Genomic DNA, 115,343 nt, shown 5'->3' on the forward strand with positions numbered 1-115,343 from the left:
TTCGATGCCGAGCCCGCTTGTCGCGTTGCCCTGGGGATCCGCATCGACGAGCAGCACCTTTTTTCCGCAATCCGTTAAAGCGGCGCTTAAATTCACCGCTGTTGTAGTTTTCCCTACGCCGCCCTTCTGGTTGGCAATCGCAAAAGTCTTCATGGGATGTCGCTCCTTATCAAAATCACATATGCACATTATAGCAAGCAGGCCGTCAAAAGTAACACAAAACATGAAAGCACCCAACGGGAGTTGAGTGCATCACTTGTAGATCTTTATCGACACTTCGACATGGTCCTCTTTGTCGGCACTCGCATAGGCGAGCGCATGCCCTTTTTCCTTGAGTTTTTCGATCTGGGCCATTATATCGTTGACGACGAAGGAGGCATCATTGTTGAAGTCGATCTGCTGTATATCCTTATCCGACCGCTTCCTGACCACTTCCTCGGTCTCCTTGACGGTCAGCTTCTTCTCCCTGATATCGCCGAGCACCTCGCCCTGTTCCGCATCTTCCAGGCTGAGGAGGCTCCTTGCATGCCGCTCCGTGATCTCCCCCGAACCGAGCGCTTCGATCACGCTGTCGGACAGCTTCAAAAGGCGCAGTTTATTGGCGATGAAGGACTGGGACTTGCCGAGGTTCTGCGCAAGGTCCTTCTGGGTGATGTCCTCCATCTCCAAAAGCTTACGGTAGGCGCGGGCTTCCTCGATGCTTGATAAGTTCTCACGCTGGATGTTCTCTATCAGGGCGACCGCCGCCGTTTCCTGGTCCGTCAGGTAGCGGATCAATGCATCCGTCTCCTCGATGTGCAGAAGCTTCATCGCCCGAAAACGCCGTTCGCCTGCGATGATCTCGTACATGTTCTCTTCTATCGGACGGACGGTGATCGGCTGCAGGAGGCCGTGTTCCTGAATCGAGTCGGCCAGTTCCTGGATCCGTTCATGATTGAACACGGTCCGCGGCTGATAGCGGTTCGGAACAATATTTTCAAGCGGCAGCTTCTGCAGGCTTTCCGTATCGGGCTTCGCCTCGCTGCTTTTATCAATTAAATTAAATAACTTTGAAAATGGCTTCTTCATTGTCCCACCGCCTCCCTGATTTTATTTTAATGGTGATTTGTTCGGGGTGCCAGGTTTCCTTGGATACTTCTTGGGTGTCTTATGCACCTTTTTGATATCCAGTATATAACGTTCGCTGTCTTCTTCGGGCAGGGTGAAGCGGTGCGTTTCAACCACCTCACCGCCGAGCAGGTCGAGGGCAAAGTCGCTTTCAGCGAGCTCCTCAAGGCCCTTCTTCCCTTTCAGGACAAGGAATCTGCCGCCTGTCCGTGCCAACGGCAGGCACAGCTCGAGCAGTGTGTTCATATTGGCGACCGCCCTTGCCGTCACCATGTCGAACATATGCCTGCCCTTATGCTGCCCGAAAGTCTCCGCCCGGTCATGGACGAGGTGCATGTCTGTAATCGACAGTTCCGCCGTCAGCTCGTTCAAAAAAGTGATCCGTTTATTCAAAGAATCCACAATCGTGACTTTAAGGTCGGGCCGCACGATCTTCATCGGGATGCTCGGGAATCCTGCACCCGCCCCGACGTCACAGAGGCGCGTGCCTTCCGGAATATCCGTATAGAACAGCGGTGTGAGCGAATCATAGAAATGCTTCAAATAAACTTCCTCTTCATCCGTCACAGCCGTCAGGTTGATTTTTTCATTCCAGTCGATCAGCATTTCATAGTACTTTTCGAACTGTGCAATCTGTTCATCATTCAGCTGGATGCCGTGGTTTTTAAGTTCTTCTGTGAATTGCTGCCGGTTCATGCTTCCACTCTTTTCACATTCCCCTGTTCGATGTAGACGAGGAGTATTGAAACGTCCGCCGGGTTCACGCCGGAAATCCTGGATGCCTGGGCGATGTCGAGCGGCTTCACTTTCTTCAGTTTGTCACGGGCTTCGGTCGCAAGTGAATTCACCGCATCATAGTCGATGTCTTCAGGTATCTTCTTCTTCTCCATGCGCTTCATCTTATCGACCTGCACAAGGGATTTTTGTATATAACCTTCGTATTTCGTCTTGATTTCAATCTGCTCATATTCAAGCTGATCCATATTGTTTTCTTCACCGAGTATTTCCAGTATGGACATGTAGTCCATTTCAGGGCGGCGCAGCAGGTCGAGTGCAAGTATCCCGTCTTTCAGCGGCGTGCCGCCGCGGGATTTGATGATGCCCTGCGTGTGCTCATCCGGTTTGATGCGGATCTTGGACAGACGCTCCATCTCCGCTTCTATATTATCGCGTTTCCGGTTGAACCTTGCGTAGCGCTCCTCTGAAATCAGGCCGTTCTTATAACCGATATCTGTAAGCCTCATATCCGCGTTGTCATGCCTTAAGAGCAGACGGTGTTCCGCGCGGGAAGTCAGCAGACGGTACGGTTCATTCGTACCTTTGGTCACAAGGTCGTCGATCAGTACGCCGATGTACGCATCCGAACGGCTCAGGATGAGTGGCTCTTCGCCGAGGATCTTGTTTGCGGCATTGATGCCTGCAATGATGCCCTGGCCTGCCGCTTCTTCATAGCCGCTTGTGCCGTTGATCTGTCCTGCAGTGAAGAGATTTTCGATTTTTTTCGTCTCGAGCGTCGGCCACAGCTGGGTCGGGTCGAGTGCATCATATTCAATCGCGTAACCTGCACGCATCATGCGCGCATTTTCAAGGCCCGGGATGGTTGCGAGCATTTCACGCTGCACATCCTCCGGCAGACTTGTAGACAGTCCCTGTACATAAACTTCCTTTGTATTGCGGCCTTCCGGCTCAAGGAAGATCTGATGGCGCGGCTTATCATTGAAGCGCACGATCTTATCCTCGATGGACGGGCAGTATCTCGGACCTGTGCCCATCTGCATCCCCGAATACATCGGTGACAAATGCAGGTTTTCATTGATCACTTCGTGTGTATCTTCTGAAGTGTATGTCAGCCAGCACGGCAGCTGATCCATGATGAAGTCGGTCGTATCAAAGCTGAAGGCACGTGGAACATCATCCCCCGGCTGTATTTCAGTTTTTGAGTAATCGATCGAGTCGGCGTTCACACGCGGTGGTGTACCCGTCTTGAACCTCACGATATCGAATCCGAGGTCCCGGATCTGGTCTGCGAGTGCAATCGACGGCATCTGATGGTTCGGGCCGCTTGAATATTTCAAAGGTCCGAGGACGATTTCACCGCGCAGGAACGTGCCGGTCGTGATGATGACGGATTTTGCGTTGTAGACCACACCGATATTCGTGCGGACCCCAGTCACCCGACCGTCTTCAATGATCAGTTCATCGACCATGCCCTGTAATATATCAAGATTCTCCTGATTTTCGAGTATGCTCTTCATTTCCTGCTGGTAAAGCACTTTATCGGACTGTGCACGGAGTGCCCTGACAGCCGGTCCTTTACCTGTATTCAACATGCGCATCTGGATATGTGTCTTGTCCGTCACTTTGGCCATGACACCGCCGAGTGCATCGACTTCACGCACCACTATGCCTTTTGCAGGGCCGCCGACGGACGGGTTGCAGGGCATGAATGCGATATTATCCAGATTTATGGTCAGCATCAGCGTCTTCAGGCCTTTACGGCTTGCGGCAAGTCCCGCTTCAACGCCTGCATGGCCTGCGCCGATGACGACGACATCGTAATTCATTTCGTTCATCATTTTCCTCCTAATTACTATTTACCGAGACAGAACTGGCTGAACAGCTGATCGATGAGCTGCTCACTCACATCTTCTCCGATCACTTCACCCAGCAATTCCCAGGTTTTCACTAAATCTATCTGCACGATATCAATCGGCACGTCCATTTGCGCCGAGTCGATTGCATCGTTGATTGCGCTGTTGGCCTGTTCAAGCAGTCCGATATGGCGGTTGTTCGAGAGATATGTCGAATCCGCACTTGTGACGGCACCGCCGAAGAACAGTTCTGCGATTTTATCTTCAAGGTCATCGACGCCGGTGCCTTCGATGATGGATGTTTTGACGATCGGGAACTCATATCTCTCTTCCAGTTCGCCGATATCCAGGTTGTTTTCAAGATCCAGCTTGTTGATAATGAGGATGACATTGTCATCCTTCACGGAATCGAGAATCTCGATGTCGCCTTCGGTCAATTCTTCATTATTATTCAGTACATAAAGGATGAGTTCGGCCTGTTCGAGTGCCTGGCGGCTCCGCTCCACGCCGATTTTCTCCACGATGTCATCCGTATCGCGGATGCCTGCGGTATCGACGAGTTTCAGCGGGATGCCGTTAACGTTGACGTATTCCTCGAGGATATCCCGGGTCGTCCCCGCAACTTCGGTGACGATCGCTTTATTGTCCTGGATGAGGTAGTTCAGCAGTGAACTCTTACCGACGTTCGGCTTGCCGACGATGACCGTCCCGAGCCCCTCCCGCATGATACGGCCCTGGCGGCTCGACTTCAGCAGGCTTTCGATCTCACTCTTCACCTTTTCAGCTTCTTCAAGCAGGAATTCCGTCGTCGCTTCCTCGACGTCGTCATACTCCGGATAGTCGATGTTGACTTCCACCTGTGCGAGTATATTTAAAATCTGCTGCCTGAGGCCCTCTATATAGACTTTCAGGCGGCCCTGCATCTGGTTGCTTGCGACTTTCGACGCTTCGGTCGTCTTCGAACGGATGAAATCCATCACGCCTTCGGCCTGTGACAGGTCGATCCGTCCGTTCAGGAATGCACGTTTTGTGAATTCACCCGGTTCCGCCATGCGTGCGCCGTGCTTCAATGTCAGCTGCAGTATGCGGTTGATCGTGTTGATGCCACCGTGGCAATTGATCTCAACGATATCTTCACGCGTATATGTCTTCGGTGCACGCATCACAGCGGCCATCACTTCCTCCACCACCTCTTCGGTGTCCGGGTCGATGATATGGCCGTAGTTGATGGTGTGGGATTCCACTTCGTCCAGCGTCTGTTTCCCCCGGTACAATTTATCGGCAATGTCCAATGCATCGATGCCCGACAGCCTGACGATGGCGATCGCCCCTTCCCCGACAGGGGTGGAGATACTGGAAATCGTTTCTAATTGCATGATGGCATGACTCCTTTACTTCTTTTCTATCACTAAATAACGGTTCGGTTCGCTGCCTTCCGAATATGTGTTGATGTCATCTCGCCCGCTCAGCACATTATGCATGATCTTCCGCTCAAAGGAAGGCATCGGTTCAAGCCTGACCGGCTGATTCGTCCGGAGCGCCTTCTTCGCCATGTTGACCGCAAGATTCTCAAGTGTCTCACGCCGCTTTTCGCGGTAGTTTTCCACATCGAGGATGATCATGCCGTAGCTTCTGTAAATGGTATTTAAATAATTCTGCGCGATTTCCTGGAGGGCGTTCAAAGTCTGGCCCCGTTTGCCGATCAGTTTGGCGGCAAGGTCCGACTCCAGTTCGATGTATGCACGGTTATTATCTATCTTATATGTGGCTGCGTTATCTATGTTCATATCGCTGATGACATCCTGGATGTACCTGGCCGTACGGGCTGCCGCCTCATCGAATGACAGGCGGTCATCCGCTGCCCCGACGGAAACTTCGTCATCAGACACTTCCGTTTCAGCTTCCGGCTGTGCAGCATCCTGAAGCACTGCATCTTCTTCCTGCACGTCATCTTCTGTTTCAGGGTGAGGTGCGGCTCCGCTGTCCGTTTCTGCCTCTTCGGCCGAGGACGCCGCAGCTCTTTCCGGCTGTCCGCGGTTGATGACTTCTTCGATGCTCCCGTAGGTTTTGAGTTCAGGGTTTATGATGGTGAGCTTCACTTCGGCATCTTTTTTCCCGAAGCCGAGGAAACCTTTGGATCCGCCTTCCAATACGTCGATCCTGACATCCTCTTCAGCAACTTTCAGTTCTTCAAGCCCGAGTGCGATTGCATGGTCGACTGTTCCTGCTCTGTAAATTCTCTCCATTGAAAGTACCTCCGCGTCATTTTATACATTTCGCTATCTTCAACACGTGTAATAATGACTTCTCCATCTGGTGGTAGTCCATATCGCTGACCGGATTCCTCGCTATGACGATATATTCCTTCGGTTTGAGTTCGTCCTTGTGCTGCTGGAAAAACGCCCTGATGCGCCTTTTGATCTTATTTCTTTTGACAGCATTCCCGAGCCGCTTCGAGACACTTATGCCCAGCCTTAAATGAGCGACTTCCGGATGGTCACTTAAATAAACGACAAACTGCCTGTTTGCGTATGATTTCCCTTTTTTGAAGACAAGCTTGAAATCCTGTTCCTTTTTGATCCTGAACCGTTTTTTCATCATTATTACGCTCTTTCACAGTATGATATATTATTATAGCAAAATTTACACCAATCAAAAAATCATCCACTTTAGGCCATAAAAAAAGATCACCTATTCTTGACATAGATGATCTTTGGATGATTATGCGGAAAGTACTTTTCTTCCTCTTCTTCTGCGGCGCGCTAAAATCTTGCGGCCGTTTTTAGTGCTCATTCTCTTACGGAATCCGTGCACTTTGCTGTGTTTACGTTTATTTGGTTGGTAAGTACGTTTTGTCATCTCTAAACACCTCCATAGACCATTTCTCACTTACATACATATTCTTCTCTTTGATTGCAACTATTAAAGGATAACAGAAACAGCTCCCCATTTCAATATTTTTTTCATGATTATCAAGCCTGCTCCTGTGGAACATTTAATAAAGTGTGGATAACTTTTCAGGCCTTTTTAAGTTATCAACATGTGGATAACGGGGTTATTCAGGTTATTCACAGGTGTGGATGCGCAAATTGTGGATAATTGTGGTTTATGTGAATAACTTTAGAGAAATTGCATGGGAATCATTGTTTTTCACCCTGACTTTAGGTAGAATTTGAATATATCTCTGTGGACAACCGTATTTAACAGCACAGTTATCCACAGACTGTGCGTAACTTGTGGATAGTTTTCCAGAGGTGTGGAATTGTCTTATCCACAGGGTGTGATTTTTGTGAAGAGAGAGGATAAATATGAGTTCTATTAATGACATTTGGCAAAAAACACTGGATGCGATCCAGGAGGAAATACCGATCACGAGCTTCAAGACATGGTTCAACGACACGACTTTGATCCATCTGGACAATAAAACCGCCGTCATCAAGGCGGAGACCAATTTCCAGCGGGACTGGCTGGAAAATCACTATACGGACATGATCAAGCAGAAGATTTACGAATCCATCGGCGAACAGCCGTCCATACAGATCACGATCGGCGATGCACCGGGGGATGCGCCTGCTGCTGAAAGTGCTGATAATACCGCCGCATCTCCCGTGGACGTCCCGCTCCCGCCGCAGCTGAACATGAACAATACATTTGAAACTTTCGTCATCGGCAGCGGCAACCGCTTCAGCCATGCCGCTTCCCTTGCGGTCGCGGAAGCCCCGGCAAAAGCCTACAACCCGCTGTTCATATACGGGGGCGTCGGTCTCGGCAAGACCCATCTGATGCATGCGATCGGACATTACGTGCTCGAGCACAAGCCCAACGCAAAAGTCGCTTATTTATCCAGCGAAAAGTTCACGAATGAATTCATCAACTCCATACGGGACAACAAGACTGAGGAATTCCGCAACAGATACCGGAATGTCGATGTCCTTCTGATCGACGACATCCAGTTCCTGGCAGGCAAGGAATCCACACAGGAGGAGTTCTTCCATACATTCAACGCCCTGCATGAGGACAATAAACAGATCGTCATCTCAAGCGACCGCACACCGAAGGAGATCCCGACGCTTGAGGACCGCTTACGCTCGCGCTTCGAATGGGGGCTGATCACAGACATCACCCCGCCGGACCTCGAGACGCGGATCGCCATACTGCGGAAGAAATGCGAAGAGGAGAAAGTTGAGATCCCGAACGAGGCGATGATCTACATCGCAAGCAACATCCAGACGAACATCCGTGAGCTGGAAGGCGCACTGACGCGCGTTGCGGCGTATTCCAAACTGTCCAACCAGCCGCTGACTTCGGATGTCGTCGCTGAGGCGCTGAAGGACATCGTCTCCCAGAAGAAACCCAAGAAAATCACCATCCAGGACATCCAGGACGTCGTCGCTGCCTACTACGGGGTGCAGACCGAGGAATTTCTATCGAAGAAAAGGACCAAATCCATCGCTTTTCCAAGGCATGTTGCAATGTACCTTGCACGCGAGCTGACGGATAATTCACTGCCTAAAATAGGAGAGGTGTTCGGCGGCCGTGACCATACGACCGTCATCCATGCGCATGAAAAAATCTCCAAGCTCGTCAATGAAGATTCGCTCTTCAAAGACGAATTGGATGAAATAGAGAAAAAGCTCAATTAATCGGCCGGGATTTGATAGAATAGGAAGATGTGTACAGTGTGGATAAATGATACACTTGAGCCAACAGTTTATGCACATGTGGATAACTCGGTGTCATTGAGCTCATTGGAGTTATCCACATATTCACAGGCCTTATTACTATTATTACTATCTTTTAATTAATTAATTAATATATAAGGAGTTATGAATCATGAAAATTAACATCAACCGCCAATATTTCATCGAACAATTAAATCATTGCCTGAAAGCAATTTCCCCAAGAACGACCCTGCCGATTCTGACAGGCATTAAAATTGATGTAAAAGATGATCATATGATTCTGACAGGCAGTGATTCCGAAGTATCCATCGAAATCACCGTTCCTTTGGAAGTGGACAATGAAGAAGTCCTGGAAATAGAAAGATCAGGTGCCGTCGTGCTCTCCGGCCGTTTCTTCGTCGATATCATCAAAAAACTTTCAGGGGAATTCGTCCAGCTGGAAACGAATGATGCCTACCAGACGAAGATCACCGCGTCAAAATCGGAATTCAACCTAAGCGGCAACAACCCGGATCAATACCCTTTACTGCCTGAAGTGAGCGATGAGGAAAGCCTCGTCATTTCTGCATCGGTATTGAAGGATGTCATCAACCAGACGAACTTCGCCGTTTCATTATCGGAGACGAGACCGGTGCTCACCGGGGTCCACTGGCAGTTCGACAACGATGAGATCACATTTACCGCGACCGACTCGCACAGGCTCGCCCTGCGCAAATTAAGGGGCGGACAGTTCAACAGCGACCTCGGCAATGCGATCATCCCGGGCAAATCTTTGTCAGAACTGAACAAGATCATCAATGATACGGATGAGGAAGTGGAAATCCACCTTTCCCAAAACCAGGTCCTCTTCAGCTACAGCAACATGCGCTTCATTTCAAGACTGCTTGAGGGCAACTATCCTGACACATCAAGGCTGTTCCCTGAAAACTATGAAACGAAAGTGACCGTGAAGAACGCCGAGTTCTTCCATGCGATCGACCGCGTCTCGCTGCTTGCAAGGGAAGGCGGCAACAATGTCATCCGCATGAACGTCAACAGCAGCAGTGTCGAACTGTCTTCAAACTCGCCTGAAGTCGGCACCGTGAATGAAGACATCAGCACCGGGGAGATCGAAGGCGAAGGCCTGAAGATTTCATTCAACTCGAAATATATGATGGATGCGCTCAGGGCGATCAACAACGAAGATGTCACGATAGAATTCTACGGCACGATGCGCCCGTTCACCCTGAAATCGAGCGAGTCGGATGAAGTCGTCCAGCTCATCCTGCCGATCAGGACTTACTGATCCTTTTTAAAAAACCGAATAACGGCAGACTGTCCTAGATTTTGCAATAAAAACTATGGACGGTCTTTTTTTGTTTATAAGTAGGTTGATACCAATTGGGCCTAAAAACGCTATAAGCGCCAAATTTGGGCTTTTAAAGTGAATTTTGCCTCAAAATGGTGTATAATATAATAGTGTGAAGTTTTAGGAGGCTGCGTATATGGAAACTAAAATTTTCGACGATATCATCACTTTGGGCCAGTTTTTGAAACATGAAGGCATCATCGGAAGCGGTGGAGAAGCGAAGTGGTTTTTGAGTGAGAATGAAGTCCGTTTGAATGAAGAAATTGAAGATCGCCGCGGTAAGAAGCTGCAGCATGGAGATGTACTCGATCTGGGTGAATTCGGCCGGTACAAAATAGAGTATGAACAATGATTTTAACAGACATCAGTTTAAGCAATTTCAGGAATTATGACACCCTGGATCTTGAATTCCACCCCAAGCTCAATATATTCATCGGTGCAAATGCTCAGGGAAAGACGAATCTCCTTGAGTCAATTTATTTTTTGGCCCTCGCCAAAAGCCACCGCACGGCCAAGGACAAAGAGCTCATCCGTTTCGATCAGGAAGAAGCGTTTGTGAATGGCCACATCACCACATCCTACAGTACCCTCCCCTTATCGATCAGCGTCAGCAAAAAGGGAAAAAGAGCGAAAGTCAACCATCTGGAAGTATCCAAACTCAGCCAGTATATCGGTCATTTGAACACCGTCCTGTTTGCGCCGGAAGATTTGAACATCGTCAAAGGCTCACCGCAGGTGAGAAGGCAGTTCATCAACATCGAATGCGGCCAGATATCCAAAATCTACCTGAACGCCCTCAGCAACTACCAGAAAGTGCTGGCGACGAAGAACCAGTATCTGAAGCAGCGCAATCCGGACAGGATGATGATCGAAGTGCTGAATGAGCAGCTTTCGGATTATGCGGCGACGGTCATATTGAAGCGGGCGGAGTTCATAAGGACGATCGGTGAATTCGCCGCAAAGATACACAGGGATATATCGAACGACAGTGAATCATTGAAAGTGGAATACGCACCGAATATAAAATACGAAAGCGATAATGCAGAAGACCTGACACGGGAACTCGGCGGCCTGTTCGCGGAAAATCTGCCCAGGGAACTCGAACGGATGCAGACCCTGATCGGTCCGCACAGGGACGACATCACATTCAGCATCAACGGCTTTGATGTCCAGACCTACGGTTCGCAGGGCCAGCAGAGGACGACTGCACTGAGCGTCAAACTCGCTGAACTTGAACTGATCCGGGAGGAAGTCGGAGAATACCCGGTGCTGCTTCTGGACGATGTCCTGAGTGAACTCGACGAGAACAGGCAGGCGCACCTGCTGACCTCGATCAGGGACCGGGTGCAGACATTCGTCACGACGACGTCGATCAGCGACATCAACCACGCGATAATGAATGATATGAAGACATTCAAAGTGACGGACGGGCAGGTCAAAGCATAATGGAAGGTGAGAACATGGAAGAGAATAATTTGGAACAATACGGCGCGAGCCAGATACAGGTGCTGGAAGGCCTTGAAGCGGTAAGGAAGCGTCCCGGGATGTACATCGGTTCCACAGCCTCGAAGGGCCTCCACCATCTTGTGTGGGAGATCGTCGACAACAGTATCGATGAGGCGCTCGGCGGCCATGCGGATACGATCGACATCACGATAGAGAAGGACAACTGGATCAAAGTGACGGACAACGGGCGCGGGATCCCCGTCGATATCCAGGAGAAGATGGGCAGGCCTGCAGTCGAGGTCATACTCACCGTCCTGCACGCCGGCGGCAAGTTCGGCGGCGGTGGTTATAAAGTCTCGGGCGGCCTCCACGGTGTGGGTTCATCGGTCGTCAACGCCCTCAGTGAGACGCTTGAAGTGTACGTCCACCGGGACGGCAAAATCCATCACCAGAGCTATACGCGCGGGGTGCCTGATTTCGATTTGAAAGTCATCGATGAGACGGACAAGACGGGCACGGTGATCCGTTTCAAGGCGGATCCCGAAATCTTCACTGAAACGACGGAATACGAATATGAAGTGTTCCAGCACCGTGTGAAGGAGCTCGCTTTCCTGAATAAAGGACTCGAACTGAACTTATCCGACGAACGCGGCGAGGAAGTTGTCAGCGACCAGTATTATTTCGAAGGCGGGATCAAATCATACGTCGAGCAGATCAACGAAGCGAAGGAAGTCCTGCATGACGAAGTGATCTACCTCGATAAGGAAAAAGAGAATGTGGAAGTGGAAATCGCGATCCAGTACAACAAAGGCTACGCGACCACCCTCCTCTCCTATGCCAACAACATCCACACCTACGAGGGCGGTACGCATGAGGAAGGCTTCAAGCGTGCACTGACGAAGGTGATCAATAATTATGCAACGAAGAACAACCTCATCAAACCGAATGAGGACCGCCTGAGCGGCGAAGATGTGCGCGAAGGCCTGACCGCCATCGTTTCCATCAAGCATATGGATCCGCAGTTCGAAGGCCAGACGAAGACGAAATTCGGGAACTCCGAAGTCCGTCTGATCACGGACCAGCTGTTCACGGAAGGTTTTGAAAGGTTCCTGCTTGAGAATCCTTCAGTTGCCAGGGTGATCGTCGAAAAAGGCATCACCGCACAGCATGCGCGCATGGCGGCGAAAAAGGCACGTGAGATGACACGCCGGAAATCGGCGCTTGAAGTCTCGAGCCTGCCGGGCAAACTTGCGGACTGTTCCAGCAAAGATCCTGCGGAAAGTGAACTTTTCATAGTCGAGGGTGACTCTGCCGGCGGATCGGCCAAATCCGGCCGCGATTCGACCACACAGGCGATCCTTCCGCTGCGCGGGAAGATTTTGAACGTTGAAAAGGCGCGCCTCGACCGCATACTGAACAACAACGAGATCCGCTCGATGATCACGGCACTCGGTACGGGCATCGGCGAAGAATTCGACCTGTCGAAGGCACGCTACCATAAAATTGTCATCATGACGGATGCGGACGTCGACGGTGCACATATCCGGACACTGCTCCTCACGTTCTTCTACCGTTTCATGAAGCCTTTGATTGAAGCGGGCTATGTCTACATCGCACAGCCGCCCCTCTACAAAGTGGAACAGGGCAAGAAGAAATATTATGTATATGATGAGGCAGCACTTGATGAGCTGAAGAAAACCCTGCCTGCGACGCCGAAGTTTTCACTGGCGAGGTACAAGGGTCTGGGTGAGATGAACGCCGACCAGCTGTGGGACACCACGATGGATCCCGATCACAGGGTCCTTCTGCAGGTGCGCCTCACGGATGCCGTGGAAGCGGACCAGACATTCGAAATGCTGATGGGCGACATCGTCGAACACAGAAGGAACTTTATCGAGGAAAATGCACTGTATGTGCAGAACCTGGATATTTAATGATGGAGGTCAGTATCAATGGCAGATGAAAAACGAGATCAACTGCAGGAAATCAACATAAGCAAGACGATGCGCACATCCTTCTTGGATTACGCGATGAGCGTCATCGTCTCGCGTGCGCTGCCGGATGTCAGGGACGGCATGAAGCCGGTTCACCGCCGCATATTGTACGGCATGTACGACAACGGCATGACTGCAGACAAACCTTATAAGAAATCCGCACGTATCGTCGGTGACGTCATGGGTAAATACCACCCCCACGGCGACTCGTCGATATACGAAGCGATGGTCCGCATGGCCCAGGACTTCAGCTACCGCTACCCACTCGTCGACGGCCAGGGCAACTTCGGCTCGATGGATGGCGACGGTGCTGCGGCGATGCGTTACACGGAAGCGAAGATGAGCAAGATTTCAGCCGAGCTGATGCGTGACATCAACAAAGACACGATCGATTATATGGACAACTATGACGGCAACGAACGGGAACCCGTCGTCCTGCCTGCACGTTTCCCGAACCTGCTCGTCAACGGCACGAGCGGCATCGCCGTCGGCATGGCGACGAACATACCGCCGCATAACCTGACTGAAATCATCAATGCAGTGCTTGAAATCTCAAAGGATCCTGACGTCACGCTGTCTGAACTGATGGAGCACGTCAAGGGTCCGGACTTCCCCACTGCCGGCCTGATCGTCGGCAAGAGCGGCATCCGCCGCGCCTACGAAACCGGACGCGGGTCCGTCCTTATGCGTGCACGTTGTGAAATCGAAGTGATGAAGAACGGCAAGGAGCGCATCGTCGTCTCAGAGATCCCCTACCAGGTGAACAAGGCAAGGCTCGTTGAGAAGATTGCCGAGCTCGCAAGGGAGAAGAAGATCGAAGGCATCACGGATCTGAGGGATGAGACGAGTCTGAAGGAAGGCGTCAAGATCATCATTGAAATCCGCAAGGATAAGAATGCGAACGTCATCCTGAACAACCTGTATAAGCAGACGCCGCTGCAGTCCACATTCGGCGTGAATATGCTTGCGCTGGTCAACGGCGAGCCGGTCATATTAGGACTGAAGGAAGCGCTCGTCCATTATCTCGAGCACCAGAAAGTCGTGGTCAGGCGCCGTACGGAATTCGACCTGAAGCGGGCCCAGGACCGTGCGCATATCCTTGAAGGGCTGCGCACCGCCCTCGACCATCTTGATGCGATCATCTCCCTGATCCGCGGTTCATCCAATGATGAAGAAGCGAAGAACGGCCTGATGTCGGACTTTGATTTATCCGACCGCCAGGCCCAGGCGATCCTCGATATGAGGCTGCGCCGTCTGACGGGACTCGAACGGGATAAGATCCAGGCTGAGTATGATGAGGTCATGAAGACGATCGAAGAGCTGAAATCGATCCTCGCAAGCGAAGAGAAGCTGCTTGAAATCATCCGGGAGGAACTGGTTGAGATCAGGGACCGTTACGGTGATGCACGCCGTACGGAGATCACCCTCGGCAGCCTCTCCGACATCGAGGATGAGGATCTGATACCTGAAGAGCAGATTGTGGTCACATTGAGCCACAACAGCTACATCAAGCGCCTGCCTTCATCGACATATCGTGCACAGCACCGCGGCGGCCGCGGCGTGCAGGGCATGAACACCGTCGATGATGACTTCGTCAGCCAGCTCGTGACGATGAGCACGCACGACTACATTTTATTCTTCACGAATAAAGGCCGCGTATACAGGCTGAAAGGCTACGAAATACCGGAGCTGTCGCGCCAATCGAAGGGCATCCCGATCGTCAACATGCTTGAAATCGACAAGGATGAGAAGATCAGCACGATCATCGGCGTGAAGGATAAGGATACGGAAGGCATGCATCTTGTATTCGCAACGAAAAAAGGACTGGTCAAACGGTCCTCCCTCGACAACTTCGACCGCATCAACAAAAATGGTAAGATTGCGATCACTTTCAGGGAAGATGATGAACTGCTCGCCGTCAGGCTGACGGACGGGGAGAAGGAAATCATCCTCGGCACGAAGAAAGGCGCCCTCATCCGGTTCGATGAGAGACAGATCAGGAACATGGGCCGTACCGCTGCCGGTGTACGCGGCATCAGGCTGCGCGGCGATGATGAGGTCATCGGCCTCGATGTCCTCGCCGAAGGTCAGGAAGTGCTGGTTGTAACATCGAACGGCTACGGCAAACGCACACCGGAAAGAGAATACCGCAGTGCAAACCGCGGCGGCATGGGTGTGAAGACGGCGAACCTGAATGAGCGCATCGGCGACCTCGTCTATATTGCGGCTGTGAACGGCGATGAGGACCTTATGATCGTCACGGACTACGGCGTCATCATCCGGCTTGTGATGGAGGAAATCTCCGTGACCGGCCGGAACACCCAGGGCGTGCGGCTGATACGCCTCGCCGACGAGCATAACGTCGCGACGGTCGCAAAGGTCAAGGAGGAGCTGGAAGAGGAAGAGCTCACCCTTGACGGTGAGGAAAATATTGAAGAACAGATCGAGGAAGAAATGGAAGAGAGACTCGATGAAGAGGATCATGAAATAACGAGTGATGTCGAAGAACCGGTGGAAGAAGATGACGGTTCGAGGGATCGCCCGGAATAATGATTGATGACAGGGCGTCAATGAAATGACGCCCTGCTTTTTTGTGGGAAAGGGATTTTTATTCTGATTGTGAAATAATTATCATTTACAAAATTTGTCTGGTCTGCTATCTTTCAATAGGTTGGACCATTTAACTTCAAGGAGGTTTCTTATGGAATTCAGTATTTGGGATGTCTTGATCGACTTCTCCATCATTTCAGGGTTACTGCTTGTGGGTGTGCTTCTGAGGGCGAAATTCGTCATCATTCAAAAGTCATTCATGCCGGCAAGCATCATCGCAGGGCTTCTCGGTCTGATACTTGGGCCGTTTGCACTTGATGTTCTGCCATTTTCGGAACTGATCGGTACATACCCGGGCATGCTGATCGCCTTCGTCTTTGCGGCACTGCCTTTTGCGACGGGTAAATTCAAAGTCAAGGAAGTCATAAACAAAGTCGGCGGGCTGTGGTCCTATTCGCAGACGATCATGATACTTTTCTACAGTCTCGGGCTGTTGTTTGCACTTGTTGTCCTGTCCCCTTTCTTCACCGATTTACATAACGGCTTCGGTCTCCTGCTTGCAGCAGGTTTTGTCGGCGGCCATGGTACTGCCGCTGCGGTCGGTGAAGCTTTCGCACTGCAGGGCTGGGAGGATGCGACTTCCATCGCGATGACGTCGGCAACGGTCGGGGCGCTGACGGCGATCACCGTCGGCCTGCTGCTGATCAAGCGGGCTGCGTCCAAAGGTCAGACGAATTATATCGAGGATTTCAAAAATCTGCCGAACGGTCTGCGCACCGGCCTGCTGCCTGAGGATGAATGGAAATCGGCGGGTGAAAGCAAAATTTCATCCATCGTGGTCGATCCGCTTGTATATCATCTGATGTTCATCGTCATTGCAACAGGCATCGGATATTACTTGAGTGTGCTCGGTGAACAGCTCCTTCCGGATGTTGCGATACCGGCATTCTCCCTTGCATTCATCGTCGCCCTCCTCATCAGGCTGGCGACGGAGGCGACGGGTGCGGACAAGTATCTGGATAAGGAGATTTTCTCCAAGATCAGCGGCGGAGCGACGGATTACCTGGTCGCTTTCGGTATCGCATCCATCAACTTGACGATCGTTGCACAGAACCTTGTGCCGTTCATCCTTCTGATGGTTTTCGGCATCCTGCTTGCGATCGTTTTCTACCGTTTCCTTTCCGGATACTATTTCCAGGAAAACTGGTTTGAAAAAGGGATCTTCACATTCGGATGGATCACAGGCGCTGTGGCGATGGCCATCGCACTCATCCGGGTGGCGGACCCGAAACAGGAAAGTGAGACGCTTGAGGACTTCGGCCTCGCCTACGTGCCGATCGCACCGGTCGAGATCGCCCTGATCACATTCGGGCCGCTCTTCATCGCGGCCGGACAGCACTGGCTGTTCATAGGCATATCACTCGTCTTTGTACTGATGATTTTATTCTTCTCATATTCCCAAGGATGGGTCAAAAAATCACGGACATGATGAATACTGGAAGGACAGCTGCGGCTGTCCTTCTTTTATTGATAACTTTTCATGAAAGCGCTATAATTAAGACAGTCAATAGTGGATAGAAGAGGTAAGCAGACAATGGGGAATGGACAGATGAATGATATCGGCAGGCTCGCGGCACTTGTGGTGCTGACGGATGAAAAGACGGCCCGGGGCATCGCGCCGCAATTGACGGAGTATGAAGTGGTGACGGGCAGGGTCGGATCGATGGAACTGAAGAAAGTGATCGCGTCTGTTGAAACCGCGGCAAAGCGCGGCAGTCTGATCGACGGGGACATCTACCGGGAGACGCACGCATTGTATCATGCCATCATCGAAGCGGCTGAAGGTGTCACAAGGGGAAAACTCAGTGTGGGCGAAATCATGCGCACGGTGGGACTGTCATTTTCAGTGGTCAGGGGCAGACCCTACGGGGACGAACGTGAAGGCGAATGGCTCGCCGTCTGTTTTTACGGGACAATCGGTGCGCCGATAAAAGGCAAGGAACACGAGACACTCGGTCTCGGCATCAATCATATATAAAATCATTGTCATAGATATCAGTTAACAGGGACATCGTTACCAGGGGGTAACCATGTCTTTTTTTAATGGAGAAAAGGAGGGGAAGACATGACTGTTTTGGAGTTGACGGGTGAAGACCTGACGATTGAAGATATCAAAGATTTCCTGGGAAATAGTGACGCCGTGGTGGAAATCACGGAAGAAGGCTACAGGAAAATAAACGCCTCAAGAAAAATCGTCGAAAACATCATCCGTGAAGGGAAGACGATCTACGGTATCACGACGGGGTTCGGGCTGTTCTGCGATGTCCTGATCTCAAAGGAGAAAGCGACCGACCTGCAGGCGAACCTGATCCGCTCCCACTGCTGCGGTGTGGGCAGGCCGTTTTCTGAGGATGCGGTGCTCGTCATGATGATACTGAGGTTAAATACGCTGGTCAAAGGCCATTCGGGCGTCACGGCGGATCTTGCGGACCAGCTGAAGACCTACATCAACGAAAGGATCATACCGAAGGTGCCGGAGCAGGGGTCGCTCGGCGCATCGGGTGATCTCGCCCCACTCGCCCATATCGCGATCACGCTGATGGGCGAAGGGGAAGTATATTACGAAGGGGAACTGAGGCAGACGGCGGACGTGCTTGAAATGCTTGGGATCACACCGCTCACGCTCCGGGAAAAGGAGGGTCTCGCACTGATCAACGGCACACAGCCGATGACGGCCCAGGGGGTGCTGAACTACATTGAAGCGGAACACCTGATGGAGGCATCGCTCTGGATCGCCGCCCTCACCCACCAGGCACTGAACGGCATCACCGATGCCTATAACGAAAAAATCCACGCATCCCGGGGATATGCAGCACAGATCTACGTGGCGGAGAGGATGCGCAGGTTTTTGGAAGGGTCGCGCCTCACCACACGCCAGGGGGAAGTGCGTGTGCAGGACGCCTACTCCATCCGCTGCATCCCGCAGGTCCACGGGGCTTCATTCCAGACGCTCGAGTATGTGAAGGACAAGCTTGAGACCGAGATGAATGCGGCAAACGACAACCCGCTCATATTCAGCGAGGAGGAAGTGTTCTCTGGCGGGAATTTCCACGGGCAGCCGATTGCGATCGCAATGGACTTGCTTAAGATCGGCGCAGCAGAAATCGCCAACATATCGGAGCGGCGCATTGAGCGGCTGGTCAACCCCGCTTTGAACGGGGATCTGCCGGCGTTTCTGAGCCCGGAGGAAGGGTTCCAGTCGGGTGCGATGATCCTGCAGTATGCGGCGGCGAGCCTGGTGTCTGAGAATAAAACCCTCGCCCACCCTGCAAGCGTCGACTCGATTCCATCGTCGGCGAACCAGGAGGATCATGTGTCGATGGGGACGATCGGTGCGCGGCATGCGCGGGACATCATAGACAATATGCGGAATGTGCTCGCGATTGAACTGCTGATCGCGCTCACCGCCGTCGAATTGAAGGGGAAGGAAAAACTGTCGCCGAAGACAAGGGAGAAATTCGAGGAATACCGACTGGTTGCGGATTTTATTGAAAAAGACCGTGTATACAGCACGGATATTGAAAATTTAAGTCTGGCACTGAGTGCCGTAAAATAAGGGGTGTTGGTATGTCGAGGAAAATAACTGCCAAAAAAGGTCTGAAGATCGAATGCAAGGGATGGGAGCAGGAAGCGGCGCTCAGGATGCTGTACAACAATCTGGATCCGGAAGTCGCAGAAAGGCCTGAGGATCTCGTCGTCTACGGCGGCATCGGCAAGGCCGCGCGCAACTGGGAGGCGTTCGAGGCGATCGAGAATACGCTCCGCGGGCTGGAAGGTGATGAGACGATGCTGATCCAGTCGGGCAAGCCGGTCGCGGTGTTCAAGACCCACGAAGAGGCGCCGAGGGTTTTATTGTCGAACTCGGTACTCGTGCCGAAATGGGCGAACTGGGAACACTTCAACGAGCTCGATAAAAAGGGGCTGATGATGTACGGTCAGATGACGGCGGGCTCGTGGATCTATATCGGTTCGCAGGGGATCGTCCAGGGGACGTATGAAACGTTCGCGGAACTTGCGAACCAGAACTTTGACGGCTCGCTTAAGGGGAAGGTCGTCCTGACAGCCGGCCTCGGGGGCATGGGCGGTGCACAGCCGCTTGCGGTGACGATGAACGGGGGTGTTGCATTGTGCGTCGAGGTGGATGAATCGAGGATCGACAAACGCCTTGAGACGAAATATCTGGATGTGAAGGCCTATACTTTGGAGGAGGCGCTGAAGCTTGCAGGTGATGCACGGGATGAGGGCCGGCCGCTGTCGATCGGCCTGCTCGGCAATGCTGCGGAACTCCTGCCCGAGATTTTGGAGGGGGATTTCAGGATTGACGTGGTGACCGACCAGACTTCGGCGCATGACCCGCTGAACGGCTATATCCCGGAAGGTTTTTCACTTGAGGATGCGGCGGAACTGCGGAAGGAAGATCCGAAGGAATATGTGAGTGCCTCATCTGCATCGATGGCAAAGCATGTCAGGGCCATGCTCGGCTTCAAGGAAAAAGGCGCCGTCGTCTTCGACTACGGCAACAATATCCGACAGGTAGCATTCGATGAGGGTGTTGAAAATGCCTTCGACTTTCCGGGGTTCGTGCCGGCCTATATCCGTCCCCTCTTCTGTGAAGGCAAGGGGCCGTTCCGGTTCGTTGCGCTGAGCGGGGATCCGAGAGACATCAAAGTCGCGGATGATAAGATGCGCGAGCTGTTCCCGGACAATGAAAAACTGCTGCGCTGGCTCGATATGGCACAGGAGAAGATCGCATTCCAGGGACTGCCCGCGAGGATTGCGTGGCTCGGTTATGGAGAGCGTGCAAAGATGGGGCTTGCATTGAATGAACTGGTGGCGTCGGGTGAAATTTCAGCACCGGTCGTCATCGGACGGGATCATTTGGATTCCGGATCCGTTGCGAGCCCGAACCGCGAGACCGAAAGCATGAAGGACGGGAGTGATGCGGTCGGTGACTGGGCGATTTTGAACGCGCTTGTGAACACCGCTGCGGGCGGTTCATGGATCAGCGTCCATCACGGTGGCGGCGTCGGCATGGGCTACTCGCTCCATGCGGGGATGGTCGTCGTTGCGGACGGCACCGAAAATGCGGCCCGCCGGCTTGAACGTGTGCTGACGACGGATCCGGGGATGGGCGTCGTAAGGCACGCGGATGCAGGATATGATATTGCGATTGAGACCGCGAGGATGCGCGGCGTGAATATACCGATGCTGGAGGAGAATGAAAATGAATGATCTGATCATAAAGAACATAAAGTCACTGATACTGCCGAAGAAATCCGATGGGCCATTGAAGGGCGCTGAGATGGATGATCTTGAAATCATTGATGATGCGATGATCGTCGTGGATGACGGCAAAGTCGTCTACGCCGGGGAGGCGTCGGATGAATACGAGTCGTCCGAAGTGGTCGATGCCGGGGGCAGGATCGCCTCCCCCGCCCTCGTCGAACCGCATACGCATGTCGTCCACGGGGGATCGCGCGAACATGAGATGGCACTGAAGCGGCAGGGCGTCGACTACTTGAAGATACTGGAACAGGGCGGCGGCATTTTGAACACCGTCGAACAGACTCGGAAGGCGACGTTCGATGAGCTGCTTGAGAAGGCGTCTGTCAACATCACACGCATGATTCAGCACGGTGTGCTGACGGTCGAAAGCAAGAGCGGCTACGGCCTGGACCGTGAAACTGAACTGAAGCAGCTGAAAGTGTCGAAGGAACTGGAAGAGAAGTTCCCGGTCGTGATGCGACACACTTACCTCGGGCCGCATGCGATACCTAAGGGCCGGGACGCGGATGAATTCATGGATGAGATGATTGCCCTCCTGGATGAAGCAAAGGAATATGCGGATTTTGCGGATGTGTTCACCGAAACCGGCGTGTTCACGGTCGAACAGTCGAGGAAATACATGGAAGCGGCGCGTGAGAAGGGTTTCCGCGTGAAGATCCATGCTGATGAAATCGACCCGCTCGGCGGGCTGGAGCTTGCGATCGAGCAGGATGCGGTGAGCGCAGACCATCTCGTTGCGGCAAGCGAGGCAGGGAAAAAGCAGCTCGCGGAGTCGGACACCGTCGCCGTGCTGCTGCCCGGCACGACATTTTACCTGGGGAAAGAGAAGTACGCCGATGCGCGTGGCATGATCGACGGCGGTGGCGCGGTCAGCCTTGCCACCGACTACAATCCGGGCAGCTGTGTGACCGACAACCTGCAGATGATCATGGCGATCGCCGCCTTGAAGCTCAAGATGACGCCGAACGAGATTTGGAATGCGGTCACCGTCAATGCCGCGCACGCAATCGACGCGCCCGACCGCGGGACGCTCGAGGCCGGGGATGATGCCGACATCGTCATCTGGGATGCGCCGAACCATGAGTACATCCCCTACCACTACGGCGTGAACCATGCCTATCAGGTTTTCGCCGGCGGACGCCTGCTGTATGAGCGACCGGGGCTGAAGTTTTGATAATGAAGATATCTTTTGGGGGGAATCCGCAAGGTTGGCCTGGAAACCCACACAGGGTTGCGAAAACCATGTCCAGATTCGTAAGGTTGGCTTGAAAATCCACACAAGGTTGCGAAAACCATGTCCGGATCCGCAAGGTTGGCCTGAAAACCCACACAGGGTTTCGAAAACCGGGGTCGGATCCGCAAGACTGGTCTGAAAACCCACACAGGGTTGCGAAAACCATGTCCGGATCCGCAAGATTGGCCTGAAAACCCACACAGGGTTGAGAAAACCATGTCCGGATCCGCAAGATTGGCCTGAAAACCCGCGCAGAGTTGCGAAAAGCGGGGCCGGATTCGCAAAGTTGGAACAGAACCTCACCTAGAGTTGCGAAAAATGACCGGCATACAGCCCAAAACCCACCACCCTCCCCTATCAGGCTTGCATTTTCCGGCGCCGCGTTATAAAATGGCACCAAGTCAATCGAATATTCACTGCTTTGAAGGAAACAGTAGCATGATCCAATTTCAGAGAGGCCATGGTCGGTGGGAATGGTCAGCGGACAATGTGAATTTCCATCCTTCGCACAAAAAGCAGTCGGCATTTCCAAGTGCCGTTAAACGAATGAGATGGTGCCGAGACGGCGCTAATTAGGGTGGCAACGCGTAATCCAAACCACGTCCCTTGCATAAGGGATGTGGTTTTTTATTTTACAAATAAAAATCGCAGGAGGCGGATATTATGCTGGATATAAAATTGATCAGACAGGATACCGAAATGGTGAAGGAGAAAGTGACGAAACGGGGCATGGATGCGGGCGTGATCGACGAGATACTGAAGCTCGACGCAGAACGCAGGGATCTCATCCAGAAGACCGAGGAGCTGAAGAGCCGGAGGAATAAAGTATCCGGCGAGATCGCGCAGAAGAAAAAGAACAAGGAAGATGCCGAAGATGTGATCAAGGAGATGCGTGACGTCGGTGAGGAGATCAAGCAGATCGACAACCGGCTGAACGAGGTCGAAGACAAGTTCCATGACCTCATGAGCGGCATCCCGAACCTGATCCACGACGATGTGCCGGAAGGTGCGGACGACTCTGAAAACGTCGAAGTGAGGCGCAGCGGTGAAACGCGGACGTTCGATTTCGAACCGAAGCCGCACTGGGATATACTCGAAGACCTCGAGCTTGCCGATTTCGAGCGTGCGGCGAAGGTGTCCGGGGCACGTTTCGTCTATCAGACCGGTGACGGCGCGAGGCTTGAGCGCGCGTTGATGAACTTCATGCTCGATGTGCACAATAAAAATGATTACCGCGAAATGATGACGCCGCAGATTGTAAGGGCGGGTGCCATGTACTCGACCGGCCAGCTGCCGAAGTTCGCAGAAGACCTGTTCAAACTCGAAGACACGGACATGTATACAATCCCGACATCTGAAGTGACGCTCACGAACTACTACAAGGACGAAACGCTCTCAGACGACATGCTGCCGGTCAAGTTCACGGCCCAGACCGCGTGCTTCAGGAGCGAGGCGGGTTCTGCGGGGCGCGACACACGCGGGCTGATAAGGCTGCACCAGTTCAACAAAGTGGAGATGGTGCGCATGGAACGCCCGGAAGATTCATGGGCGGCGCTTGAGGAAATGACGCGTCATGCGGAAAACATCCTCGACCTGCTTGAAATTCCCTACCGCACGGTCATACTCTGCACAGGTGACATCGGCTTCGGTTCTTCAAAGACATACGACGTCGAAGTCTGGCTGCCGAGCTACAACGATTACAAGGAAATCAGCTCCGTTTCAAACATGACCGATTTCCAGGCGCGCCGGGGCAACATCAAGTTCAAGCGCAGCAGGGATTCGAAGCCGGAACTGCTCCATACGCTGAACGGCAGCGGCCTTGCGGTCGGCAGGACGATGGCGGCGATCCTTGAAAATTACCAGAACGAAGACGGCACCGTCACGATTCCCGAGGTGCTGAGGCCCTATATGGGTGGTCAGGAAGTCCTTAAAAAGGTATAATGAACCATAGTCAATGCTCCTATTCTCTATAGGAGCTTTATTGCGTATTGAAAGGGTGTTTATTTGAAACCAAATGTTTCGCTGGGTCAGACGTTTCTTGCGATTTTAATCAGCTTCGTATTCATTGCCATCACCACCATAAGCGTTTTACTCGGCGCGGTGATCCTGCCGCTCGTGGTCTATTATCTGCTTAATATAAAGCATAAAAGTAATTATCATTTCTGGCTGATATTCATCAGCTTCCTGCTGCCTGCATTTCTGTTCCTCTCCCCCGTGATTTGGATGTGGTTTGTGGTATTATATATACTGACTGCAGTGATCTATCATACTTTGAGCAAAGGTTTTTCACAGGAGCTCACGCTCTTCTACGGCACATTCGCACTGATGCTGAGTGTCGTGGGCGGATTGAACCTGCTTCAGATGACAGGGGTCATCAATCCCCTGGCGGATACATATATGGATGTAAGGAACTGGTATGTCGAACAGGTTGAAGGCATGGGGGCCCTGAACTTTGCAGCACTTGACATCGATGTGTTCCGGATGGCGCTCGACCAGCTGTTCATCCAGCTGCCGGCTTTCATCACGATCATTTCATTTTTTGTCGTGCTCTACACCGTATTGATGTTAAGATTATTGTTACAGAATAAAGAACTCAAACCGTGGCCGTACCTGTCATTCAAAGACTGGGCGTTCCCGAGGTTCATATTATATTTATTTTTCATCTTGTATATAGTCTCACTCTTTACATCTCCTGAAGACACATTCGGGACGATCATCAGCAACGCCTATGTGGTGGTTGAATGGGCAGTGTTCCTGCATGGACTCAGTTTCGCCTATTTCTTCTTCCTTGAGAAGAACATGAATAAAGTCCTCGCCATCCTGCTGCTGATCCCGCTTGCGATACTCAGACCCTTGACAGTCATAATCGGTCTTATGGAAATGGTCTTCAGATTCAGATTATCGATGAAACTAAAAAGGAAGTGAAGCAGATGTTCAACATTATAGATAAAAAGTTGATTTATATCCCGTTTGGAATAGCTGCGTTCCATATACTAGTGTTGAATATCTTTGTGATGGCCAATCACGTGCGTCTCGGCCTTATTGTACTGTTATTCAGCATCATTTTGATGCTTGCCGTGTTCATGTATCTTGCGCGTTCGATCACAAGCAGCGAAGAACGCTCGAGGAAGATCGTCTACGGCATCGCCGGTTCACGGAAATATGCGGTCGATGAGCTGCCGGTCGGCCTGATCCTCCTGAACGATGATGACGAGATCGATTATATGAATCCCCAGATACTGGAAGAACTGACCGAAGAAAAGATCGGTGAACCGATCAACCGGATCTTCTCAAACATCATGACCGCACTCAAGGCGAACAACATGAAAGTGATCGAGTCCTCCCACAACGGGAAGGACTACCGGATCTTCTGGGAAGAGGAGCACAAGGCGCTCCATCTGCTCGACATCAGCAAGCAGCGCCAGCTGGAGAGCCGTGTGGAGGAAAAGACGCCGGTCATCGGCATCCTTTATCTCGATAACTACGATGAAGTCACCCAGAACATGAGTGAGGCTTTGAAAAGTGAGCTGAACAACTCGGTCACGAATACGATCAACGACTGGGCGGACCGCCACCATGTCTATATCAGGCGCTTCTCACAGGATCGTTTCATCATCGTCCTGAACTCCAAAATACTGAAGGATATCGAGGAGACGCGGTTCAACCTGCTGGATGAAGTCCGTGACCGTTCCGACGAGATCGGCGTGCAGATCACGCTCAGCATCGGCCTCGGGGAAGGCACGGATGAGTTCATCGAAATCGGCGAGCTCGCCCAGTCATCTCTTGACCTTGCCCTCGGCCGCGGCGGCGACCAGGTGGCCATCAAGGCCGCCAACGGCAATGCGCGGTTCTACGGCGGCAAGACCGACCCGATGGAGAAACGCACGCGCGTCAAGGCACGTGTCGTCGCCCATGCGCTCCGGGACATACTGCTTGAAGGCGACAACGTGCTCATCATGGGCCATAAGCGCCCGGATATGGATTCGCTCGGTGCTTCCCTCGGGGTGGCACGCCTGGCTTCGATGAACGACATAGAAGCGCGTATCATTTTAAACGAGGAAGATATAGATGATACGATGCAGAGGGTGATGAATGAAGTCATCGAGCGCGAGGAATTGATGGAGAAATTCGTGACCAGCGAAGATGCATGGGACCTGATGAATCCGAAGACGACGGTCGTCGTCGTGGATACACACCGTCCGGCGATGGTCCTTGATGAGGACATACTGAACAAGGCGACCCGTAAAGTGGTCATCGACCATCACAGGCGCGGGGATGACATCATCTCCAATCCCCTCCTCGTCTATATGGAGCCGTACGCGTCCAGTGCAAGCGAACTGGTCGCGGAACTGATCGAATACCAGAACGTCGAGAAGCGGCTGTCGCGGATCGAGGCGACGGTGATGCTGACGGGGATCATCGTCGACACGCGGAACTACACGCTGCGCACGGGTTCAAGGACATTCGACGCCGCAAGCTTCCTGAGGAGCCAAGGTGCGGACCCGGTGCTTGCACAGACATTCTTAAAAGACGACATCGATACGTTCATCGCACGGAGCGATTTGATCAAATCGGCGGAAATCCTCGACAACGGCGTCGCCATCGTCAAATCCGATGCATCGATGAGTTACCATCCGGTGACGGTCGCACAGGCGGCCGACCAGCTGCTTCAGATCGAAGGCGTCAAGGCATCGTTCGTCATGGCATACCGCGAAGATGATTCGGTCGGCATCTCCGCACGCTCATTCGGCGAGATCAACGTCCAGCTCGTCATGGAGGCACTCGGCGGCGGCGGCCATCTGACGAATGCGGCGACCCGCATCCAGGACCGTCCAATCGACCTTGTATATGAAGATTTAGTGAAAGCAATCGACGAAGCTTTAGAAAACAGGAGTGAAGAAGAATGAAAGTAATTTTGTTGAGTGATGTAAAAAACCAGGGTAAAAAAGGCGAAGTCAAAGAAGTCGCAACAGGTTATGCGCAGAACTTCCTGATCAAAAAAGGCCTTGCCGAAGAAGCAACGCCTGCCAACCTCGAAAAGCTCAAAAAGCAGAAAGACCAGATGGCACAGGAAAAGGAACAGGAACTTGTGGATGCACAGCTTCTGAAGACGGAGCTCGAGTCCAAAGAAGTGGAAATAAAGACCAAATCCGGCGAAGACGGCCGCCTGTTCGGCTCCATCAGCTCGAAGCAGGTTGTCGATGCGTTCGAAAAGCAGCACAACCTTAAGATCGACAAGCGGAAACTGAACATGGACCAGCCGCTCAAAAGCCTCGGCTACCATAAACTGAAGGCGAAACTTCATCCGGAAGTCGAAGCTGAGATCAAAGTCCACGTTGTTGAACAGTAATATGCACAGTAAAGGAGGGGATTGATTATGAATGGCAATCACCAGATGCCGCATGATGTTGAAGCGGAACAGTCGGTGCTGGGTGCGATTTTAGTCAATCCCGAAATTTTCATCACGATCCAGGAAAGGCTGGATCCCGAAGATTTCTACCGCAATGAGCATCAGCAGATATACCGCGCAATGGCGCTGTTGAGTGAAGAACGGACACAGATCGACCTCGTGACGCTGACCAACCAGCTGCGTACGATGGACCAGTTGAATGTGGTCGGCGGTCCCCGGTACCTCGGGGAATTGTCCGAATTCGTACCGACCAGTCTGAACTGGTCTTTTTATTCCGATATCGTCAGCAAGTACTCGCTGCGCAGGAAGCTGATCGAAACCGTGAGCCAGATCGCAACCGACGGCTTCTCTGAAGATGTTGAAATCGAGGACATCCTGAATGAGGCGGAATCGAAAATCATGTCGATTTCCGAATCCCGCCGCAACGAAGGGTTCAAATCGATGAAATCCGTCGTCCATGAAGTGTATGAACAGGTCGAGGCGCGGGCCGGCCAGAAGTCGCTGACCACCGGGATCCCGACGGGCTACCGGGACCTCGATTTCATGACATCCGGCTTCAACCGGAATGACCTCATCATCATCGCCGCCCGCCCTTCCATGGGTAAGACGGCGTTCGCACTGAATATCGCTGGCCACGTCGGGACGTCACAGGATAAATACACTGTGGCGATTTTTTCCCTTGAAATGGGTGCCGATCAGCTGGTCACGAGGATGATATCCTCAAAAGGCATGATTGATGCCACCAAGCTCAGGCAGGGCAACCTTGAACATCAGGACTGGGATAACTTCACGACGGCCATCGGCCAGCTTGCGGATTCGAAGATATTCATCGACGACACCCCGGGCATCCGGGTCACCGACATCCGTTCAAAATGCATGCGGCTGAAGCAGGAGCACGGGCTCGACATGGTCATCATCGACTATCTGCAGCTGATCCAGGGCTCCGGTTCACGGGGCAGCGACAACCGCCAGCAGGAAGTCTCGGAGATTTCGAGGATGCTGAAGGCGCTCGCCCGTGAGATGGAATGCCCGGTCATCGCCCTTTCACAGCTGTCGAGAAGTGTGGAATCGCGTCAGGATAAGCGGCCGATGATGAGTGACCTGCGTGAATCCGGTTCGATCGAGCAGGATGCGGATATCGTCGCCTTCCTCTACCGGGAGGATTACTACACGCGCGGTGACGGCGAGGAAGAGGATGCCGGCGCCCAGAAGGAACAGGATGAAATCGAGATCATCCTGGCCAAGCACCGTAACGGTCCGACGGGCACGGTCAATCTGATCTTCAATAAATCGTATAGTACGTTTTTTGACCAGGATACACGGGATTACGGGGATGGATACATCCCGCCAAACTAAAATGCGAATTTTTTTATAGGGTGTCTATAAAAACGTTCGTATTTTTTGTTGCATCTTGCATGCTATATTGGTAGAATGTAACGGTATTCTATTGAATAAATTGGAGGCTCTTAAATGTCTGGTACAGTAGTGGTTGGAACGCAGTGGGGAGACGAAGGTAAAGGGAAGATAACGGATTTCCTGTCGGAGGATGCAAACATCATTGCACGTTTTTCCGGCGGCAACAACGCGGGTCACACGATTCAATTCGGCGGGGAGACTTATAAACTCCATCTCGTGCCGTCAGGTATATTTTATGATGATAAGCTGTCCCTGATCGGCAACGGCGTGGTCGTCGATCCATTATCCCTGATCAAGGAGCTGGACGGTCTGATCGAGCGCGGCATCGATGTCGACAACCTGCGCATCTCCAACAGGGCGCAGGTCATCCTGCCGTATCATCTTGCACAGGATGAACTGGAAGAAGAAGAACGCGGTGCAAACAAGATCGGTACGACAAAGCGCGGCATCGGCCCATGCTATGTGGACAAAGTCCAGCGCATCGGCATTCGCATGGCGGACCTCATAGACGATGAAGTGTTCAAGAAGCGTCTGGATGAGAACCTGCAGATCAAGAATAAAACGCTCAAAGCCCTGTACGGTCATGACGGTTTTGACTTCGAGGACATCTACATCCCTTACCGGGAAGCGGCGAAACGTCTTGCACCTTATGTTGCAGATACTGCGAAAATCCTTGACGATGCCTTCCAAAATGATGAAAAAGTTTTATTTGAAGGTGCACAGGGTGTGATGCTCGATGTCGACCACGGCACGTACCCGTTCGTGACTTCAAGCAACCCGATCGCAGGGAACGTCACAGTCGGCTGCGGCGTCGGCCCGACGAACGTGAAGAATATCGTCGGTGTGTGCAAGGCGTATACATCACGCGTCGGCGACGGCCCCTTCCCGACCGAGCTGTTCGATGACCAGGGAGAGCACATCCGCGAAGTCGGCCGTGAATACGGTACGACGACCGGACGCCCGCGCCGCGTCGGCTGGTTCGACACGGTCGTCGTCCGCCATTCAAGACGCGTGAGCGGCATCACGGACCTGTCCCTGAACTCGATCGACGTACTGAGCGGCCTCGAGACGGTCAAGCTCTGCACCGCCTATGAAATCGACGGCAAGGAGATCACCGAATACCCTGCCACACTCGACGCACTCGAGCGTGCAAAACCGGTATATAAAGAACTGCCGGGCTGGAGCGAAGACATCACAGGCGTCAAACACCTCGATGAGCTCCCTGAGAACGCGCTCAACTACCTGCGCGAAATCGAAAGACTGTGTGATGTGAAAGTGTCGATCTTCAGTGTCGGCCCGGACCGCACACAGACCAACCTTCTGAAGGATTTCTGGAAATAGTATTTTGAATCGGACCCGCTGCTGCGGGTCTTTTTTGTGTCCGGTGAATTCGATTAAGTTGTCGATTCTGTGTGACTTAATCGATTTCGGTTACGTATTTCGATTAAGTTGTTGATTCTGTGTGACTTAATCGATTCCGGCTCCGCATTTCGATTAACTTGGAGATTTCCGGGGACTTAATCGATTTTGCCTCCACATTTCGATTAACTACCTGATTTCCCGCAACTTAATCGATTCCACCCCCCAGCCGAATAAACCCCGTCGCCCCCCTCCTCATTCACCTCCTCCACCCCGCCGCCAAACCGGGAAAATTTCACTCTCAACCCACCAAACTTAAAAAAATCTCATAAATCTGCTATAATCATATTGAAATCAAAACCACCTTCATGTTATAATCAATCTTGTGCCATATGATGATGGCCCGTTGGTCAAGTGGTTAAGACACCGCCCTTTCACGGCGGTAACACGGGTTCGAATCCCGTACGGGTCACTTTTTTACAATTTCATATACTGACATCTTTAAAGATATGGTCCCGTGGTGTAGCGGTTAACATGCCTGCCTGTCACGCAGGAGATCGCGGGTTCAATTCCCGTCGGGACCGTCTTCAGAAAGTCATCAACATACTTGTTGATGACTTTTTTGTAATCTCCAATTTTCAGGAAGATGGATAAATTCATTCAAAAATGATACATTATGATTGGGTAATTTTATAATTTGGCCATTAATGTGAAAGAAATATCAATATAACCGATAATTAAAGTGAGGGAAGATAATGCCAAAAAAAATAGTGGTCGTCGATGATGAACGTCCAATTGCGGACATACTGGAATTCAACCTGGAAAAGGAAGGGTATGAGGTCCACAGTGCATATGACGGCAATGATGCACTTGAGCTTATCCTGGAAGTGGTTCCGGATATAGTGCTCCTGGATATCATGCTGCCGGGCATGGACGGCATGGAAGTCTGCCGTGAAGTCAGGAAGAAACATGATATGCCGATCATCATGCTGACGGCAAAGGACTCCGAAATCGATAAAGTGCTCGGGCTTGAACTTGGTGCGGATGACTATGTCACCAAGCCTTTCTCGACGAGAGAACTGATCGCGAGGGTCAAGGCGAACCTGCGGCGCAACACCGCCCAGGCGAAAGTCGAAGAAGAACCTGAAAACAATAATATACAGATCAAGGACATCACGATCATCCCGGAATCGTATGCGATCAAGAAAAACGGTGAAAGCATCGATCTGACACACCGGGAATTCGAGCTGTTCCATTATCTGACCCAGCACATCTCCCAGGTGATGACACGCGAACACCTGCTTGAGACTGTATGGGGCTATGACTATTTCGGGGATGTGCGGACGGTCGACGTGACTGTACGCCGCCTGCGGGAGAAGATCGAAGATGATCCTTCCCATCCGGAATATCTGATGACACGCAGAGGTGTGGGATACTTCATCCAGGGCACCGAATAAAGGAGCATAATATATGAAGCAGTTCTTAAGAAATCTGCAATCCCTGCATATTAAATTGGTCATTATATATGTGCTCCTGATTGTCATCGGGATGCAGATCATCGGTTTGTATTTTACAAACACCCTTGAACGTGAACTGACCGAAAATTTTCAGGATAACATCGAAACACAAGTGGATCTCATCGATACAAGGATTCAGGAGTTACATACCGAATATGAGGATGATCTGGGCACATTGAGCGAGGAAGTCCAGAGTCTGTTGTCCGAATTCGGGAACCGTCCTGAAATCGATGAGATCCGTTTTATCAACAGCGACAATATTCTGGTCGCCACCACCCGTATTTCAAACGAACCGAATATCGGTTCGCGCATCAACGAGCCTTTGACCCGGGAAGCCATTTCCACGGGTTCAAGGAATGACGAGATATTCGTCAACGTCAACCAGGATAATCAGCGCACATGGCTGCTCAACCACCCGGTCGTAAGCAACGGCCAGGTGCTGGGTGCGGTTTACGTGTCGTCGAATATCGAAACCGTCTACCAGCAGCTCGAGGCGATCAACAACACATTCATCATCGCCACGATCATCTCGCTGATCATCACAAGCATCCTCGGCATCTTCATTGCGAGGACCATCACCAAACCGATCACGGATATGAGGAACCAGGCGCTGATGATGTCCGAGGGGGATTACACCTCCCGGGTCAAGATCTACAGCAACGATGAGATCGGTGAACTCGCCGGCTCCTTCAACATCCTGTCGAAACGCGTCCAGGAAGCCCAGGCCAACACCGAAAGTGAAAGGAAGCGCCTGGATTCGGTCATTACGAACATGTCTGAAGGGATCATTGCGACCGACCGTAAAGGCCGGATCACGGTCATCAACGACATGGCCCTCGATATGCTGAACATACCGAAAGATGAAGATCTTCACGGGAAGAATATGCTGAAAATACTGAGGCTCGACGAGGAGATGACGCTTGAAGACATCCAGGAGATGAATGAAAGCCAGCTGCTCTTTACAGACAGTGATTATGAAGCAGCCATACGGGCAAACTTCTCGACCATATATAAAGATACAGGGTTCATGAACGGTTATATCGCCGTGCTCCACGATGTCACGGAACAGGAACGGATCGACAACGAACGCCGGGAGTTCGTGGCGAACGTGTCACATGAACTCCGTACACCGCTGACTTCGATGCGTTCCTACATCGAGGCACTGCAGGAAGGCGCATGGCAGGATGACCAGCTTGCCCCGCGCTTCCTCAGCGTCACGCGGGATGAGACCGACCGCATGATCCGCCTTGTGGAGGATCTGCTCCAGTTATCCAGGATGGATAATGAAGCCGAGGAGATCAATAAAGAAATCGTCGACTTCAACATGTTCTTGAACCGGATCATCGACCGCTTCGAAATGACGCACAAGGGGGAAGTCGAATTCATCCGTAATATACCGGACACCGCGATGTTCTCAGAGATCGCCATGGATAAGATGAGCCAGGTGCTGGATAACGTCATATCGAATGCGATCAAGTATTCGAACAGGGAAAACAAACGCGTGGAATTTCATGTGAAACAAAACGTCCTGTTCAACCGCATGACCATCCGCATCAAGGATAACGGGATGGGCATACCGGCCAACAAAGTCGACCGCATATTCGAGCGTTTCTACCGGGTGGACAAGGCACGTGCGCGCAAAAAAGGCGGCACAGGCCTCGGCCTCGCCATCTCCAAGGAGATTGTAGAGGCGCACAACGGACGCATCTGGGCCAACAGCCTGGAGGGGGAAGGAACGACGATATTCATCAACCTGCCATGTGAGACACTTGGAGAGGATGGTTGGGATGAATAAGGAGAATGTGAAATCAGTCGTCCTCCTCATCCTCGTCATCTCAAGCCTTGTCCTCACCCTCATGGTATGGAGCTATCAGCCTGAATTCTCCGAAGTGGAGACCGAAATAGAAAGGACCGCCAACCTCGGTCCGGGTGAACCCGTGCCGTTCCAATCAGTAATGCGCGCCTATCAGCTCGTCTGGGTGAATGATGAGAATGTTCAGGGGACGATCGAGGAAGAAGCGGTCGTCGGCATACGCGAATACATCGACGGAACGGAAATCACGGACATCGATGTCTACAACAGCTTAAGCCGGCTGTCGCCGAGCAGGAATGAAGAAGACGATGAAGAGTTCCTCGTCGTGGACTATGCATCCGATATGCCGACCCACTCACTTTTCGAAGTGCTTGATTTCGAGTATGAAGGTGATTATCCGGACTACAGCTACAACCGCATCATCGTGGATCTGGTTGAGCCGGAAGTCAACTTCTATCTGATCAATGAAGACCTGGACAGGGTCGCCATCGCAAAGACCAATCTCGAAAGCGACTATTTGAAATCGCTGCTTGAAGCATACAGCGAATTGTTCGAAGACTATACGGCCGTGATCACCAATCAGCAGACATCCAACAATAAGACGGCGATTTACGGCCCCACCGCCCCCGGCGAGATGCCGGTCGAGACATTCCTCTACAATGTGATCAGTGTGGAGACCGTGAACAGCATGCTGTTTTTGGATGATGATTACACGATGGAAGGCAATGACGGGCCGTACGTATATGAAGGTGAATCGAACATTGCGACATACAACAGCGACACATATGCCTACAGTTATAATAATCTGGAGGAATCCCTGACCGGCGGGAGCGATCCGCATCAGACGATACAGCTCAGTTTTTATTTCCTGAGGTCCCATATCGGGATCGACGAGCGGCACGTACTGTTCGACTACATCGGTGATGAGAACAACTCGGTGTACCGATCTTCGATGAACGGTCATTTCGTCTTCAGCGATGAAATCTCCACGACGATCTCCGTCAAATACGGCGAACACGCCGTCTATGAATACGTAAGGCCTCTGCTCCGGGTGAACGCCCAGGTGCCGGGGTCGGAGAGCAGTGAGCTGCCGCCGATCGAAAATGTCAGGTACGAAATCGCGCTGAATGAAAATTACGATCTGCAGCATGTGACGAAAATAACGATCGGCTATAATATGGCGTTTTCAACAGCCGAAAATGAAATCAACGTCGTTCAATATACACCTTCCTGGTACGTCAAATATGACGGCCAGTGGATGAGGTTCGATGAAGGGAGCCTGAACTGATGGATTGGAAATTGACGAAGTCCCTCTATATCGTCGTCTTCCTTCTTATGAATATTGCCCTGATTTATATATATATGTATGAACACCGGGAGGCCGTGGATGAAATCGAGCAGTCGCCGGATATTTTAAGCCGCACGGACATCAATATGGAAAACGTCGGAGCTTACGAGCCTGTCGAGATGAATATACTGACCGGTACGATCGAGGATTTTTCAAACGCGGATGATCTGCCTCCGGAGGTTGAAGCGGATGATATGACGGGCACGAAGATCACTGTGGAGTTCGATGAAAGCGGCCCGACGATGCTCGAGCAGAATCTTGAAAATTATACGGATGATTATGTTTACAGAGGGCAGGAGTACAAGTATGATGAAGTGATGAGTACACCCGAACAGTTCGTCTTCAACCAGGTGTATGAAGATTTTCCGATCTTCAACCATGAGGCGGCACGTATCGTCTTCCGGGGCGAAGGCCGGCAGGTCAAAGTCATGGAACAGACCCGGCTCACGAACCTCGTAGAGAACGAATACACCCTGGATCTCCCGGCCAAATCCCCGACGGAAGTGGTCGAGGAGCTGTATGAACTGGAGAAGATATCCGATGAGGCCGTGATCAATAAAGCCCGCCTCGGCTATTACATCATCCTCGCAGATGACGGCAACGTGATGCTGAGACCCAAATGGGAACTCGCCATCACGGATCAGGAACTGGACAAGACGATGTATGTGGATGCGACGACGGATTCAGGTGAAATAATTGAAAGTGAGTGAGTGACATGAGAATGAGCGTGTTAGCCAGCGGATCATCAGGCAACAGCACTTATGTGGAAACAGAAAAAGGCAGCCTGCTCATCGACGTGGGACTGACGTGCAAAAGGATAGAAGAAGGGTTGAACCATATCGGCACCTCCCTTAATAATATAGATGCGATACTGATCACCCATGAACATTCCGATCATATAAAAGGTCTGAAGGTCATCGCAAAACGATATGATATACCGGTCTTTGCGAATGCACAGACATGGCAGCAGCTTGACCGGAAGAACATAGAAGTGCCTTCGGAGCAGAAGTTCCATTTCAACCCGCTTGAAACGCGGGAAATCATCGGTATGGACGTCGAATCGTTCCACGTGTCCCACGATGCGATCGACCCGCAGTTTTATACATTCATGAAGGACGGCAAGAAACTTTCCGTTCTCACCGATACGGGTTATGTATCCGACCAGATGAAAGGCATCATCAAAGAAAGCGACTGCTTCATATTCGAAAGCAATCACGATGTGGACATGCTCAGGATGGGGAGATATCCCTGGGTGACGAAACAGCGCATCCTTTCGGACGTGGGCCACGTTTCAAATGAGGATGCGGCACATGCGATGAAGGACGTCATAACGGACCGGACGAAGCGGATCTATCTGAGTCACTTAAGCCTCGACAATAACATCAAAGAGCTCGCCAAAATGAGTGTGGAGCAGATATTGAACCAGTATGACATCGATACGGATAACGATATCCAGCTGCATCATACGGACAAAAACACTCCGACGGAGATTTATACCATCTGACTTACCCACAGGCTGTGGATAAGTCCTGTTGATAACTGTGGATAAAAATATGCAGAAACGCCGCATCTTAATTAGAGGATGCGGCGTTTTTTATTTGTAAACCCTGTCATATCAGGCTTCCGGTGTATCTTTTACAGAGTTATAAAATGAATATGCACCATCACCCGTATCGTTATCCACAGAATGTCACAACATCTGTGGGTAAAGTGTATTTTTTGTGAATAGTTTGATAAGATTGTGGATAAGTGAATGATTGATCAAAAACTTATTGGAGGAATTGAAATGGCGACTTTACCGAACTGTCCGAGCTGTGATTCGGAATATACGTATGAAGACAGCGGATTGCTCGTATGCCCGATGTGCGGCCATGAATGGACGAAAGCATCCGAACTGGAAGCTGAGGAAGAGGCTCTTGTGAAGGATGCGAACGGGAACGTGCTGAATGACGGCGACAATGTGTCTGTCATCAAAGATCTGAAGGTGAAAGGTTCTTCAAATGTCATCAAGCAGGGGACGAAAATCAAGGGGATCCGCCTTGTCGACCCGGATGACGGGCATGACCTCGACTGCAAAGTGCCCGGCTTCGGCAAGATGGCGTTGAAATCTGCCTTCGTCAAAAAGATAGACTGAGGATAGTTTGATGAATTTATCCACAGAATATTGTGTGTAACCTGTGCATAACTGTGGATAACTGTGAAAAAATCGTGGATAAGGCGAGTGGAACCCGCATGAATAGGGTTTTCATTCGCTTTTATGTTTTAATGTAAGTAATAAATATAAGTGGTGATGTATATGACGGACTTGCTTGAAAATGAAGAGAAAATCAAAGACGTGGTGATGCTTGCGGCCCGGATTCTGCTCGAAGCAGGCGCCGAAGGCACCCGTGTGGAGGATACGATGACGTACATATCCTCAGCGTGCGGCTATAAGTCATCCAACAGTTTTGTCACGAACACGGTCATCACTTACCTGCTCCATAACGGTACGCACCCGAGGATATACAGGATCCAGACGAGGGACACGAACCTCATCCGCATCTCGGAGACGAACCGCGTCTCCCGCCATATCGTTGAAGGGAAGATCACGCTGGATGAGGCATGGGATAAGCTGATATACATCAATGAAAAGATCGATGACCATCCCCTGCCCTTCAAGGCATTCGCAGGCGGCATGGTCGGGCTGAGCTTCCTATATCTCCAGGGCGGCCTGCTGATTGATGTACCGACCGCAATACTTGCCGGGGGAATCGGTTATTTCATCACGGAGTATTTATCGCAGAAGATCGAAGCCCAGTTCATTCCAGAATTCATCGGCTCATTCATCATTGCACTGCTCGCGGCCTTCGGCCATATGCTGGTGCCCGGCGGCGAGCTCTCCATCATCATCATCTCGGCGGTCATGCCGATCGTGCCCGGGGTGCTCATCACCAATGCGATCCAGGATATGTTCGGCGGGCATATGCTGATGTCGATCACCAAACTGCTGGAGGCGCTCGTCACCGCCTTCGGCATCGGTGCAGGCGTCGCGACGGTATTGATATTCTTATAAAGGAGGGACGGCCATGACATGGCTTTTGCATTTGATATTCAGCTTCACTTCATCCTACTTCTTCGCCGTGCTCTTTGATGCACCGAGGCGCTTATTCTTCTACGCGGGCGTCACCGGTGCGACCGGCTGGATGTTCAGCCGCATACTCCTTGAGGCGTTCAGCATGCACGAAGTCTATGCGACGGCGTTCGGCAGCCTTGTGCTCGGCATCATGTGCCATCTGATGGCGCGCATGCTGAAGGAGCCGGCGACGATGTTCATGGTGCCCGGCATCATCCCCTTCGTGCCGGGGGGCCTGGCCTATGAGGCAACGAGCCTCCTCGTCCAGTTCGAATACAGTGCATCACTCAACACCATGCTTGAAGTGATACTGATCGCAGGCGGTGTCGCAGTGGGTCTCCTGTTTGCGGACTTTCTCTCGAAGATGTTCATCCACAGGAATAAAAACTATGCGGACGCGCGTTCAAGGAAGGTCGGCTGACCTTTCATAACCTTTCTTTAATATTTTTGATTAATTTTCCATATTAAGGGGAAGAAGATTGGAAATCGAGAAGAAAAGGAGATATGGATATTATGAGTGCGGATCAGATAGGGTTTGCATTACTTTACTTAGGATTGTTTTTACTGCTTGGGAAATGGATCAGAATGCATTCGACGCTGATGCAGAACCTCTTTCTCCCGGCTTCCGTCATCGGGGGATTCCTCGCACTGATAGTGGGCCCGGAAATCCTCGGCCGGATCATGCGGAACTTCACCGGGGAGGACTCATTTTGGGCGACGGGCCTGGTGACGCCTGAAATCATGGAAGTGTGGTCGGCCCTCCCCGGGCTGATGATCAACATCGTCTTTGCCACGCTCTTCATAGGCACGGTGCTCCCGAACCTGCAGAGGGTCTGGGATGTCGGTGGGCCGCAGCTCGCCTTCGGCTGGACGCTCGGCTGGGGTCAGTATGTCGTCGGCATACTGCTTGCGATGCTTGTACTCGTGCCATTCTATGATATGCCGCCATTCATCGGTGCGCTCATCGAGATCGGCTTTGAGGGCGGACACGGTACGGCAGCCGGATTGCAGGATACATTTGCGGACCTGGGATTCCCGGAAGCGTATGATATCGCCGTCGGTCTAGCCACCGTCGGTATCTTGACAGGTGTCGTCGTCGGTATTGCACTGGTCAACTGGGGCGTCAGGAGAGGCAAGACTAAAATCATCACTGATGTGAAAGGCTTGTCACCGACGCAGAAAGCAGGCATCGTTGAGCCTGAAGACCGCGGAAAAGGTGCTCAGAAGACGGTAAGACCCGAGTCGATTGATACATTCACTTTCCATTTTGCGATTGTGGGACTTGCGATCCTCGTCGGTTACATCATCCTCCAGGGCATTACATGGCTGGAAGTGACATTGTTCGGTTCGGATTTCATGACATATGTGCCTTTATTCCCGCTCGCGATGGTCGGCGGTTTCGTTGTACAGCTCTTCGTGAGCAAATTTGATACATCCAAGCTTGTGAACAGGGAGACCATAACCAGCATACAAGGCTTCTCGCTCGACATATTAATCACGAGTGCGATCGCGACCGTCTCCATTGCGGTCATCGGTGATTACCTCATGCCGTTCCTGCTGCTCGCAGCGGTCGGTATCGCCTGGAACGTATTCGGATTCTTCGTCTTCGGTCCAAGGATGATGCCGGACTACTGGCTTGAAAGAGCCATCGGTGACTTTGGCCAGTCCACGGGTGTCACGGCGACCGGTCTGATGCTGATACGCGTCGCCGACCCGGAGATCAAATCCCCGGCGACTGAAGGTTTCGGTTATAAACAGCTTGTGTTTGAACCATTCCTCGGCGGCGGTCTCGTCACCGCACTATCCGCCCCGCTCATATTCATGTGGGGGCCGTGGCCGTTCCTCCTCCTCTCGGTCGTCATGACCGCGATCGGCCTCGTCGTAGGACTATTCTACTTCGGGAAGAGGAAACTCAATTAAATGAAAGAATAAAAGGACGCTCCCCTGCTTCAGGGGGAAGCGTCCATTTTAATTTGCAGCGGACATGGTAAAATAAGACCAAAGACATGGATGACGAACAGCCACTAGGGAGGAAGAAGAATGAAAATCACTTTGATCACGGTGGGCAAGCTGAAGGAGAAATACTGGGTCCAGGCGGTGGATGAGTATAAGAAGCGGATCAGCAAGTACGCAAAAATCGAGCTCATTGGAGTCGCCGATGAAAAAGAGCCGAACAATGCCGGCGAGAAAGATATCGAACAGATCAAAAACAAGGAAGCGGACAGAATACTATCTAAAATAAAAGACAACCAGCACGTCGTAACGCTCGAGATACACGGAAGGACATATACAAGTGAAGAACTCGCAGCCGAATACCAGAGATGGATGAATACCGGCAAAAGCGACGTCGTCTTCATCATCGGCGGCAGCAACGGCCTCGGCGAAGCGGTGAAGAAGCGGAGCGACCAGGAAATCAGCTTCGGCACCCTCACCTATCCCCACCAGATGATGAAAGTCATGCTGATGGAGCAGTTATTCAGGGTGAATAAGATATTGAGGAATGAGAGTTATCATAAGTGATGAAGTTTTCCAAATATTACACAGTAAAATAAAAATAGAATTAATTTATGGATTAGTTTGTAATGAAAATTCGGCAGTTATAGAACCAATTCTAAATTTCATTATTCTATGATTCAGGATTTCAAGCAGTTCGGCTCCTTTGTGTTGTTTAAAGGAGCCAATCCTTTGCTTGCTGCACAGAACAAGCACGCTGAGTGACTTGTCAACCCTAAATCACTGACTCTTCCTGGAAAGAATGATAGTAATTTAGTTCATCTTATATACAGTGGATTTCTTCTCCATTACATCTCAGAAAAGTCCGGCGTTTTATATCTCGCTGTCACGACTTTCCTTCTGGTATAGAAATCCACGCCATCTTTTCCGTTCGCATGGAGGGAGCCATAGAAGGAATGCTTCCAGCCAGAGAACGGGAACACTGCCATCGGAGCCGGCACGCCAAGATTGATGCCGAGCATGCCTGCATCAATGTTTTCCCTGAAGTAACGGACACTGGAGGCACTATCTGTAAACAAGCATGCTCCATTGGCAAATTCGGACTGGTTGGCAATCCAGACTCCTTCTTTAAGGTCCTTCACTTTAATAACGCAAAGTACAGGAGCAAATATTTCATTTTTCCATATTTCCATGTCCGTGGTGACTCCCTCGAAGATGGTCGGTCCGATAAAGTATCCTTCATCGGATGTTCTTTCACGCCCATCCATCAGCAGTTTCGCCCCTTCTTTTTCTCCTGATTCGATATAATCGACAGTACGTTTCTTATTTTCTTCCCTGATGACCGGTCCGAGGAAGACGTCATCATCCAAACCGTTCCCCATCTTGATGTTTTTCGCTTCATTTTTCAGCCTGTCGATGAAATCGTTATAGATCCCTTCCTCTACAGTGATGACGGCAGCGGCCATGCAGCGCTCGCCTGCTGAACCGAATGCTGCACTGATGATATCCTTGACTGCCTGATCAAGATTGGCATCATTCAGGACCACTGTATGGTTTTTGGCCCCGGTCAGGGCCTGGACACGTTTAAGATTGTCTGTTCCTTTTTTATAAACGTATTCTCCAACTGGCTTGGAGCCGACGAAAGATACAGCTTTAATATGTTCATTTTCCAGAATGCCGTTGACTACATCATGTGCACCGTTGACTACATTGAATACTCCATCGGGCAGACCGGCTTCTTCCAGATATTCGACCAGCTTTTCAACGAGCAGTGGCGTCTTTTCTGACGGCTTCAGTACAAATGTATTTCCCATGGCAATGGCCATCGGGAACATCCAGCAAGGCACCATCATCGGAAAGTTGAATGGCGTGATTCCGCCGACAACACCGACAGGATAGCGGTAGCTTGTCCCTTCGATATCCGTTGCGATGGATGAGAGAGAATCCCCCATCATCAGAGACGGAGCACCTGCTGCAAATTCTACATTTTCAATGCCTCTTTGCACTTCGCCCAATGCTTCGTTGAAACTTTTGCCATTTTCCCTGGTGATGATCTCCGCAAGCACTTCTTTATTTTCCATAAGTATCTGCTGGTATTTGAAAAGAATGCGCGCTCTTTTTGGTACAGCAGTATTACTCCAGTCATGAAACGCATCCTGGGCGGCTCGAGCGGCACGATCCAGCTCTTCCTTTGTGGACTGCGGCACGTGGATCAGCACTTCTCTGGTCGCAGGATTCACCACATCAACCATTTCTGTACTCCTGCTCTCAATCCATTTTCCATTGATATAATTTTTTAGCACTTTTACTTCTGACACTCTGCATCCTCCTAAATTATTGTTTAATATGCATTTCACAACTGCTCTCCCACTTTAACAGTAAGACCTATTTGAAGTACCATTTCCATAGGGAAAAACCAATGATGATCAAAGCGATGATGAAACCGTACAACCATATGGAAAGCATTTCATTAATGAACATCAGGACCCTCCTTCCTCTGCAGCCCCCATCTCAGAAGACGAAGCCGACCTGAGAATCCATGAGGCGATATTGATCGTTGCGATTCCTATGAATACGGACACGGCACCCGCCGACATTGTACTCGGTATGATACCGGTGAAGTATAGAAACAGATAGGAACCCAAACCGACAAACATTGAAAGCTCCGCTGCTCTTGCCGGTGCTTTCCTTTTCGCATAGACCGCCTGGAGGATCGGCCCCATCGTTCCTGCCGCAATTCCTGAAATACCGATCCACATCACATCTCCCATATATTCCGGCGGACGGATGACGATGAGCAGGGCCAACAAGCCGATGAATGGTACAGTCAGCCTGCTGATCTGGAATGCTATTTTCTCAGCCTTTTCATCACTGACTTTCACGATATTCCGCTTGACCAGGAACTTCAGGAAGATATCATTCGCAAAAACGGTGGAGATTGATACGAATATCCCGTCTGTCGTGGACATCGCTGCTGCAAGTATCACGACACCGAACAGAGCAACGACGATGGCTGGGAATGCCCAGATGATATAGTCCATAAGTGCCAGGTCCGCTGCACTGGCTGTATCACCCAATGCCGCTCTGCTGTAAAGTCCGCCAAACAGTACGAGTACGGATAGTGCAGCAACCACTACATAGGTTGCAATCATCTTGCCCAGGTCCTGCTCATTCTTCAGCCCCAGTACTTTATTGAACAGATGGGGGGCTGATGCGAATGCCCATTGTATTACGATGGCACCAATCACTGCTCCAATGGAATAGAAATGCAGGGATTCCGGATTAAATACCGCAACCAGATTCTCGTTCTGTGCAGCCAATTCATGGGAAATTCCTGCAAATGTATCGGAGATTCCACCTTTCCAGAAAATTACTATGCCTGAAATAAAAATCCCTATACCTGCAATCGCCATGATGAAAGCCTGTACTGCATCGGTATAGATGTCCGCAAGCGCACCGCCGGCATAGACATATATGACTACAATCAGGGCGATGAGTAGGAGTCCGCTTGTATAGGACATTCCAAGCAGATATTCGAATATCTTTGCACCAGCGACGAATTGGGCAGCAATGTAGAATATGTTGAAAAGAAGAATCAGTCCCGTTCCGACGCGGAGGATGTCGCTCTTATAGAAATCACCCAGCCAGTCCGGAAGGGATAGGGACTTCTGTCCATTGTTCAGCTTTCTCACCTTTTTAGCCACCATCAGTACGCCGATCGGGCCGCCGGCGATTATCGCCAGGAACAGCCAGAGATTCGACAGGCCCCATTCATATGACCAGCCGGGGTAACCCAGAAATGTCGCAGCGCTTAAATAGGTTGCGGCAAACGAGAATCCAAGGACATATGGTCCAAGGGTCCCGCCGCCTGTAGCAAAATCCCTGATCGACTTCATCTTTTTCGAACTCAAATATCCTACAACGAGCATCAGCACTAGAAATACGGAAAAACCGATCCATGTATAGAGTGTAATCTGATCCATAAATACCTCCTTGGGTTAATATCTTTCACTTAATGTCTTCGTCCTTTTGGCAGGGTGGTTCCCGGCAAGATATCTTCTGCCTTTTCCGAACATGTTCTCCCTAAGCGTCTCACCTTCATATTCCGTTCTGTAGATGCCCCGTTTCTGCAGTTCCGGTACCACATGATCCACAAACTCTTTAAATGTCCCGGGCGAATAGGTCTGGGCGATGTTGAAACCGTCTGCACCGCCGACTTCGGACCACTCTTCGATCCTATCTGCAATCTGTTCCGGTGTACCGATAAACTTCACAGTACCATTCCCCAGCCCATGATTCTTCACCGCTTCGCGCAGTGTCCATCTGCGGTCGGGGTCCTTCGTATACATGTCCAGGTTGCCCTGCACCGCCTCTGTCTCGATATCCTCGATGTACTGGTCAGGATCATATTGTGAGAAATCGATGCCGGTATGCCCGGACAGGAGGGAGGCCGTACCTTCATAACTCACATTGTTCTGAAGGTCCTCATATTTCTGCCAGGCCTCTGCCTCGGTGGCACCGATGATCGGTAGAATCATCGGGAAAATCAATACATCATCTGCATTCCTCCCTTGGGCTATGGTGCGCTCCCTGATATCGTTCGTATAGGCTGTCAGTGCATCCAGCGAATGGTTCTTCGTGAAGACCGCCTCCGCATGCTTTGCTGCAAAATCGCGCCCCTTTGGTGATGCTCCCGCCTGGAAAAGGACTGGTGTCCGCTGAGGGGAGGGCTCCACGAGGTGTGGTCCGGGAACATTGAAGAACTCTCCCTGATGATTGATCATATGTACTTTATCAGCATCAGCGAAAATATCTTTCTCCCTGTCGTGCAGAACCGCTCCCTCCTCCCAGCTGTCTTCCCAAAGTTTATAGACCACTTCCAGAAACTCATCTGCACGATCATATCTCAGCGCCTTCGGAAGACGCCCATCGAGACCCAGATTCACCGCTTCGCTTTCCAGGTAGGAAGTGACCACATTCCAGGCCACTCTGCCTTCCGTCAGATGGTCCAACGTGGACAGCTGACGCGCCAGGGAATAGGGTTGGGCGTAAGTGGTAGAAATCGTCGGTGCAAACCCGAGATGCTCCGTTGCAGCAGCCATCGCCGGAATCACAAGCGTTGGATCATGTGCCGGCAGCTGGACAGCATGCCGGACCGCTGCGTCATGACTGTTTCCATAAACACTGTATGTCCCCAGGACATCTGCAATGAACATCGCATCAAACTTGCCACGCTCTAGTGTCTTCGCTGTATCAATCCAGTATTTCAGCCTGTTATGTCTGGTCCCCCTGTCATTCTCATGCTTCCAGAGCCCTGTTGAATGGGGAGATGGCGAATTCTGAATAAAACCGTTCAAGTGAATTTGTTTCTTTTTCATATACATACCTCCAGTTTGATTGAATACTAAAAAGCCCCTTCTTCTTAAAAGATAAGAAGAAGGGGCTGAATATATAGATCAAGGGTTCTTCTCTTATCTTCTAGCAAAATGCTACTGGAATTGGCACAGTACCGTTACGGTCTGTTGCCGAGGCTTCAAAGGGCCAGTCCCTCCACCTCTCTGGATAAGAAAATTCTGAATTTATTAAGTTGTAATGCCTAATATATATCAAAAGAAATTATATGTCAACAAAATTTATAGTTTTTTAGTAGGAATAGAGAGGCGGGAAAACTCGAAACACTAGACAGTTTCTTGATTGCGCCCTTAAATTTAAAGAATTATGAAGTGGTTAACCAAAAAAGAATCTCCAAGAAAAAACATAATAAATTTCTTGATTTGATTAAAGAGAATGATATTAGATAAAATCATATTATTCATTGATACACCGAAAGTTATCATAAGCAGCGCCAGCATCCATGACTGGAGATTTAAAAGCATCTGCGACCATGGTATAATATTACTATAAGGACAATGAAGATTGATATTGAAAGCAATTAATTCAAACAAAGAAATCACTTTTGAGTTAAGGCATGCTACAGCCTTAAAATGATAAAATATATAAGAATAGGAGCAACTCGAAAGAGTTGCTTTTTTATCTATCATCTTCAAAATGAGGAAATGATGGAATTGATTTTAATGCCGATTAATTTAGGAGAAATTACAATGAAGTTTAGTATTATGCTCAGAAAATTTGAAGAGTCAAACGAATATAAAACATGGTTTAAACCCAAGATGAAAGAGGGAAATTTATGAGTTCGGGCGAAGATCGCAATAAGATATTTTCCATAAATTCAATAGTATCACTGGCTACTCTGGTTGTGATTGTTGCCGGGCTGTTATGGGTGAGCTTCAACCTGAACCCACCACCGCCGGAGGAAATGCGCGAGATCATACTCGGCTACGGCTGGGCCGGGTGGCTGGTGTTCCTCGGGATCATTGCAGCGATCGCCGTCACCCCCATCCCCATATCAGTGACTGCCTTGGTGGCGGGCTCCCTCTACGGTGTAATCGGCGGGACGCTGCTCTCCCTGACCGGGGTGATGATTGGCTCCTGGATCGGTTATTGGCTGGCCCGTGTTTTGGGCAAGCGCCTGACCTTCCGGCTCCTGGGACGCCACAGTTCCCTCGTGGAGGATTACCTCAGCAATGCAGGGTTCTGGGCTTTGTGCACTGTGAGGCTGATGCCCGCCCTGCCGTACTGGCCGGTGAATTACGGTGCCGGGGCCTTGGGTATAGGGCAGTACACATTCATCTCCGCGACTTTTTTGGCCTCCCTCCCCGGCCAGATCTCCCTGGTGGCTCTGGGGGCCTTTGTAGTGAACACTTCGGTATTCAATGGAGTCGTACTAGTCATTGCGTGGCTCGCAGTATTGGCTTTGACGTGGGTTTCCTACCGCTACTGGCGCAGTACAGAATCTGATAAAAACGATTCAGAAGCAGCAGAGGAATAGATGCAAAATATATTACCGGTCAATCTATTTTGACCGATGGCGGTATAGTCTACAGATAATTAATAAAAGAAGTTATATAGAAAGTGGAACACCCTTGATCAGTAGTCCTGAATCAAGGGTGTTTTAAATAATATGGCATTCTAAGAAATATCCCATCTACTGAGCCGGTGAAAATCATTATAAAGAAGCTGAGGGCGTCTCCCCTGTTTTCAATGTAGAGGGTTTTTTTGGTTCCAGTCGTGGTTTGAATTGATAAATGATAGGACGGTTGCTCCAACGACACTCGGCAGTAAGATGAATGCAATAAATTGAAGTGTGAAAGTGCCAGTGACATCAAAGTGTCCGTGAACCGGTCCTAAAATCTGCATGGCAGTCATAATCGCAACATGAAATCCGATCGATGTCCAGACACTGCCTGATATCGCCCTGAACACACCTAAAATAATTGCGAAGCCGGGAATAAATTGCAGCTGTTCCACAGAGTAGATTGCTCCTATGAAATAGGCAAATAACGTGAACAACAACGCTTGTAAAATGATTGTACCCCAGTGGGGTAGCACCGTATTCAAGTAACGATATACATATCCCCTGAAAATAAGCTCTTCCGGCAAAGCTTCTATAAAAAATACAGTGATGAATAAAATCAAAATACTCAAGAGAAGATAATTAAAATCGGTATACGCCGTTATTTCAACCCACCCAAGCATCAAACAAGCAAATAAGCCGAGAGTTGCAGGGATTGTCCAGAGGAAGAAACCAAGAAGAAATGAAGAGACGTTTGTTTTAAAAGTGGTCTGGCCCAAATCTTTCCATGAAATTTTGTCGATTTTTACCAGTAACTGCAAAAGAATAATAGTTAAAATGGTTGTGATAAGCGCAATTATGAAGTGATTCAGAGAATTGTATCTCTCTCCCATAAACGTTTCACTCAGGTATGCAATAAAGTTCCAGATGATGATAGCCGATCCCAAGACGGCAATCATTCTTATAATTACATTTTTCATTTTAATTTTTCCTCCTTAATACTTTTATTTTCTTATGGGTCAGAAAAAGTGAGCGGAACATGAACGTTATGTAAATAAAAATATGATTATCGAAGAAGAGGCCACACTTTCCAGATGACCTCTTCACTTGTCTAAGGAAGGAGGTATATGCCGAAGTGAGTGGATAACCGACTGAACCTCAATTAATCTTTTAAAAAAGAATGGAGTTTGTATATCCAGCCTCTTCATATTACTATATTGGATTTTGGACTATCATGATTAAAAGGCATATAATGTACCAAATATATAATCATGAAAGGAATAAATGGAATGATTGATCATACAGACCAGGAAATACTGGCTATACTGTCGGAGAACAGCCGCATTTCCATGAAGGAACTCGGAGAGAGGGTGCACCTGACCGGGGCTGCGGCGGCTGCATGCGTGATGAAGCTTCTCGATAATGGTGTGATTACAAGCTGCAGCATCGAAGTGAATCAAATGAAAATCGGTTATCCGGTCCATGCGTTCATCAATATAATGATACCCGGCATCACTCATCAGAACTACCTTGAATTTTTGGATGAGTATCCTCAATTTGTCATCAATAACTATAAAGTGAGCGGAGAGGGCTGTTACTTGCTGGAGTCACGCTTTCCTTCAAACGAAGTGATGGATCAATTTTTGACGGACTTAAACAAATACGCAAATTACAAACTTTCCATCGTCATCGGCAAGTAATCTGGAACACTTTAAAAAATAAACTAAAACCTTATAATCTCTTTAATTGTTCTATGTAATATTCCACTTCAAATCTCTATCATTATGAATACAGATTAATTCAGAGGTGGAATTTATGAAAAAATATGATTTATCTATGTTATCCGTGGCGCCTTTAAGGCAGGGCGAGACGATGAAGCAGGGTATCAACAATGCACTGAATCTTGCGCAGGCTGCAGAAAAGCAAGGTTATAAGCGCATCTGGTTTGCAGAGCATCATAATCACGATGCTTATGCGAGCTCGGCGACCGTGAACATCGTTCAGCATATATTGAATAATACAGAAAGCGTCCGTGTCGGTGCAGGCGGGATTATGCTGCCAAACCACTCTCCCTTAGTTGTGGCTGAACAGTTTGGAACGCTTGAGACCATCTATCCGGATCGTGTGGATCTGGCATTGGGACGTGCACCGGGCACGGATTCACAGACAGCGGATGTCATCCGCCGTTCGAATCATAACGGTGTGTTTTTATTCGAAAAAGAGGTCGGCCACACTTTACGTTACCTCGGTAATGAAGATGATCAGGGGCAGGTGCGTGCCTATCCCGGCCTTGATACAAACGTGCCTCTATATATTCTTGGCTCTTCGTCCGCATCCGCATCAATCGCTGCAAATCTCGGACTGCCGTATGCATTCGGCGCCCAGTTCTCCCCGGAGTCCATGGCCGAATCACTGAGCATTTACAGGAGGAACTTCAAACCGTCCAAATATTTAAAAGAACCGTATGTGATGGCATGCATCAACGTGGTTGCTGCGGATTCAGAAGAAGAAGCTGAATTTATTTCATCGACGCTTCTCCAGGTATACATTGATATTTACACAAATAACTTAAGCAAGCTGATTCCGCCCGTTGAGAATTTCATTGATACATTATCGCCGTCGGAACTGAACATCATCCGTCACCGTCTCGGCTACACCATTATGGGTGACAAGGACCGGATCAAACGTGAAGTGTTGGAGTTCCAGGAAATGTTCCAGGCTGATGAAATCATTGCTCTCACCAATATTTACGACCCCGACAGTGAAATCAGATCCTATGAAATCATGAAAGAAGTTTCTGATGAACTGAATCAGTAGCAGAAATACAAAAGTCTTCAGTCCTTTAAAGGGATTGAAGACTTTTTGATTATTTAATTTTCTACATATCCTGCATTGCATCCAGGAACTGCATGATTGCGGGGCTGAGCAGCACGATGAAAAGTGCCGGGAATATGAAGAGAACCATTGGAAACAACATCTTCACCGGTGCTTTCATCGCTTTCTCCTCGGCCCGCTGTTTCCTCAGTTCGCGTATCTCCTCGGTCTGCACACGCAGCACCGTGACCATGCCGATGCCGAGCTTTTCTGCCTGGATGATGCTGAAGACCAGACTTTTCAGCTCTTCGACCGGCAGACGCTCAATCATCGCTGCAAGCCCCTGTCTTCTTGTTCTGCCGAGTCTCACCTCTTCAAGCACGAACTTGAATTCTTCCGACAGCACGCCTGGTTTTTTCGCGACCACTTTGCTGAGCGCCGCATCAAAACCAAGGCCGGCTTCAAGACTGATCGTCAACAGGTCCAGAAAATCGGGCAGTTCCTTCAGTGCCTGTGCCTGGCGCTTTTTCGCCTTCATGTTCATATTCATCTTGGGAAGGGTGATGCCTGCACCGATGCCTGTCAATATGAGCAGGATGCCATGAAAGACGCTGATATTCATGAATACCATCACCAGAACCGACAGTACGACCAGGCCGCCTGAGAGTATCCACTGCACCATCTTGAACTCGATCGGGCTGAGCTTCATACCGGCCTGCAGCAGGCGGACTTCCATCTTATCCACCTTGTCCTTGGCCAGTTTCCTCTGAAATTTCTTCTTGATGCTCTTCCAGCCCGGTTTGATCATCCGGTCCTTGAACGAAGCGCCTTCCATATCGATATTTATATCCTCCGACACATCTTCATCAGGGAAGTAGAGGGCGATACGTCCGGGAACCATCCGGTTTTTATAAGCGGGGATGGAAAAAACTGCGTAAATCATCAAAGTGATGGACAAAAAGAAACTGAGCGTCAGAAACAGCATATCTACACCTCTATCATAGTCATTTTACGGATGAATATAAAACCGATCACTTCAGAGACGAGCGCTCCGGCGAGCAGCATGCGTCCGATCGGTTCAGTGACAAGCAGGCTCATGTAATCAGGGTTGATGATGTAGAGCAGAATGCCCACAACCAGAGGAAGCAACCCGATGATCAATCCTGAAAGTTTTCCCTGGGCGGTCAGTGTACGGAGCTGGTTTTCTATCCTTGTCCGTTCACGGATCGTTTCCAGTATCTTATCAAGCAGGTAGACGAGGTTACCCCCGACCTGCCGCTGGATCATGATGGATTCGACCAGCATGTCGAGTTCCGCGCTCGGCATCCGCCGTTTCCAGTCCTGAAGCGCATCTTCAAGCCTTGTGCCGTACTGGAGCGTCTTCAGCACATGCTGCACCTCTTCCTTCATGGGGGAATAGGATTCCTCCTCGACCATCTGCAGTGCCTGAAGCAGACTGAAGCCCGCCCGCAGAGAGCCGCTGATCGAAGTGATCATTCCGGGAAGCGCCTCGTTGAATTGCTTGATGCGGTTGCGTTTCTTCCTTTCAAGGAGAATACGCGGCACGAAGTAGCCGAAAAGGGCCCCCAGAAGGGACAGGATGAAGTCGTTTGAAATCATGTATATTATGCCCCCGGCTATGATGAAGGCCATCACCCTGAAAGCGGTGAACTCCTCCACCTTCATCAAGACACCGGCCGCAGTCAGCTCACTTTCCAGTCTTTCACGCTTCCGGCTCTTCTTTCCCCTTTTGACAAGGAGGTTTTTAAGGGCAGTGTTGCCCTTCCTAAGGCCGCCTTTCAAAGAGAAAGGTTCTTCCGATTGCACGCCTTCCGGTGTCCTTGCGGCAGAGACGGCCATGAAAATAAGAAAGAACGTCATGAATGTACCTGTAATCAGGATGACTTCCATTCAATCACTCCTTTTCCATGAACAGGGCAGCAGGCAGATCGATGCCTTCCTGTTCCAGCTGTTCGTAGAACTGGGGACGGATGCCTGTAGGCACCAGTTTGCCGATGATTTTTCCATCCCCACCGACACCGTCCTGTTTGAAGACGAATATGTCCTGGAGGACGATGACGTCCCCTTCCATTCCCTGCACTTCCGTGATGCTGGTGATCCGCCTCGTACCATCGTTGAGCCGGCTCTGCTGGATGATCAGATGCAGCGCACCTGCAATCTGTTCGCGGATGGCTTTGATCGGCAGATCCATGCCTGCCATCAGCACCATCGTTTCAAGCCGGGAGACCATGTCACGCGGACTGTTCGAGTGCCCTGTTGCGAGTGAGCCATCATGTCCGGTGTTCATCGCCTGAAGCATGTCGAGGGCCTCACCGCTCCGCACCTCACCGATGACGATGCGGTCCGGACGCATACGGAGGGAGTTCCTCACGAGGTCCCTGATCGTCACAGCACCCGTCCCCTCGATGTTCGCAGGTCGTGTTTCGAGCGACACCACATGTTCCTGGCCAAGCTGAAGTTCGGCCGCATCTTCAATGGTGACGATGCGGTCTTTATTGGAAATAAAGGAAGACAATACGTTCAATGTCGTCGTCTTGCCGGAGCCTGTACCGCCGCTTACGAAAATGTTCAGTTTGCCTTCGACACATGCCTGGATGAATGCCGCCATCTCTTCGGTCAATGTACCGAAACGGATGAGGTCATGTATGGTGAATGGATCTTTCGCAAATTTCCGGATGGTAATCGTCGGTCCGCCGAGCGCAAGCGGGGGAATGATCGCATTGACACGCGAGCCGTCCTTCAGGCGGGCATCCACCATCGGGCTGCTTTCATCCACCCGCCGTCCAAGCGGGGAGAGGATCTTCTCAAGCACTGCCATGACATGGTCATCATCCCTGAAAGTGACATCCGTCAGGGACAATTTCCCTTTGCGTTCCGCATAGACGTGCTTCGGGCCGTTGACCATCACTTCCGACACATCTTCATCCAGAAGCAGCGGGTTGATCGGACCGTAACCCGTCAGATCGTTCTTCAGTTCGACCTTCAGCTTCTCGATGTTTCCGATATTTTGAAGATGGTTGTTTTCCTGGAGGATGTCCTGGATGATTTCATCCATGTCCATGACGATGTCCTCAATATCTTCGTCCTTGCGTTCTTTCATGATGAACTTCAGTGTCAGATCCTTCAGCTCAAAATACTCGGCATCCGGTTCATCGATGGGTTTCGGTACCGGCTTCAACGCTTTCTCCTGCCTGACCGGCGGCAGTTGGTCTTCTGCTTCTCCTACAGGCGCAATATCCACCGGTGTTTCTTTTTTACCGGCACTGCTGTCGCCCTTGTCTTTTGTCTGTAACCTGGCTAATAGGCTCATACTTCAATCACCTGCTTTTTGTCGATTGTTTCAATGATATGATTGGCAATCTTCCTGATTTTTTTTGAGAAACGGTGTTTCGGGCTGCTCGTAACAAAAGGGACGCCCCGATCCAGTGAATAGGATATTTCTTTCAGTGCATAAGGCAAATAAAATAACTTGTCCTGTGCCACCTTCAGATGCTCATGCAGCTTCTTCGTTTCCATCAATGTCGGTATGGTGTTTTTATTGACGATAAGGCGCACCTTTTCCTCATGGTCAAGTGCATCAAGCGTCTCCACCATGAGGCGCGTATTCTTCAGGGCTGCGATGCCCGGTGTTGTAACGACCATGATGGAATCCGCCAGATCCATCAGCACCATATTCTGTTCGGTCAGACCATGGTGCGTCTCCACGATGATTAAATCAGCCTGGGATTTCAGATTTCCAATTGCCAGGGAGAGGTCCTCTGCATCGACAAGGTCGGCATACTCCGGGCGCATCGGCGCAGGCAGCAGCCTCACACCTGAAGCGTGCATCGTACAGAATGCATGGATATTCGTAAAATCATTGCGTTCAACTGCTTCCTTGATGCTGATGCCGGGTGTCAGATCGAGTGCCAGTGCCATATCACCGAATTGCAGATCGCCATCCACCAGTATCGTACGCTTCCCCCGATCCTGCATCGTCAGGGCGAGATTCGTCGCAATGACGGTCTTACCCGCACCTCCCACTGCACTTGCCACCAATATGATTTCAGCGGTCATCGCCACCACACCTTTCTTCTATCATTCATTCTCAAGCTTGATTATACGGCTGCTGATCCAGCCCTGATGTCCGGATTTCGTTTCCACATGCATCCAGACACGGCCGTCGACATCAGTCTCTTCTTCGTTCTTCGTAATGAGAGAATCCCCCGCTTCCACCACTGTAAGCACATCCGCTTCAAGGGAAGGACCGCTTCTGACATGTGCCCGCTCAGGGAGCACGAGCATGTCCGGTGAATCTACTGCTTCTTCGCTCTGGGACTCTTCTTCATCAACTTCATCTGCCGGCATTTCCGATGCTTCAGCTTTTCCTTCAACGATATCTCCAGCCGTCTTCAATCTGCTGCTCAAAATCAGCTGCAGACTGCCCCGTCCACTTGCATCGACGACACCGACTGCATCTTCCTGTGTCATCTCCAGCGTTACAGCGACATATTCCGCTGCGGCTTCACCTTCCGCCTTTTCACTCATGCGCTGGCCGACTGCCAGCACATTCACATCCGAAAATATTATTTCTGCAGGCGGTCCTGCTTCCGAACTTTCTTCCGATGCTGAAAGTACGACGTCCACCCGATCTCCGGGTTCGATCATGTTCGATACGGATTTTACATAGTCCACACTGACTGATACGGCCCTGTAGCCCTCAGCCACTTTCTTGGATACCATATCCGCCTGCTCTTCCTGTTCGATACGCTGAGTGAGCAATACTTCACCCGAAGCAAGTGATGCGTTCGTGTATTCCCCGACCGCTTTACTTTTGTCCCTGATTGCGGACGGATGCATTTCCGACTCCCGCACTTCAATCATTTTAAGGTTTTCTTCCGTAAGCTGTGTGTTCTCTTCGATATCCATGGCTGCAGCAACCACTTGGGTCATCACAGGCTGTTCCGTCTCGGCCGCACCGGTCTGCTGTATGAATATGTAGAAGGCACCTGTCGTAAGCAGCCCCGACAGTACCGCCAGCATCAATATTTTTTTCGGTTTCATTACATTCCACCTACCGTGTCAATTTAATCGTATATGCACCACGGTCCAGTGGTGCGTCTGAATCTGATTCTCCCGCGCCGACCCTCTTAATGAAAATGCCGCTGATGGAGTCATCCTTCGAATCCATCGGCTTGGCGAGATAAAAATAAGCAAACCCTGTTATTTCTACACTTTTCACCTGTTTACCGTCCCCGCCGAGCGGCTTGTAGACCGGAATCAGCATAATCCTTGAACAATCCCGCTGTTGATAGTCCCCATCCGGATAAGGGCAGTTATTTATCCTGTAGTTGACACCCTCTCTGGTTGCCCCTGCGATGTTGCCGGTCTGGGTATTGACGACATCGCCCACTTTGAGTTTTTCATCAAAGCCATGCTTGAGAGATTCTCCGTATGATTTCGCCCCGGGCCCTTCCAATGCCAGTATGCCGAAGTTTCCCATCTCGGAATCTCCTGCGTCCACCTTTAAGGTGTAGGTCTGCCCATACACCAGTGCCATCGATTCGTTCAACCCAAGCGGCACAGTACCGAAACCTGCGGTCATCGCATGCAGTCCGGCTTTTGCATCTGCACCGATCATTACACTGTCGACGCCGAATAATGATGAAAAGAAGAGTGGAACGTCCCTTCCGACCCCGACGTGAAGCTGGGACTCACCCTCTATATTGGAAAACAGGAGACTGTCCGATTCACCGTGGTGAGTGAGGATTTCACCGACCACCTGATTGACCTTCTCACCTGAGTTGGGCAGTTCCTGTGCACCTGACAGTGCTGCTGCGTTGGCAGTCTTCTGCATATGACTCTTCGTCATATAAAGATGGCCTGCATCAACGACAAGGCCAAGCATTCCAAGTGCGAGCATCATGCCGAGGGCCATGAGGAGGAAGGCATTTCCATCTTCTTTTTTCAGAAAAATTCTCATGACATCACTCCACTCTCGTCGTCGAACTCGTCTTCACTGTAAAGGGGAGGGCATAATCTCCAAGAGGATTGAAAATCTGCTCGGGGTAGGTAATTTCCACTGTGACATAAGTCCCTGGATCCTTTTCTCCTGATGGAGACACACTCACACTGAGTTGTGAGGCATCACCCGCGTTAAAATTGTCGATTGCATATGACGTCACCATCGCATCCGACTCCCCGAGCCCCGCCATGCGTGCTGCATCCTGTGTCACGAGCTCCAACTGCAACTGTGAATGGATGACACGTCCAAAATCGACGACGCCGATGAGCAGAAAAAAGATGAGCGGCACAAGAATCGCAAATTCTACAGTCGATTGACCATTCTCCCGCCTTATCATAGGAGTTCCACATCCATCAATAGTGCCAGAACAGCCCCGCCCGCAATCGCCACACCATACGGCATGCCGACACCAAGTGACTTCTTGAAACCGCCCCGCATGATAATGACGATAATCGCAAGCATCGCTCCGATCACTGCCGTATATATGAATGTCTCCAGTACAAAACCACTGCCTTTGAGCGCACCGATGAGACCGAGCAATTTAACATCCCCTGCACCCATTCCTCCCAGAATATAAGGGATGAGCAGCAGTGCCAGACCGGCAGCAAAGCCGAGTAAGGCATCACCGAGCCCGCTGAAGCCGGCGGATGCGATATTCAAGCTGAGAGCAACCAGTAATGAGGGAAATATTACTTTGTTATATATTTTTCTTTTGCGGAGGTCCGTGACCACGCAGACTGCAAGTACGACAATTAAAAAGACATTAATCAGCATATATCCTCTTCCTTCCGGTCTTCTTATAAAAAAACAGACCCATCAACGAGTGTGGGTCTGCAGGTGAAGTGCTTAAAGTGACTTAAACGCCGCCGCCGACTGCACCGTTTATCGCATTCACGATATTCTGGAAGATGTTCTCGAACTGATCTGTAAGCAGTGCAAAAGCGACTACGATTACGACAACGAGCATTCCCAAAATCAGACCGTATTCCGTCATGCCCTGTCCTTCTTCTTCTAAAAATAAACCGTTAATGAAATTCATCATATGTACTTCCTCCTAATTTTTAATGGCGTGCTTCCGGGTTACATTGTGGTATTTTTTCAGCAAATCCGAGGGTGTCACCGGTTGAGACTTTGTTTCCGAGTGTCCCTGCAGGCAGTTCGATGACGGAGCGGGCTTTTTTGAACCTTCCGCCAATCTTCCCGGGTGTGAGGTGCCTTTCAATCCCGACGACCTCGTTCTCTCTATTGATGTAGATGACATCGATGCCGAACTTCATGAAGAAGGTATGGATTGAACTGCAGGGACTGAGATGAAGTGCTGCGTGCCGGTTCATATCTCGCTTGAACATCAAACCTTTGAATCGGGTCCAGAAATTATGCGCCTGTCTGACGTCATCTGCGATCACGGTGCCGGTCGTGCAGTTGATCAGTTTCATCCGGATGGAGCCTCCTTTGGTGGGGTGGTCGTTTTGCTGTGTGATCTACAAGTCATATTATGCACTCATAACTCCTGAACAGATATCCCCCATCGCTCTCATTGTGGGAAGTGTGCTTCCAATAAGAGCAGGCTCCCATAAGGGGAGGAGCGGGCTCCTATTCCTGGGACCGCCGGTCGTTTCAGGGATTGCATACAAAAAGACAGGGAGTGAATGGTCACTCCCTGTCTTTTTGTGTCAACTATGCACTTCATTCGTCACGGGCCGATTTCAAACTCCGGAGAAATCTCCGGTTCCCGGTATCGGTAAACCTTGTGTTCCGCTTCCTGGATCTGTTTAATGATTCCCTGTTTGACAAGCAGGGAGATGACAGATTCCAGACATTCCGCCTTTTCGCCCAGACAGGCTGAGAGGTCTTCGAGTGAATGGGTGGATTGCGGGTCGGATTGAAACAACATCAGGCATTCCATCTGCAAAGGAAGGATCATCCTGTTATTCATCCCTTCCCCTCCTCTTCTGATCCGGCGATCTTGACCCTGAGGGGCCCCGATCACCTTTTCTGTTCTTTATAATATAATTTGAATCCGGGTCTGTCTTTATCATACCCATATTGTGCTGCCAGGTATATCCACTTCTGCTCCCATTTCAAGAACCTTTCTTTGCTAACGATTATAAATATTCCTATATACTTTTGAAATGGCATTCACCCTGTCGGATACATCAAGTTTATTAAAAATCTTTGTGATATGGTTTTTGACTGTATGTGTACTAATGTACAGTGTTTCGGCGATTTCCTGATTATTTTTTCCCTCGGAGATGAGAAGGAGCACCTCCTGTTCTCTCGGAGAAAGGTTTTCCATGGCTTTGACCGCGCTTTTGATATCCTGTGCATCCCCCTGGGCGGAATCAAGTTCAAGGTCGATTTCCGCTTCACTGACATGTGTCGTCCTTATCAACGATAAGAAAATATCGAGCACTTCCGGATTCATCGTTTCCAGCTGCATGGCTTCATCAATATTGTGGCTTCTGGTGTAGACCAGGCAGAGAGCATAAATGTAACCCGCCGTGCCAGCCGATTCCATCTCAGGCTCACTATTTTTCTCAAGTATCGCATTCCCTGTTCTCATCACTGCTGCCACTTTACCATCAGGCAGCATTTTAAGTATGAAGGCCGGGGAATAATAGGAAAGCCGGCAGGCCTGAACTACAGATTGTGCGGTATCTGAAGGAAGTTCCAGCTGAGTCGCCATAAGGGCTGCCAACTCGGCACTTTCTTTTGAACATCTGTAAATGTCCTCATCAAATTCGGCAACCGCAAGCTGCAGCGCTTCAATCTTTTCCTCCTCGGCACCCGTCTCGCTCCGTCCGGCCAGCTGCAGTGACACGCTCCCGATGATGGAGAGCGTTTGAAGAAATGCCAGGTTTTCCTGCTTCTCGCGTTCGCCTGTCTCTGTCACACCGACGGAGAGGATGCCCATCATTTCACTGCCGTATGAAAGTGGAGCCTCTATCACTTTCCCTCCATTCGGCATCACCCGGATTTTCGGCTCACTGAACTCCCCTTCGGGAAAGCGGGACAGATGGCCGGTCCGTTCCATGACATCCTTTACGTACTGATTGATATCACCGTCGTAAGTTCCCCGGGTGATCAAACGGCCTTTATCCACCCGCTTGTCTTTAATGATGACCGAGGAGAAAGAACCTTCCACAAGGTTGATACTGATATCAAGCAGGATGAGGACCATCCGTCTTGGATCCGGTGTGGAAGCCATAAGGCTGCATATATCAATGAATGATGAAAGACGGCTCAGCTGCTGGGAATTCTCCCGGCGCAGTCCGCTGACCAGACGGCTCGATTCCACAAGTGTCGCCGTCATTTGTGCTGTATTTTTCATGGAGGCAGTCACTTTCCCTTTGAAGCAGCTGCCGCCGAACAGCACGGAAATCGAGCCGTCATGCCTTTCGATCGGATCTGTGAACAGACACTTCGGCTTTTTATCCAGGGAAGATAAAATCCTGGACCGCCTGTCCCCGTCGATATCTTCCCAGTATGACCGTTCTCCGCTCAATGCAGTTCTTCCCAAAAAACCTTCGCCGGCAAGGAACCTGGCATCCTGCAGAGTATCCGTTCCCTCTCCTTTAATTTTTGTAATGGTATATGCGTCTTCCCCGGTCTGTTCAGCCAAACCCATGAAATCGATGTCTCCCCCGCCATCTATCACCCGGGAGAACAGCTCAGTGACCGGGTCCTTGCTGCCTTTAATGCTGTCCCTCCATCCATCGGTGAAGATTTCCATCATTGGATTCCGCTCTTCATGACGGAGGCATACGGAAGCCAGCTGTGCCAATCTATCGACAACCCGCAGCCAATCCTTTTTATTTTCCGCCTCCAGTATGGGGATGGAATAATCCTCATCATACCCGCACTGATTCAGGAGTTTCTCTGTATGGTTGCCCTGTTCCACCAGGATGCCTGCCCATAAGTAATGGTATGTACCTTTACCGGTCGAGACGGGAGAGGCCATCATATGCAGACCAGATTGAATTTCATAAGTGAGCGTCTTATGGAGGCGTTTATTATGTTTCAGCATCATCCGGATTTCAGGCAGGAGCCCGTCCTCTTGTTGCAATAGAGTTTTACTCAATAAATTGTCATCCTCTGCTGAAGCAATCACCTCTCCTTTTTCGTCTGTCAGGAAAAATGTCAGACCGTACTGGGTTGCAAAGGTCATCTGTACTTTCTCAATCAATTCAATCGCTGAAACCATAGTCTCCCTGCCTTTCATGTTGATTATCCTGAAATGCCCCAACATTAAGTAATTTCACTCAATTTCCTTCTATTTTAGATAAGCCTTATAAGGAGTGCAAGGAGAGAGAGTTAATTTAAGTTTTTATAAAAAGTTATCAGAATATTTTTTGTGAGAGGTATCTGGATAGGCTGGAACCGTGAGAGGGTTCTTGATGGATAAAGCAAAATTGAAATCACTTTGGAATTGGAGAAGAATCCCATCGCATTTTAGAGGATATTTATTTTACAGACATTGATTAAGGGTTCTGTCCGGTAAATTTGATTACATGCGATAATCCATTGTGAAAATCACCTTCATGACGGGCGACCTTGCCGATGAAGAAATGAAAACGGATAATCCTGACCCGGGTCAGGATTATCCGTTTACTCTGCCGCATATTGTTTACGGCATGATTTTTCCCTGCAATAAATTCAGCAGATCATCTACACCGATTTGTTGATGCAGCCGATCAATCGCTCTTCGATATCCACGGCAGTTTTTTTCACGGAATCGTTCTGCACCATCTCAATCAGTGCACTTGGTTTTGGCATGCCGATTTTTGTCGTGTCATCTTCTTCATATACTACAATCTTGCAGGGAAGGAGGTAGCCGACCAGCAGATCTTCCGACAGGACCTGGTTCGCTTCCTCGGGGTTGCAGACTTCAAGCACTGTAAATGGTGTGTTGAAATCGGTGCCTTTCTCCTGAAGTTTGGCGGTCAAATCGAAGTTCCAGAGTACACCAAACTTTTCTTCCTTTAAATTTTCTTCAAGTGTACGGACGGCTTCTTCCCTGCCTTTCGATGTCTCCACTGTATAATGGAACATGCTTATTACTCCTCTCCTCGAATACTTGTACTATTGGTGAAATACCCTTTTTAAGAGTTGAAAAACGTCCGGATCCGGCATAGAAGACCCATTTGATCCACCCTCATAAGGGTATCTTTTTACAATTTTCTCCTAAACTCTCTTCTTCAACATATCGGACTGTATTGAAAAAGGCGGTCGAGTCAGATCCATCAGGGTAAATTCCATATGAAATATAAGGACTTATGATAAAATCGAACCAACCCATCTGCCCTGAAAACTGTTGTTCATTCAATGATGGGGCCATCACACAAAAAAGGAAGCGATAGAGAAATGAAACTGCAATTGTTTTTAACACCAATCGTTCTTTTCGGTTTAATCGCAGGTATTCTGAATGCCGACACTACGATGGAAGCTATCATCTGGCCGATGATCGGAATCGCCGGTCTGCTCGGTGTCGCGACGCTCGGGATGAGCAGCAGCCAGGTTGCCGAAAAAATAAAGAGCGCTTTTTAGAAAATCAGAGATGGAGCTGGGACAGAACTTGATATGAAAATTAAATCCGTACGCTTGCTTTCCTGGGGCATCACGCAAGCCTGTAGTCTTGCGCAGATGCTGTTCCCCTAGGAGTCAAACGTACGGATTTTTCGTCTCTTTCATTCAATTTACACTTTCTTAAGGACTTATGTCCCAGCCCCATCTTATGGCTATATCCTTATTCTTTTAAGACCAGCTGCTCATTCCGCCCCTGACATTGGAAATCTTCTTAAAGCCCATCTTCCTGAGCATCTTGGAAGCTCTCGTGCTCCTCATGCCGCTCTGGCAGATGACGACGACTTCCTTGTCCTTATCCAGCTTATCCACTTTGCCGGAAAGGCTCTGAAGGGGGATATTCCTGAAGGGTTTCCGGTGGTTCACCTTATATTCCCCCGGCGTACGGACGTCGATGAATTGTACATCCTTGTCATTGAACTTGTCCTTCGCATCATGCACGCTTATATTGTTGATGCCCTTGGCGGGCATGAAACGGCTTGCGATCAATACGACGATTGCTGCGATTAAGATCCATGTGATCAAATCCATTCTGAATCACTCCTGAACATTCATATTTTTTATTGAAGGCTTGCAAGGAAAGGGAATTACTCCGTCTTACCTTCCCAACTGGACATGCCGCCTTCCATATTCGTCACATCATAGCCGTAATGGGAAAGGAATCCACATGCTCTGCTGCTTCTGCCGCCTGCGTGGCATGTCACATAATGATGCTTGTCCTTGTCGATCTCATCCAGGCGCTCTTCAAGCTCGCCAAGCGGAATATGCTTTGCACTCGGAATCTTCCCTTCTGCGACTTCGTCGTCCTCCCTGACATCAATGATGTTCAGATCTTCTCCCACCGCCAACTTCTGTTCAAGTTCCTTCGCAGAAATTTGTTTCACTAAAGATACCTCCATAATTTTTAGTATTGATATTCAGATTTAAAGGAAGGTTCAGCGATCTCCATTGTTGTATAGTAACCGCCTAACTTTCCCGCTTGCCTTGATTATATACCCTACAGGGTATATAATCAAGGATATTATACTCTTTCATTTCTCCTGGGACATCAAAGGAGGGCTGGTCATGGAGCCCCGTCGTTTACATTAATGGGTAAGGATGGTAATATTTTTTGTCATGAATATCACGTAGAATTCCGAAGGTGGAGGTGAGGTCGATATGAGTCAACCCAAAATAGGTATACACAACAACCTGCCGCAGTTCGTGCTCCTCGTGGTAGCGAATCTGTTCGTCGGTTCCATGGTCGGGATAGAACGGACGGTCCTGCCCCTGCTCGGTGAGGAGCAGTTCGGACTCGCCTCCACGAGTGCCGCGCTGAGTTTCATCATCAGCTTCGGTTTCTCCAAGGCGATCATCAACTATTTTGCAGGGGGCATTGCTGATAAGTACGGCCGGAAGAAAGTGCTGGTGGTAGGATGGGTGGTCGGTTTGTTTGTTCCGGTGCTGATCATATTCGCCCACGCCTGGTGGGTGATCGTGCTCGCCAATGTGCTGCTCGGAATCAACCAGGGTCTCGCCTGGTCGATGACCGTGAATATGAAAATCGATCTCTCGAAGGCGAACCAAAGGGGTACGGCAGTCGGTCTGAATGAATTTGCAGGATACTCCGGGGTCGCCATCATGGCCGCTGTCTCAGGCTATGTGGCTTCCACTTATTCCTTACGTCCGGAACCTTTCTATATAGGTCTCGCAATCGGAGTGATCGGCCTGCTCCTCGCTTTGATCGTGAAGGACACCGAAGGACACCTGAAAGTGCAGATGGCGGAGTCCCGGGAGGAGAAGAACAGCCTGTCGGCAAAACGTGTCTTCTTCAAGACGACATGGCAGGACCGGAACCTTTCGACGGCAAGCTTTGCAGGTATGGCGACCAACCTGAAGGATGGTATGGCCTGGGGGCTCTTCCCCCTCTATTTCACCACTGTCGGTCTGAGCGTCACCCAGATCGGTACGGTGGTTGCTATATATCCTGCAGCTTGGGGTATTTTCCAGCTCTTCACCGGTGCTTTCAGTGATAAGGTCGGCCGGAAGAAACTGATTATTTACGGCATGTGGCTGCAGGCAGCCGCATTATGGTTCATTCTCGCTGTAGAGAGCTATCCGTTGTGGATTGCAGGCGCCGTCCTGCTTGGCATCGGTACGGCAATGGTCTACCCGACCCTGCAGGCGGCGATCAGTGATGTTGCCGCTCCGGGATGGCGGGCCTCATCGATGGGTGTATACCGATTCTGGAGAGACGCCGGGTATGCTTTCGGGGCGATACTGGCGGGGGTCATTGCGGATTTCATGGGCGTGGCGTGGGCCATTGGACTGGTGGCACTGATGCCATTCATCGCAGGACTGCTCGCCCGGTTCCGTCTCGAGGAGACATTGAAGAATGAAGATGAAAAATGACCGATCCCCGTGGATTGGTTTTTTATTTTCTCCGTGTCACTGTTTATTCAAAGTTGATCATATCCCCCGGCGCAAAGCCGATCATGCCACCGAGCATCGGCGGTATCGATAAGCCCCATGTATTCTCCTTGCGCAATGTTGCAGACATAAGAAAGATAGATGAGTATATCGATGAGAATGATATAGGGTACGTGTCAATCACCACGGAATATAACTTCAAATAGAGCAGTAACCAATCTGTATCAAAGATGAATCAGTGACCACACTCTCCGCTTATCAGAAACTGAGGACGTGTAAAAACCGGTTTAGGGATTTTTCAAAAATTCCCAGACCGGTTTGATTATTTCCTATGATTTTTTGCACCTGCTCTTGGAGACCGCCAAAGCATACAAGAACTTCTAATCCCCGGCCTCCGCCAGAGTCATCGATTCCGCCGCTGTTTCTTCCTCACTGCCCTGGCGCAGCAGACGCAGGCCGTTCAGTATGACGAGTATGGTGGATCCTTCGTGGAAGAGCACAGCAAGCGGCAGGTTCAGCAGTCCGAATATATTCAGGGTGACAAGGGAGAGGATCACACTGATTGAGAATATGACATTGCCCATGATGATCCGATTCAATCTATGGCTCAGCTTGAAACTGTAGAAAAGCTTTTGAAGGTTATTTTTTACGATCACCACTTCAGAAGATTCCATTGCAATCGAAGATCCGCTGCCCATCGCAATGCCGATATCTGCATTCGCCAGAGCCGGGGCATCATTGATGCCATCACCAATCATGCCGGCGACTTTTCCTTTCTTCTGGCTTTCATTCACATACCTGATCTTGTCTTCGGGGAGGCAGCCTGCAGCATAGTCTGTGATCCCAACTTCTTCTGCGACCCTTTCGGCAACGGCTTCGTTGTCGCCGGTCAGAAGAGAGACCTGGATACCTTCCGACTGGAAGTTCCGGACAGCGTGAACGGCTTCTTTCCGTACGCGGTCGGCAAGTGAAAAGTAGCCGACGACCTGGTTATTCTTCCCTACGATGATATTCGTGTTGCCGGATATACCTTTGGCCATGTAGTCCATCGGGTCATCATAATCATTGAAAGCTGAAGGCTTTCCGACTTTGATGTCCCCTTTCTTCATACCGGAACCCGGGATTTCCTCGACGGGCTGTGTTTTATCGAGACCCTCGAGGTCCAGGTTTTTGAACCGGTTGACGATGGCTTCTGCAATGGGGTGTCCCGATTGCTGCTCGATATATATGACTTCTTTCAATATTTCTTCATCCGCAGCATGATCGACTACTTGGAAGTCACCATGAGTGAGGGTCCCTGTCTTATCACTGTACAGGATATCCATGGTGCTCAGTGCTTCCATCGCGGCACCGCCTTTGAACAGCACCCCGTTCCTCGCACCGTTACTGATGGCACTGAGTGTTGCCGGGGTGGCTGATGCCACGAGAGCACATGGGCTCGCCACCGTCAGCATGACCATCCCCCTGTAGAAAGATTCGCGGAAGGAAAGGTCGTTGAAGGTATAGAGTATGAATATGAAAATCGGCACGCCGACCAGCACACCGATGACATATCTTGATTCGATGCGGTCGATGAACTTGGAGATTTTGGAAGGTCTATTCTGCGCCTCCTCCACCATCCGGATGATGTTTGAAAACACTGTGTCATCACTTGATTTGTTCACTTTAAGATAGAAAGAATTACCTTCATTGATCGTTCCGGCAAATACTTCCTTCCCTTTCACCTTCGTCACAGGTACGGACTCCCCCGTCAGGGCAGATTCGTTGACGAACGTATCCCTGTCGGCATAACCGTCTATTGGAATCTGTGAACCCCTTGAGACGACCACCGTGTCCCCTGCAGTGAGCTCTACTGTGGGCACTTCCACGACATCCCCGTTCTCTTTGAGCAACTGGGCAGTCGAGGGCACTTGCGACATCAACTCCGAAATGGCCCTGGTGGATTTACTTGATGCATAATCTTCCAGCACTTCAGATCCGGCAAAGATGAACAGAAGAAGCGCACCTTCCGATTCAAAGCCGATGATCACTGCGCCGATCGCAGCCAAAATCATCAACAGATCCACATTCGGGGATTTTGATCTGATGGTTTCCACCATGGCGTTTTTCGCTGCAAAGAATCCCAAAAAGAATATGGCTGCATAAAATGAGAGAGTGCTTCCAATGTCGGTGAAGAGCATGAGGATGAAGCCTGTAACTATGAAAATCATCCCCAGAAGGAGAAACTGACCGGCACGATTCTTGATCAGATAATTCATCATTTGACTGGATCCTTCCCTTCCTGTACTTTAATTCCATTATAGCCGAAATCATCATCGCCTTTTATAAAGCTGCCTTATTTTTCCTGCCAAAATATAAATATTCATCTTTCGGTGATAATTTTATATACCCGATAGGGTATTTGACAAAGTAAAAATGATGATTTATAATACAGTATATAATAAATTTTGGAAGGTGATCGTATTGACCGGGCTTGAGGAAAAAACAGTATATGATAAAGCCGTGATTAACAGGATCAGCCGTCTCCAGGGACAGATAAATGGAGCGTTGAAGATGATGGAAGAAGGAAAGAACTGTAAAGACGTGGTCACCCAATTGAGTGCAGCTAAGAATGCCCTCAACCGTACGATGAACATCATTGTCAGTGAAAACCTGGTTCAGTGCGTCAAAGAAACGATGAACAATCCAGATGAAGATACAGATGAACTTGTTAAAGAAGCAGTAGAATTGTTGAATAAGAGCAGATGATTCCATCTGTTTTTATTTTTTCGATAAAAAATACCCCCGCAGGTATTTGACAAATTAAACGAGCGCTGTTATTATACCCCTATAGGTATTAAAAGCAGGAGGATGATTCAAAAATATGAGTAACGCTAAAATAAAGTACCACATTAATGATGCCGACCGCCTGGTCGAAGCAAATGAATATCTGTTGGATGTAAGAGAACCTTTCGAATATGAAATGGGACACATCGCTGAGGCGGACAATGTATCCGTGAATGAAATTGAAGATCGCCTCGATGAACTGCCGAAGGACAGAAAGATCCATGTATACTGCCAGCGCGGAAAACGCGGAGCAAATGCAGTGGAAATACTGAAGACCAATGGTTTTGATGCAGTGAACCTTGAAGAAGGCTACTCTGCATACACAGGTAAATATGACAGCGCACAGGAAACTGCAGCGACTGCTGAAGATGTTTCAGCCGATAATGTTGAAATTGATCCGAACCGGGTAAAGGTGGAAGCAAGCGGTCTCCAATGTCCGGGTCCCCTTCTTAAGGTTAACGAAGTGATGGGAGAACTCGAACCGGGACAGCAGATGGAAATCACGGTCACAGACTTCGGTTTCTGTACAGACGTTGAAGCATGGGCCCGCAAGACAGGGCATTCCGTCCTTAAAAATGAAAAAATGGAAAACAAAGTTGAGGTCGTATTGAGAAAGAACGCACCTCAGGCCAAAACAGCCGGCGAAGGCCATCAGATGGTCGAAACGAAAGACGGCGCGACGATGGTCGTATTCAGCGGGGATATGGATAAGGCACTGGCTTCATTCATCATCGCGACCGGTGCGAAAAGCATGGGCAAAGATGTCACGATGTTCTTCACTTTCTGGGGACTCAATGTCATCAAGGACCCGAAAGCACCGAAAAAGAACAAAACCGGCCTCGACAAGGCATTCAGCATGATGATGCCGAAGTCCGCCTCCAGACTTCCGATCTCCAACATGAACATGTTCGGCCTGGGATCCAAAATGATCCAATATGTAATGAAGAAGAAGAAAGTTGACGCGCTTACTGAAATGATAGAGAAAGCTGATAAACTCGGCGTCAAAATGGTCGCCTGCACGATGAGCATGGATATCATGGCGATCGACGAAGATGAGCTTCTCCCCAACGTCAATTTCGGCGGCGTAGGCACCTATCTCGGTGATGCGGAAAACGGCAACCTGAACCTGTTCATATAATTGAACGGGGTTCAGCAGATCAGCTTCGGAAAAAACAAATAAAATCAATCAAAATTTCAAGGAGTGTATTTAAATGTTCTTTAAACAATTCTTCGATAAAAAACTTGCACAGACTTCCTACATGGTTGCCTGCCAGAAGACACAGGAGGCAATCATCATCGACCCGAAACGTGTCATTGATGAGTATGAGGAAGTGGCTAAATCAGAAGGCTTCAACATCACCCAGGTGACGGAGACACACATCCACGCAGACTTCGCTTCCGGTCTTCGCGATGCGGCAAAGCGCTTCAATGCGACAGCATATGTATCCGATGAAGGCGGCGAGAACTGGAAATATGAAAATATGCCGGAAGATACCGTCTACCTCAAAGACGGTGATATCATCAATGTCGGTAATGTAGAGCTTAAAGTCGTCCATACGCCGGGGCACACCCCTGAGAGCATTTCATTCGTATTGACCGACCGCGGCGGCGGAAGTGATGAGCCTATGGGCATCTTCACCGGAGACTTCCTCTTCGTCGGGGACATCGGTCGTCCAGATCTGCTCGAAGAAGCGGCAAAAATGGAAGGTACGACCGAAGAGGGCGCGAATGCGATGTTCGATTCCCTCAAAAAATTGAATGATTATCCAGACTTCATGCAGGTATGGCCTGGCCACGGTGCAGGCAGCGCGTGCGGCAAATCCCTCGGTGCAGTGCCATTGTCCACTCTTGGATATGAGCGCAAAAACAACTGGGTGTTCGAATATGAAAATAAAGATGCCTTCATCAAGGAGCTGACAAGTGATCAGCCTGAGCCGCCAAGCTACTTTGCACAGATGAAGAAGGTCAATAAGGCAGGCCTGCCTGAATTCAAGGTGAAGGAAGTCGAAGTCGGTACACCTGATAAGCTTCCAGGCCAGCTGTTCGACCTCAGAAGCAAGGAAGAATTCAAAAAGGGATTCAAGAAAGGCGCCATCAACATCCCATACAATGACAAATTCCTTCAATTTGCAGGATGGTATGTAGATTATGAGCAGCCGATGACAGTAATCGCCAATCCTGAATACAGCAAGACTCTCCAGGAAGATCTTGCATCCATCGGTTTCGACAACCTTAAGCTGATCGTCCCTGAAGATAAAGCGGACAAGTACTTCGATGATTCCTACGAAAATGTAACGCCTGAAGAGTTGGTTGAAAACCATGAAGATAAGCATATCCTGGACGTTCGTTCCACTTCCGAGTACAAGGAAGGCAACCTCGATAATGCACATCATATCCACTTTGGTCATCTCGATGAGAAAGAAGTGCCATTCAACACAGACGACACAATATATGTCCACTGTCAATCCGGTGTACGTTCAGCCATCGCGATGAGTGCACTTAAAGCACGCGGCTTCGATAATGTCGTCAATATAGAAAAAGGCTATGCTGGCATTAAAGAAGCGATGAACTGATGGACATCACTTTTATAATCGTTATATTCCTGATCGGATTCATCGGTTCCTTCATCTCCGGGATGGTGGGAATCGGTGGCTCCATCATAAAGTATCCAATGTTGCTTTATATTCCATCCATGCTTGGAATCGCTGCATTCACTTCCCATGAGGTGGCGGGCATCAGTGCCGTACAGGTTTTCTTTGCAACGATTGCCGGCGTATGGGCATATAAAAGCAGCGGTTATTTGAACATGAGATTGATTGCCTATATGGGTGGGGCCATCCTCATCGGCAGCCTGCTCGGTGGATACGGGTCGGAATTCCTCACTGAGACTCAGATAGACATCGTATATGCAATACTTGCAACAATTGCGGTAGTCATGATGTTCCTTCCAAAAAAGGAAGTGCCATTCAATCCAGGTGATGATCTCGATTTCAATGGTCCTCTGGCAGCTGCACTTGCATTCATCACCGGTGCTGCAGCAGGTATCGTTGGTGCTGCGGGTGCATTCATACTCGTACCGATTATGCTTGTAGTGCTTAAGATACCTACCAGGGTAACCATTGCCACAAGCCTTGCCGTCACGTTCATTTCTTCCATTGGTACCACAATCGGTAAGGTTGTGACGGATCAGGTACTCTATGGGCCCGCAGTCATCATGATCATAGCCAGTCTCATTGCTGCACCTCTGGGTGCCAAGGCAGGCCAGAACATGAATACGAAGATTCTTCAATGGATACTTGCCCTGCTCATTTTGGGAACTTCTTTGAAAATATGGGGGGAGATTCTTTTCTAGTTGTTTCCTGCCGACTGTAAAATTCCATATTAAATGCATCCATATAGCTGGATGGGCCATTTATGGTCACTCAAGGTGCTCTTCGATGAAGATATTTTGAGTGGTTCATAAGTGGCCTTTTACATAAGTTTTAATTCTTAGTTCCGGCGGGACTTTAACGGCCTGCTCATGAGATGATATATTTAAATCATTACAAATGATAAAAAAGGCGGCTGTTTAATAATGAAAATTTTAACTTTAGGCGCAACCGGACGGACCGGCAGCCATATATTGAAGTCTGCACTTGGTGATGGCCACCATGTGACGGCCCTCGTGCGGGATGCAGAAAAAATCCAGGTGGAAAACAGCAATTTAACGGTGATGGAGGGCAATGCACTGAGTAAATCAGACATAGAGAATGCGGCAGCGGGCATGGATGTTGTAATCAGTGCGCTGGGTACAGACGGGACGACGACACTCTCAGAGAGCATGCCCTTTGTTATCAAAGCAATGGAAGAAGCGGGGATAAGACGGATCATCACCATCGGAACTGCGGGCATTCTGGACAGCAGGACCGAGCCCGGGAAATTACGCTACCAATCCAATGAATCAAGAAGAAGGACGACGCGGGCGGCAAAGGAACATCATAAAGTCTATGAGCTGCTTGAAAGGTCGAATTTGGATTGGACGATCGTCTGCCCGACCTACCTGCCGGATGGTGAGTATACGGGTGAATATCGTGTGGAGCGGGATTTCCTGCCCGAAGAAGGGAAAATGATCTCCGTCCCTGACACGGCAGAATTTGCATACAGTCAGATCGAAGACGACAGATTTATTAAATCACGTGTAGGTATTGCTTATTGAGACTCCACAAAAAATAGGGACTTTTGAAAGTCCCTCCTTGTCAATTTAGACGCTATTTTGCACCTGTTTTAAGCGCTATTTTGCCTTTAAGAATGTAACTAGCATAACCAGTTGAAGAACGCTATTTTATCGTCTTTGAGGAGTATTCAAAATTGTATGTATACGAGGAGAAAATATTATTATGTTGAATTTCATTTAACTACCTATATTTAGTTTAAAACAAATAGAACGAAACTCCTTTTGAAGATTCAGGATAAATACACACAATATCACCTCAAATTAAAATTGAGAGTGTTAAATATGTTGGTCAAATGATCAGATAATAAAGAGAGCACTTTTTTAAGCTCAATATATCAGTTGACGATGTAGTTTTTAGTTGAATATTACTTAATTACTCAACAATGTAAACCCTATTTTTTAGCTAACTAGATGGCATTAGTAGTGTTTATCAAAACTATTCTATTCTCTTAAAACAAAGTGGAATATTGCTCTTCTATATTGATGTTCATAGTTGTACTTATGCAACTGCTAAACTAGACTCAAAAGTTGAGTTCTACTCGACGGTTACACACGTGAGCTCTAATACAGATTTAAGCATTGAAGTCTGTACTGGCCATAGTGGCTGTGAAAGTGATAGTTAATGTGATTTCACTTTTATAAATAAGTATAATTACTCATTCTCTGGAATGATTCAGATAGTGTGAAATAAAAAGTAGTAGACCAACTGGAATAATGGTTGGTCTACTACTTTATTGAATTTATTTAAGTTGCAAATCTGTTAAGCAGGTGCTGTCTCCTTCAAAAGTAGAGAAGTCATGGCTCACAGCTTTATCATGGTAACTGATTTCCATCGTATAATTTTTATCTCTTGGTAACCAGAAATCCAAAAATCCATTTTCAAGGGTGGTCAATGTCTCGTCAACATAAATCTCGCCTTCATCGTCTGTGATCTTTACATTCATCTTTTCGTTTGCCAGTTCACCTTGACAGCCTGTCAAGCTATGAAATTCGCACGGATGAGTGTATGTAAGATAAGGAGCCACCGAAACGAAAAACTCATCTTCAGGAAGAGTGTAAGTATCTTCATTGCTATCATCCTGTACAACAAGGGTCTTATCGTTAATAGAAGCCGACTCTACTGTATTACTGGCACTTAATTCTGAAACAAGCTCTTTGATGTCTATTTCATTAGAAGTTGATTCATTTCCGCACCCAGCTATAATTAACGTTAATCCTAAAAAAATTGGCATTAAGTATTTCTTCATTAAAAAAACCTCCTTATATTTTATTGTATCAATTCGTGTCACTTGCTTTATAAGAGAATATAACGAATATATGAAATATTGATTTAAGAAAAGACAGACTATGACATTTACTTTCTTTTCTTAAATATTTTAAACGGGTTTTCCGGTTTTTGTATTTATAGCTAGAATCCTTGGAAATCCCCGAAGAAGGGCTGCAACCAAATGATGATCTGTGTTAAGCCATCGAAATACAACAGTACACCCATCAGAATCATGATCACGCCACCAACCTGCATAATTCTGTTTGAGTATTTCAACATCCAGCGTGTTCGGGATACAAAGAAACTCAAAATGAAGAATGGAACTGCACAACGGCAGGATGGAAGTCGAAAGTGAACCCGGTGAAGGAACAGTATTCAACATATCTTTGCCAAAGGAGAAGACGTATGAAAAAGGTATTATTGATTGATGATGAAAACAGAATGCTGGAATTGTTGACTTTATATTTGCAACCTTACCATTACGAATGCAGAAGCGCCCTGGGGGCGAAGAAAGGACTTGAATACATCGAAGAAGAAAGATTCGACATCGTACTGCTCGACATCATGATGCCTGACATGAATGGGTGGGCCGTATGCAAAGAAATCCGCCAGCATTCGGATGTGCCCATCATCATGGTGACTGCACGGGAGCAGAAGGCGGATATCGTCAAAGGCCTCAAATTGGGTGCAGATGACTATGTCACAAAACCTTTTGATGAAACAGAATTGATCGCACGAATTGAGGCACTGTTACGGAGAACACAGTCTGGCAATCAGATTGAAATGGACGGATTGGTATGGAATAAGAATCAATTTGAATTGTCCTTTAAGAGTCAGTATATCAAGTTGACACCAAAAGAATTTGCTCTCATTGGATTGTTTATGAAAAATTCGGGAAGAGTATTTACTAGAAATCAATTAATTGATTTGATATGGGGGATGGAATCTGAGACTGAGGGCCGAACAGTAGATTCACATATCAGAAATATTCGTGAAAAAATAAGAGTAACCGGTTTTCCCATTGACGAATATCTCCAGACAGTATGGGGATTTGGTTATAAATGGATGAAGAAATAGAATAAGAAGCATACTGATCAGTTTTCAGTATGCTTCTTATTGATGGATACTTTTGATTAGGCGATTTCTTTACAAGCCTCTGCACATTTGAAGCAAGCTTCTGCACATTTTTGACAATGATCATGGTCATGTTTTTTACATTCATTTCCACATGCCTCACATATTTTAGCGCATACTGCCGCCAGATCAGAAGCAAATGGTGAATTTCTTGTTAACGCTTGTTCTAAAAATGCGCATATATCCGCACATTCACGGTCCAGGCGGATGCACTCTGCCATCATTTTTACGTCTTCTTCCTTTAAACAGGCATCGTAACAATGGTTACACGCTTGCATACATTCATGTAACGTTTGAATCAACTGTTGATGTTGTTCATGAGCCATTTAAAATCCCTCCTATGATTTTTAAAACGCTTACATTATTGTCATTTCCCGTTCATTTCGCACGTTGTCATTTTCGATGTTATTTTGCACTGATTTAGGCGATAATTTGCACTATAGTTAAGAAATCCTGCTAATTTTTCATAAAGACAGCTGGATTTTTAAAGTTGGTTATGCAAAATAACACTTAAAATATATGCAATTTACCGTCAAAAATGACACCCAGGCTTACTCACGGTCTTCACGGTCCGTATGACGGTATAGTCAAACCGGCTGTTCTCAATCCATTCCTCAGGTTTCTCCTTGGCGCCCGTCTCTTTTGATGCTTCAGACTCATCCAGCCGGACCGGGCTCAAATAGACGATGCGCCCGATATTTTGCTGCTGTGCCGCTTCAAGCGACTCGATCACGGCACCATGGTCCACCAGCGCATCCTGCTCCCCGCCCGCACCGAAAGTCGCCGCCCCGATATAAATGATGGCCTGGACATCCATAATCGCTTTTGTGAAGTCCCCATCATCCGCAAGCATCACGTGCGCTGCGCCGAACATCTTCAGCTCTTCCGCCCTGTTTGTATTCTCCGCAACGGTCACAGCTTCATGCCCTTTTTCAGCCAGCTGCTTTAAAACGTATTCACCCAACGCCTCACTGCCGCCAAACAGAAACACCTTCATCCGACCCCTTCTTTCCGCTTGTATATTTACACTTTCTACTTCCCCCTCCAGCCCTGCCGTAACCCTCTATGGTTTAAAAATAAAAACCCCCACCCTCGAGTGAACATGACTCGAGGATGGGGGATGCTTTGCCGGTGGGGCTGTTTATTCCTGTATCGGGATGCCTTCTGTAGTCACTTCTTCTGAGATGATGTATTCAAGTTCTTCGAATTGATAATGCACATGCTCAATTTCGCCTGTGAACTCGAAGTCCCCTTCATCTTCATAGGCCGGACTGACCGGATACAGGAGATCTCTGCCGACATCCAGCCCTTCAAATGCAATCTTGAACGGCAGCGTCTCGACATCAGCTTCACCGACAGGTTCGTCATTTATATATAACGTGCCTGTACCCTGATTGTCGCCGGTGTTTTCAAAGTTGTACCTGATTTCATTTGCCCCTGCCTCGATGCCGGATGAAATGGTGTAACGTTCTGCACCGTTGTTGTATTCATAATGCAGCTCGCCGTCTTGGACATAGAACGTGTAGCCGCTGTTCCTGTTTCCGAGCGCAAGCAGCACACCTTCATCGCCTTCATCCAATTCAATCGGAATCGTGATTTCATAATTACGGTCCAGGGTGAGAGGTGAGGCGGATTCGCTCAAATGTGACATGCCTGGATAAAGCGTGAAGGACTCCCTCGCTCTTAAGTTATCTGCCGGTAAATTCCCGAGTCCGTCCAGGAAATTTTCGGAGAGCGGCAGGGCGCCGTTCTTCTCTGCCTCGACATGCCATATATCAATCAGATTATTCAACACTTCCGGATACTCATCCGAAATGTCATTGAGCTCTGAGAAATCACTGGTCTGGTCAAAGAGCTTCCACTCATCTTCTGAAAAGTCCGTTCCCGGCTCATGGACGGATACCGCTTTCCAGCCGTCATGGTAGATCGTCCTATGGCCGCTGTGTTCAAAGTACTGGGTGTCTTTTCCTGTGAATGCCTCAGGATCATCGAAACTTGCACTGAAGCTGACGCCCGTGATCTCCATCTGTTCAGTATCGTTCATATATGCAGGCGGTTCAATGCCGAGGACATCATAAACCGTCGCCGTCAGGTCGCTGACATGTGTGAACTGGTCCCTGACCTCGCCCTTTGATTCGATGCCTTCAGGCCAGTGGACGATCAAAGGCAGTCGTATGCCTCCGGCGTGGGTGGTGCCTTTAAATTCCTCGAATGGCGTGTTGCTGACCTGTGCCCAGCCGGCCGGATAATCACTGCCGCCCCGCTCGCCGCCGATTTCATCCATATTTTCATACATATGGTCGAAATCCTGGAGCACTTTGTTGTAGGCCATGGCCTGGTTCATCGTGCCCTGTTCCCCGCCTGAGAAGCTGGCGCCGTTATCGGAGATCAGCATGATGAGTGTGTTGTCCAGTTCACCCATATCCTCCAGGTGATTCATCAGCTTCCCGATCTGCTCATCGGTGTGGGTCAGGAACCCTGCGTAAGTCTCCATGAATCTTGCGTATAATTCCTGTTGTTCCTCATTCAGTTCATCCCATGCAGCGATGCCGTCTGCGCGGGGCGCCAGTTCTGCGTCTTCAGGGATCACACCCAGCTCTTTCTGCCTTTCAAACCTTTCTTCCCTGATGACATCCCAGCCTTTATCGTACTCACCTTCGTACATCTCGATATACTCTTCCGGCACCTGATGCGGCATATGCTGCGCGCCGAAACCGAGGTACATGAAGAATGGATCATCGGGACGCAGTGAGGCATGGTCGGTTATGTACTGGATGCCGTTTTCGACGATGTCTTCTGAGTAATGATAGTCTTCTACATCGGGCACCGGAGCAGGGCTGTTGTCCCTGAACAGTTCCGGACGGTACTGGTCTGAAGAATCTTCGAGGTTGCCGTAGTACCTGTGGAAGCCCCTGCCGAGCGGCCATCTGTCATACGGGCCGGCCGGTGAAAGTTCAACGGTCGGTGTGATGTGCCACTTGCCGAGGCCGAAGTTGGTGTAGCCGTTCTCACCGAGCACTTCAGTGACGAACCCCGCTTCTTCAGGTATTTTGGCCCGGCTGTTCGGCTGACCTTCACCGAAGTCGAAGTTTGCCACATTCCCCATCCCGACAGCATGGTTGTTCCTGCCGGTCAATAACGAAGCGCGGGTGGGTGAACATACCGGCGATGTATGGAAGTTGTTGTATTTCAATCCGTTCTCGGCAATCGCATCAATGTTCTCTGTATCAATCTCGGAGCCGAAACTCCCAAGGTCGGAAAACCCGGCATCATCAAGGATGATGTACATGACGTTCGTCTTGTCTTCCGTGCCTTCCGTACCCTGATGGCCGGCACCGCCGCCTCCGGCAGCCCCTGCCGTTTCCCCTCCGAGCAGCAGAGCGGCTGAAAGTGCGAGTGTGCTGAGTTTTGCGAACTTACCGACATACTTTTTCCAAGGCTTGTCTTCTCTTTTAACGTTCAAATGTATTTCCCCCTGTTTTATGATTGAGCTCTGAAAGTCTTCCTAAACATCCGACACACAACGGAATCCTATGTTCCCCGAAGCGCTGTCCGGTGTGTTCTGTGATCTTGCGGCCACCCTGTAGCGGTTGCAGTAGGACTCGTGGCAAAGGTATGATCCCCCTTTCATCACACGGAATTCACCGGATTTCGGACCCTTGGGGTCCTTTCTTCCTCCCCTTTTATGCACGCTTTTGGAAAACCGGTCCGAGCACCACTCCCAGACGTTGCCTGTGATGTTGTACAGGCCGTAGCCGTTGGGAGGGAACGAGACGGCAGGCGCAGTCCCCTTATAGCCGTCTTCAGCCGTATTGTTTTTCGGGAATTCCCCCTGCCATATATTGCATAAATGTTCGCCTTCAGGCGTGAGTTCATCGCCCCACGGAAATTTTTTGCGCTCGAGACCGCCGCGCGCGGCGAATTCCCATTCAGCCTCCGTCGGCAGCCTTTTCCCGGCCCATTTTGTGTAGGCATTGGCATCATTCCAGGATACGTGCACGACCGGGTGGTCCATCCTGTTTTCGATATTGGAATCCGGGCCTTCCGGATGTTTCCAGTATGCCCCCTGAACGACGAGCCACCACGGCGTCTGCTGAATCATCCTTTTGATCTTCCTCTTCGTCCGTTCACTGACGAACTGATAAAAGACGAAGGACCATCCGAATGCCTCCGCCTCCGTCACATAACCCGTCTCCTCCACAAACGCCTGAAACTCCCGGTTGGTGACGGTATGTACATCCATATAAAACGGGCTGACTTCAATTTTCTTCGAAGGCCCTTCCCCGTCCTGCGGATAGCCCTCCTTGCCGTTGGTGCCCATGAAGAAGCGCCCGCCGGGGATGTAAATCTGATCATTACTTTTTGTTCTTGGTGAAGCGGGCTTTATTTCCTCCACGGGTGTCTGGGTCATTGTACCTCTCACACCCGAAATATCTTTTCTGTTCACGCTGCAGCATGCTGATCGCTCTATCGCTTCCACTTCCTTTCGAATAACTTATTGAAAACGCTATCAATTCAGATAATTCAAATAAAAGCATACTCATCATCAGTTGGCATATCTACGTATGTTTAGTACTAAAACATTAATAATATTAGTACTTTTAATTCTAATATGTAAAAAGAGTACAAATTAAAAAAGCTTCCCGAAGGAAGCTTTTCTCTCTATATTTACTTTTCATCATCATAAATGGCGACCAGCCTGCCCTGGACTTCGCCGCGGGCGAGTCTCTCGATCCCTTCCGGGATTTCGTCAGGGGTGATCTCCGACAGTGTCGGTGACAAATCTCCTGAAGCCATCAAGTCATAGATTGCTGCGATGTCTTCCTTGTTGCCGCCGACTGAAGCCAGCAGCTGTTTTTTATTGACGATGAAATCCGTCACGTTGATCGTCGTCTGCAGTTTACCCATGCCGACCAGCACGACCGTGCCTCCTGGTCTCACTGTCTCGAGGGCTTTGGAAGTCGTGACGTCAAATCCTGCATAGTCGACGACAAGGTCCAGCTCTTTATCGGCGAGTTCCGAAATATCGGATACAACCTCTTTGGCACCGATTTTTTTCGCCAGTTCCTGGGCCCTCTCAGAAGTATCGACTGCATAGATGTCTTCGATACCCTGGGCGACTGCTGCCTGCAGTGCGAACTGACCGAGGCCGCCGATGCCGATCAATGCAATCTTCATGCCCTTTTCGGCTTTACCTCTTGTGAACAGTGCGTGGTAGGATGTCATACCGGCATCCGTCGCTGAAGCAGCCTGTTCGATGGATAATTCATCCGGCACCGGAACGAGGTCGGATGCAGGCGCATGGATGTGCGTACCGAATCCGCCGTCGTAGGCATAGCCCGGTGCAAGACCAGACGGCCCGGTCGGACATATGGCCACGCGGTCGCCTTCCTTGAAGTCCGTCACACCTTCACCGACTTCGATGATGGTGCCTGCGTTCTCATGTCCCATGATGACCGGGGCATTCATTAAAGCCATCCAGCCTTCGTCTTCCATCGTACCAACGTCAGAGTGGCATAAGCCCACCGCCCCTGTCTTGATGACGACGTGGTCCTTCTCCGCTTTCGGAGTCTCTTTTTCGACCATTTCGAGTGGTTCGTGTGTTTTAGTGAATTGCCAACCTTTAATTTCAAACACTTCCTTTCTGATGATGAATTTTATAAGATTCAACACTTTAATGATTCCCTTAATCTGTTTTTTAAAACATACAGGCGGGTGACCTACGGGGCTTGATTGTCCGGGAAAAGGGAATAACAAATTAAAGCCTATCATTTTAAGGAGGATATTATGCATATATTGAGAAATGACCAGTACTTCCGCTACGGGGATGAAGACTTTCAGGTGCACACGAAGCGGCCGGGCCTGATATTCCAGGATTTCGACCGTGAAGATTATGCCTTCGGTCCTTTGAGCCGGATCGATCATGTCCATCTGTCGCAGGATTATCTCATAAAGATGCACCTGCATCATAATGATGAAATAATGAGCTACATTTACAAAGGTGAAATGCGCCATCGCGACACGGAGGATAATGAAGTGGTGCTGACACCGGAGCGGCTGATGGTGATGAACGCCGGCCGTGAGTTTTATCATGAGGAATCCACACCGGATGCGGGCAATGAAATGCTGCAGATACTGATTCGTCCGGAAAAGGAGGACCTCGAGCCCGATGTGCAGTTCTGGGAGCGTGAAATCAGGGATGATGCGGAATGGAATCTGATTGCGGGGCCTGCCTCCATGGATCCGCCAATGCGCATAAGGAATGAAGTGGCAGTGTTCGACGTGCATGGGAAGGCGGGTGACGAACCCGCCCTGCCCCGGGAAGAAGCCATGACACCATGGCTCTATGTAATGGACGGCAGTGTTGAGATCCCGGGAGACGCGCTTAATAAAGGTGATGCAGTCACCGGCAGCCGTGAAGAATTGACATCGATCAAACTGAAGGAAGACTCGACGCTTGTGCTGTTCCTCGTCGACCTGGATGCACCGATGACATTGAAAGGCAATTTCAGTGGCCATAAGAGGAATAATATGAAAAGATATGGGAAATAGGATCACACTGCCCAATCAAAAAATCCAAGGAGTGCATTCAAATGTTCTTTAAACAATTCTTTGATAAGAAACTCGCACAGAATTCCTATATGGTCGCGTGTCAGATGACGAAGGAAGCAATCATCATCGACCCGAAACGCGTCCTCGACGAGTACAGTGAAACGGCGGAAGCGGAAGGTTTCGATATCACCCATGTCACCGAGACGCATATCCATGCCGACTTCGCATCGGGGCTCCGTGATGCGGCAAAACGCTTCGGCGCGACGGCTTATGTATCCGGTGAAGGCGGTGATGACTGGCAGTAAGAGAACATGCCGGAAGATGCCGTCTACCTGAAAGACGGGGATATCATCAATGTCGGTAACGTCGAACTCAAAGTCATCCATACGCCCGGTCATACGCCTGAAAGCATCTCTTTCATGCTGACCGACCGCGGCGCCGGGAGTGATGAGCCGATGGGCATCTTCACAGGAGATTTCCTCTTCGTCGGCGACATCGGCCGGCCGGATCTGCTCGAGGAAGCCGCCAAAATGGAAGGCACGACTGAAGAAGGCGCCAATGCGATGTTCGATTCCCTGCAGAAAATAAAAGACCATCCTGAATTTCTGCAGGTATGGCCGGGACACGGGGCAGGCAGCGCATGCGGTAAGTCACTCGGTGCCGTCCCGTTATCCACCCTTGGATATGAATTCAGGAACAACTGGGTCTTTGAATATGAGGATAAAGATGCATTCATCAAGGAATTGACGAGTGATCAGCCCGAACCGCCCAGCTACTTTGCGCAGATGAAGAAGGTCAACAAGGAAGGCCTGCCTGAATTCAAAGTGAAGGAAGTTGAAGTGGGCACACCGGATGAACTGCCCGGCCAGCTGTTTGATTTGAGAAGTAAGGAAGCATTCAAAAAAGGATTTAAAAAAGGCGCCATCAATATTCCATACAATGACAAATTCCTTCAGTTTGCAGGATGGTACGTGGATTATGATCAGCCGATGACGGTCATTGCCAAGCCTGAAGACAGTAAAAGGCTTCAGAAAGACCTCGCATCCATCGGCTTCGACAACCTCAGGCTGATTGTGCCTGAAGACGAGGCAGACAGATATTTCGATGATTCATATGAAAACGTGTCAGTTGAGGACTTTATTCATAATCATGAGGAAAAGAAGATTCTTGACGTCCGGGCGAGGTCCGAATATGAGGCAGGCAATGTGGAGAACGCCCATCATATCCATTTCGGCCATCTCGATGAAAAAGAAGTGCCGTTCGATAAAGACGATACGATCCATGTCCACTGCCAGTCCGGCATACGGTCGGCCATCGCAATGAGTGCACTCAAAGCCCGCGGTTATAACAATGTCGTGAATATAGATAAAGGCTACGCAGGCATTAAAAAAGCGATGAACTGATGGGCATCACCGTTACACATCGAATGAAAAAGAGGAACTTTTTTAAAGTTCCTCTTTAATGTGTTTAGAATAACACCATGGATATATATAATGTCAGGACCATGAAAAACATCGAAGAAGCGATCCCCGTGACCACTCCGGGAACAAGGATCGATCTTTTTGAAACGGAATTCCTGATCAAAAAGACTGCAGCAATCAGGCTGCTGATGAGCCAGAGGACCATGAATTGAAAAGTGACATCTTCAATGTTTGAGATGGATGACAAAAAGTCGCTGTAAGCGATATAAATATAAAATGCGATCGCCAGCACCAGGATGATGGTACTGTATAAGTAATGGAAAAATGGCTCTTCCTTATTGATTGACTTCCTGACCCCGGCTGCGAGCAGATAAAGTCCGGCAGATGTGATTATGAATAATAATATGGCTAACAACAAAACACCTCTTATATGCTAAAAGTTCCTTACTTTAAATGATATCTTATCCGGAGATAAACTTCAGGGAGGATATCCATTCTTTTATGAACGATATATGACGTTTCATCTCTGGACACCGGTGCATTAAAGAAGCATCCATACAATTCTATGGATGCTTCTTTAATGATTATTTGACGATCATGACAGGGGCGTTTACGCGTTTGGCGACTTTGTGGCTGACACCCCCCATGACCATTTCCTGAAGGGTGTTCAGTCCCCTGCTGCCGAGGACGACGACACCATAACTGCCTGCATTTGCGAAATCGACGACCGTCTGTGCCGGCGTACCATGCTCGAACTTTATCTTGTACGTGACATCATTTTCATCATAAAGGGCGATGATATCGGAGAGTTTCGCCTTCCTGTTGAAGGTGCTGCCTTCCCCGTGAAGCACTTCATCTTTTGAATCCTCCGCGTCGATGACATTGAGGATCGTCACCGTGGTGCCCTCCCCGATGAAGTTCAGCGTCTGCTGTGCTGCCCTGTAACTGTTGTCCGAACCGTCTGCTGCAAGTAAAATTGACTGATACATTTTCATCTTCCTCCTTTATGTGAGGTGCTGTTCATTGAGCTGGCTGAGTTCTTTGACGATTTTCCGGCTGTCTTTATTCATTTGGCTGACATAAACGGTATTCCCTTTTTCTTCGAACTTCCTGACGATGGTGTCGACTGCATCGACTGCCGAATCATCCCATAGATGGGCGCCTCCAAAATCGAGATGTATATCTTTATCATACTTTTGGAACTCGATTTGTTCAATCGTCGTATCGATGGAAGCGAAAAAGATCTGGCCGACGAAGCGGAGTGTGATTGCATCGGCCGTCTCTTCAAGATGCACATCCACTTTTGAAATTTTCGTCGCGAAGAACAATGCACTGAATATGACACCGGCGACGACTCCAATGGCAAGGTTGTCCGTCACGAGGACGATGAGCACCGTGATCACCATAACGAAGGCGTCCGTCCTTGGGGCTTTTGCCATGAACCGGAAAGAACCCCAGTCGAATGTGCCGATGGAGACCATGACCATGATGCCTGCTAAGATCGGCATCGGGATCTGCACGACCCATTCCCCAAGGACGATGATCATGAACATCAATACGACACCGGCTGTGAATGTCGACAGCCTGGTCGTTGCACCGGATCTCACGTTGATGACCGACTGGCCGATCATTGCACAGCCCCCCATGCCGCCGAAGAAACCTGTGACGAAGTTCGCGATGCCCTGTCCGCGGGATTCCCTGTTTTTACTGCTGTATGTGTCTGTCGCATTATCGACGATGCGTGCAGTCAATAAAGTCTCGACAAGCCCCACGACCGCCATGGACAATGAAAAAGGCAGTATGATCATGAGTGTTTCCATGGTGAACGGCACATCCGGGATGAAGAAGCTCGGAAGCGACCGTTCGATCGTACCGAGGTCGCCGACCGTACCCACATTGGCACCGAAGGCGATATAGATGCCGGTCAGCACCACAAGCGCAATCAGCGGTGCCGGAATCTTCTTGAAGAAACGCGGCAATATATATAAAATCAACAATGTAGCGATCAGGTAGATATATGTATCTATCGAGATGCCGAAAATATGTTCAAGCTGCGACATGAAGATCATGATGGCCAGTGCATTGACGAAACCGATCATGACAGAGTTCGGGATGAATTTCATCAGCTTCCCGACTTTGAGTATGCCGAGTATAATCTGTATGACACCCATCAGAATCGTGGCGGCAAGCAGATAATCGACGCCGTATTCACTGACCAGCGGCACGACCAGGAGTGCGATCGCCCCTGTCGCTGCGGAAATCATCGCAGGGCGTCCGCCGACGAACGAGATGATCACTGCAATAAGGAATGACGCATACAGTCCGACCATTGGATCGACCCCTGCAATGATCGAGAAGGCGATGGCTTCCGGAATCAGGGCGAGTGCAACGACGATTCCGGCCATTATATTGGTGCCCGGATCGGTCAGCCACTCCCTTTTAAACTTTTCTACCATAATTTAATACACTTCCTACTCTATAAATTGACTAAAGTCATTATAGCAGAAAAGTTTCATATGTATACCCCTTTTTGAGAAAAGCATGATGCAGTCATGTTATAATATTGTAAAGACTGGAGGCCTTCCGATGAAATACGGATACATAAGACCTGTTGAATTATATGACGATGTTGAAGGTCAGAAGAAAAAAATCCTTGAATATACCGGGCATCTGTTCATTGAAGCACATGCCGACAATAAAAAGAGGACGGCACTTGAAGAGCTGCTGGAGACACTGGAGGACGGCGATGAATTATTTGTCACCGATTTTTGCGTCCTTGCGGATTCAACGAAACAGCTTGTCGATATCATCGACTCATGTATGGATAAATCCGTGAAGATACGCATACTCAACCCCGATATTCTGGTGGATGCCGGGACTCAGTACAGTTTCCAGAAAATCCTGAACGAAATCTCCAACTTCCAGAGCGATGCCGTGAAGTTCAGGACACAGTTGGGTGTGAGCAAGGCAATCAAAGACGGCAAAAAGATGGGACGGCCGAGACGGAGCGATGACAATATAAAGAAAGCCGTCGAAATGTACATGTCGAAGCAGTATACGCTTGATGAAATCAAGGAGAAAACGAACATCAGCAGAGCGACACTATACAGGCACCTGGAAAGCTGAACACCATATCAAGACTATCGGAAGTGATCGGATGAGCATTAAGAGAAAGAAGATATACGAGGAAATCGTCGATATCATACTGGAAGATATAAAATCAGGTGAGTTGGAACCGGGTGACCGGCTGCCCTCCATCACCGACATGGCCAAGGCGCATCAAGTATCTTCAGCTTCTGTCAGGGAAGCCTTGAACAGTCTCCGGGTGATGGATGTCATCGAGGTAAAGCATGGCCAGGGCTCGTTCATCAAACAGAAGATGCCGCTCGGTTTTGAACAGAATTTTGAAATCATCACACGTGCGGATATAGAAAATCTGCTGGAACTGAGAAAAATCATAGAAGTGGGATGCGCGAGGACTGCAGCCCGGAAAGTGGATGAGTCAGGACTCGGGAAAATCAAAGCGGCCCTTGATAAAATGCCGACGGCCCTTGAGAATAATGAACTCGGCGAGCAGGCGGATTATGAATTCCATATCAGCATAGCGGAAGCAACAGGTAATCCCCTCCTGGTCAGCCTGCTTGAAGATGTCTCGGAAACGATGCTCCGCACGATGAAGGAAACACGGCGGATCTGGCTCTATGAAGGCCATAAATCCATTGAAAAAATTCATAATGAGCATAAGCTGATCTATGAAGCGATCAGAGCCGGCAGTGATGAAGCGGCTGCCGGCCATATGTACGACCACCTCCAAGGGGTGGAGGAATTATTATTGAAGCATTATTGAAGAGGCCGGGGCCTCTTCTTTCTTATATTTGACTGAAGATTCGTAAAACCTTCCAAAAGCCCTTGACAATCAGAAAGCGGTTACATATACTGTCGTTATATCTCTAGTCATCAGATGACTAGATGTCATGTGGAACAAAGGGGGAATTTTCATGCTGGTGCTTTTAAGTCTTTTGCCGATCCTATCGATCTTCTTCTTCCTGGTCATCCTGAGATGGCCGGCTAAGAAAGGGATGCTTTACAGTTTCATCATTACAATCCTGATCGCCTTCTTCGGCTGGCAGATGGGCGTCATTGAAATCGCGGCGGCCTCTTTCAAAGGGGTGATGACTGCCCTTGAAGTCGGCGTCATAGTATTCGGTGCAGTGCTGCTGCTCAATATGATGAAAGTGAGCGGTGCCGTCGACACCATCCGGTCTTCATTCACGAGCATCTCACCTGACCGGCGGGTCCAGGCGATCATCGTTGCATGGCTGTTCGGAACGTTTCTGGAAGGTGCGGCAGGATGGGGTGCACCTGCGACCATCGTCGGGCCGCTTCTGATCGCACTTGGTTTCCCGGCGCTTGCAGCCGTCATCATCGCGCTCATGCTGCAGTCCACTCCGGTATCCTACGGTGCAGTGGGCACACCGATACTGGTCGGCGTCAACACGAGCCTTGAAAACCAGCCGGTGGTGAATGAACATCTGAGCAGCGGAGGGATTGAACTGTCCACTTTCATCTTTGATGTCGGTGCCCAGGTATCCATATTCCATGCGATGGTCGGCCTGTTCATTCCGCTCTTCATGTCAGCCATGCTGACGCGGTTCTTTGGGAAGAACAAGAGCTTCATGGAAGGTCTGGCAGTGTGGCCGTTTGCGATTTTTGCAGGTCTCGCGTTCGTGGTGCCCTACTCGCTTACGGCAAATTTCCTCGGACCGGAATTCCCTTCATTGATAGGCGGGCTCGTCGGCATGCTGATCGTCATCCCGCTTGCCAGAAAAGGGTTCCTGATGCCGAAGGAGACGTTCGAGTTTCAATCGCAGGACAAATGGCCCAAGTCCTGGTTGAGTGACATTACAAGTGAAGCGGCGGCGTCCCGCAACATTTCAATGATGAAAGCATGGCTGCCCTACGTCCTGGTGGCACTGCTCCTCGTCGTTACAAGGATCGAAGCACTCGGCCTGAGGGCAATCGTTTCTGCGTGGCAGGTGACGTTTGATGACATATTGGGGACCGGGATTACACACAGCTTATCACCGTTGATGATTCCGGGGGTGGTGTTCATCCTGGTCGCCGTTGCAACCGGATTCCTGCATAAAGTGGACTACAAAGGGATGGGCAGTGCATTCAAAGTATCGTGGAAGACGATCCTTTCAGCCATGGCCGCCCTCATCGTGTCGGTGCCGCTCGTCCAGGTCTTCATCAATTCAGGGATCAACGAAGCCGGCTATGAATCAATGCCATTGGTTCTCGCCCATGCAGCCGCAACATTATTCGGTGACGGCTGGCCGCTGGTCGCTCCTGCCATCGGCGCGCTCGGCGCATTTGCAGCAGGGAGCAACACGGTCAGCAACATGATGTTCGGACTGTTCCAGTTCGGCGTGGCGGACCAGATCAATGTCAGCCCGCTCGTCATCGTCTCGCTTCAGGCGGTCGGCGGCGCAGCAGGCAATATGATCTGTGTGCATAACGTGGTGGCGGCGAGTGCGGCGGTCGGTCTGATCGGCAAGGAGGGCTCCATCATCGCCAAGCTGCTGATACCGACGGCATTCTATATCATTTTCGCCGGGGCGATCGGCTATGTGTGGATCAACGGCATCAGCTTCAACGCCGGTTCCCTCATCATTGCAGCGATCCTCCTAACAATCATCAGCGGGATACTTTATTCTTATAAAAGCTTAAGGGAAAATAAAGAAATGCTTTAAATGGAAGGAAGACTGGTTATGAATAATACGGATTCGAAAAAAGTCATATTGATCGGTGCAGGCATCATGAGTGCGACATTCGGCTCATTCCTGAAGGAAATCGAGCCCGGCTGGAATATTAAGCTCTTTGAACGGCTGGATGCACCGGCCATGGAAAGCTCGCACGGCCAGAACAATGCCGGCACCGGCCATGCGGCGTTATGTGAACTGAACTATACGGTCGAGCAGCCGGACGGCTCTGTGGATATCGAGAAGGCGAAGGAAATCAATGAGCAATTTGAGGTGTCACTCCAATTCTGGTCGTACCTGGTGAGGAACGGACGCATCGATGATCCGGAGTCGTTCATCCGTCCCCTTCCCCATATCAGTTTCGTATACGGGGAGGATAATGTGAATTTCCTGAAGAAGCGTTATGAGGCACTCTCCCCCCTGTCTATGTTTGCAGGCATGGAATATTCGGAGGACCACTCACGGCTGGCTGAATGGATGCCTTTGATGATGGAAGGGCGTGATCCGGGCGAACGCGTTGCTGCAAGCAGAATGGACGGGGGCACCGATGTGAACTTCGGTGAACTGACCCGGAAGATGATTCAGGATTTAAGCGGGCATAAGAATGCCGAAGTCCATTACAGACAAGAAGTGGTTGATTTCAGGCAGCGGGATAATTCACAGTGGGAAGTGAAAGTGCGTAATCTTGAAGATGGCAGCATCGAGTACCATGTGGCGGATCATATTTTCATCGGTGCGGGCGGCCATGCAATCCCCCTTCTGCAGAAGACGGGCATCCCGGAAAGCAGGCAGCTCGGCGGGTTCCCGATCAGCGGGACGTTCCTGGTATGCAACAATCCTGATGTCGTCGAGCGGCATGACGCGAAAGTGTACGGAAAAGAACCGAAGGGCACGCCGCCGATGACCGTCCCCCACCTGGACAGACGGTATCTTGAGGATAAGACGAGCCTGTTGTTCGGCCCTTTTGCAGCGATCGGACCGAAGTTCCTGAAGGCAGGTTCGAATACGGACCTGTTCAAATCAATCAAGTCCAATAACGTATTGACGCTGTTGTCCGCCGGGGCGAAAAACCTGCCGCTGGTCAAATATTCCATCCAGCAGGTCATGATGGATAAGGAAGACCGTATGAAAGAGCTCCGTAAATTCGTGCCCGATGCAAAAGATGAAGACTGGGATCTCCATGTGGCCGGGAAACGGGTGCAGGTCATCAAGGATACGGAAGAGCATGGCCGCGGCTACATCCAGTTCGGCACGGAAGTCGTCCATTCGGAAGACAACACCGTCATCGCACTGCTCGGTGAGTCCCCGGGCGCCTCAGTATCGGTATCAACGGCGCTTGAAGTTTTTGAAAGGAGCTTCCCGGACCATATTGGAAAATGGACGCCAAGGATACAGGAGATCATCCCCTCCTACGGCCATTCTTTAATAGAGGACAGCACTTTATTGAAACAAATCCGGAAATCGACCGCCGGGGATCTGAACCTCGATCAATGAATCTATAAGACATAAGAAAACCCGTATCATCCGGAAAAGTCCGGCCGATACGGGTTTATTTCATGTGGATCTTACCACCAGTTGTTTGCGTTGCGGAATTCCATTGCTGCTTCAACAGAACCGTAGCGTTCTTCAGCATAATTGATCATGCCGGATGTCTGTTCTGCAACAGAGCCGGTGCCCCATGATTCTTTCGTCTGTCCAAGGCCTCTGTAGCCAAGTTCGTTGACTGCATCCGGATTGCCGCTGGATTCAGGCATGACGATGTTTTCCCACATTGCTTCAGTGCCGCCCGCTTCAAGGAACTGCGCCTTGGTGGAGCCGCTCTCTGCCGGTGCTGCAGACTGGCTGTCCTGTGCAGGCTGCTGTACAGTTTGTGCCGGTGCTTCCTGTGCCTCTTCCACCTGTGGCGCTTCCTGCGTCACTTCAACAGTTTCCTGTGCAGGCTGTTCCTGCTGGACAGGCGTCTCATTCACCTGAGGTGCAGGCTGTTCTGCAGCTTCAGGTTGTGCTGCGCCGTTGCCGTATGCCCAAGTGTAATTGACACCGTCGGATTTGAAGTCATAGTCGACATTGTTCAAGTTGAAATTGTAGTGGTACTCGCCTTCATGAAGCGGTGCATCGTCAAGTTCGCTTGAATGAGACTGCGCCATTTCAGCAAGTTCCTGTTTATTTATATTGTGCTCTGAAGCTTCTGCATCATCCGCTGCCGTAAAGCCGCCGATGCCCAGGCCAAGAGCTAAAGTTGTAGTCAGTATTGTTTTTTTCATAATTAAATTCCTCCAAAACATGATTTATCTCAAAGCTTATGGTTCAAACTTTTGAGATAGATGTTTTCTTCCGGTCCTGCATTTCCAGGACATGACCCAATGTAACATGTAATGAGGCCCGGCAGGTTACAGTCCGGTGATAACGAGGTTACAATGACGTCATGTACTGTAATGCGGATGTAATGTGGAAAGTGTGGAACTTTAAAAAGCCGCCGCACGTTGATCTGTCTCTAAATGTACACCGTCCCTTCTTTTGAATAAAATCCTTAAAAATTATGTTGTAACTTCATATGCGCATCCAGTATAATCATATGTAAGCGCATTCAAAAATAGAGCGCGGGATTTTTATTTGCATCTGGCTGTAAATGCTCTGTTGTCTTCATGTCCATGTCATCAGAAGCTAAAAATATAAGGACAACAAATTTGCAGAGTATTGACAATTTTTTGAAACAGGGATAAAATTTCAATTAAGAACAAAAAAGGGGGATATAATTATGAAGTTGAACAAGTTTTGGTTGTTGTCTGCTTTCCTGGTATTCGTACTCGTGCTTGCTGCCTGCGGCAACGGCGGGGACACCGGCGATGAAGGCGCCGAAGAAGATACCGGCACCGAAGAGGAGACGACTGAAGAGAGCGGAACTGAGGAAGACGGCGCAGAGGAAACGACGGATGACGGAGGGGAAGCTGAAGGGGAAACACCTGACTTCCTGACATTGCTCACCGGTGGTACAAGTGGTACTTACTATCCGTTAGGCGGCGAAATGGCGTCGAATATTTCTGATGAAACAGGTATTCAGACGGATGCATTATCTTCAAACGCTTCTGCTGACAACATAATCGATCTGCAGAACGGCGAAGCGGAACTGGGCATGGTACAGACAGATACAATTGCTCAAGCTGTTGAAGGCGAAGGTGCATTTGAGGGCGACCCGGTCGATAACGTATTGGCATTGGGTGCACTTTATCCGGAAACTGTCCAGATCGTCACGACGGCCGACTCCGGCATAGAATCGGTTGAAGACCTTGAAGGCATGACTGTTTCAGTTGGTGCACCGGGTTCAGGTACATTCTATAATGCAGAGCAGATCCTCGAAATCCACGGCCTTTCACTGGACGACATCGATGCTCAAAACCTCGACTTCGGTGAATCCACCGGTGGTATCCAGGATGGGAACATCGATGCTGCAATCATTACAGGTGGTACACCGACAGGTGCCGTTGAAGAATTGACAGCCACAGTCGATGTAAGAATTCTGCCGGTCGAACAGGATATGATCGATCAGTTGATCGAGCAGTATCCATTCTATACGGAAGATACGGTTGAGGCTGGAACTTACGGTATCGAAGAGGATGTCACTACAGTTGCAGTCGGTGCAATGATTGCCGTTACAGACAGCCTGTCCGAAGATGTGGTATATGACATCACCGCTGCGATTTATGAAAATGCGGAATCCATGGCGCACGCCAGGGCTGCAGATATCACAGTGGACACTGCACTGGATGGCATCGGCATCGATATCCACCCGGGCGCACAGAGATACTTTGATGAGCAGGGTGTAGAGTCAGAATAAGGTTCATAAACATTACGGATATATGACCGGCAGTCAATCTTGCTTTAAATGGATGACTTCCGGTCAATCCGTTTGTTAAGAGGTATTTTTATGAAAAAAGTCTTAATCTTAATAGTGGTTCTGACATTTGCCGCCCTATTGGTGTTGTTTATTCCTGTGAAACAGTCTCTTGTTTTTTATAAGGAGAACACCAGTGAAATAGAGGCTTATCTCCCATTGGAGAATCAGGAAACTTTTCAAATCATCTTCACCCACTCCATCCACTTGACCGATGTGGTGGAAAAATACGTCGTTTTGGAAAATCAGCATATAAAACAGTATGAAATGATTTATGAAGAGTTTGGGATCGGCATGCCGGCCAATGCTCAAGGGGAAGAAGAATTTCATTCTGAAGACGGTAAATATCATATTACGAACATGAACAATGTCTTCCCGGAAATCAAATTGAGGAACGGTAAGGCCGTCTCTGAGCACAGGCTTGTCTGGGGACCGGATCATGAGCATATTACAGAGTTCAATAACTACTTCGAACCCGGAGCATGGTTCACTATACAAATAGATAATTTATCATTATGGCAAATGATACAAGGGGTGAGAATCCATGAGTGATTCAAAGAAACAGCAGGAAGAACAGAAAAACCTGGAACGGGAAAATGAGAGAATAGAAGAAAAAATGGCCGGGGGAGAAGAACTTTCCCAGGAAGAACAGGCTAAACTGATGGAAAAATATGATGCGGAATCCAACACGAGGAATCTCACCGGTATCATTGGAAAAATTGTCTTTATCATACTTATCGCATTTTCAGTATTCCAGATCTATACGGGAATGTTCGGACAATATACAGCTTATGTACAGCGTACAGTCCACCTGGGCTTCGCCCTTGTCCTGATATTCATGCTGTTCCCGGCAAGAAGGGGCGGCCCTAAGGGGAAGGTTGCCTGGTACGATTACATCCTTGTAATATTATCGATAATAGTTTGTGGATACTGGCCGGTATATTACGATACCATCGTGCAGCAGCTTGGAGGCGCGACCGAAGCCCAACTCGTCATCGGAAGCATAGCCATCCTGCTTGTACTGGAAGGTTCGAGAAGGGCTGTCGGCCTGCCTATCGTCATCGTGGCAGCCGCGTTCCTCATTTATGCATATTTCGGACCGTATATGCCGGGGGCTCTAGCCCACAGAGGGCTCAGCCTGAACCAGCTGGTCACGTCGATGTTCTTCACCACAGAAGGTATCCTCGGTACGCCGCTTGCGGTATCTTCAACTTATATTTTCCTGTTCCTTCTGTTTGGTGCCTTCCTCGTCCAGACGGGGGTCGGGTCATATTTCAACGATCTTGCTCTGGCCATTGCCGGAAAAAGGACCGGCGGGCCGGCAAAAGTGGCGATTTTCTCCAGTGCCCTGAATGGTACGATTTCAGGAAGCTCTGTTGCCAACACGGTGACCACAGGCTCTTACACGATTCCAATGATGAAGAGGCTAGGCTACCATAAAAACTTTGCCGGGGCCGTAGAGGCAGCTTCCTCCACCGGGGGCCAGCTTATGCCGCCGATCATGGGAGCAGCAGCGTTCCTGATGATCGAGTTTGCCGGTGAGAGCTACTGGGACATCGCGAAAGCTGCAACCATCCCTGCCCTTCTATACTTCACCGGTATATGGATAGTGACCCATTTCGAAGCCAAACGGATCGGCCTCCTCGGCCTGCCGGAGGATCAGCTTCCGCCTAAAAAGGAAGTATTGAAGAAGATACATCTGCTTCTGCCGATTGTAGCCATCGTCTGGCTGCTCTTCCAGGGGTTCAGTATTGAAAGGACGGCACTCTACGGTATCGCGATCACGATACTCGTCAGTCTCTTCCGTAAAGATACAAGAATCACTCCCGGCAGATTCATCATCGCCCTTACATCAGGTGCGCGTACAGCACTAGGAGTGGCCGCAGCCACTGCCTGTGCAGGCATCATCGTCGGTGTTGTGACGAGGACCGGACTCGGATTGAAATTCGGGAATATGCTGGTCGATATCGCGGGTACACTTGCGTTCAATGTTGAGATGCAATTGATCTTGACACTTGTGTTCACGATGATCGCATCCATCATCCTTGGTATGGGATCACCGACGACGGCCAACTACATCATCACTTCGACGATTGCACTGCCTGCGATTCTGGCACTGAATGACCAGTTGGATGTCGCAGTGCCGGTGCTTGCAGCGCATATGTTCGTATTCTACTTCGGTATCGTTGCAGACATCACCCCGCCGGTGGCCCTTGCCGCTTTCGCCGCAACGGGTATTTCCGGAGGGGAACCGATGCGGACTGGAGGGAATGCGGTCAAGCTTGCAATAGCCGCATTCATCATACCTTACATGTTCGTACTCCAGCCGCAGATATTAATGATTGATACCACCTTTGGCGAAGTGGCTTTCATTACCCTTACGGCATTGATGGGGATGAATGCAATAGGTGCCAGTATGGTCGGCTACTGGTACAGGAAGATTCCTTGGTATGTCAGGATCATCGCTTTCCTGACGGGAATTTTCCTTATGTATCCGGGACTGCCTTCCGATGTCATCGGCATTCCTATATTCGTCCTGTTGATCGTTCTGCAGTTCGTCATCAAAGGCGGGCCGACGTTCGGTAAAAATAAAAAAGAACAGGCTGCCAGCCAGTCATGACAAGAAACTTTTAAAATCTCCCATGTTCAAGCGGGTCCATGCTTGAGCATGGGATTTTTAATGGAGAAATTGATAAGAGAAAACCCATATGATACACTTATCCATAAGGTGTAATATTTCATAATCAAGGGAAGGATTTTGATGAATAAGAATATGAAAGGAGCCGTGTATGATGGAAAAGTCATTGTATGAACGTTTAGGCGGCATTTACAACATTGCAGCAGTGGTGGAACATTTTGCGGAGGGACTGGCGAAAGACCCCGTTGCGGGGGAACAGTCCGATAACCCTTTCCTCAAAGACTGGTACAGTAACAGAAGGTGGCGTGAGCCCGGCTTTAAAGTGCTGACGACCTTGTGGGTCTGTGAAAAAGCGGGCGGCCCGTATCATTACGTGAGCACAGAACCGAACGATGATTCCCTTGATCTGGAACCGACACACTATGATATGAAACTGACTGAAGAAGAATTTGACGCAGCAGGCAAAGTCCTCGCCGATACGCTCGATCACTTCAATGTGCCTGAAACAGAAAAAAATGAAGTGCTGGAGGCTTTTGCGGCACATAAAGAAGAAGTCATCAGCGGTACGATCAAATGATGCAAAACATAAAGGAACACTTCCCCTGTCGGTCTGAATCCGGGAAGTGTTTCTTTTATGATAGCCCAGTAAATTTTTGGTGATTTTCACCCATTATTCATGAAAATTTAATCATGGCGAAGTATAATGCAGTGATACATAAATTATGACAGCAGGTGAAGAAATGGCTGAAATTACACTCAATAAAAATAAATTGATGATAGATGAACTGATAGATATTAAGGTAATGACTTCGGAACCGGGGCAGCAGGTCAAAATAAGCATGGAACTTGCAGATGAGGAAGGTAAAATGTTCCGTTCCTGTGCCGAATTCATATCTGATCAGAGCGGCAGAATAGATCTGGACACCGCTAAACCGCTCAACGGCACATATGAGCATGCAGACGGCACCGGACTGTTCTGGTCGATGGTCAGAAAAGACACAAAGCAGGATGACTACTTTATTAAAAAAACGGATGAAGATATGGAAGCGACGATTTATGTCACCGGCGATGAGGAAATACTGGCTGCAGAAAAAGTGATGCTGCAGTTTAAAGGTGAAAGGGTTGTAGCACTCGAGATAGAACACCCTGAACTGAAGGGTAATCTGTATGCTCCGGCGGAGGAAGGCACTTATCCGTCCGTCATGATACTCGGCGGATCGGATGGCGGCAACACTGCCCATGCCGCAGCTTATCTCGCAGGTAAAGGCTATCTGGTCCTCTCCCTGTCCTACTTCAATGATGAAGGGTTAAATGAACATTTGGAAAACGTCGATCTAAATTACTTTAAGCAAGCTTCCGGGTATCTATCAAATCATGAAAAAAGCGATGGCAAAGTAAATCTGATCGGCTACTCCAAAGGTGCAGAGCTTGCGTTGCTGCTTGGAGAGACATTCAATTCATATCAGACCATCATTGCAGGAGCAGGTTCGAACTATGTCACTTCAGGTATGAAAGGCGGTATTTTCGCCCCGGTAACCGGCTGGACGCATGACGGTGAAGCACTGCCCTATTTGAAAATGAAATTCCCGGTCAGTTTCATGTTCTCCACCATCAAAAACTATATTAAGAAGCGTCCGTTCTATTTCCTGGATGTATGGAAGAAATCCCTGAAGCGGAAAAAAGCAGCTGATCATAAAATCGATGTAACGGGAATCGATGCACCGCTGCTCATTATTTCAGGCGGCGAGGATAAGCTGTGGCCTTCAACATCTTTCAGCGGTGAAATAAAAAAGGAAAGGAACAATAAGGCCGATCGATACCTGGATTATCCCGGTGCAGGCCACTTCATCTCTTTTCCATACAGCTTTAACCAGATGCCTGCCAATGTCCTGATGAATGTGGATGGGATGATTATAGATTTCGGGGGCACCAAGCGGGAGAATGCATATGCAGCGGAAGAATCCCTGGAAGAGATTCTGGAGTTCCTGAATCGGAATAATTAAAAGTAACAGTGATTTCATTTGATATTGAAATCACTGTTTTTTAAACTTTTGTCCGGACTCGGCATAGGAAGGATATTTCCCGGGTAATTATCATTAGGTACATATTGTCAGTATTATTGATCGAAAAGAGGAGGGATACCATGACATCACTTCCCCGTATAGGTAAGCCGGCAGCGAATGCATTAAAGAATATCGGTGTCACAAATCTGGAGCAGCTCACCCGTGTGGATAAGGAAAGTTTATCCCGCATCCATGGCATCGGCCCGAAAGCCATCAGTACATTGGAGAACGAATTGGAAAGAGAAGACCTTGCGTTCAGAAAGCATGAACCACTCCCCTTCACTCCAGGTTTCATCGTCTTCGGCAGTCTGGACTGCAACAACGCACCGAAGAGGGAAATCATCAGGGACTTTGCGATTTCTTATGTGGAAGGAAATAAATATGGTTTTGTGATGACCTGTGATGAAGACATGAGTCTTAACATACTCCCTGATAAGGAATTACAGGGGATGGAAGAAATTCATCAGCACCTCCTAAAGAAGAGGCACGATATAAGAATGATGGATTTGAAATCAATCATCATCCATGGTAAAGAAGGCGCTGCCTACGGTTCAGCTGTAACAATAAAAGGTGAAAGCATTGAATTGGCATGGTTCCTCGAGTTCAACAGCCATAAGAAAAATGCCTTGATTCAAAAGGTCACCTTCTTTGAAGTCAGACAACAGCTTAATCAATCTCTTCATAACTGATTTTATATGCGTTATTTCAGTGTTATAGAAAATCTTTGAAGCCCGTCATTATGCGTTTTCAGAGGTAATGCATAGCGTTACAGGAAAGGGCGCATGGGATTAGGATGACACTTCAGAAAAAGGGGTAACGTATCAATAAAAGAAAATATATTAAGGAGCTGGTTTTAGTGTTTGATTTGACGGACAATATTGCAATGGTTACAGGCGGTGCGAACGGAATCGGTAAAGGAATCGCGGAAACTCTGACTAAAGCCGGAGCAAAAGTGATGATTTGTGATATTGATGAGGAAGCAGGTGAGAAAACGGCAGAAGTAATCGATGGTGAATTTTTCAGGCTGGATGTAACAGACCCAGGTAACGCAGAACGAGTTGTCGAAGAAATACTAGAAAAATACGACAAGATCGATATACTCGCTGCCAACACTGGCATTTATCCTGAAGTCATGATTGAAGACATGACGGAAGAGGACTGGGATAAAATACAGAACATCAACTTGAAGGGGCTCTTTTTCACGGCAAAACCTGTATTGAAAGCGATGAAGGAACAAAATTATGGAAGGTTAATTCTAACCTCATCCATTACAGGAGATATCACAGGCTACCCCGGAGGCTCGATTTATGGTGCAACAAAAGCCGGGATATTAGGATATATGAGAAATGCAGCGATGGAGTATGCTAAATATGGCGTGACGGTCAATGCAGTACAACCGGGTATGGTTGGTACAGAAACATTGAAGAAGGAACTGGGTGTTTTATATGACAAAGGGGCGGAATCGGTGCCTCTGAAGAGGCTTGGCAAACCGGAAGATATCGGTGCAGCCGTTGCTTTCTTCGCTTCGAAGGAAGCTGGATATATCACAGCCCAGTCGCTGGTGGTGGATGGTGGCCAGATTGTACCTGAGACACCTGATGTCCTGGATTAAAATATGAAGCACACTCCACAAGTAGATGGCTGAGAAAACATATATAATCAGCACTAATATTGGTGTGCCGCAAGGTATTTTCTCTAAGGTCCTCTGCCAATTCGATGAGATGCTTTCACTAAATCTATGTATTTTACGTTTATATCAATTCAGGGAGGGAACAAGTGGACTAGTACAAATTTATTAAGGAGGAACATCATGAAAGCATTAGACATGATTGCTTTGGCGCTTGTCATCATCGGTGGTTTGAACTGGCTGCTTGTCGGCTTGTTTGAATTTGATCTTGTTGCTTCGTTATTTGGAGGACAGGATGCCATTCTCTCCAAGATCGTTTACATCTTAGTAGGTCTTGCAGCGTTGTATTCACTTAAGTTCTTCAAGCATATTAATGATCAGTATGAGGAACCACGTGCAGCGACTGCAACTGCCGGTACAGATTCATCAGCCCGCACTGACGGACGCGACGCTGAAGGCAGAGTTAAAGATCCGAATGTAAATGATTCAGTGAGCGGTACAGACAGAGCTGGAGACCCGAACAATCCGGACGATCCAAACAATCCAAGAAACCGTTCAGAAAGATAACAGCAATTTAAACGAAGTGATTTTAAAACACATAAAAAAAGGATTAAGCTTTGGTTTCCCATCGCTTAATCCTTTTTTATTTACATATATATCTCTAAGTGAATCTCCACTTATGATGTCGCTGGTGCATCCTGCCGCTTCCATTTCATATAGTTCAGCAGGAGTACAACGATTATGACCGCTATACCTGCAGCATCGGTGATCGGTTCCGGCACGACTGAAAGGAGCGCCGCAGCAATCAGGATGGCTCTGGATATCACATCGAGATGGGTCTTGAAGAAACCTTCGAGCCCTGCCGACAGTGCGGTCAATCCTATGAGTGTCGTCAGGACGACCAGGGCGATATCAAAGAAGCCTGCGAGCGGGTATTCCCTCGCATTTGTGGCGAGCCCCTCCACATCGACCATGAGCAGTGCCGGTTCATAAATGAACAGGAACGGTATGAGGAAACCTGCTATGGACAGTTTCAGTGCCTGGAATCCGGTCTGCATCGGATCACCGCCCGAGACGCCCGCTCCGGCGAAGGCTGCGAGTGCCACTGGAGGTGTAACGTTTGCGAATATGCCGAAGTAGAATACAAACATATGTGCAAGCAGTATAGGTATGCCGAATTCAGCGAGGGCAGGTGCTGCCATCGTTGCTGTGATGATATAGGCTGGAATCGACGGGAGCCCCATACCGAGCACCATTGATGCAATCATCGTGAAGAACAGTGTCAGGAAGAGTGAACCTGCACCGATATTTGCGATTGCAGATGTCATCACTGCACCGAAGCCGGTCAATGAAACGACCCCGATGATGATGCCGACCACAGCACAGGCGATCATGACGTTCAGCGCCTGCTGGGCACCGCTTGCCATCGCATCGAATATCTCCCGGACCGACATGCGTGTCGTCTTCCGGAGCGTAGCTACAATGATCGTGAGGAAAATCGTGTAGATCGCTGCTCTTGGGATTGGCATGTTCATGAAGAGCATGATGATCAGCCCTATAATCGGGATGAGCAGATGTCCCCTGTCTTTAAGGACTTCTTTGATCCTCGGCAGATCTGCCCGCGGGATGCCCTTCAGATCGCGTTTGCCCGCCCGGTAATGCACCTGCATGATCACTGCGAAGTAATACAGGATCGCAGGCAGGACGGCCGCAAGTGCGATCACACCGTAGTTGATCCCTGTCGTCTCTGCCATGATGAAAGCGCTGGCCCCCATGATTGGCGGCAGTATCTGCCCGCCGACGGAGGCACTCGCTTCCACCGCTCCGGCAAAGTTCCGGTGGTATCCCACCTTTTTCATAAGGGGGATCGTAAATGCGCCGGTGCTGACCACGTTTGCGACGGCTGCACCGTTGATGCTCCCCATGAATCCGCTGGATACGACGGCCACTTTTGCAGGTCCGCCTTTATTCGCCCCGGCAAGGGCCATGGCAAGATCATTGAAGAACTGCCCCATACCCGACTTCTGGAGAAAAGCTCCAAATAGTATGAACAGGAAAATGAAGTTGACCGAGGCCGCGATTGCGGTGGAATATAAGCCCTCCGTACTCAAGTACAGCTGACCGAATATATCCCCGACGCTGTAAGGTCTGGTGAGCATCATATTTGGCAGGAAATCCATATGGCTGAAGAATGGATACGCCAAAAATATGAGGGCGAGTATGGGAAGAATCAACCCGGTCACCCTTCTTGCCGCTTCAAGTATCAGTACAACTGCCAATATCGCCACCGCAATATCCATATTGTTCGGTATACCGCCCCGTTCAGTGACGATGGCCTGGTATTCCGCCAGTATGTAGCCTGCAGTGAACAAACTCAATCCCGCGAGAATCCAGTCGAACAAAGGCAGTTTTGTACGGTCCTGGCTTTTGAACATCGGATAGAGCATATAAATCAATGCGAGACCGACGGCAACGTGAATGGAACGCTGCTGCAGTGCCGGCATCGGATTGAATACCATATAAAGATGGAATACTGAATATAATACTGCAATGATGGTGACGATCCAAAAAATGGTTTTACTGTTGAATTGTCTTGTGGTGGCATCTCTATCATATTTCTCCAGAACTTCCTGGGTATCAGGCGCCACCTGTGGCTCCTTTGTCATATTAACCCCCCCTGTGAATTGCAAAATACTGATTTGTTGCCGATGCTGATATTTACCGAAGTGTTTGGTTCATACATTTCGTAAAGTAAATGCTCATGATTGCTCTGGACGATCCTGGTCTTAACATTTTCGGAAACATTCACATTCAATTCAGGATAAGTGATGTTCACCGTAAATTCGACGAAGCCATCGTCTGTAATCTCAGGCGGCACTTCTGAATCCGTCGGCACACCGGCCCCGAATGTTTTGAAGTAGGTCCTGGTGAGAAGAAGATCCTCACCTTCCACCTCATATACTTCATACCATTCTTCATGTTCGATGGAATGGATCCAGTGCAGTTCGAATGTTTCCGGCTTCAGACACACCGGAGTGTAACCTTCCGCCTCGATGATCAGTGCAGATCTCGGCCAAAGGAAAAATAAGAGGAGCACTGTAATAATGCTCCCCGAGGCCACCCATAATTTCTTATTGCTCATCGTAGAAGCGCTGTGCTCCCGGATGAACGTCTATGACCATATTATCCATTGAGTTTTCAATACTGATATCTGCTGCTGCCTGGTGTGAGTTTTCAAGAGACTCCAGGTTTTCAAACATATATCTCGTGAGATTGTAGACATCATCCTCGCTGAGGTCGGATCTTACGACCAATGCATTCATGATGGCAACAGTCGGCACCGCTTCTTCGTTACCGTAAGTATCTTCAGGGATTTCGAGCGATGTGAAGTAATCCTCTTCCATGCCTTCCACCACTTCAGGTTCGATTGGTACAATCTTCAAGTCGACGGAGTTTTCAAGCTCCATCACAGAAGCGTTCGGCAGACCGCTTGTCAGGAACGCCGCATCGAGCTGGCCGCCCCTCATGGCTTCTGCAGCTTCTGCGTAACCCAGGTAATCCACGCTGATATCGTCATATGACATGTCGTGTGCATCCAGCACAGAACGTGTGGCGATTTCAACACCTGAGTTCTGGTCGCCGACTGCCACGCGTTTGCCTGCAAGGTCTTCGACACTTTCGATGCCTGCACCTTCAGTCGTGATGAGCTGTACGAAGTTAGGGTACAAAGCTGCGACCTGCTGTACATTCTCGATCGGCTCGGTGAATGTTTCTTCACCGTTCACTGCCTGTACGAGTGCATCACTCATGACGAATGCCATTTCCACGCTTTCCTGAGCCATGAGGTTCAGGTTTTCTGCAGAAGCACCCGTCGTCTCGGTTCTGGAGTTCACTCCGAATTCACTGCTGTATCCGTCAGCCAGCGTCGTTGCAATGATGTTGTAAGGTCCTGATGATCCGCCGGTCGCAATGGTCACGATATTCGTTTCAAGCTCTGCAGAGCCGCCGTCACCTTCTTCTGAAGACTCTTCTCCTTCTTCAGCCGGCTCCTCTGCGGTTTCACCGCCCCCGTCGTCTCCACATGCAGCCAGGAACAGCGTTGCGCCAAGAATTAAAGCCAGATATTTTTTGAAAATCATGAGTTTCAGCTCCCTTTTAGTTTGTAAGTCAAATTATAGCAGAGGTTCTACTAAATGAAAACGCTAACTTTTTAAATTATCTTTTTATTTCAAATAATGGATTATGGAAATAAAATAAAAACCACGCCCGGTGATGACCGGAGCGTGGCCCGCTGAATGGAGCGTTCTCATTCTTCTATGATGGCGACCGGATTGCATATGCTGGCATCCCGTCCGACGATCCTGAGCGGCGTGCAGTAGATTTGTCTGATGGTCTGTCCGACGATCGGTGCGAGATTGACGTCCTCATAGATCAGTATGGTGCCGTTGGGCTTTTCAGGATCGAGAAATGCTTTGTGGGTCCTGAAGTTGTTGGTCTTGCCGATGGGGATGTTTTCAATGCTTAAAGTATCTATGGCCACTGCTTTGATGTTCGGGAGCTTCTCCCGGATATATTCCGCCGCTTCCGGGCTGACCGTGCTGAAGCCGTCGGCATAAGCTTCAAAGTCGGCGTCACGCTTCTTGTATGCGTGGGTGTTGAATATGAGGATATCCGCTTCGTGCAGCGCATCGCCGTATGCTTCAAGCTGTTCGATGGTGATCATGTCATTCTTCTTTTGTGCAGGCACATCAAGCATCAGCGGTTTGTCATAGACGAAATTTTCCGCAGGTATGCTGTCGATGCCGAGGCCCTCCCCGCTGAAATGGTGGAAGGGTGCATCGACATGGGTGCCCGCATGCAGGTAGGTGGTGAGCACACTGCCGTTCCAGTGGTCCCCCGCTTCCAGATTTTCCTTCAGTTCGACTTTCACTTCCGGCAGTCCCGGAAAGACGGGCATCCCTTCATAAATGGGGTAGCCCAAATCAACATATTTTACTGACATCATCCATTCCCCTTTTTTCTGAATTTAACCTGATTATACCTTTCATCATACTTTTTGTTAAACGGATTGGAACCTCATTGAAGTATGATGTTAAAATGAAGTGGAAGCAGGCTATGTAAGGTATGATTCAGATGACGGGGAAATATGCTCTGTAAAGGAAGTTATATAAATGACCAACAGGTATAAGGAAGCGCAGCGGGCAACAATAATAGGGATCATAGTAAACCTCATCCTGGCGGTAGTGAAGGGGATCGGCGGGATCATGGGCAACAGCCGTGCACTCGTCGCGGATGCCGCCCATTCCGCATCGGATGTGGTGAGCTCGATCGCCGTCTACATCGGTGTCAGGGCCGCGCAGAAGCCGCCTGACCGGGAGCACCCGTACGGGCACGGAAAATCTGAAAATGTCGCAACATTGATCGTTGCGATACTGCTTGTCGTCGTCGGCTTTGAGATCATGTACAACTCCATCTCATCGATATGGTCGGATACGACGAATGAGGTCACGTCGATGATCGTGCTTTATATCATCATTTTTTCACTGATTGTCAAAGAAATACTCTTCCAGTATAAATACCGGCTGGGGACCAGAATCAACAGCCCCGCCCTCATTGCGGATGCCTGGCACCACCGCACGGATGCGATTTCATCTGCCGTCGCGCTCGTCGGCGTCGGCCTCACGCTCATCGGGGCCCGTTATGATATACCGTACCTCGAATTTTTCGATCCGATCGCAGGTGCAGTGATCGCGGTCATCATCATGTACATGGGTTTCCAGCTCGCCAAGGAAGCGGTGAGCATGACTTTGGAAGTGGTCCTGAATGAGCGGGAGGCCGCGGGTCTGATGGATACGGCGATGTCAGTCGATAAAGTGGTGCAGGTCGATGCACTGAGTGCACGTTCCCATGGATCTTATGTCATCGTCGATATTAAAATATCGGTGGATGCCTCCATCACCGTGGAGGACGGCCACAGGATCGGCAGGAACGTGAAACAGCAGCTGATCAGGAAACACGATATCGTGAGGGACGTCAATGTCCACGTAAACCCCTATGACTTTGATGAGACGGAAGATTAGAAGGACGGGAGAAAATGAAAAAACACTTCCACAATATCATGTGGAAGTGTTTTTCATTATATTTCCTGATCTTTATTTTCCATGATTTCATTGTAGGATTCCAGGTAGACCTTTTCCGGATCGGACGCCCTTTCCATTGAATTCATGGCCCTGTGCCAAAATGGGTATATGGCGTCGGGAGCAGTCAGGTCATTGATCTGAGTGACTTCCTCATCGTTGAGCTCCAGGTTGTAGGACGCAACATTTTCGCGCCACTGTTCCATATTGCGTGCACCGATGATGACGGAGTCGACATTCGGCCTCTCCCGCATCCATGCGAGCACGACCTGTGGCACAGTGGCATTGTGGCGTGCTGCAATATCCTTGAGCAGATCGACGAGGTCGAATAACAGTGCCTTATCTTTGATGTAGGGCTCTGCCCATCCTTCCCCCTGGCGCGTGCCCGGCGGTGCTTTCTCATCCCTCGAAATTTTGCCTGTCAGCAAACCTTCGCCGAGCGGCGACCAGATCGTATTGCCTATCCCGAGCTCACGGCCGGCAGGCAGCAGCTCATATTCCGCTTCACGTGCTTCCGGCGTATAGTAGAGCTGATGGGCCGCCGGAGGTATCAGGCCGTTTTCTGCGGCGTACGTATGGGTTTTGCCCAGCTGCCAGCCGCTGTAGTTTGACACGCCCCAGTGGCGGACCTTCCCTTTTCTGATCAGGTCGTTCATCGCCTGCACCGTTTCAGCGACGGGCACCTGGCCGTCCCATGTATGGATATAATACAGATCGAGATAATCCGTGTTCAGCCTTTGAAGTGTCCTGTCGATCGATGCTTCGATGTTGATGCGTGTTGCTCCGACGTCGTTCGGGTTGTCGGAGAGCCGGAATCCCGTCTTGCTCGCGATCGTCATCTCCCGGCGTTTATCCCGGATCGCCCTGCCGAGCACTTTTTCCGCATCTCCCATGGCATACAGGTTTGCCGTGTCGAAATGGTTGATGCCCTGGTCGAGGGCGTAATCCACCATCTCATCCGCCGTCTCCTGTGACATGCCGCCCGCAGCTTCGAAGCCATTCGTGCCGCTGAACGGTATGGTGCCGAGGGCATATTTTGAAACATTCAGCCCCGAGTCACCCAGTAATGTATAATCCATCTTTCATCCCTCCATTACATGGGTTTTTCCCGCAGCACCGGAGTTCTAAACCGTAATATGGCCGAGAGCCTGATCAAGGTCCTCTTTTAGATCCTCCACATGTTCAAGGCCGACTGAGAGGCGCAGCAGGTTGTCCGGTGCCTTCGTCAATTCTTTCTCTACCGAGGCCCGGTGCTCGATGTAAGTGTGCGTACCGCCGAGGCTCGTCGCCTGTGTGATGAGGCCGACGGTGTTTGCCACCTTCAAAGCCTCCGCGGCGCCACCCTTCACCTGGAAGGACAACAGTCCGCCGAAGCCGCTCATCTGACGGACGGCGATTTCATGGCCCGGATGGCTTTTAAGCCCCGGATAATAAACCGCTTCAACCTTCTCGTGGGCATCGAGGAAATCCACGATTGCTGCGGCACTCCTGCACTGCATATGAAGTCTTGCAGACAGTGACTGCACACCGCGGAGCGCAAGCCAGCAGTCGAATGAGGACGGGACCGCCCCTTTCGCATGCTGGGCAGTCCGGAGGTTTTCAAGCATCTCACTGTCCTCTTTCGCTATGACCGCACCGAGCAGCAGGTCACTGTGGCCGCCGATGTACTTGGTCACGGAATGGAGCGAGAAGTCCACACCGAGGGAAAGCGGCTGCTGCAGCATCGGTGTCGCGGCGGTATTGTCGATCACCGAATAGGCGCCGGCGGCCTTTGCAATTCCGGCCACGGCTTCTATATCGATGATCTTGATTTGCGGGTTTGACGGGGATTCCATCCAGATGAGGCCCGTCTCTGCGCTTTCAACCGCCTTCTTCACTTCATCAAGATTTGTCATGTCGACCGTGACGATATCATATCTTCTGCCGATATCCGTCTCCATCAGCAATGTGCGGACGCCGAAATACATATCGTCCGCCATGACGATCCGTTTCGGCTGATTTTCGGGCAGTGCCTCGATCACCGATGTTATGGCCGCCATGCCCGAAGCATAAGTTACACAGTCATGCCCATTTTCAAGTGCAGTCAGACATTCTTCCAGTGAACGGCGGTTCGGGTTGTCCCCTCTCGAGTACATGAATCCATCGGTATATGAACCGTCTTCCGACCGCTCGTATGTCGTCGAGAGGTGGATTGGTGTGGTCACAGCCCCCGTGACCGGATCAATTCCGCGTCCGGCGTGGACGGCTTTCGTTTCAAAACGCATAAATATCCCTCATTTTTCATAATATAAAATCATTATATATTTTATTGGCGGAGTAATCATTAAATTCAATAAAAAGAGCCTTGAAAAGGCCCTTTTGCATTCCCTAAAAATCATCAGCCGGTCAAATATTAAAGACCATCCCGGCCTCCGCGAGCCTGATATCCTTGCCCCCCTGCTGGACGGCGCTGTCGAGCAGGGCTTCCAGTGCCCCCCGGTGCGGCAGGTTCGTCAACACGGTGAGGGCTGCGTCGGATTTCTCCGCAAGCCGGCCCGCCTCCGCTGCGTTCATATGCCCGTCGCTCCGTGCATCAAATCCTTCATAGTAGCTGCAGTCGGTGAAGAGCAGGTCGGCACCGAATGCAAAACGTACAAGACCCGCGTTATAGCTCGAGTCTGAAGTGTAGACGAAGACCGCCCCTGTATCATCCGTCACTTTGACGGCATAAGTTTCCACAGGATGTGCATTGCGGTGGAACTCGAACTTCAGCGGTCCGATCTGAAATTTGCTGTCAGGTTTGATCGGATGGAACTTACTGTGTCTTGCACGCCTCATCAGCCTGACCGGATCCCCGGTCCCCGGCCCGTACAGGTTGAGGTGCCTCTTGCGGTGCTTGAAGCGCCTTGCCAGCCGCCGCGCCTGCATGAACGCTTCCAGGTCCCCTGCGTGATCATGGTGGTAATGCGTCAGGATGAGATGGTGAAGGTCATGAATACTGATATAGTCCTGGACATGGGCCGCAACACCGCTGCCGGCATCAATCAGCACGGTGGCCTCATCTTTTTGAACCAGATAGCCTGAAGATGGCTCATTATTTTTAGGGAAGCTGCTCCACATGCCTACAATAGTGACTTTCATGATTTCACCCCCGGAGCCATTTCTTATCTATACCCCCATGAATGTTTAAACAAGCGGATGAATGCATAATTATATATGAGCATTTAAAAAAATCCCCCTGCAGATGATGTGCAGGGGGTCATGATTCAGTTTTAAGATTTTTATTTATCCGACCGGTCGTTCTTTATCTTATCGATCAGTTTCTGCATTTCCTCGATATAATCTTCGCGGGACGGTTCCTCATCATATTCCCTGATTTCAGGCGCGTCCTCATCCGGCTCTTTATAGTCGTACTCATCTGCCGGATTTTCCTGCTGTTCTTCTTTGCGCTTATTCTCATCGATTTCCTTCTGGGTGATGACCTGCCCGTCCGGCGTCACATACTTTTTATGCATGTTCCGGGTTTCCTTGTCGATGTAGCTGTAGAAGACCGGGATGACGAAGAGTGTGAAGATCGTGCTGCTCACAAGGCCGCCGATCACGACCGTACCCATCGGTGCGATCATGTCCCCGCCTTCCCCGAGGCCGAGTGCAAGCGGGAGCATGCCGAGTGCCGTGGTGAGTGCGGTGATGACGATCGGCCTGAAGCGGTGCTGCACACTCAGTTCAAGTGCTTCGAGCGTCCCCATGCCTTTTTCCTTCTGCTGGTTGGTGTAATCCACAAGCAGTATGGAGTTGTTGACCACGATGCCGAGCAGCAGGATGATACCGACGAAAGCGACCACACTCAAAGGACTGTTCGTGATGAACAGTGCAACCATCACACCGATGATGCTGAGCGGCATGGCGATGATGACGATGAACGGGTGCCTGAATGATTCAAACTGCGCGACCATCACAAGATATATGAATATGATCCCGAGAATCAGAGCGAGAAGCATCTGGGGCATGGCATCCATGAGCATTTCCAGATCCCCGCCGATCGAGTAGGAGGTTTCATCGCTGAAGTCCGCATCGGCGATGATGTCCTCCACATGGCTGCCGGCCTGGTCGAGTGACATGGATGAAGAATAACTCACCAGCAGTTCACTTGTCTGCTCGCCTTCATTACGGTTGATGACCGGAAGGATTTCAGCTTCTTCAAAATCTGCCACTTCGCTGATCGCGATATACTCGCCTTCACCGTTCGGTATTTCAATGTCCTCGAAATTTTCAAGGCTTTCATGGAATTCCGCAGGATACCTCACATTGATGGACAGGTAATCCCCGCCCGTCTCGACGGTGGAAGCAAAGACGCCGTTTGAGGCATCGTAAAGGGCAGAGCCGATTTCAGAGGGCTGAAGGCCGTTCTCCCTTGCCGCCTGCCTGTCGACTGCGACCTGCATCTCTTCGACCATATCTTCACGGCTGGACGACACACTGTCTATATCTGCATCGTCCTCCAGTTCAGCGATGATGGTCTCTTCCGATTCAACGAGGCGGTCCGGATTGTCGTCCGAAATATTGAGTGTCAGTGTATTCGGTTCGGAGCCCATCCCCGTCTGGGACATCGGGCTTACATTGATTTCAGCCGACTCATCCAGAGCCTCGATGTCGTCCTCGATGCTGTCGACGAATTCATTTGTCGTGATGCTGCGGTCACCTGCACTGACGAGCGTTGCAGTGATCATGGCTCTGTGCGGTTCCTCAGTCATGGACATCATCTGCTGGGAGCCGACATTGCTCAGGTAAATATCCACCTCATCGTGGCCGGCGAGTTCCTCCTCGATATCCTCAACGAGTTCGAGGGTTTCGGAGTAGATGGTGCCCTGCTCTTTTTCAACTTCGATGGTGAGTGCACCTTCATCACTTTCGGGCATCAATGTGAGCCCTTTGACATATATGCCGACGATGCCGATGACGAGCAACAGTGCGGTGACGATTAAAACAATCAGGCGGTGCCTGAGCGTCCAGCGTGAAAGTCTGCCCAGTAATTTCATATAAGGTCTTTCGCTTCTTGCTTTTTCCAGATTTTCCTTCGGCGCAGTCAGCACGCGGCTTGCAATCATCGGCACGACAGTCAGTGCGACGAAGAGCGATGCGAATAAACTGAACACCACCGTGATGGCGAGCGGGGTGAACAGCTGCCCGACCAGGCCGGTGACGAACACGACAGGGACGAATACGGCGCCTGTGGTGATGGTCGCTGCAGTGATTGCGGTGGCGACCTCTTTCGTTCCGTCACTCGCCGCCTTCCTTGGTGACTTGCCCATCGACAGGTGGCGGTATATGTTCTCAATGACGACGACCGAGTTGTCGATGAGCAGGCCGATGCCGAGGGCGAGGCCTCCGAGCGTCATGAGGTTGATGCTGATATCGGTGAAGAACAACAGTGCGAATGTCGTGATCACCGAAAACGGGATGGCCAGACCGATGATCAGTGGCGCCTTCAGGTTCCTCAGGAAAGCGAACAGGACGGCCATCGCGAGCACCGCCCCGAGGATCAGGGAGGTGAAGACGCTGTTGATCGCGATGTCTATGAATTCACCTTCATCATATAAGGTCTCCACTCTCAGATTGCTGAATTCATCTTCGGCGAGCTTTTCATCCAGAATATCATTGAATTCATTATTCACGCTCGATGCGTTCGCATCGGAGGAAAGCATCACATCGACGGATAAGGCATCTTCCTGGTTCAGCCTTGTGATGATGTTGTTGTCCTTCTCGCCGATGGAAACATCAGCGACATCGGAAACAGCAAGTGACTCCCCGTCCGGCAGATTGGTGATGACGAGCGCCTCGAGTTCTTCGACCCCGTCGATATTGCTGACTGTCCGGGTGGAGATCGCCTGCCCCTCTTCCTCATCTATGATTGTGGTGTTGGGTATCGTGACATTATTGGCTTCGATGATCCCGGCGATATCGTTTTGCGAAAGGCCGAATTCAGAAAGTGCGTCAATGTCGAGGTTCACCTGGACTTCTTCGGTGATTGAGCCGTTCTCTGTGATGGAGGCGACCCCTTCAATATTTTCCAGTTCAGAGATGAGGTCTTCGACCTGGTCCTGGTAGTCGACGACGTCTTCACCGGCCGAGGTCACTGCCATCTGGATGCTCGGCAGCATGGAGATGTCGAATTCCAGGAAAACCGGGTCCCCGGCCTGCTCCGGAAGATCGACCCCGTCAAGTGCACGGGTGATGTCACTTTCGACTTCATCGATGGTCATGTCGTAACCGAACTCCATGATGATGACTGAAGAGTTTTCCTGCGATTGTGATGATATGTTGGTGAGTCCGCTGAGGGATGAAAGTTCCGATTCGATCGGCACGGTGACATCCTCCATCACCTCTTCAGGCCCTGCGCCCTGGTATGTAGTCGCGACGGCCGCAACGGGCGGGTTGATGTTCGGCATGAGCTGCAGGGGGAGCTGTGTGAATGAGACGGCCCCGATCAGCAGCAGGATGATCATGACGACGATTGTGAATTTGGGACGTTTTATGGAAAAATCCGATAGTTTCAAACTGTTTTCTCTCCTTGAATATATACAGTAGTTTATTTTAAGTGTAACCCGACAACGTGTTGTACAATGTTAAATGATAAATGTATTGATGTAAGCTTTCAATAAACAATATTCGGGATAATGTCGGAAGGAGCAGAGTTATGTCCAAAATGAGTCAGACTGAAGTGACGAGGAGCAACCTGATGGAGGCGTTCTGGGAGCTGTATAAAGAAAAACCGCTCGCCAAAATGACGGTGAGGGAGATCACGGACAGGGCCGGTTACAACCGGGGCACGTTCTATGCCTACTTCGCCGATGTCTACGAAATCCAAAAAGTCTTCAAAAATTCGCTGATCCCTGAAAAGGATATGATCATCGGGCATCTGAGGCACCTTGATAAAGATGATGCAGGGGTGTTTGAATCCTTTGACAAGACCAATGCGTATATAAGGGAGAACTGGGAGAAGATTGCGGTGATGATCGGGCCGGAAGGCGACCCGAGCTTTGTGTACGAGTTCAGGAGTGAAATCAGGAAAATCATCATGGGCTATGTCGAAGAAATCGGCATCAGGGAACCGGAGAAGTTCGAGTATATCATCGAGTATCAGATATCGGCCTATATCAGCGTCTTCCAGCTGTGGATCGAAAGATGCGGCGAGCCGGATGAGAAAACATTGGCCGCAATGATGGAGGAAGTATCGAATACAGGTGCCAAGACGATGATGGCAGCCATGCTGAACGACAGGATGTAAAAAAGCCGCCCGTTATCTGGGACGGCCGGTTCTGTTTACCGCGACTGCTGTCTGCTGCGGACTCTTGGCAGGGGATAGAAGCCGTCATGAAGCTGCTCCCATAGCCTTTCGGGCAGCTCATATTTGTCTTCCCGCTCCGGATCGAACATATTATTGACCGTGCTTTCGCGGCCGGCCTGAATCTTGCCGACGAAGTTATGGTCGAGCAGCAGTGCCCTGCCGAGGCCGATCAGTTCGATATTGCCGCCTTTGATGGCATCAAGCGCCTGATCGGCTGTAAAGACCGAACCGATGCCGATCAGCGGTATACGGCCGCCGATCCATTCATGGAGCAGTGCGATGCGCTCTGTCCCCGCGTATTTTCCTGTGCGTGTTTTCGAGTGCACTTCACCGAGGGATGCATGCAGATAATCCAGCGGTTTCTCAATCAGTTTTTCAATGAGTGTCTCCGTGATTTCCATATCGATGCCCGGCGTCTCGGTTTCTTCGGGTGAAAACCTGTACCCGATGATGAAGTCTTCATCGGCATGCTCCGCTTTTGCCTTCAGCACCTCATCGGTCACCGCCATGGCAAACGAGTAGCGGTCCTCCCCCCACTTGTCCGTGCGCCTGTTGAAATGGGGCGAGACGAACTGATGGATGATATAGCGGTTGGCGCCGTGGATTTCAACACCGTCAAAACCCGCTTCAATCGCCCTCCGCGTGGCCTCGCCGAACGCTTTGACGGTTTCGAGGATTTCCTCCTCCGTCATTTCACGCGATTGATGCGGTTCCGTTTCATCGAAGCTCTGCAGCGTGATGGGGCTCGGCCCGGCGGAATCATAATCCGGCGTCAGCCTCGGCTGGGCCTGCACTCCGCCATGGTGGATCTGCAGGATCGCTTTTGCGCCGTTTTTCTTCATCTCCTCCGCCAGGTGTTTCAAGCCTTCGATGTCCGAATCACGGACGACCGAGGGCTGCCCGGGGAAGGCTTTGCCGAGGTCGGTCACATTGGAAGCGGCTGAGATCGCCATCCCGACATCTTTGGACCGTTTGCCCATATATTCAATCTCCTCGATCGAGGCAGTGCCGTCCTCATTCGAAGAAGTGTGGGTCAGCGGGGCAAGGACGAATCTGTTTTTAAGTTCGGCGCCGTTCGGCAGCCGCAGCGTCTTGAACAGTGGCTTGTATTTCTCGTCCATATATATTCTTCCTCCTCATTGGATTTCATTATATGCATATGGTCATGCTACCAATAAATACCCGAAACCCGGTTAAATATTCAAAAAGCACCCCTTTCCCGGAAAGGGGTGGAGGGGTGCCGGCTGAAATTCATTTTAAGATGCGGGCTCGAGTTCTTCAATGGATTCGATATCCATGTACTCCGGTACGACGATCCCGTTTCTCGTATCGGTCGAGTTGGGTCCGAGGTCTTCAAAATCTCCCTCATGCTCCTCATAGTGATGGCCCTGGGTCACAGGCAGCCATGGTGCGACTGTTGCATCAGCCTCACCGTTTGCGATGGCCTGGAAGACCACTGCCGGGTCCACGTCGGTGACGGTCACATCGTAACCGATTTCCTCAAGCACCGTGCGTACGACCTGCGCGGATGCCACTTCGGATTCCCAGGCCATTGAAACAAGTTCAAACGGCTCGCCGTCGACCGGTTCAATGTCAGCAACCCATTCGTCTACGGCATCCCGGTTGTTATCCACCCAGTTTTCAGCAGCTTCCGGATATGTGCTGTCTTCCCCGTCGTACATGACCTGCTCCACGTCTTCAACTTCCCAGTAGAACCGGTCGAGCATCTGGTATGCTTCTGGTTTATCCTCTTCAAGTCCAAGGCGGACGATCGTATGTACATCTTCCGCATCTCCCATCGCACCTTCAGGATCTTCAAGATATTTCAGATCAAACTCCACGAATTTATAGTGCGGCGACCAGCCGGTGACCAAGATGGGCTCTTCATTGTCGATCGCTTCCCTCAGCACTGTCATCATGCCGCCGGTGGAACTCTCTTCCAACGTCCAGCCGTCGAGATTGTCATAAGTGTCCAAAGTGTTGTGTGCGAGCTCAGTCAGCCCTGCACCCGGTTCGATGCCGTAAATCGTGTAATCCACGGCCTCACTCACGTCCGCAGCTCCGCCTTCAGCGTCACTCTCCGCGTTACCTTCCCCGCCGTTGCCGCAGGCTGCAAGAACCAGCATCAAGGCAAAAGCTGTGAATAAACCGAAAATCCTGAAATTTTTAATGATGAATCCCTCCATTGTTTTTAGAAAATATAAAAATTTTCACATAATTCCAAGCCTATCACACTGGGTATTACTGTCAAGCCCGTGAAATTCATCCGGTCTGCAGGCCGTCGGCAATCAGGGGACTTCATAATTTACATCCAATCTGGAGCTTGATTTCCTTGATGAAGTAAATAAAAACCAGCCGCGGGGTTGGTTTTTATATCGGTCATGTCAGCTGTGACTTGAACATGTTGTCGTAGCGCGCCAGTGTGAACGCGGCATAAAATGATACAAGGGGTTTTTCGACGAGCTGTTCCTTCCAGGCCTTCTCGAATGCATTATCGATGTTATAGTCCAGCACAGTGCCGTAGTATGTGGCATCATAGATTTTGCTCAAAATATGCGGGTTATCATTGATGAGGACCGTCATCACCGTCCGGAAGGTCTCATTGAAATCCCCTGCATTCTTTTCGATCAGCTGGAGGAACGGCTCGATGCTTTTGGTGAATTCGATGATCTTATCCCTGATCTCGATATTGATTTTCTCAAGGTCTTCAGGCAGCTCCAGTTCGTGGAAATCCATGTCGCTCTGATTCAGGGTGAATTTGCCGAGCACTTCATGCTCCATCGGATAGTAGGGTTTATCGCCGTCCGTGAATACACCATGTGTGCTCTGCATCAAAGACAGTTTCAGCAGGTCGACTTTGATGAATGTGCGGCACAGCTCGACTGCGGAAAGGTGGTTGAATCCTTCTTCCTTATAAGTCTCCTGGATTTCTTTGAAGTGTGCTGCTTCCCCGTCCATCATTTCAGGCAGATATCTTGAGCGCACCGTGAAACTTCTATAATCTTCAGCTTTGAGCAGATCCTCTTTCGTTTTCTTATAGCTTTGCATTGAAATACCCATCCTTTTTGTGTCTTTGAAAGTATTTTAACATACCTTACAAGCCTGCATGGCGCTCTGCTGTGCACTCCCGATATAATTGACGCATTATTTTGGAAAGTATCAATATTCCGTTAATCGGGGCGTGCAGGGTTAATTTATTTATCTTAATGCATTTTAAAGAGGGAGTGTATATAATTAATTTTAGGTTAAGATTGTAAAAATTAAATGAAGTCGGTTATAGATAGCAGGAAGCTCAAAGTATCAAAGTGGAGGAATGAAAATGGAACTCAATCCGATGGAAGTACTGTTCATGTTTCTGGGTGGACTTGGTATATTTCTATACGGTATTAAAAGCATGGGCGACGGTCTTCAGGCTGCCGCGGGAGACCGTCTGCGGGAAATACTGAACCGCATGACGACGAACCCTTTTCTTGGAGTATTGGCGGGTATCATCATCACTGCATTGCTTCAAAGCAGTTCCGGAACGACTGCAATAACGATCGGTCTGGTCTCTGCAGGTTTCATGACGCTGAGGCAGGCGATCGGTGTCATCATGGGTGCAAACATCGGCACCACAATCACAGCTTTTGTAATTGGTCTCGACATCGGGGCGTATTCACTGCCTATACTGGCATTCGGTGTCATTTTGCTGTTTTTCTTTAAAGCACCCAAGATTAACAACTATGGACGCATCATCTTCGGATTCGGTGCATTATTCTATGGTCTGGAATTGATGGGCGACGGTGTCAGGCCGCTTGCGGATCTGCAGGGCTTTTCAGACCTCATGCTGATGCTCTCGGATAATCCGATACTCGGTTTTGCGGTGGGCACCGTATTGACGGTCATCGTTCAGAGCTCGAGTGCGACCATCGCGATTTTGCAGAACTTTTATATGAATGATCTCGTTGATCTGACTGCGGCAATGCCGATCCTCCTCGGGGATAACGTCGGAACGACAATCACCGCAGTGCTTGCAGCGCTCGTCGGCACCATCGCAGCAAGGCGTGCAGCCGCGGTCCATGTCGTCTTCAACCTGTTCGGGGCGATCATATTCATGCTCATCCTGCCATTCTTCACCATGTTCGTGGGATATCTGGAGACGGCGCTTGATTTGAACGGACGAATGACCATCGCATTTGCACACGGTTCATACAACCTGGTGAACACTTTGATACATCTGCCGTTGATCGGTTTCCTTGCATGGGTCGTGACGAAGCTTGTACCCGGTAAGGATTATGCAGAAGACTATCAGCCCGTCCATCTGGATAAATCACTGATGAAGCAGTCCCCGTCGATTGCACTGCAGGGCACCCAGAAGGAAATTCAGAATCTCGGCCAGCTGACACTCAGCATGCTTGAAGATGCGAGGGATTTCACCCACGAGAATGATGCGAAGATTGAAAAACGCATACGTGAAAAGGCCGGTGTCGTCGACGGACTGACTGAAAGCATCAGGAAGTATCTGCAGGAATTGT

Annotated in this window: 104 protein-coding genes, 2 tRNA genes, 1 pseudogene and 1 riboswitch (2 of these 108 only partly in view); of the genes and pseudogenes, 58 read left to right on the forward strand and 49 right to left on the reverse strand. The window is 49.6% G+C overall.

What is annotated here, in order from left to right; all coding sequences use genetic code 11:
- The 8 genes from LPW40_RS07905 to rpmH form a co-directional block, all read right to left on the reverse strand.
- Positions 1-153 carry the start of a ParA family protein gene (locus LPW40_RS07905; RefSeq protein WP_230821697.1) on the reverse strand. It extends 606 nt beyond the left edge of the window, so 153 of the gene's 759 nt are visible here — the first part of the coding sequence; the start codon lies at positions 151-153; the stop codon falls past the left edge of the window.
- A 99-nt stretch (positions 154-252) separates the two neighbouring features.
- Positions 253-1,068 carry a ParB/RepB/Spo0J family partition protein gene (locus LPW40_RS07910; RefSeq protein WP_230821698.1) on the reverse strand — a complete coding sequence of 272 codons (816 nt, stop codon included), beginning with the start codon at positions 1,066-1,068 and terminating at the stop codon, positions 253-255.
- 21 nt (positions 1,069-1,089) lie between these two features.
- The gene (gene rsmG / locus LPW40_RS07915; protein ID WP_230821699.1) at positions 1,090-1,803 is read right to left on the reverse strand and encodes a 16S rRNA (guanine(527)-N(7))-methyltransferase RsmG; all 714 of its coding nucleotides are present in this window, start codon (positions 1,801-1,803) and stop codon (positions 1,090-1,092) included.
- Positions 1,800-3,683 (reverse strand): tRNA uridine-5-carboxymethylaminomethyl(34) synthesis enzyme MnmG, encoded by a 1,884-nt coding sequence (mnmG, locus tag LPW40_RS07920; protein WP_230821700.1) that lies wholly within the window; start codon positions 3,681-3,683, stop codon positions 1,800-1,802. The genes rsmG and mnmG overlap by 4 nt, the downstream gene beginning before the upstream one ends.
- 14 nt (positions 3,684-3,697) lie before the next feature.
- A complete protein-coding gene (gene mnmE / locus LPW40_RS07925) occupies positions 3,698-5,074 on the reverse strand; it encodes a tRNA uridine-5-carboxymethylaminomethyl(34) synthesis GTPase MnmE (RefSeq protein WP_230821701.1) in 1,377 nt (458 codons plus the stop codon).
- A gap of 15 nt (positions 5,075-5,089) precedes the next feature.
- Positions 5,090-5,944, reverse strand: coding sequence for an RNA-binding cell elongation regulator Jag/EloR (jag, locus tag LPW40_RS07930; protein ID WP_230821702.1), 855 nt, complete (start codon positions 5,942-5,944; stop codon positions 5,090-5,092).
- A gap of 16 nt (positions 5,945-5,960) precedes the next feature.
- Positions 5,961-6,296, reverse strand: coding sequence for a ribonuclease P protein component (gene rnpA / locus LPW40_RS07935; protein ID WP_230821868.1), 336 nt, complete (start codon positions 6,294-6,296; stop codon positions 5,961-5,963).
- Between the two features lie 123 nt (positions 6,297-6,419).
- Positions 6,420-6,557 (reverse strand): 50S ribosomal protein L34, encoded by a 138-nt coding sequence (gene rpmH, locus LPW40_RS07940; protein WP_097041937.1) that lies wholly within the window; start codon positions 6,555-6,557, stop codon positions 6,420-6,422.
- Positions 6,558-7,006: 449 nt separating this feature from the next.
- Here rpmH and dnaA point away from each other — a divergent pair, with 449 nt between their 5' ends.
- The 29 genes from dnaA (at position 7,007) to rlmH (ending at position 40,793) form a co-directional block, all read left to right on the forward strand.
- On the forward strand, positions 7,007-8,341 hold the full coding sequence (dnaA, locus tag LPW40_RS07945) for a chromosomal replication initiator protein DnaA (RefSeq protein WP_230821703.1): 1,335 nt from the start codon (positions 7,007-7,009) through the stop codon (positions 8,339-8,341).
- A gap of 187 nt (positions 8,342-8,528) precedes the next feature.
- Positions 8,529-9,665 carry a DNA polymerase III subunit beta gene (gene dnaN, locus LPW40_RS07950; RefSeq protein WP_230821869.1) on the forward strand — a complete coding sequence of 379 codons (1,137 nt, stop codon included), beginning with the start codon at positions 8,529-8,531 and terminating at the stop codon, positions 9,663-9,665.
- A 199-nt stretch (positions 9,666-9,864) separates the two neighbouring features.
- Positions 9,865-10,080, forward strand: a complete 216-nt coding sequence (yaaA, locus tag LPW40_RS07955; RefSeq protein ID WP_230821704.1) for a S4 domain-containing protein YaaA — start codon at positions 9,865-9,867, stop codon at positions 10,078-10,080.
- Positions 10,077-11,174: a DNA replication/repair protein RecF gene (gene recF, locus LPW40_RS07960; RefSeq protein WP_230821705.1), complete on the forward strand. Its 1,098-nt coding sequence runs from the start codon at positions 10,077-10,079 to the stop codon at positions 11,172-11,174. Before yaaA ends, recF begins: the two co-directional genes overlap by 4 nt.
- A complete protein-coding gene (gyrB, locus tag LPW40_RS07965) occupies positions 11,174-13,108 on the forward strand; it encodes a DNA topoisomerase (ATP-hydrolyzing) subunit B (RefSeq protein WP_330166182.1) in 1,935 nt (644 codons plus the stop codon). Before recF ends, gyrB begins: the two co-directional genes overlap by 1 nt.
- 18 nt (positions 13,109-13,126) lie before the next feature.
- On the forward strand, positions 13,127-15,718 hold the full coding sequence (gene gyrA / locus LPW40_RS07970) for a DNA gyrase subunit A (protein WP_230821707.1): 2,592 nt from the start codon (positions 13,127-13,129) through the stop codon (positions 15,716-15,718).
- Between the two features lie 151 nt (positions 15,719-15,869).
- Complete coding sequence (locus tag LPW40_RS07975) at positions 15,870-17,207, forward strand: sodium/glutamate symporter (RefSeq protein ID WP_230821708.1); 1,338 nt, start codon at positions 15,870-15,872, stop codon at positions 17,205-17,207.
- 105 nt (positions 17,208-17,312) lie between these two features.
- Positions 17,313-17,756 carry a hut operon transcriptional regulator HutP gene (hutP, locus tag LPW40_RS07980; RefSeq protein ID WP_230821709.1) on the forward strand — a complete coding sequence of 148 codons (444 nt, stop codon included), beginning with the start codon at positions 17,313-17,315 and terminating at the stop codon, positions 17,754-17,756.
- Between the two features lie 87 nt (positions 17,757-17,843).
- Entirely contained in the window at positions 17,844-19,334 is a 1,491-nt protein-coding gene (gene hutH, locus LPW40_RS07985) for a histidine ammonia-lyase (RefSeq protein WP_230821711.1), read from the forward strand.
- A gap of 11 nt (positions 19,335-19,345) precedes the next feature.
- Positions 19,346-21,010 carry a urocanate hydratase gene (gene hutU / locus LPW40_RS07990; RefSeq protein WP_230821712.1) on the forward strand — a complete coding sequence of 555 codons (1,665 nt, stop codon included), beginning with the start codon at positions 19,346-19,348 and terminating at the stop codon, positions 21,008-21,010.
- Positions 21,003-22,238: an imidazolonepropionase gene (gene hutI, locus LPW40_RS07995; RefSeq protein ID WP_230821713.1), complete on the forward strand. Its 1,236-nt coding sequence runs from the start codon at positions 21,003-21,005 to the stop codon at positions 22,236-22,238. Before hutU ends, hutI begins: the two co-directional genes overlap by 8 nt.
- Positions 22,239-22,961: 723 nt before the next feature.
- Positions 22,962-24,239 carry a serine--tRNA ligase gene (gene serS / locus LPW40_RS08000; RefSeq protein WP_230821715.1) on the forward strand — a complete coding sequence of 426 codons (1,278 nt, stop codon included), beginning with the start codon at positions 22,962-22,964 and terminating at the stop codon, positions 24,237-24,239.
- 63 nt (positions 24,240-24,302) lie between these two features.
- A complete protein-coding gene (locus LPW40_RS08005; protein ID WP_230821717.1) occupies positions 24,303-25,223 on the forward strand; it encodes a DUF2232 domain-containing protein in 921 nt (306 codons plus the stop codon).
- Between the two features lie 5 nt (positions 25,224-25,228).
- Positions 25,229-27,205, forward strand: coding sequence for a DHH family phosphoesterase (locus tag LPW40_RS08010; RefSeq protein ID WP_230821718.1), 1,977 nt, complete (start codon positions 25,229-25,231; stop codon positions 27,203-27,205).
- Positions 27,202-27,648 (forward strand): 50S ribosomal protein L9, encoded by a 447-nt coding sequence (rplI, locus tag LPW40_RS08015; RefSeq protein WP_230821719.1) that lies wholly within the window; start codon positions 27,202-27,204, stop codon positions 27,646-27,648. Before LPW40_RS08010 ends, rplI begins: the two co-directional genes overlap by 4 nt.
- A gap of 27 nt (positions 27,649-27,675) precedes the next feature.
- Complete coding sequence (dnaB, locus tag LPW40_RS08020) at positions 27,676-29,064, forward strand: replicative DNA helicase (protein ID WP_097041966.1); 1,389 nt, start codon at positions 27,676-27,678, stop codon at positions 29,062-29,064.
- 114 nt (positions 29,065-29,178) lie between these two features.
- The gene (locus tag LPW40_RS08025; RefSeq protein WP_230821721.1) at positions 29,179-30,465 is read left to right on the forward strand and encodes an adenylosuccinate synthase; all 1,287 of its coding nucleotides are present in this window, start codon (positions 29,179-29,181) and stop codon (positions 30,463-30,465) included.
- Positions 30,466-30,883: 418 nt separating this feature from the next.
- Positions 30,884-30,955 (forward strand) — tRNA-Glu (locus LPW40_RS08030).
- A gap of 39 nt (positions 30,956-30,994) precedes the next feature.
- Positions 30,995-31,067, forward strand: a tRNA-Asp gene (locus LPW40_RS08035).
- Positions 31,068-31,238: 171 nt separating this feature from the next.
- Positions 31,239-31,940, forward strand: coding sequence for a response regulator YycF (gene yycF / locus LPW40_RS08040; RefSeq protein ID WP_097041970.1), 702 nt, complete (start codon positions 31,239-31,241; stop codon positions 31,938-31,940).
- 13 nt (positions 31,941-31,953) lie between these two features.
- A complete protein-coding gene (gene walK, locus LPW40_RS08045) occupies positions 31,954-33,795 on the forward strand; it encodes a cell wall metabolism sensor histidine kinase WalK (RefSeq protein WP_230821722.1) in 1,842 nt (613 codons plus the stop codon).
- Entirely contained in the window at positions 33,788-35,101 is a 1,314-nt protein-coding gene (locus tag LPW40_RS08050) for a YycH family regulatory protein (RefSeq protein WP_230821723.1), read from the forward strand. Before walK ends, LPW40_RS08050 begins: the two co-directional genes overlap by 8 nt.
- Positions 35,101-35,871, forward strand: a complete 771-nt coding sequence (gene yycI, locus LPW40_RS08055) for a two-component system regulatory protein YycI (RefSeq protein ID WP_230821725.1) — start codon at positions 35,101-35,103, stop codon at positions 35,869-35,871. Before LPW40_RS08050 ends, yycI begins: the two co-directional genes overlap by 1 nt.
- Before the next feature lie 5 nt (positions 35,872-35,876).
- Positions 35,877-36,665: an MBL fold metallo-hydrolase gene (locus LPW40_RS08060; protein ID WP_413775997.1), complete on the forward strand. Its 789-nt coding sequence runs from the start codon at positions 35,877-35,879 to the stop codon at positions 36,663-36,665.
- Positions 36,666-36,947: 282 nt separating this feature from the next.
- The gene (locus LPW40_RS08065; protein ID WP_097041978.1) at positions 36,948-37,295 is read left to right on the forward strand and encodes a zinc ribbon domain-containing protein YjdM; all 348 of its coding nucleotides are present in this window, start codon (positions 36,948-36,950) and stop codon (positions 37,293-37,295) included.
- A 162-nt stretch (positions 37,296-37,457) separates the two neighbouring features.
- Entirely contained in the window at positions 37,458-38,213 is a 756-nt protein-coding gene (locus LPW40_RS08070; RefSeq protein WP_230821728.1) for a threonine/serine exporter family protein, read from the forward strand.
- A 13-nt stretch (positions 38,214-38,226) separates the two neighbouring features.
- Positions 38,227-38,694 (forward strand): threonine/serine exporter family protein, encoded by a 468-nt coding sequence (locus tag LPW40_RS08075; RefSeq protein ID WP_230821729.1) that lies wholly within the window; start codon positions 38,227-38,229, stop codon positions 38,692-38,694.
- 83 nt (positions 38,695-38,777) lie between these two features.
- A complete protein-coding gene (locus LPW40_RS08080; RefSeq protein WP_330166183.1) occupies positions 38,778-40,193 on the forward strand; it encodes a sodium/glutamate symporter in 1,416 nt (471 codons plus the stop codon).
- A gap of 120 nt (positions 40,194-40,313) precedes the next feature.
- Entirely contained in the window at positions 40,314-40,793 is a 480-nt protein-coding gene (gene rlmH, locus LPW40_RS08085) for a 23S rRNA (pseudouridine(1915)-N(3))-methyltransferase RlmH (RefSeq protein WP_230821730.1), read from the forward strand.
- A 281-nt stretch (positions 40,794-41,074) separates the two neighbouring features.
- On the opposite strand, the gene LPW40_RS08090 is transcribed toward rlmH, so the two are convergent.
- The 3 genes from LPW40_RS08090 to LPW40_RS08100 form a co-directional block, all read right to left on the reverse strand.
- Positions 41,075-42,544: a CoA-acylating methylmalonate-semialdehyde dehydrogenase gene (locus LPW40_RS08090; protein ID WP_230821731.1), complete on the reverse strand. Its 1,470-nt coding sequence runs from the start codon at positions 42,542-42,544 to the stop codon at positions 41,075-41,077.
- A 162-nt stretch (positions 42,545-42,706) separates the two neighbouring features.
- Positions 42,707-44,209 carry a sodium:solute symporter family protein gene (locus LPW40_RS08095; RefSeq protein ID WP_230821732.1) on the reverse strand — a complete coding sequence of 501 codons (1,503 nt, stop codon included), beginning with the start codon at positions 44,207-44,209 and terminating at the stop codon, positions 42,707-42,709.
- A 15-nt stretch (positions 44,210-44,224) separates the two neighbouring features.
- Positions 44,225-45,604, reverse strand: coding sequence for an LLM class flavin-dependent oxidoreductase (locus LPW40_RS08100; RefSeq protein ID WP_230821734.1), 1,380 nt, complete (start codon positions 45,602-45,604; stop codon positions 44,225-44,227).
- Between the two features lie 90 nt (positions 45,605-45,694).
- Positions 45,695-45,795: riboswitch (SAM riboswitch) on the reverse strand.
- A gap of 490 nt (positions 45,796-46,285) precedes the next feature.
- Here LPW40_RS08100 and LPW40_RS13625 point away from each other — a divergent pair.
- Together LPW40_RS13625 and LPW40_RS08105 are read left to right on the forward strand one after the other, a co-directional pair.
- Positions 46,286-46,417, forward strand: coding sequence for a hypothetical protein (locus tag LPW40_RS13625; protein WP_269063286.1), 132 nt, complete (start codon positions 46,286-46,288; stop codon positions 46,415-46,417).
- Entirely contained in the window at positions 46,414-47,115 is a 702-nt protein-coding gene (locus tag LPW40_RS08105; RefSeq protein ID WP_230821736.1) for a TVP38/TMEM64 family protein, read from the forward strand. The genes LPW40_RS13625 and LPW40_RS08105 overlap by 4 nt, the downstream gene beginning before the upstream one ends.
- A gap of 209 nt (positions 47,116-47,324) precedes the next feature.
- On the opposite strand, the gene LPW40_RS08110 is transcribed toward LPW40_RS08105, so the two are convergent.
- A complete protein-coding gene (locus LPW40_RS08110; protein ID WP_230821738.1) occupies positions 47,325-48,119 on the reverse strand; it encodes a CPBP family intramembrane glutamic endopeptidase in 795 nt (264 codons plus the stop codon).
- 309 nt (positions 48,120-48,428) lie between these two features.
- Between LPW40_RS08110 and LPW40_RS08115 the strand changes: the two genes are divergently transcribed.
- Together LPW40_RS08115 and LPW40_RS08120 are read left to right on the forward strand one after the other, a co-directional pair.
- A complete protein-coding gene (locus tag LPW40_RS08115) occupies positions 48,429-48,839 on the forward strand; it encodes an Lrp/AsnC family transcriptional regulator (RefSeq protein ID WP_230821739.1) in 411 nt (136 codons plus the stop codon).
- A gap of 115 nt (positions 48,840-48,954) precedes the next feature.
- Entirely contained in the window at positions 48,955-49,956 is a 1,002-nt protein-coding gene (locus LPW40_RS08120) for an LLM class flavin-dependent oxidoreductase (protein WP_230821741.1), read from the forward strand.
- Positions 49,957-50,017: 61 nt separating this feature from the next.
- Here the strand turns inward: LPW40_RS08120 and LPW40_RS08125 are convergent, their stop codons facing one another.
- The 13 genes from LPW40_RS08125 to LPW40_RS08190 all read right to left on the reverse strand — a co-directional run bounded on the left by LPW40_RS08125 (position 50,018) and on the right by LPW40_RS08190 (position 61,030).
- On the reverse strand, positions 50,018-50,938 hold the full coding sequence (locus tag LPW40_RS08125; RefSeq protein ID WP_230821743.1) for a type II secretion system F family protein: 921 nt from the start codon (positions 50,936-50,938) through the stop codon (positions 50,018-50,020).
- Positions 50,939-50,940: 2 nt separating this feature from the next.
- Complete coding sequence (locus LPW40_RS08130) at positions 50,941-51,864, reverse strand: type II secretion system F family protein (protein ID WP_230821745.1); 924 nt, start codon at positions 51,862-51,864, stop codon at positions 50,941-50,943.
- A gap of 4 nt (positions 51,865-51,868) precedes the next feature.
- Positions 51,869-53,284 carry a CpaF family protein gene (locus LPW40_RS08135; RefSeq protein WP_230821746.1) on the reverse strand — a complete coding sequence of 472 codons (1,416 nt, stop codon included), beginning with the start codon at positions 53,282-53,284 and terminating at the stop codon, positions 51,869-51,871.
- On the reverse strand, positions 53,281-54,030 hold the full coding sequence (locus LPW40_RS08140; protein ID WP_230821747.1) for an AAA family ATPase: 750 nt from the start codon (positions 54,028-54,030) through the stop codon (positions 53,281-53,283). Before LPW40_RS08140 ends, LPW40_RS08135 begins: the two co-directional genes overlap by 4 nt.
- 21 nt (positions 54,031-54,051) lie before the next feature.
- On the reverse strand, positions 54,052-55,017 hold the full coding sequence (gene cpaB / locus LPW40_RS08145) for a Flp pilus assembly protein CpaB (protein WP_230821748.1): 966 nt from the start codon (positions 55,015-55,017) through the stop codon (positions 54,052-54,054).
- A gap of 10 nt (positions 55,018-55,027) precedes the next feature.
- A complete protein-coding gene (locus LPW40_RS08150; RefSeq protein WP_230821750.1) occupies positions 55,028-55,936 on the reverse strand; it encodes a TadE/TadG family type IV pilus assembly protein in 909 nt (302 codons plus the stop codon).
- A gap of 4 nt (positions 55,937-55,940) precedes the next feature.
- The gene (locus LPW40_RS08155) at positions 55,941-56,315 is read right to left on the reverse strand and encodes a TadE/TadG family type IV pilus assembly protein (RefSeq protein ID WP_230821752.1); all 375 of its coding nucleotides are present in this window, start codon (positions 56,313-56,315) and stop codon (positions 55,941-55,943) included.
- Entirely contained in the window at positions 56,312-56,752 is a 441-nt protein-coding gene (locus tag LPW40_RS08160; RefSeq protein ID WP_230821753.1) for an A24 family peptidase, read from the reverse strand. Before LPW40_RS08160 ends, LPW40_RS08155 begins: the two co-directional genes overlap by 4 nt.
- 82 nt (positions 56,753-56,834) lie before the next feature.
- Positions 56,835-57,020, reverse strand: a complete 186-nt coding sequence (locus LPW40_RS08165) for a Flp family type IVb pilin (RefSeq protein WP_230821754.1) — start codon at positions 57,018-57,020, stop codon at positions 56,835-56,837.
- 19 nt (positions 57,021-57,039) lie between these two features.
- A complete protein-coding gene (locus LPW40_RS08170; RefSeq protein WP_230821755.1) occupies positions 57,040-57,414 on the reverse strand; it encodes a DUF192 domain-containing protein in 375 nt (124 codons plus the stop codon).
- A gap of 257 nt (positions 57,415-57,671) precedes the next feature.
- On the reverse strand, positions 57,672-57,914 hold the full coding sequence (locus LPW40_RS08175; protein ID WP_230821756.1) for a hypothetical protein: 243 nt from the start codon (positions 57,912-57,914) through the stop codon (positions 57,672-57,674).
- A gap of 162 nt (positions 57,915-58,076) precedes the next feature.
- Positions 58,077-58,496, reverse strand: coding sequence for a response regulator transcription factor (locus LPW40_RS13725; protein ID WP_413776002.1), 420 nt, complete (start codon positions 58,494-58,496; stop codon positions 58,077-58,079).
- Between the two features lie 2,150 nt (positions 58,497-60,646).
- Positions 60,647-61,030, reverse strand: coding sequence for a DUF302 domain-containing protein (locus tag LPW40_RS08190; protein ID WP_230821757.1), 384 nt, complete (start codon positions 61,028-61,030; stop codon positions 60,647-60,649).
- Between the two features lie 312 nt (positions 61,031-61,342).
- Here LPW40_RS08190 and LPW40_RS08195 point away from each other — a divergent pair, with 312 nt between their 5' ends.
- Positions 61,343-61,525: a hypothetical protein gene (locus LPW40_RS08195; RefSeq protein WP_230821759.1), complete on the forward strand. Its 183-nt coding sequence runs from the start codon at positions 61,343-61,345 to the stop codon at positions 61,523-61,525.
- 207 nt (positions 61,526-61,732) lie between these two features.
- On the opposite strand, the gene LPW40_RS08200 is transcribed toward LPW40_RS08195, so the two are convergent.
- Complete coding sequence (locus LPW40_RS08200; RefSeq protein ID WP_230821761.1) at positions 61,733-62,092, reverse strand: rhodanese-like domain-containing protein; 360 nt, start codon at positions 62,090-62,092, stop codon at positions 61,733-61,735.
- A 56-nt stretch (positions 62,093-62,148) separates the two neighbouring features.
- Positions 62,149-62,445: a rhodanese-like domain-containing protein gene (locus LPW40_RS08205; RefSeq protein WP_230821762.1), complete on the reverse strand. Its 297-nt coding sequence runs from the start codon at positions 62,443-62,445 to the stop codon at positions 62,149-62,151.
- A 274-nt stretch (positions 62,446-62,719) separates the two neighbouring features.
- Between LPW40_RS08205 and LPW40_RS08210 the strand changes: the two genes are divergently transcribed.
- Positions 62,720-63,952, forward strand: a complete 1,233-nt coding sequence (locus tag LPW40_RS08210; RefSeq protein ID WP_230821763.1) for an MFS transporter — start codon at positions 62,720-62,722, stop codon at positions 63,950-63,952.
- Positions 63,953-64,350: 398 nt separating this feature from the next.
- On the opposite strand, the gene LPW40_RS08215 is transcribed toward LPW40_RS08210, so the two are convergent.
- Positions 64,351-66,228 (reverse strand): heavy metal translocating P-type ATPase, encoded by a 1,878-nt coding sequence (locus tag LPW40_RS08215; protein ID WP_461766003.1) that lies wholly within the window; start codon positions 66,226-66,228, stop codon positions 64,351-64,353.
- 244 nt (positions 66,229-66,472) lie between these two features.
- Here LPW40_RS08215 and LPW40_RS08220 point away from each other — a divergent pair, with 244 nt between their 5' ends.
- The 5 genes from LPW40_RS08220 (at position 66,473) to LPW40_RS08240 (ending at position 70,991) form a co-directional block, all read left to right on the forward strand.
- On the forward strand, positions 66,473-66,718 hold the full coding sequence (locus tag LPW40_RS08220; protein WP_230821765.1) for a metal-sensitive transcriptional regulator: 246 nt from the start codon (positions 66,473-66,475) through the stop codon (positions 66,716-66,718).
- Positions 66,719-66,833: 115 nt separating this feature from the next.
- Positions 66,834-67,934: a DsrE/DsrF/DrsH-like family protein gene (locus LPW40_RS08225; protein WP_230821766.1), complete on the forward strand. Its 1,101-nt coding sequence runs from the start codon at positions 66,834-66,836 to the stop codon at positions 67,932-67,934.
- A gap of 73 nt (positions 67,935-68,007) precedes the next feature.
- Entirely contained in the window at positions 68,008-69,369 is a 1,362-nt protein-coding gene (locus tag LPW40_RS08230; RefSeq protein WP_230821767.1) for an MBL fold metallo-hydrolase, read from the forward strand.
- Entirely contained in the window at positions 69,369-70,148 is a 780-nt protein-coding gene (locus tag LPW40_RS08235; RefSeq protein ID WP_230821769.1) for a sulfite exporter TauE/SafE family protein, read from the forward strand. Before LPW40_RS08230 ends, LPW40_RS08235 begins: the two co-directional genes overlap by 1 nt.
- Positions 70,149-70,370: 222 nt before the next feature.
- Positions 70,371-70,991: an NAD(P)-dependent oxidoreductase gene (locus tag LPW40_RS08240; RefSeq protein ID WP_230821771.1), complete on the forward strand. Its 621-nt coding sequence runs from the start codon at positions 70,371-70,373 to the stop codon at positions 70,989-70,991.
- Positions 70,992-71,749: 758 nt separating this feature from the next.
- Here the strand turns inward: LPW40_RS08240 and LPW40_RS08245 are convergent.
- Positions 71,750-72,256 (reverse strand): CueP family metal-binding protein, encoded by a 507-nt coding sequence (locus LPW40_RS08245; RefSeq protein WP_230821772.1) that lies wholly within the window; start codon positions 72,254-72,256, stop codon positions 71,750-71,752.
- A gap of 425 nt (positions 72,257-72,681) precedes the next feature.
- Between LPW40_RS08245 and LPW40_RS08255 the strand changes: the two genes are divergently transcribed.
- Positions 72,682-73,353 carry a response regulator transcription factor gene (locus LPW40_RS08255; RefSeq protein ID WP_230821774.1) on the forward strand — a complete coding sequence of 224 codons (672 nt, stop codon included), beginning with the start codon at positions 72,682-72,684 and terminating at the stop codon, positions 73,351-73,353.
- A gap of 56 nt (positions 73,354-73,409) precedes the next feature.
- Here LPW40_RS08255 and LPW40_RS08260 read toward each other — a convergent pair whose 3' ends face one another.
- From LPW40_RS08260 to LPW40_RS08280, 5 genes are all read right to left on the reverse strand, one after another.
- Positions 73,410-73,736 carry a four-helix bundle copper-binding protein gene (locus LPW40_RS08260; protein WP_230821775.1) on the reverse strand — a complete coding sequence of 109 codons (327 nt, stop codon included), beginning with the start codon at positions 73,734-73,736 and terminating at the stop codon, positions 73,410-73,412.
- A 206-nt stretch (positions 73,737-73,942) separates the two neighbouring features.
- Positions 73,943-74,407, reverse strand: a complete 465-nt coding sequence (locus LPW40_RS08265; protein WP_230821777.1) for an SDR family oxidoreductase — start codon at positions 74,405-74,407, stop codon at positions 73,943-73,945.
- 144 nt (positions 74,408-74,551) lie between these two features.
- The gene (locus LPW40_RS08270; protein ID WP_230821778.1) at positions 74,552-76,873 is read right to left on the reverse strand and encodes an arylsulfatase; all 2,322 of its coding nucleotides are present in this window, start codon (positions 76,871-76,873) and stop codon (positions 74,552-74,554) included.
- Positions 76,874-76,915: 42 nt separating this feature from the next.
- Positions 76,916-77,821 (reverse strand): formylglycine-generating enzyme family protein, encoded by a 906-nt coding sequence (locus LPW40_RS08275; protein ID WP_269063298.1) that lies wholly within the window; start codon positions 77,819-77,821, stop codon positions 76,916-76,918.
- A gap of 257 nt (positions 77,822-78,078) precedes the next feature.
- Positions 78,079-79,080, reverse strand: a complete 1,002-nt coding sequence (locus LPW40_RS08280) for a zinc-binding dehydrogenase (RefSeq protein ID WP_230821781.1) — start codon at positions 79,078-79,080, stop codon at positions 78,079-78,081.
- Between the two features lie 117 nt (positions 79,081-79,197).
- Between LPW40_RS08280 and LPW40_RS08285 the strand changes: the two genes are divergently transcribed.
- Together LPW40_RS08285 and LPW40_RS08290 are read left to right on the forward strand one after the other, a co-directional pair.
- Complete coding sequence (locus LPW40_RS08285) at positions 79,198-79,962, forward strand: pirin family protein (RefSeq protein ID WP_230821783.1); 765 nt, start codon at positions 79,198-79,200, stop codon at positions 79,960-79,962.
- A 41-nt stretch (positions 79,963-80,003) separates the two neighbouring features.
- Positions 80,004-81,365 (forward strand): annotated as a pseudogene (locus LPW40_RS08290) (MBL fold metallo-hydrolase).
- A gap of 64 nt (positions 81,366-81,429) precedes the next feature.
- Here the strand turns inward: LPW40_RS08290 and LPW40_RS08295 are convergent.
- The 3 genes from LPW40_RS08295 to LPW40_RS08305 all read right to left on the reverse strand — a co-directional run bounded on the left by LPW40_RS08295 (position 81,430) and on the right by LPW40_RS08305 (position 83,839).
- Positions 81,430-81,798, reverse strand: a complete 369-nt coding sequence (locus LPW40_RS08295; protein ID WP_230821784.1) for a hypothetical protein — start codon at positions 81,796-81,798, stop codon at positions 81,430-81,432.
- A gap of 169 nt (positions 81,799-81,967) precedes the next feature.
- Complete coding sequence (locus LPW40_RS08300; protein ID WP_230821785.1) at positions 81,968-82,372, reverse strand: universal stress protein; 405 nt, start codon at positions 82,370-82,372, stop codon at positions 81,968-81,970.
- Between the two features lie 15 nt (positions 82,373-82,387).
- Positions 82,388-83,839, reverse strand: coding sequence for a SulP family inorganic anion transporter (locus LPW40_RS08305; protein WP_230821786.1), 1,452 nt, complete (start codon positions 83,837-83,839; stop codon positions 82,388-82,390).
- Between the two features lie 130 nt (positions 83,840-83,969).
- On the opposite strand from LPW40_RS08305, the gene LPW40_RS08310 reads away from it, so the two are divergent.
- The 4 genes from LPW40_RS08310 (at position 83,970) to mqo (ending at position 88,639) form a co-directional block, all read left to right on the forward strand.
- Positions 83,970-84,509: a recombinase family protein gene (locus LPW40_RS08310; protein ID WP_230821787.1), complete on the forward strand. Its 540-nt coding sequence runs from the start codon at positions 83,970-83,972 to the stop codon at positions 84,507-84,509.
- Positions 84,510-84,540: 31 nt separating this feature from the next.
- Positions 84,541-85,230, forward strand: coding sequence for a FadR/GntR family transcriptional regulator (locus tag LPW40_RS08315; protein ID WP_230821788.1), 690 nt, complete (start codon positions 84,541-84,543; stop codon positions 85,228-85,230).
- A 151-nt stretch (positions 85,231-85,381) separates the two neighbouring features.
- Complete coding sequence (locus LPW40_RS08320) at positions 85,382-87,136, forward strand: L-lactate permease (RefSeq protein ID WP_230821789.1); 1,755 nt, start codon at positions 85,382-85,384, stop codon at positions 87,134-87,136.
- 18 nt (positions 87,137-87,154) lie between these two features.
- Positions 87,155-88,639: a malate dehydrogenase (quinone) gene (gene mqo, locus LPW40_RS08325; protein WP_230821790.1), complete on the forward strand. Its 1,485-nt coding sequence runs from the start codon at positions 87,155-87,157 to the stop codon at positions 88,637-88,639.
- A gap of 71 nt (positions 88,640-88,710) precedes the next feature.
- Here mqo and LPW40_RS08330 read toward each other — a convergent pair whose 3' ends face one another.
- On the reverse strand, positions 88,711-89,409 hold the full coding sequence (locus tag LPW40_RS08330) for an aggregation-promoting factor C-terminal-like domain-containing protein (protein WP_230821791.1): 699 nt from the start codon (positions 89,407-89,409) through the stop codon (positions 88,711-88,713).
- Between the two features lie 494 nt (positions 89,410-89,903).
- On the opposite strand from LPW40_RS08330, the gene LPW40_RS08335 reads away from it, so the two are divergent.
- From LPW40_RS08335 to LPW40_RS13730, 8 genes are all read left to right on the forward strand, one after another.
- A complete protein-coding gene (locus LPW40_RS08335) occupies positions 89,904-90,980 on the forward strand; it encodes a TAXI family TRAP transporter solute-binding subunit (RefSeq protein WP_230821792.1) in 1,077 nt (358 codons plus the stop codon).
- 48 nt (positions 90,981-91,028) lie between these two features.
- Positions 91,029-91,589 (forward strand): DUF1850 domain-containing protein, encoded by a 561-nt coding sequence (locus LPW40_RS08340; RefSeq protein WP_230821793.1) that lies wholly within the window; start codon positions 91,029-91,031, stop codon positions 91,587-91,589.
- Positions 91,590-91,698: 109 nt separating this feature from the next.
- Positions 91,699-93,657, forward strand: coding sequence for a TRAP transporter permease (locus tag LPW40_RS08345; protein WP_413776003.1), 1,959 nt, complete (start codon positions 91,699-91,701; stop codon positions 93,655-93,657).
- Positions 93,658-93,829: 172 nt separating this feature from the next.
- Positions 93,830-94,252 (forward strand): group I truncated hemoglobin, encoded by a 423-nt coding sequence (locus LPW40_RS08350; RefSeq protein ID WP_230821795.1) that lies wholly within the window; start codon positions 93,830-93,832, stop codon positions 94,250-94,252.
- A gap of 163 nt (positions 94,253-94,415) precedes the next feature.
- Positions 94,416-95,678 carry an acyl-CoA thioesterase/bile acid-CoA:amino acid N-acyltransferase family protein gene (locus LPW40_RS08355; protein WP_230821797.1) on the forward strand — a complete coding sequence of 421 codons (1,263 nt, stop codon included), beginning with the start codon at positions 94,416-94,418 and terminating at the stop codon, positions 95,676-95,678.
- A 140-nt stretch (positions 95,679-95,818) separates the two neighbouring features.
- Positions 95,819-96,427: a helix-hairpin-helix domain-containing protein gene (locus tag LPW40_RS08360; protein WP_230821799.1), complete on the forward strand. Its 609-nt coding sequence runs from the start codon at positions 95,819-95,821 to the stop codon at positions 96,425-96,427.
- A 167-nt stretch (positions 96,428-96,594) separates the two neighbouring features.
- Positions 96,595-97,350 (forward strand): SDR family NAD(P)-dependent oxidoreductase, encoded by a 756-nt coding sequence (locus LPW40_RS08365; protein WP_230821800.1) that lies wholly within the window; start codon positions 96,595-96,597, stop codon positions 97,348-97,350.
- A 198-nt stretch (positions 97,351-97,548) separates the two neighbouring features.
- Positions 97,549-97,932 (forward strand): DUF378 domain-containing protein, encoded by a 384-nt coding sequence (locus tag LPW40_RS13730; protein WP_413775998.1) that lies wholly within the window; start codon positions 97,549-97,551, stop codon positions 97,930-97,932.
- A gap of 110 nt (positions 97,933-98,042) precedes the next feature.
- Here LPW40_RS13730 and LPW40_RS08375 read toward each other — a convergent pair whose 3' ends face one another.
- The 4 genes from LPW40_RS08375 to LPW40_RS08390 form a co-directional block, all read right to left on the reverse strand.
- Positions 98,043-100,031 (reverse strand): TRAP transporter permease, encoded by a 1,989-nt coding sequence (locus LPW40_RS08375; RefSeq protein ID WP_230821802.1) that lies wholly within the window; start codon positions 100,029-100,031, stop codon positions 98,043-98,045.
- The gene (locus LPW40_RS08380; protein WP_230821803.1) at positions 100,028-100,462 is read right to left on the reverse strand and encodes a DUF1850 domain-containing protein; all 435 of its coding nucleotides are present in this window, start codon (positions 100,460-100,462) and stop codon (positions 100,028-100,030) included. The genes LPW40_RS08375 and LPW40_RS08380 overlap by 4 nt, the downstream gene beginning before the upstream one ends.
- A 34-nt stretch (positions 100,463-100,496) precedes the next feature.
- Positions 100,497-101,504 carry a TAXI family TRAP transporter solute-binding subunit gene (locus LPW40_RS08385; RefSeq protein ID WP_230821804.1) on the reverse strand — a complete coding sequence of 336 codons (1,008 nt, stop codon included), beginning with the start codon at positions 101,502-101,504 and terminating at the stop codon, positions 100,497-100,499.
- Positions 101,505-101,671: 167 nt separating this feature from the next.
- Entirely contained in the window at positions 101,672-102,367 is a 696-nt protein-coding gene (locus LPW40_RS08390) for a cyclase family protein (RefSeq protein ID WP_230821805.1), read from the reverse strand.
- A 169-nt stretch (positions 102,368-102,536) separates the two neighbouring features.
- Here LPW40_RS08390 and LPW40_RS08395 point away from each other — a divergent pair, with 169 nt between their 5' ends.
- Entirely contained in the window at positions 102,537-103,445 is a 909-nt protein-coding gene (locus LPW40_RS08395) for a cation diffusion facilitator family transporter (RefSeq protein WP_230821806.1), read from the forward strand.
- A gap of 56 nt (positions 103,446-103,501) precedes the next feature.
- Here the strand turns inward: LPW40_RS08395 and LPW40_RS08400 are convergent, their stop codons facing one another.
- From LPW40_RS08400 to LPW40_RS08415, 4 genes are all read right to left on the reverse strand, one after another.
- Positions 103,502-104,581, reverse strand: coding sequence for an aldo/keto reductase (locus tag LPW40_RS08400; RefSeq protein ID WP_230821808.1), 1,080 nt, complete (start codon positions 104,579-104,581; stop codon positions 103,502-103,504).
- A gap of 45 nt (positions 104,582-104,626) precedes the next feature.
- On the reverse strand, positions 104,627-105,766 hold the full coding sequence (locus LPW40_RS08405) for a trans-sulfuration enzyme family protein (protein ID WP_230821809.1): 1,140 nt from the start codon (positions 105,764-105,766) through the stop codon (positions 104,627-104,629).
- 121 nt (positions 105,767-105,887) lie between these two features.
- Complete coding sequence (locus LPW40_RS08410) at positions 105,888-106,622, reverse strand: MBL fold metallo-hydrolase (protein ID WP_230821811.1); 735 nt, start codon at positions 106,620-106,622, stop codon at positions 105,888-105,890.
- 140 nt (positions 106,623-106,762) lie between these two features.
- Complete coding sequence (locus LPW40_RS08415; RefSeq protein ID WP_230821812.1) at positions 106,763-110,038, reverse strand: efflux RND transporter permease subunit; 3,276 nt, start codon at positions 110,036-110,038, stop codon at positions 106,763-106,765.
- A 149-nt stretch (positions 110,039-110,187) separates the two neighbouring features.
- Here LPW40_RS08415 and LPW40_RS08420 point away from each other — a divergent pair, with 149 nt between their 5' ends.
- Positions 110,188-110,769, forward strand: a complete 582-nt coding sequence (locus LPW40_RS08420; protein ID WP_230821814.1) for a TetR/AcrR family transcriptional regulator — start codon at positions 110,188-110,190, stop codon at positions 110,767-110,769.
- Positions 110,770-110,804: 35 nt separating this feature from the next.
- Here LPW40_RS08420 and LPW40_RS08425 read toward each other — a convergent pair whose 3' ends face one another.
- From LPW40_RS08425 to LPW40_RS08435, 3 genes are all read right to left on the reverse strand, one after another.
- Positions 110,805-111,950 (reverse strand): NADH-dependent flavin oxidoreductase, encoded by a 1,146-nt coding sequence (locus tag LPW40_RS08425; protein ID WP_230821815.1) that lies wholly within the window; start codon positions 111,948-111,950, stop codon positions 110,805-110,807.
- 135 nt (positions 111,951-112,085) lie between these two features.
- Positions 112,086-113,015 carry a glycine betaine ABC transporter substrate-binding protein gene (locus tag LPW40_RS08430; protein WP_230821817.1) on the reverse strand — a complete coding sequence of 310 codons (930 nt, stop codon included), beginning with the start codon at positions 113,013-113,015 and terminating at the stop codon, positions 112,086-112,088.
- Positions 113,016-113,208: 193 nt separating this feature from the next.
- Complete coding sequence (locus LPW40_RS08435; RefSeq protein ID WP_230821819.1) at positions 113,209-113,877, reverse strand: hypothetical protein; 669 nt, start codon at positions 113,875-113,877, stop codon at positions 113,209-113,211.
- A 271-nt stretch (positions 113,878-114,148) separates the two neighbouring features.
- Here LPW40_RS08435 and LPW40_RS08440 point away from each other — a divergent pair, with 271 nt between their 5' ends.
- A protein-coding gene (locus tag LPW40_RS08440; protein ID WP_230821821.1) for a Na/Pi cotransporter family protein crosses the window boundary here: on the forward strand, positions 114,149-115,343 show its 5' portion. It continues 479 nt past the right edge of the window; 1,195 of the gene's 1,674 nt are visible here — the first part of the coding sequence; the start codon lies at positions 114,149-114,151; the stop codon falls past the right edge of the window.

This window comes from Salinicoccus halitifaciens, from assembly GCF_021026095.1.
Lineage (GTDB): Bacteria > Bacillota > Bacilli > Staphylococcales > Salinicoccaceae > Lacicoccus > Lacicoccus halitifaciens.

Coding starts and splice junctions, on each gene's coding strand:
- LPW40_RS07910 (WP_230821698.1), bottom strand. CDS start 1,068: ATGAAGAAGCCATTTTCAAAGTTATTTAATTTAATTGATAAAAGCAGC.
- rsmG (WP_230821699.1), bottom strand. CDS start 1,803: ATGAACCGGCAGCAATTCACAGAAGAACTTAAAAACCACGGCATCCAG.
- mnmG (WP_230821700.1), bottom strand. CDS start 3,683: ATGATGAACGAAATGAATTACGATGTCGTCGTCATCGGCGCAGGCCAT.
- mnmE (WP_230821701.1), bottom strand. CDS start 5,074: ATGCAATTAGAAACGATTTCCAGTATCTCCACCCCTGTCGGGGAAGGG.
- jag (WP_230821702.1), bottom strand. CDS start 5,944: ATGGAGAGAATTTACAGAGCAGGAACAGTCGACCATGCAATCGCACTC.
- rnpA (WP_230821868.1), bottom strand. CDS start 6,296: ATGAAAAAACGGTTCAGGATCAAAAAGGAACAGGATTTCAAGCTTGTC.
- rpmH (WP_097041937.1), bottom strand. CDS start 6,557: ATGACAAAACGTACTTACCAACCAAATAAACGTAAACACAGCAAAGTG.
- dnaA (WP_230821703.1), top strand. CDS start 7,007: ATGAGTTCTATTAATGACATTTGGCAAAAAACACTGGATGCGATCCAG.
- yaaA (WP_230821704.1), top strand. CDS start 9,865: ATGGAAACTAAAATTTTCGACGATATCATCACTTTGGGCCAGTTTTTG.
- recF (WP_230821705.1), top strand. CDS start 10,077: ATGATTTTAACAGACATCAGTTTAAGCAATTTCAGGAATTATGACACC.
- gyrB (WP_330166182.1), top strand. CDS start 11,174: ATGGAAGGTGAGAACATGGAAGAGAATAATTTGGAACAATACGGCGCG.
- gyrA (WP_230821707.1), top strand. CDS start 13,127: ATGGCAGATGAAAAACGAGATCAACTGCAGGAAATCAACATAAGCAAG.
- LPW40_RS07975 (WP_230821708.1), top strand. CDS start 15,870: ATGGAATTCAGTATTTGGGATGTCTTGATCGACTTCTCCATCATTTCA.
- hutP (WP_230821709.1), top strand. CDS start 17,313: ATGGGGAATGGACAGATGAATGATATCGGCAGGCTCGCGGCACTTGTG.
- hutH (WP_230821711.1), top strand. CDS start 17,844: ATGACTGTTTTGGAGTTGACGGGTGAAGACCTGACGATTGAAGATATC.
- hutU (WP_230821712.1), top strand. CDS start 19,346: ATGTCGAGGAAAATAACTGCCAAAAAAGGTCTGAAGATCGAATGCAAG.
- hutI (WP_230821713.1), top strand. CDS start 21,003: ATGAATGATCTGATCATAAAGAACATAAAGTCACTGATACTGCCGAAG.
- serS (WP_230821715.1), top strand. CDS start 22,962: ATGCTGGATATAAAATTGATCAGACAGGATACCGAAATGGTGAAGGAG.
- LPW40_RS08010 (WP_230821718.1), top strand. CDS start 25,229: ATGTTCAACATTATAGATAAAAAGTTGATTTATATCCCGTTTGGAATA.
- rplI (WP_230821719.1), top strand. CDS start 27,202: ATGAAAGTAATTTTGTTGAGTGATGTAAAAAACCAGGGTAAAAAAGGC.
- dnaB (WP_097041966.1), top strand. CDS start 27,676: ATGAATGGCAATCACCAGATGCCGCATGATGTTGAAGCGGAACAGTCG.
- LPW40_RS08025 (WP_230821721.1), top strand. CDS start 29,179: ATGTCTGGTACAGTAGTGGTTGGAACGCAGTGGGGAGACGAAGGTAAA.
- yycF (WP_097041970.1), top strand. CDS start 31,239: ATGCCAAAAAAAATAGTGGTCGTCGATGATGAACGTCCAATTGCGGAC.
- walK (WP_230821722.1), top strand. CDS start 31,954: ATGAAGCAGTTCTTAAGAAATCTGCAATCCCTGCATATTAAATTGGTC.
- LPW40_RS08050 (WP_230821723.1), top strand. CDS start 33,788: ATGAATAAGGAGAATGTGAAATCAGTCGTCCTCCTCATCCTCGTCATC.
- yycI (WP_230821725.1), top strand. CDS start 35,101: ATGGATTGGAAATTGACGAAGTCCCTCTATATCGTCGTCTTCCTTCTT.
- LPW40_RS08060 (WP_413775997.1), top strand. CDS start 35,877: ATGAGAATGAGCGTGTTAGCCAGCGGATCATCAGGCAACAGCACTTAT.
- LPW40_RS08065 (WP_097041978.1), top strand. CDS start 36,948: ATGGCGACTTTACCGAACTGTCCGAGCTGTGATTCGGAATATACGTAT.
- LPW40_RS08070 (WP_230821728.1), top strand. CDS start 37,458: ATGACGGACTTGCTTGAAAATGAAGAGAAAATCAAAGACGTGGTGATG.
- LPW40_RS08075 (WP_230821729.1), top strand. CDS start 38,227: ATGACATGGCTTTTGCATTTGATATTCAGCTTCACTTCATCCTACTTC.
- LPW40_RS08080 (WP_330166183.1), top strand. CDS start 38,778: ATGGATATTATGAGTGCGGATCAGATAGGGTTTGCATTACTTTACTTA.
- rlmH (WP_230821730.1), top strand. CDS start 40,314: ATGAAAATCACTTTGATCACGGTGGGCAAGCTGAAGGAGAAATACTGG.
- LPW40_RS08095 (WP_230821732.1), bottom strand. CDS start 44,209: ATGGATCAGATTACACTCTATACATGGATCGGTTTTTCCGTATTTCTA.
- LPW40_RS08100 (WP_230821734.1), bottom strand. CDS start 45,604: ATGAAAAAGAAACAAATTCACTTGAACGGTTTTATTCAGAATTCGCCA.
- LPW40_RS13625 (WP_269063286.1), top strand. CDS start 46,286: ATGGAATTGATTTTAATGCCGATTAATTTAGGAGAAATTACAATGAAG.
- LPW40_RS08105 (WP_230821736.1), top strand. CDS start 46,414: ATGAGTTCGGGCGAAGATCGCAATAAGATATTTTCCATAAATTCAATA.
- LPW40_RS08110 (WP_230821738.1), bottom strand. CDS start 48,119: ATGAAAAATGTAATTATAAGAATGATTGCCGTCTTGGGATCGGCTATC.
- LPW40_RS08115 (WP_230821739.1), top strand. CDS start 48,429: ATGATTGATCATACAGACCAGGAAATACTGGCTATACTGTCGGAGAAC.
- LPW40_RS08120 (WP_230821741.1), top strand. CDS start 48,955: ATGAAAAAATATGATTTATCTATGTTATCCGTGGCGCCTTTAAGGCAG.
- LPW40_RS08125 (WP_230821743.1), bottom strand. CDS start 50,938: ATGCTGTTTCTGACGCTCAGTTTCTTTTTGTCCATCACTTTGATGATT.
- LPW40_RS08130 (WP_230821745.1), bottom strand. CDS start 51,864: ATGGAAGTCATCCTGATTACAGGTACATTCATGACGTTCTTTCTTATT.
- LPW40_RS08135 (WP_230821746.1), bottom strand. CDS start 53,284: ATGAGCCTATTAGCCAGGTTACAGACAAAAGACAAGGGCGACAGCAGT.
- LPW40_RS08140 (WP_230821747.1), bottom strand. CDS start 54,030: ATGACCGCTGAAATCATATTGGTGGCAAGTGCAGTGGGAGGTGCGGGT.
- cpaB (WP_230821748.1), bottom strand. CDS start 55,017: ATGAAACCGAAAAAAATATTGATGCTGGCGGTACTGTCGGGGCTGCTT.
- LPW40_RS08150 (WP_230821750.1), bottom strand. CDS start 55,936: ATGAGAATTTTTCTGAAAAAAGAAGATGGAAATGCCTTCCTCCTCATG.
- LPW40_RS08155 (WP_230821752.1), bottom strand. CDS start 56,315: ATGATAAGGCGGGAGAATGGTCAATCGACTGTAGAATTTGCGATTCTT.
- LPW40_RS08160 (WP_230821753.1), bottom strand. CDS start 56,752: ATGCTGATTAATGTCTTTTTAATTGTCGTACTTGCAGTCTGCGTGGTC.
- LPW40_RS08165 (WP_230821754.1), bottom strand. CDS start 57,020: ATGATGAATTTCATTAACGGTTTATTTTTAGAAGAAGAAGGACAGGGC.
- LPW40_RS08170 (WP_230821755.1), bottom strand. CDS start 57,414: ATGAAACTGATCAACTGCACGACCGGCACCGTGATCGCAGATGACGTC.
- LPW40_RS08175 (WP_230821756.1), bottom strand. CDS start 57,914: ATGAATAACAGGATGATCCTTCCTTTGCAGATGGAATGCCTGATGTTG.
- LPW40_RS13725 (WP_413776002.1), bottom strand. CDS start 58,496: ATGGAATCGGCTGGCACGGCGGGTTACATTTATGCTCTCTGCCTGGTC.
- LPW40_RS08190 (WP_230821757.1), bottom strand. CDS start 61,030: ATGTTCCATTATACAGTGGAGACATCGAAAGGCAGGGAAGAAGCCGTC.
- LPW40_RS08195 (WP_230821759.1), top strand. CDS start 61,343: ATGAAACTGCAATTGTTTTTAACACCAATCGTTCTTTTCGGTTTAATC.
- LPW40_RS08200 (WP_230821761.1), bottom strand. CDS start 62,092: ATGGATTTGATCACATGGATCTTAATCGCAGCAATCGTCGTATTGATC.
- LPW40_RS08210 (WP_230821763.1), top strand. CDS start 62,720: ATGAGTCAACCCAAAATAGGTATACACAACAACCTGCCGCAGTTCGTG.
- LPW40_RS08215 (WP_461766003.1), bottom strand. CDS start 66,228: ATGAATTATCTGATCAAGAATCGTGCCGGTCAGTTTCTCCTTCTGGGG.
- LPW40_RS08225 (WP_230821766.1), top strand. CDS start 66,834: ATGAGTAACGCTAAAATAAAGTACCACATTAATGATGCCGACCGCCTG.
- LPW40_RS08230 (WP_230821767.1), top strand. CDS start 68,008: ATGTTCTTTAAACAATTCTTCGATAAAAAACTTGCACAGACTTCCTAC.
- LPW40_RS08235 (WP_230821769.1), top strand. CDS start 69,369: ATGGACATCACTTTTATAATCGTTATATTCCTGATCGGATTCATCGGT.
- LPW40_RS08240 (WP_230821771.1), top strand. CDS start 70,371: ATGAAAATTTTAACTTTAGGCGCAACCGGACGGACCGGCAGCCATATA.
- LPW40_RS08245 (WP_230821772.1), bottom strand. CDS start 72,256: ATGAAGAAATACTTAATGCCAATTTTTTTAGGATTAACGTTAATTATA.
- LPW40_RS08255 (WP_230821774.1), top strand. CDS start 72,682: ATGAAAAAGGTATTATTGATTGATGATGAAAACAGAATGCTGGAATTG.
- LPW40_RS08260 (WP_230821775.1), bottom strand. CDS start 73,736: ATGGCTCATGAACAACATCAACAGTTGATTCAAACGTTACATGAATGT.
- LPW40_RS08265 (WP_230821777.1), bottom strand. CDS start 74,407: ATGAAGGTGTTTCTGTTTGGCGGCAGTGAGGCGTTGGGTGAATACGTT.
- LPW40_RS08275 (WP_269063298.1), bottom strand. CDS start 77,821: ATGACCCAGACACCCGTGGAGGAAATAAAGCCCGCTTCACCAAGAACA.
- LPW40_RS08285 (WP_230821783.1), top strand. CDS start 79,198: ATGCATATATTGAGAAATGACCAGTACTTCCGCTACGGGGATGAAGAC.
- LPW40_RS08300 (WP_230821785.1), bottom strand. CDS start 82,372: ATGTATCAGTCAATTTTACTTGCAGCAGACGGTTCGGACAACAGTTAC.
- LPW40_RS08305 (WP_230821786.1), bottom strand. CDS start 83,839: ATGGTAGAAAAGTTTAAAAGGGAGTGGCTGACCGATCCGGGCACCAAT.
- LPW40_RS08310 (WP_230821787.1), top strand. CDS start 83,970: ATGAAATACGGATACATAAGACCTGTTGAATTATATGACGATGTTGAA.
- LPW40_RS08315 (WP_230821788.1), top strand. CDS start 84,541: ATGAGCATTAAGAGAAAGAAGATATACGAGGAAATCGTCGATATCATA.
- LPW40_RS08320 (WP_230821789.1), top strand. CDS start 85,382: ATGCTGGTGCTTTTAAGTCTTTTGCCGATCCTATCGATCTTCTTCTTC.
- mqo (WP_230821790.1), top strand. CDS start 87,155: ATGAATAATACGGATTCGAAAAAAGTCATATTGATCGGTGCAGGCATC.
- LPW40_RS08330 (WP_230821791.1), bottom strand. CDS start 89,409: ATGAAAAAAACAATACTGACTACAACTTTAGCTCTTGGCCTGGGCATC.
- LPW40_RS08335 (WP_230821792.1), top strand. CDS start 89,904: ATGAAGTTGAACAAGTTTTGGTTGTTGTCTGCTTTCCTGGTATTCGTA.
- LPW40_RS08340 (WP_230821793.1), top strand. CDS start 91,029: ATGGATGACTTCCGGTCAATCCGTTTGTTAAGAGGTATTTTTATGAAA.
- LPW40_RS08345 (WP_413776003.1), top strand. CDS start 91,699: ATGGAAAAATATGATGCGGAATCCAACACGAGGAATCTCACCGGTATC.
- LPW40_RS08350 (WP_230821795.1), top strand. CDS start 93,830: ATGGAAAAGTCATTGTATGAACGTTTAGGCGGCATTTACAACATTGCA.
- LPW40_RS08355 (WP_230821797.1), top strand. CDS start 94,416: ATGGCTGAAATTACACTCAATAAAAATAAATTGATGATAGATGAACTG.
- LPW40_RS08360 (WP_230821799.1), top strand. CDS start 95,819: ATGACATCACTTCCCCGTATAGGTAAGCCGGCAGCGAATGCATTAAAG.
- LPW40_RS13730 (WP_413775998.1), top strand. CDS start 97,549: ATGAAAGCATTAGACATGATTGCTTTGGCGCTTGTCATCATCGGTGGT.
- LPW40_RS08375 (WP_230821802.1), bottom strand. CDS start 100,031: ATGACAAAGGAGCCACAGGTGGCGCCTGATACCCAGGAAGTTCTGGAG.
- LPW40_RS08385 (WP_230821804.1), bottom strand. CDS start 101,504: ATGATTTTCAAAAAATATCTGGCTTTAATTCTTGGCGCAACGCTGTTC.
- LPW40_RS08390 (WP_230821805.1), bottom strand. CDS start 102,367: ATGTCAGTAAAATATGTTGATTTGGGCTACCCCATTTATGAAGGGATG.
- LPW40_RS08395 (WP_230821806.1), top strand. CDS start 102,537: ATGACCAACAGGTATAAGGAAGCGCAGCGGGCAACAATAATAGGGATC.
- LPW40_RS08400 (WP_230821808.1), bottom strand. CDS start 104,581: ATGGATTATACATTACTGGGTGACTCGGGGCTGAATGTTTCAAAATAT.
- LPW40_RS08405 (WP_230821809.1), bottom strand. CDS start 105,766: ATGCGTTTTGAAACGAAAGCCGTCCACGCCGGACGCGGAATTGATCCG.
- LPW40_RS08410 (WP_230821811.1), bottom strand. CDS start 106,622: ATGAAAGTCACTATTGTAGGCATGTGGAGCAGCTTCCCTAAAAATAAT.
- LPW40_RS08420 (WP_230821814.1), top strand. CDS start 110,188: ATGAGTCAGACTGAAGTGACGAGGAGCAACCTGATGGAGGCGTTCTGG.
- LPW40_RS08425 (WP_230821815.1), bottom strand. CDS start 111,950: ATGGACGAGAAATACAAGCCACTGTTCAAGACGCTGCGGCTGCCGAAC.
- LPW40_RS08430 (WP_230821817.1), bottom strand. CDS start 113,015: ATGGAGGGATTCATCATTAAAAATTTCAGGATTTTCGGTTTATTCACA.
- LPW40_RS08435 (WP_230821819.1), bottom strand. CDS start 113,877: ATGCAAAGCTATAAGAAAACGAAAGAGGATCTGCTCAAAGCTGAAGAT.